105 protein-coding genes, 1 tRNA gene and 1 riboswitch are annotated in these 109,640 nt (G+C 35.2%); of the genes, 49 read left to right on the top strand and 57 right to left on the bottom strand.

Features of this window, described 5'->3' with window-relative positions; all coding sequences use genetic code 11:
* The 3 genes from G5B32_RS03535 to coaA form a co-directional block, all read left to right on the top strand.
* Window positions 1-1,244, top strand: a 1,244-nt coding sequence (locus G5B32_RS03535) for a nucleoside recognition domain-containing protein (RefSeq protein ID WP_317166077.1), incomplete at its 5' end; no start/stop codon positions are given.
* A gap of 17 nt (window positions 1,245-1,261) precedes the next feature.
* A complete protein-coding gene (locus G5B32_RS03530; RefSeq protein WP_165290179.1) occupies window positions 1,262-1,627 on the top strand; it encodes a methylglyoxal synthase in 366 nt (121 codons plus the stop codon).
* Between the two features lie 76 nt (window positions 1,628-1,703).
* Entirely contained in the window at window positions 1,704-2,660 is a 957-nt protein-coding gene (gene coaA, locus G5B32_RS03525) for a type I pantothenate kinase (RefSeq protein ID WP_165290178.1), read from the top strand.
* Here the strand turns inward: coaA and G5B32_RS03520 are convergent.
* The gene (locus G5B32_RS03520) at window positions 2,647-3,495 is read right to left on the bottom strand and encodes a mechanosensitive ion channel family protein (protein ID WP_240898983.1); all 849 of its coding nucleotides are present in this window, start codon (window positions 3,493-3,495) and stop codon (window positions 2,647-2,649) included. The two genes, coaA and G5B32_RS03520, sit on opposite strands and share 14 nt — an antisense overlap.
* Window positions 3,496-3,652: 157 nt before the next feature.
* On the opposite strand from G5B32_RS03520, the gene G5B32_RS03515 reads away from it, so the two are divergent.
* Window positions 3,653-4,606 carry an acetyl-CoA carboxylase carboxyltransferase subunit alpha gene (locus G5B32_RS03515; RefSeq protein ID WP_165290176.1) on the top strand — a complete coding sequence of 318 codons (954 nt, stop codon included), beginning with the start codon at window positions 3,653-3,655 and terminating at the stop codon, window positions 4,604-4,606.
* Window positions 4,607-4,738: 132 nt separating this feature from the next.
* Here the strand turns inward: G5B32_RS03515 and G5B32_RS03510 are convergent, their stop codons facing one another.
* Window positions 4,739-7,603 (bottom strand): M16 family metallopeptidase, encoded by a 2,865-nt coding sequence (locus tag G5B32_RS03510; RefSeq protein WP_165290175.1) that lies wholly within the window; start codon window positions 7,601-7,603, stop codon window positions 4,739-4,741.
* A gap of 95 nt (window positions 7,604-7,698) precedes the next feature.
* Between G5B32_RS03510 and xerD the strand changes: the two genes are divergently transcribed.
* A complete protein-coding gene (xerD, locus tag G5B32_RS03505; RefSeq protein WP_165290174.1) occupies window positions 7,699-8,592 on the top strand; it encodes a site-specific tyrosine recombinase XerD in 894 nt (297 codons plus the stop codon).
* A gap of 37 nt (window positions 8,593-8,629) precedes the next feature.
* Here xerD and G5B32_RS03500 read toward each other — a convergent pair.
* Window positions 8,630-8,703 (bottom strand) — tRNA-Arg (locus tag G5B32_RS03500).
* A 165-nt stretch (window positions 8,704-8,868) separates the two neighbouring features.
* Here G5B32_RS03500 and G5B32_RS03495 point away from each other — a divergent pair.
* From G5B32_RS03495 to G5B32_RS03485, 3 genes are all read left to right on the top strand, one after another.
* The gene (locus tag G5B32_RS03495) at window positions 8,869-9,732 is read left to right on the top strand and encodes an alpha/beta fold hydrolase (protein ID WP_165290173.1); all 864 of its coding nucleotides are present in this window, start codon (window positions 8,869-8,871) and stop codon (window positions 9,730-9,732) included.
* 588 nt (window positions 9,733-10,320) lie between these two features.
* Window positions 10,321-10,614: a type II toxin-antitoxin system HigB family toxin gene (locus G5B32_RS03490; RefSeq protein ID WP_165290172.1), complete on the top strand. Its 294-nt coding sequence runs from the start codon at window positions 10,321-10,323 to the stop codon at window positions 10,612-10,614.
* Window positions 10,615-10,619: 5 nt separating this feature from the next.
* Complete coding sequence (locus G5B32_RS03485) at window positions 10,620-10,976, top strand: type II toxin-antitoxin system HigA family antitoxin (protein ID WP_165290171.1); 357 nt, start codon at window positions 10,620-10,622, stop codon at window positions 10,974-10,976.
* A 59-nt stretch (window positions 10,977-11,035) separates the two neighbouring features.
* On the opposite strand, the gene G5B32_RS03480 is transcribed toward G5B32_RS03485, so the two are convergent.
* From G5B32_RS03480 to G5B32_RS03455, 6 genes are all read right to left on the bottom strand, one after another.
* The gene (locus G5B32_RS03480) at window positions 11,036-12,280 is read right to left on the bottom strand and encodes a sulfate adenylyltransferase subunit 1 (protein WP_165290170.1); all 1,245 of its coding nucleotides are present in this window, start codon (window positions 12,278-12,280) and stop codon (window positions 11,036-11,038) included.
* Window positions 12,281-12,392: 112 nt separating this feature from the next.
* Window positions 12,393-13,283 carry a sulfate adenylyltransferase subunit CysD gene (gene cysD / locus G5B32_RS03475; protein WP_165290169.1) on the bottom strand — a complete coding sequence of 297 codons (891 nt, stop codon included), beginning with the start codon at window positions 13,281-13,283 and terminating at the stop codon, window positions 12,393-12,395.
* A gap of 45 nt (window positions 13,284-13,328) precedes the next feature.
* On the bottom strand, window positions 13,329-14,027 hold the full coding sequence (locus G5B32_RS03470; RefSeq protein ID WP_165290168.1) for a phosphoadenylyl-sulfate reductase: 699 nt from the start codon (window positions 14,025-14,027) through the stop codon (window positions 13,329-13,331).
* Between the two features lie 3 nt (window positions 14,028-14,030).
* Window positions 14,031-14,606, bottom strand: a complete 576-nt coding sequence (locus tag G5B32_RS03465; protein ID WP_165290167.1) for a bifunctional precorrin-2 dehydrogenase/sirohydrochlorin ferrochelatase — start codon at window positions 14,604-14,606, stop codon at window positions 14,031-14,033.
* On the bottom strand, window positions 14,607-15,374 hold the full coding sequence (cobA, locus tag G5B32_RS03460) for a uroporphyrinogen-III C-methyltransferase (protein ID WP_165290166.1): 768 nt from the start codon (window positions 15,372-15,374) through the stop codon (window positions 14,607-14,609).
* A gap of 10 nt (window positions 15,375-15,384) precedes the next feature.
* Window positions 15,385-17,490, bottom strand: a complete 2,106-nt coding sequence (locus G5B32_RS03455) for a HEPN domain-containing protein (protein WP_165290165.1) — start codon at window positions 17,488-17,490, stop codon at window positions 15,385-15,387.
* 165 nt (window positions 17,491-17,655) lie between these two features.
* On the opposite strand from G5B32_RS03455, the gene G5B32_RS03450 reads away from it, so the two are divergent.
* Genes G5B32_RS03450 through G5B32_RS03435 form a run of 4 tightly spaced genes read left to right on the top strand, consistent with a single transcriptional unit; the run spans window position 17,656 to window position 21,132 of the window.
* On the top strand, window positions 17,656-18,627 hold the full coding sequence (locus G5B32_RS03450; RefSeq protein ID WP_165290164.1) for a PstS family phosphate ABC transporter substrate-binding protein: 972 nt from the start codon (window positions 17,656-17,658) through the stop codon (window positions 18,625-18,627).
* The gene (gene pstC / locus G5B32_RS03445) at window positions 18,627-19,514 is read left to right on the top strand and encodes a phosphate ABC transporter permease subunit PstC (protein WP_165290163.1); all 888 of its coding nucleotides are present in this window, start codon (window positions 18,627-18,629) and stop codon (window positions 19,512-19,514) included. The genes G5B32_RS03450 and pstC overlap by 1 nt, the downstream gene beginning before the upstream one ends.
* Entirely contained in the window at window positions 19,514-20,368 is an 855-nt protein-coding gene (locus G5B32_RS03440; protein ID WP_165290162.1) for a PstA family ABC transporter permease, read from the top strand. The genes pstC and G5B32_RS03440 overlap by 1 nt, the downstream gene beginning before the upstream one ends.
* Window positions 20,323-21,132, top strand: coding sequence for a phosphate ABC transporter ATP-binding protein (locus G5B32_RS03435; protein ID WP_165290161.1), 810 nt, complete (start codon window positions 20,323-20,325; stop codon window positions 21,130-21,132). The genes G5B32_RS03440 and G5B32_RS03435 overlap by 46 nt, the downstream gene beginning before the upstream one ends.
* Before the next feature lie 225 nt (window positions 21,133-21,357).
* Here G5B32_RS03435 and G5B32_RS03430 read toward each other — a convergent pair whose 3' ends face one another.
* From G5B32_RS03430 to G5B32_RS03415, 4 genes are all read right to left on the bottom strand, one after another.
* On the bottom strand, window positions 21,358-21,648 hold the full coding sequence (locus G5B32_RS03430; RefSeq protein ID WP_165290160.1) for a hypothetical protein: 291 nt from the start codon (window positions 21,646-21,648) through the stop codon (window positions 21,358-21,360).
* Window positions 21,649-22,071: 423 nt separating this feature from the next.
* Window positions 22,072-22,905 carry an orotidine-5'-phosphate decarboxylase gene (gene pyrF, locus G5B32_RS03425; RefSeq protein ID WP_165290159.1) on the bottom strand — a complete coding sequence of 278 codons (834 nt, stop codon included), beginning with the start codon at window positions 22,903-22,905 and terminating at the stop codon, window positions 22,072-22,074.
* A gap of 6 nt (window positions 22,906-22,911) precedes the next feature.
* Window positions 22,912-23,517 carry a TlpA family protein disulfide reductase gene (locus tag G5B32_RS03420; RefSeq protein ID WP_165290158.1) on the bottom strand — a complete coding sequence of 202 codons (606 nt, stop codon included), beginning with the start codon at window positions 23,515-23,517 and terminating at the stop codon, window positions 22,912-22,914.
* 11 nt (window positions 23,518-23,528) lie between these two features.
* A complete protein-coding gene (locus tag G5B32_RS03415) occupies window positions 23,529-24,272 on the bottom strand; it encodes an RluA family pseudouridine synthase (RefSeq protein ID WP_165290157.1) in 744 nt (247 codons plus the stop codon).
* A 111-nt stretch (window positions 24,273-24,383) separates the two neighbouring features.
* On the opposite strand from G5B32_RS03415, the gene panB reads away from it, so the two are divergent.
* The 6 genes from panB (at window position 24,384) to G5B32_RS03390 (ending at window position 30,254) form a co-directional block, all read left to right on the top strand.
* Window positions 24,384-25,199, top strand: coding sequence for a 3-methyl-2-oxobutanoate hydroxymethyltransferase (panB, locus tag G5B32_RS03410; protein ID WP_165290156.1), 816 nt, complete (start codon window positions 24,384-24,386; stop codon window positions 25,197-25,199).
* A 9-nt stretch (window positions 25,200-25,208) separates the two neighbouring features.
* Window positions 25,209-25,814, top strand: coding sequence for a hypothetical protein (locus G5B32_RS03405; RefSeq protein WP_165290155.1), 606 nt, complete (start codon window positions 25,209-25,211; stop codon window positions 25,812-25,814).
* A gap of 50 nt (window positions 25,815-25,864) precedes the next feature.
* Window positions 25,865-26,896 carry a L,D-transpeptidase gene (locus G5B32_RS03400; protein WP_165290154.1) on the top strand — a complete coding sequence of 344 codons (1,032 nt, stop codon included), beginning with the start codon at window positions 25,865-25,867 and terminating at the stop codon, window positions 26,894-26,896.
* A gap of 83 nt (window positions 26,897-26,979) precedes the next feature.
* A complete protein-coding gene (locus tag G5B32_RS03395; RefSeq protein WP_165290153.1) occupies window positions 26,980-27,780 on the top strand; it encodes a murein L,D-transpeptidase catalytic domain family protein in 801 nt (266 codons plus the stop codon).
* A 276-nt stretch (window positions 27,781-28,056) separates the two neighbouring features.
* Complete coding sequence (locus G5B32_RS17060) at window positions 28,057-28,386, top strand: hypothetical protein (protein WP_206366778.1); 330 nt, start codon at window positions 28,057-28,059, stop codon at window positions 28,384-28,386.
* On the top strand, window positions 28,311-30,254 hold the full coding sequence (locus G5B32_RS03390) for an alpha-galactosidase (protein ID WP_206366777.1): 1,944 nt from the start codon (window positions 28,311-28,313) through the stop codon (window positions 30,252-30,254). The genes G5B32_RS17060 and G5B32_RS03390 overlap by 76 nt, the downstream gene beginning before the upstream one ends.
* Before the next feature lie 45 nt (window positions 30,255-30,299).
* Here the strand turns inward: G5B32_RS03390 and G5B32_RS03385 are convergent, their stop codons facing one another.
* From G5B32_RS03385 to G5B32_RS03375, 3 genes are read right to left on the bottom strand one after another with little or no spacing between them, the layout of a single operon-like run.
* Window positions 30,300-31,193: an aldo/keto reductase gene (locus tag G5B32_RS03385; protein ID WP_165290152.1), complete on the bottom strand. Its 894-nt coding sequence runs from the start codon at window positions 31,191-31,193 to the stop codon at window positions 30,300-30,302.
* Between the two features lies 1 nt (window position 31,194).
* The gene (locus G5B32_RS03380; RefSeq protein ID WP_165290151.1) at window positions 31,195-31,923 is read right to left on the bottom strand and encodes an FKBP-type peptidyl-prolyl cis-trans isomerase; all 729 of its coding nucleotides are present in this window, start codon (window positions 31,921-31,923) and stop codon (window positions 31,195-31,197) included.
* Window positions 31,920-32,906, bottom strand: coding sequence for a glycosyltransferase family protein (locus G5B32_RS03375; protein WP_165290150.1), 987 nt, complete (start codon window positions 32,904-32,906; stop codon window positions 31,920-31,922). Before G5B32_RS03375 ends, G5B32_RS03380 begins: the two co-directional genes overlap by 4 nt.
* Before the next feature lie 118 nt (window positions 32,907-33,024).
* On the opposite strand from G5B32_RS03375, the gene G5B32_RS03370 reads away from it, so the two are divergent.
* On the top strand, window positions 33,025-33,957 hold the full coding sequence (locus tag G5B32_RS03370) for a zinc dependent phospholipase C family protein (protein WP_165290149.1): 933 nt from the start codon (window positions 33,025-33,027) through the stop codon (window positions 33,955-33,957).
* A gap of 2 nt (window positions 33,958-33,959) precedes the next feature.
* Here the strand turns inward: G5B32_RS03370 and G5B32_RS03365 are convergent, their stop codons facing one another.
* A complete protein-coding gene (locus tag G5B32_RS03365; protein WP_165290148.1) occupies window positions 33,960-37,571 on the bottom strand; it encodes a gliding motility-associated C-terminal domain-containing protein in 3,612 nt (1,203 codons plus the stop codon).
* 131 nt (window positions 37,572-37,702) lie between these two features.
* Here G5B32_RS03365 and G5B32_RS03360 point away from each other — a divergent pair, with 131 nt between their 5' ends.
* On the top strand, window positions 37,703-38,326 hold the full coding sequence (locus tag G5B32_RS03360) for a 7-carboxy-7-deazaguanine synthase QueE (RefSeq protein ID WP_165290147.1): 624 nt from the start codon (window positions 37,703-37,705) through the stop codon (window positions 38,324-38,326).
* A gap of 71 nt (window positions 38,327-38,397) precedes the next feature.
* On the opposite strand, the gene G5B32_RS03355 is transcribed toward G5B32_RS03360, so the two are convergent.
* The 4 genes from G5B32_RS03355 to G5B32_RS03340 form a co-directional block, all read right to left on the bottom strand.
* Window positions 38,398-39,204, bottom strand: a complete 807-nt coding sequence (locus G5B32_RS03355) for a M48 family metallopeptidase (RefSeq protein WP_165290146.1) — start codon at window positions 39,202-39,204, stop codon at window positions 38,398-38,400.
* 74 nt (window positions 39,205-39,278) lie between these two features.
* Window positions 39,279-39,926, bottom strand: a complete 648-nt coding sequence (gene plsY, locus G5B32_RS03350) for a glycerol-3-phosphate 1-O-acyltransferase PlsY (protein ID WP_165290145.1) — start codon at window positions 39,924-39,926, stop codon at window positions 39,279-39,281.
* Window positions 39,927-39,954: 28 nt separating this feature from the next.
* Window positions 39,955-40,812, bottom strand: coding sequence for a carboxylating nicotinate-nucleotide diphosphorylase (gene nadC, locus G5B32_RS03345; protein ID WP_165290144.1), 858 nt, complete (start codon window positions 40,810-40,812; stop codon window positions 39,955-39,957).
* Window positions 40,813-40,884: 72 nt separating this feature from the next.
* Window positions 40,885-41,262: a DUF4783 domain-containing protein gene (locus G5B32_RS03340; RefSeq protein ID WP_165290143.1), complete on the bottom strand. Its 378-nt coding sequence runs from the start codon at window positions 41,260-41,262 to the stop codon at window positions 40,885-40,887.
* A 138-nt stretch (window positions 41,263-41,400) separates the two neighbouring features.
* Between G5B32_RS03340 and gpmI the strand changes: the two genes are divergently transcribed.
* The 4 genes from gpmI (at window position 41,401) to G5B32_RS03320 (ending at window position 45,541) form a co-directional block, all read left to right on the top strand.
* Complete coding sequence (gene gpmI, locus G5B32_RS03335) at window positions 41,401-42,939, top strand: 2,3-bisphosphoglycerate-independent phosphoglycerate mutase (RefSeq protein ID WP_165290142.1); 1,539 nt, start codon at window positions 41,401-41,403, stop codon at window positions 42,937-42,939.
* A 10-nt stretch (window positions 42,940-42,949) separates the two neighbouring features.
* Window positions 42,950-43,477 (top strand): hypothetical protein, encoded by a 528-nt coding sequence (locus G5B32_RS03330; RefSeq protein WP_165290141.1) that lies wholly within the window; start codon window positions 42,950-42,952, stop codon window positions 43,475-43,477.
* Between the two features lie 289 nt (window positions 43,478-43,766).
* A complete protein-coding gene (locus tag G5B32_RS03325; RefSeq protein ID WP_165290140.1) occupies window positions 43,767-44,564 on the top strand; it encodes an esterase/lipase family protein in 798 nt (265 codons plus the stop codon).
* 2 nt (window positions 44,565-44,566) lie between these two features.
* Entirely contained in the window at window positions 44,567-45,541 is a 975-nt protein-coding gene (locus G5B32_RS03320; RefSeq protein ID WP_165290139.1) for a hypothetical protein, read from the top strand.
* A gap of 31 nt (window positions 45,542-45,572) precedes the next feature.
* On the opposite strand, the gene G5B32_RS03315 is transcribed toward G5B32_RS03320, so the two are convergent.
* Both G5B32_RS03315 and G5B32_RS03310 read right to left on the bottom strand, forming a co-directional pair.
* Window positions 45,573-46,346, bottom strand: a complete 774-nt coding sequence (locus G5B32_RS03315) for a TIGR03915 family putative DNA repair protein (RefSeq protein ID WP_165290138.1) — start codon at window positions 46,344-46,346, stop codon at window positions 45,573-45,575.
* Complete coding sequence (locus G5B32_RS03310; protein ID WP_165290184.1) at window positions 46,346-47,605, bottom strand: putative DNA modification/repair radical SAM protein; 1,260 nt, start codon at window positions 47,603-47,605, stop codon at window positions 46,346-46,348. Before G5B32_RS03310 ends, G5B32_RS03315 begins: the two co-directional genes overlap by 1 nt.
* Before the next feature lie 135 nt (window positions 47,606-47,740).
* Between G5B32_RS03310 and G5B32_RS03305 the strand changes: the two genes are divergently transcribed.
* The 3 genes from G5B32_RS03305 (at window position 47,741) to G5B32_RS03295 (ending at window position 49,760) form a co-directional block, all read left to right on the top strand.
* Window positions 47,741-48,244, top strand: a complete 504-nt coding sequence (locus tag G5B32_RS03305) for a YdeI/OmpD-associated family protein (protein ID WP_165290137.1) — start codon at window positions 47,741-47,743, stop codon at window positions 48,242-48,244.
* 124 nt (window positions 48,245-48,368) lie between these two features.
* Window positions 48,369-48,914, top strand: coding sequence for a GNAT family N-acetyltransferase (locus G5B32_RS03300; protein WP_165290136.1), 546 nt, complete (start codon window positions 48,369-48,371; stop codon window positions 48,912-48,914).
* Window positions 48,915-48,917: 3 nt separating this feature from the next.
* Complete coding sequence (locus G5B32_RS03295) at window positions 48,918-49,760, top strand: GNAT family N-acetyltransferase (protein ID WP_165290135.1); 843 nt, start codon at window positions 48,918-48,920, stop codon at window positions 49,758-49,760.
* Between the two features lie 136 nt (window positions 49,761-49,896).
* On the opposite strand, the gene pdeM is transcribed toward G5B32_RS03295, so the two are convergent.
* The 4 genes from pdeM to G5B32_RS03275 are packed head-to-tail and all read right to left on the bottom strand — an operon-like array spanning window position 49,897 to window position 55,624.
* A complete protein-coding gene (gene pdeM / locus G5B32_RS03290) occupies window positions 49,897-50,544 on the bottom strand; it encodes a ligase-associated DNA damage response endonuclease PdeM (protein WP_165290134.1) in 648 nt (215 codons plus the stop codon).
* Complete coding sequence (locus G5B32_RS03285) at window positions 50,541-53,000, bottom strand: ligase-associated DNA damage response DEXH box helicase (RefSeq protein WP_165290133.1); 2,460 nt, start codon at window positions 52,998-53,000, stop codon at window positions 50,541-50,543. Before G5B32_RS03285 ends, pdeM begins: the two co-directional genes overlap by 4 nt.
* Before the next feature lie 12 nt (window positions 53,001-53,012).
* A complete protein-coding gene (locus G5B32_RS03280) occupies window positions 53,013-54,593 on the bottom strand; it encodes an ATP-dependent DNA ligase (protein ID WP_165290132.1) in 1,581 nt (526 codons plus the stop codon).
* Window positions 54,590-55,624, bottom strand: coding sequence for a ligase-associated DNA damage response exonuclease (locus G5B32_RS03275; protein WP_165290131.1), 1,035 nt, complete (start codon window positions 55,622-55,624; stop codon window positions 54,590-54,592). Before G5B32_RS03275 ends, G5B32_RS03280 begins: the two co-directional genes overlap by 4 nt.
* A 113-nt stretch (window positions 55,625-55,737) precedes the next feature.
* Here G5B32_RS03275 and G5B32_RS03270 point away from each other — a divergent pair, with 113 nt between their 5' ends.
* Window positions 55,738-56,199 carry a hypothetical protein gene (locus G5B32_RS03270; protein ID WP_165290130.1) on the top strand — a complete coding sequence of 154 codons (462 nt, stop codon included), beginning with the start codon at window positions 55,738-55,740 and terminating at the stop codon, window positions 56,197-56,199.
* Window positions 56,200-56,219: 20 nt separating this feature from the next.
* Here G5B32_RS03270 and G5B32_RS03265 read toward each other — a convergent pair whose 3' ends face one another.
* Window positions 56,220-57,812, bottom strand: a complete 1,593-nt coding sequence (locus G5B32_RS03265; protein WP_165290129.1) for a M60 family metallopeptidase — start codon at window positions 57,810-57,812, stop codon at window positions 56,220-56,222.
* A 330-nt stretch (window positions 57,813-58,142) separates the two neighbouring features.
* Between G5B32_RS03265 and hisG the strand changes: the two genes are divergently transcribed.
* Window positions 58,143-58,994: an ATP phosphoribosyltransferase gene (hisG, locus tag G5B32_RS03260; protein ID WP_165290128.1), complete on the top strand. Its 852-nt coding sequence runs from the start codon at window positions 58,143-58,145 to the stop codon at window positions 58,992-58,994.
* On the top strand, window positions 58,994-60,280 hold the full coding sequence (hisD, locus tag G5B32_RS03255) for a histidinol dehydrogenase (RefSeq protein ID WP_165290127.1): 1,287 nt from the start codon (window positions 58,994-58,996) through the stop codon (window positions 60,278-60,280). Before hisG ends, hisD begins: the two co-directional genes overlap by 1 nt.
* 130 nt (window positions 60,281-60,410) lie before the next feature.
* Here the strand turns inward: hisD and G5B32_RS03250 are convergent, their stop codons facing one another.
* Window positions 60,411-61,196, bottom strand: a complete 786-nt coding sequence (locus tag G5B32_RS03250) for a patatin-like phospholipase family protein (protein WP_165290126.1) — start codon at window positions 61,194-61,196, stop codon at window positions 60,411-60,413.
* A gap of 180 nt (window positions 61,197-61,376) precedes the next feature.
* Here G5B32_RS03250 and G5B32_RS03245 point away from each other — a divergent pair, with 180 nt between their 5' ends.
* The gene (locus tag G5B32_RS03245; RefSeq protein WP_165290125.1) at window positions 61,377-61,967 is read left to right on the top strand and encodes a TetR/AcrR family transcriptional regulator; all 591 of its coding nucleotides are present in this window, start codon (window positions 61,377-61,379) and stop codon (window positions 61,965-61,967) included.
* 1 nt (window position 61,968) lies between these two features.
* Window positions 61,969-62,601 (top strand): nitroreductase family protein, encoded by a 633-nt coding sequence (locus G5B32_RS03240; protein WP_165290124.1) that lies wholly within the window; start codon window positions 61,969-61,971, stop codon window positions 62,599-62,601.
* A 53-nt stretch (window positions 62,602-62,654) separates the two neighbouring features.
* Here G5B32_RS03240 and G5B32_RS03235 read toward each other — a convergent pair whose 3' ends face one another.
* Window positions 62,655-63,875, bottom strand: coding sequence for a thioredoxin family protein (locus G5B32_RS03235; protein ID WP_240898984.1), 1,221 nt, complete (start codon window positions 63,873-63,875; stop codon window positions 62,655-62,657).
* Window positions 63,876-64,048: 173 nt separating this feature from the next.
* A complete protein-coding gene (locus G5B32_RS03230) occupies window positions 64,049-65,032 on the bottom strand; it encodes a lipoate--protein ligase (protein ID WP_165290122.1) in 984 nt (327 codons plus the stop codon).
* Window positions 65,033-65,196: 164 nt separating this feature from the next.
* Here G5B32_RS03230 and G5B32_RS03225 point away from each other — a divergent pair, with 164 nt between their 5' ends.
* Window positions 65,197-65,622 (top strand): cold-shock protein, encoded by a 426-nt coding sequence (locus G5B32_RS03225; protein ID WP_165290121.1) that lies wholly within the window; start codon window positions 65,197-65,199, stop codon window positions 65,620-65,622.
* A gap of 142 nt (window positions 65,623-65,764) precedes the next feature.
* On the opposite strand, the gene G5B32_RS03220 is transcribed toward G5B32_RS03225, so the two are convergent.
* The 3 genes from G5B32_RS03220 to G5B32_RS03210 all read right to left on the bottom strand — a co-directional run bounded on the left by G5B32_RS03220 (window position 65,765) and on the right by G5B32_RS03210 (window position 69,133).
* The gene (locus tag G5B32_RS03220) at window positions 65,765-65,956 is read right to left on the bottom strand and encodes a cold-shock protein (protein WP_159638923.1); all 192 of its coding nucleotides are present in this window, start codon (window positions 65,954-65,956) and stop codon (window positions 65,765-65,767) included.
* A gap of 260 nt (window positions 65,957-66,216) precedes the next feature.
* A complete protein-coding gene (locus G5B32_RS03215) occupies window positions 66,217-68,430 on the bottom strand; it encodes an NADP-dependent isocitrate dehydrogenase (protein WP_165290120.1) in 2,214 nt (737 codons plus the stop codon).
* A gap of 163 nt (window positions 68,431-68,593) precedes the next feature.
* Window positions 68,594-69,133, bottom strand: coding sequence for a hypothetical protein (locus G5B32_RS03210; RefSeq protein ID WP_165290119.1), 540 nt, complete (start codon window positions 69,131-69,133; stop codon window positions 68,594-68,596).
* A 196-nt stretch (window positions 69,134-69,329) separates the two neighbouring features.
* On the opposite strand from G5B32_RS03210, the gene G5B32_RS03205 reads away from it, so the two are divergent.
* The 3 genes from G5B32_RS03205 to G5B32_RS03195 all read left to right on the top strand — a co-directional run bounded on the left by G5B32_RS03205 (window position 69,330) and on the right by G5B32_RS03195 (window position 71,906).
* Window positions 69,330-70,205 (top strand): carbon-nitrogen hydrolase, encoded by an 876-nt coding sequence (locus tag G5B32_RS03205; RefSeq protein WP_165290118.1) that lies wholly within the window; start codon window positions 69,330-69,332, stop codon window positions 70,203-70,205.
* Between the two features lie 49 nt (window positions 70,206-70,254).
* A complete protein-coding gene (locus G5B32_RS03200) occupies window positions 70,255-71,307 on the top strand; it encodes an agmatine/peptidylarginine deiminase (RefSeq protein WP_165290117.1) in 1,053 nt (350 codons plus the stop codon).
* Between the two features lie 125 nt (window positions 71,308-71,432).
* Entirely contained in the window at window positions 71,433-71,906 is a 474-nt protein-coding gene (locus G5B32_RS03195; protein ID WP_165290116.1) for a DinB family protein, read from the top strand.
* 188 nt (window positions 71,907-72,094) lie between these two features.
* On the opposite strand, the gene G5B32_RS03190 is transcribed toward G5B32_RS03195, so the two are convergent.
* From G5B32_RS03190 to thiS, 14 genes are all read right to left on the bottom strand, one after another.
* A complete protein-coding gene (locus G5B32_RS03190) occupies window positions 72,095-73,045 on the bottom strand; it encodes a helix-turn-helix transcriptional regulator (RefSeq protein WP_165290115.1) in 951 nt (316 codons plus the stop codon).
* A gap of 75 nt (window positions 73,046-73,120) precedes the next feature.
* Window positions 73,121-74,680 (bottom strand): ribonuclease Y, encoded by a 1,560-nt coding sequence (gene rny / locus G5B32_RS03185; RefSeq protein WP_165290114.1) that lies wholly within the window; start codon window positions 74,678-74,680, stop codon window positions 73,121-73,123.
* Window positions 74,681-74,931: 251 nt separating this feature from the next.
* A complete protein-coding gene (locus G5B32_RS03180) occupies window positions 74,932-75,222 on the bottom strand; it encodes a cell division protein ZapA (protein WP_165290113.1) in 291 nt (96 codons plus the stop codon).
* Between the two features lie 50 nt (window positions 75,223-75,272).
* Window positions 75,273-75,581 carry a hypothetical protein gene (locus tag G5B32_RS03175; RefSeq protein WP_165290112.1) on the bottom strand — a complete coding sequence of 103 codons (309 nt, stop codon included), beginning with the start codon at window positions 75,579-75,581 and terminating at the stop codon, window positions 75,273-75,275.
* A 35-nt stretch (window positions 75,582-75,616) separates the two neighbouring features.
* Window positions 75,617-78,007 (bottom strand): phenylalanine--tRNA ligase subunit beta, encoded by a 2,391-nt coding sequence (gene pheT / locus G5B32_RS03170; RefSeq protein WP_165290111.1) that lies wholly within the window; start codon window positions 78,005-78,007, stop codon window positions 75,617-75,619.
* A gap of 165 nt (window positions 78,008-78,172) precedes the next feature.
* Window positions 78,173-79,672, bottom strand: a complete 1,500-nt coding sequence (locus G5B32_RS03165; RefSeq protein ID WP_165290110.1) for a sulfatase — start codon at window positions 79,670-79,672, stop codon at window positions 78,173-78,175.
* 73 nt (window positions 79,673-79,745) lie between these two features.
* Window positions 79,746-80,459 carry a HesA/MoeB/ThiF family protein gene (locus tag G5B32_RS03160; protein WP_206366774.1) on the bottom strand — a complete coding sequence of 238 codons (714 nt, stop codon included), beginning with the start codon at window positions 80,457-80,459 and terminating at the stop codon, window positions 79,746-79,748.
* On the bottom strand, window positions 80,456-81,565 hold the full coding sequence (gene thiH / locus G5B32_RS03155; RefSeq protein ID WP_165290109.1) for a 2-iminoacetate synthase ThiH: 1,110 nt from the start codon (window positions 81,563-81,565) through the stop codon (window positions 80,456-80,458). The genes G5B32_RS03160 and thiH overlap by 4 nt, the downstream gene beginning before the upstream one ends.
* Before the next feature lie 6 nt (window positions 81,566-81,571).
* The gene (locus tag G5B32_RS03150) at window positions 81,572-82,345 is read right to left on the bottom strand and encodes a thiazole synthase (RefSeq protein ID WP_165290108.1); all 774 of its coding nucleotides are present in this window, start codon (window positions 82,343-82,345) and stop codon (window positions 81,572-81,574) included.
* Complete coding sequence (thiE, locus tag G5B32_RS03145) at window positions 82,342-82,959, bottom strand: thiamine phosphate synthase (RefSeq protein WP_165290107.1); 618 nt, start codon at window positions 82,957-82,959, stop codon at window positions 82,342-82,344. The genes G5B32_RS03150 and thiE overlap by 4 nt, the downstream gene beginning before the upstream one ends.
* Complete coding sequence (locus G5B32_RS03140) at window positions 82,952-83,683, bottom strand: hydroxymethylpyrimidine/phosphomethylpyrimidine kinase (RefSeq protein ID WP_165290106.1); 732 nt, start codon at window positions 83,681-83,683, stop codon at window positions 82,952-82,954. Before G5B32_RS03140 ends, thiE begins: the two co-directional genes overlap by 8 nt.
* The gene (locus tag G5B32_RS03135) at window positions 83,671-84,243 is read right to left on the bottom strand and encodes a thiamine phosphate synthase (RefSeq protein ID WP_165290105.1); all 573 of its coding nucleotides are present in this window, start codon (window positions 84,241-84,243) and stop codon (window positions 83,671-83,673) included. The genes G5B32_RS03140 and G5B32_RS03135 overlap by 13 nt, the downstream gene beginning before the upstream one ends.
* Window positions 84,240-86,054 (bottom strand): phosphomethylpyrimidine synthase ThiC, encoded by a 1,815-nt coding sequence (thiC, locus tag G5B32_RS03130; protein WP_165290104.1) that lies wholly within the window; start codon window positions 86,052-86,054, stop codon window positions 84,240-84,242. Before thiC ends, G5B32_RS03135 begins: the two co-directional genes overlap by 4 nt.
* A 24-nt stretch (window positions 86,055-86,078) precedes the next feature.
* A complete protein-coding gene (thiS, locus tag G5B32_RS03125) occupies window positions 86,079-86,285 on the bottom strand; it encodes a sulfur carrier protein ThiS (protein WP_165290103.1) in 207 nt (68 codons plus the stop codon).
* A 61-nt stretch (window positions 86,286-86,346) separates the two neighbouring features.
* A riboswitch (TPP riboswitch) is annotated at window positions 86,347-86,444 on the bottom strand.
* 186 nt (window positions 86,445-86,630) lie between these two features.
* Here thiS and purL point away from each other — a divergent pair.
* From purL to G5B32_RS03100, 5 genes are all read left to right on the top strand, one after another.
* Window positions 86,631-90,299, top strand: coding sequence for a phosphoribosylformylglycinamidine synthase (gene purL, locus G5B32_RS03120; protein WP_165290102.1), 3,669 nt, complete (start codon window positions 86,631-86,633; stop codon window positions 90,297-90,299).
* Between the two features lie 147 nt (window positions 90,300-90,446).
* Window positions 90,447-90,746 carry an antibiotic biosynthesis monooxygenase family protein gene (locus G5B32_RS03115; RefSeq protein ID WP_165290101.1) on the top strand — a complete coding sequence of 100 codons (300 nt, stop codon included), beginning with the start codon at window positions 90,447-90,449 and terminating at the stop codon, window positions 90,744-90,746.
* Between the two features lie 153 nt (window positions 90,747-90,899).
* Entirely contained in the window at window positions 90,900-91,406 is a 507-nt protein-coding gene (locus tag G5B32_RS03110; protein ID WP_165290100.1) for an S-ribosylhomocysteine lyase, read from the top strand.
* Window positions 91,407-92,021, top strand: coding sequence for a 5'-methylthioadenosine/S-adenosylhomocysteine nucleosidase (locus G5B32_RS03105; RefSeq protein ID WP_165290099.1), 615 nt, complete (start codon window positions 91,407-91,409; stop codon window positions 92,019-92,021).
* Between the two features lie 135 nt (window positions 92,022-92,156).
* A complete protein-coding gene (locus G5B32_RS03100) occupies window positions 92,157-92,816 on the top strand; it encodes a murein L,D-transpeptidase catalytic domain-containing protein (protein WP_165290098.1) in 660 nt (219 codons plus the stop codon).
* Window positions 92,817-92,833: 17 nt separating this feature from the next.
* Here G5B32_RS03100 and G5B32_RS03095 read toward each other — a convergent pair whose 3' ends face one another.
* Window positions 92,834-93,178 carry a hypothetical protein gene (locus tag G5B32_RS03095; RefSeq protein ID WP_165290097.1) on the bottom strand — a complete coding sequence of 115 codons (345 nt, stop codon included), beginning with the start codon at window positions 93,176-93,178 and terminating at the stop codon, window positions 92,834-92,836.
* A 150-nt stretch (window positions 93,179-93,328) separates the two neighbouring features.
* On the opposite strand from G5B32_RS03095, the gene G5B32_RS03090 reads away from it, so the two are divergent.
* Together G5B32_RS03090 and G5B32_RS03085 are read left to right on the top strand one after the other, a co-directional pair.
* A complete protein-coding gene (locus G5B32_RS03090) occupies window positions 93,329-93,616 on the top strand; it encodes a hypothetical protein (protein WP_206366773.1) in 288 nt (95 codons plus the stop codon).
* A gap of 109 nt (window positions 93,617-93,725) precedes the next feature.
* Window positions 93,726-95,510, top strand: a complete 1,785-nt coding sequence (locus tag G5B32_RS03085) for a BACON domain-containing protein (protein ID WP_165290096.1) — start codon at window positions 93,726-93,728, stop codon at window positions 95,508-95,510.
* A 276-nt stretch (window positions 95,511-95,786) separates the two neighbouring features.
* On the opposite strand, the gene G5B32_RS03080 is transcribed toward G5B32_RS03085, so the two are convergent.
* On the bottom strand, window positions 95,787-97,694 hold the full coding sequence (locus tag G5B32_RS03080; RefSeq protein ID WP_165290095.1) for an AAA domain-containing protein: 1,908 nt from the start codon (window positions 97,692-97,694) through the stop codon (window positions 95,787-95,789).
* Window positions 97,695-97,829: 135 nt separating this feature from the next.
* On the opposite strand from G5B32_RS03080, the gene G5B32_RS03075 reads away from it, so the two are divergent.
* From G5B32_RS03075 to G5B32_RS03065, 3 genes are read left to right on the top strand one after another with little or no spacing between them, the layout of a single operon-like run.
* A complete protein-coding gene (locus G5B32_RS03075; RefSeq protein ID WP_165290094.1) occupies window positions 97,830-98,009 on the top strand; it encodes a hypothetical protein in 180 nt (59 codons plus the stop codon).
* A gap of 42 nt (window positions 98,010-98,051) precedes the next feature.
* Window positions 98,052-99,224, top strand: a complete 1,173-nt coding sequence (locus G5B32_RS03070; RefSeq protein WP_165290093.1) for an NAD(P)/FAD-dependent oxidoreductase — start codon at window positions 98,052-98,054, stop codon at window positions 99,222-99,224.
* 6 nt (window positions 99,225-99,230) lie between these two features.
* On the top strand, window positions 99,231-99,425 hold the full coding sequence (locus G5B32_RS03065; RefSeq protein WP_190302366.1) for a hypothetical protein: 195 nt from the start codon (window positions 99,231-99,233) through the stop codon (window positions 99,423-99,425).
* Here G5B32_RS03065 and G5B32_RS03060 read toward each other — a convergent pair.
* From G5B32_RS03060 to G5B32_RS03030, 7 genes are all read right to left on the bottom strand, one after another.
* The gene (locus tag G5B32_RS03060) at window positions 99,411-99,590 is read right to left on the bottom strand and encodes a hypothetical protein (protein ID WP_165290092.1); all 180 of its coding nucleotides are present in this window, start codon (window positions 99,588-99,590) and stop codon (window positions 99,411-99,413) included. The genes G5B32_RS03065 and G5B32_RS03060 overlap by 15 nt on opposite strands.
* A gap of 66 nt (window positions 99,591-99,656) precedes the next feature.
* Window positions 99,657-100,799 (bottom strand): glutathionylspermidine synthase family protein, encoded by a 1,143-nt coding sequence (locus G5B32_RS03055; protein ID WP_165290091.1) that lies wholly within the window; start codon window positions 100,797-100,799, stop codon window positions 99,657-99,659.
* The gene (locus tag G5B32_RS03050) at window positions 100,799-101,170 is read right to left on the bottom strand and encodes a hypothetical protein (protein ID WP_165290090.1); all 372 of its coding nucleotides are present in this window, start codon (window positions 101,168-101,170) and stop codon (window positions 100,799-100,801) included. Before G5B32_RS03050 ends, G5B32_RS03055 begins: the two co-directional genes overlap by 1 nt.
* Entirely contained in the window at window positions 101,170-101,460 is a 291-nt protein-coding gene (locus G5B32_RS03045; protein WP_165290089.1) for a hypothetical protein, read from the bottom strand. The genes G5B32_RS03050 and G5B32_RS03045 overlap by 1 nt, the downstream gene beginning before the upstream one ends.
* Before the next feature lie 51 nt (window positions 101,461-101,511).
* A complete protein-coding gene (locus G5B32_RS03040) occupies window positions 101,512-103,812 on the bottom strand; it encodes a mechanosensitive ion channel family protein (protein WP_165290088.1) in 2,301 nt (766 codons plus the stop codon).
* 349 nt (window positions 103,813-104,161) lie between these two features.
* The gene (locus G5B32_RS03035; protein WP_165290087.1) at window positions 104,162-104,785 is read right to left on the bottom strand and encodes a hypothetical protein; all 624 of its coding nucleotides are present in this window, start codon (window positions 104,783-104,785) and stop codon (window positions 104,162-104,164) included.
* A gap of 555 nt (window positions 104,786-105,340) precedes the next feature.
* Window positions 105,341-105,571, bottom strand: coding sequence for a hypothetical protein (locus tag G5B32_RS03030; protein WP_165290086.1), 231 nt, complete (start codon window positions 105,569-105,571; stop codon window positions 105,341-105,343).
* Window positions 105,572-105,952: 381 nt separating this feature from the next.
* On the opposite strand from G5B32_RS03030, the gene G5B32_RS03025 reads away from it, so the two are divergent.
* The 3 genes from G5B32_RS03025 to G5B32_RS03015 all read left to right on the top strand — a co-directional run bounded on the left by G5B32_RS03025 (window position 105,953) and on the right by G5B32_RS03015 (window position 109,549).
* Entirely contained in the window at window positions 105,953-106,891 is a 939-nt protein-coding gene (locus G5B32_RS03025) for a DUF1837 domain-containing protein (protein WP_165290085.1), read from the top strand.
* Window positions 106,888-109,068, top strand: a complete 2,181-nt coding sequence (locus G5B32_RS03020; RefSeq protein ID WP_165290084.1) for a DEAD/DEAH box helicase — start codon at window positions 106,888-106,890, stop codon at window positions 109,066-109,068. Before G5B32_RS03025 ends, G5B32_RS03020 begins: the two co-directional genes overlap by 4 nt.
* A gap of 64 nt (window positions 109,069-109,132) precedes the next feature.
* Window positions 109,133-109,549, top strand: a complete 417-nt coding sequence (locus G5B32_RS03015; RefSeq protein WP_165290083.1) for an NUDIX hydrolase — start codon at window positions 109,133-109,135, stop codon at window positions 109,547-109,549.
* The last annotated feature ends 91 nt before the right edge of the window (window positions 109,550-109,640 follow it).

The raw sequence follows: 109,640 nt of genomic DNA, 5'->3' as shown, positions 1-109,640 counted from the left end.
GAAATAAATTAAATATGGCTCTTAATTACGTTTGGGTATTTTTCTTCCTTATTACCTTTGTGGTAGCACTTGTAAAGTTAATCGGTGGCGATACCGAAGTTTTTCAAAATATCGTAAAATCCTTATTTGATAGTGCAGCAAACGGAGCTACAATTTCCCTGGGACTGATTGGTATGATGACCTTCGCTTTGGGTATTATGAAAATCGGTGAAAAAGGTGGAATGATCAATGTTTTTGCTAGATTAGTTGGCCCATTCTTTAATAAATTATTTCCTGAAATTCCAAAAAACCACCCCGCTTTGGGTTCTATTTTAATGAACTTCTCTGCAAATGCTTTGGGTTTGGACAATGCTGCTACTCCGCTTGGATTGAAAGCAATGAAAGAATTACAAGAACTTAATCCTAAAAAAGACACCGCAAGCAACGCGCAAATTATGTTTATTGTGCTGAATGCATCGAGTCTGACGTTGCTCCCAATATCTATTATGGCTTACCGTCAGGAAGCTGGAGCAGCACAGCCTTCAGATGTATTTTTGCCTATACTTATAGCTACATTTTTTTCCACTTTATCGGCATTAATTTTAGTATCTATTTACCAAAAGATCAACCTATTCAATAAAACCATCTTATTGTATTTAGGAACTTTATCTGCTGCAATTGGTGGATTATTATATTATTTCTCTACTTTACAACAGGCAGAAATCGAAGTAATTTCCAAAGTTGTAGGAAACGTAACTTTATTTTCCATTTTTATATCCTTTATAGCTTTAGCCTTTTATAAAAAGATTAATGTCTATGATGCTTTTATTGAAGGTGCAAAAGAAGGATTTTCAGTTGCCGTAAATATAATACCTTATTTAGTAGCCATTTTAGTCGCCATCGCTGTATTTAGAGCTTCAGGCACCATGGACTATTTAGTGCAAGGTATCTCATATTTAATAGCAAGTGTAGGCTTAGATACTTCATTCGTAGAAGCTTTGCCTGTTGCATTTATGAAGCCTTTGAGTGGCTCAGGGGCACGCGGATTAATGGTTGATTTGATGAATGCCAATGGTGCTGATGATTTTGCTTCGCGTGTAGCCTGTGTAATTCAAGGATCTACGGAAACTACATTCTATGTATTAGCTGTTTATTTTGGATCTGTAGCTATCAAAAACACGAGACATGCTTTGCCTTGCGCATTGATTTCTGAATTTGTTGGTGTAGTAGCAGCCATCATCGTGGCTTATGTATTTTTTGGATAACCTAGAACATTTATATTATGAAAACTATAGCATTAATTGCACATGACGGTAAAAAAGCTGAAATGGTCGCTTTTGTGAAAGATCATATTGAGTTTTTAAAAAAAGCACATATTGTAGCAACAGGAACTACTGGTGGCTTTGTACAACAAACAGGTTTGGATGTTGAACTAAAGCTTAGCGGTCCTAAAGGAGGTGATGCACAGATCGCTGCAATGGCTGCTGAAGGAAAAATTGCTGGTATTATTTTCTTCCGTGATCCTCTAGGCAAACATCCACATGAACCTGATATTCAAATGTTAATGCGTATTTCAGATTTATATAATGTACCTTTAGCAACAAATCCTGCTACTGGTTCATTAATTATCGCAGGGCTTCTAGATTAATTATATCGCAATTCTTGTACTATTATTTAGTACAAGAATGTATATTTGCCCGATTATTTATGAAAAGATAAGATAGATGTCGTCAATTCAAGAAGAAAAATTATTGAGTAGTCCTTATCAAGATTTTGATAGAGCGGAATGGAAAGGACTAAATGGACACTTCAATCACAGCTTGAATTCTGATGATATAGATCAGTTGCATGCCGTGAATGAACCGCTAAATACAGAAGAAATTGAAGAAATATACTTCCCTTTAGCGCATCTCATTGACATTCATATCCGAAATTATGAAGCTATCCGCAATAGCAGCAACAGTTTCTTTCAACGTAATCAAAAGAAATTACCTTTCATTATTGGTATAGCAGGTTCAGTCGCAGTAGGAAAAAGTACTACCGCTCGGGTATTACAGAAAGTACTTTCTTTTCTTCCAAACAAACCAAAAGTATCTTTAGTTACTACGGATGGTTTCTTATACCCTAATCGCATTCTATCCGAGCGTGGGATTTTAAATCGCAAAGGATTTCCAGAAAGTTATGATACTAAAAAATTGCTAAACTTTCTTACGGCAGTCAAAAGTGGAATTTCTACGCATATCGTACCTGTTTATTCGCATTTGGAATACGATATACTACCAGATGACACCTTATTGATTGAAAATCCCGATATTTTAATTGTAGAGGGCATAAATGTCTTGCAGGTCAATTCCCAAAAGGGACAAAGCAATAAAGTCTTTGTGTCTGATTTCTTCGATTTTTCTATTTATGTGGACGCCAAGGAAGATGATATAATAGAATGGTATATCAGCCGTTTCGAGTCACTTCGCGCAACTGCCTTCCAAGATCCAAATTCATACTTTCACAAATATGCCAACCTCACATTAGAAGAAAGTAAACAAATGGCATTTCAGATTTGGACAGAAATCAATAAACCCAACTTGCACAATAACATCTTACCTACTAAATATAGAGCAGATTTGATTTTACAAAAAGGATCTAATCACTTTGTAGAAAACGTAAAGGTTAGGAAGATTTAGTACGAGCATGCTCGAAAATTAAAATTTCCCGAAGTACTTCATTTTCTACTTCACGGTGCAGTTTATTACTGCTACTTATCGCATACAATTCTAATTTGTAACGTACAAAATCTTTTCCAATCTCTTGAACCTGAAGAGCTGGAGGCATATTGGCATCCAGATTTGGATGATTGATTAATACGCTTTGAATTTCCTTTTCCAATGTTGCGACATCCGTCGCTACATATAAAGGCAATTCGAATTTTACAGTGAATAAGTTTGAACGATGTGCGGAAAGATTAACCATCGAATTCGTAAATACGAGATTATTGGGCACCATTACAATATCGTCCTCTTCGTTTTGCAACAAGATATTTGCGAAAGTAATATCCACAATCCTACCCTTATGTTCGCCAACTTTGATGCGATCTCCTACCGATAATTGTTCAGAAAACATAATAAACAATCCGCTCAGCATATTAGTAATATAATCTCTAAACAATACCGCTATAGCCATGGCAACTATTGTTAAGCTTGTTACAAACTCCACCGGATTAATTCCGAATGCCACCATCACTGCGATGATAAATAATACGGTATTTAGCACTGCGGTCAATCTATTAATCCCAAGAACAAAGTTACCACGTACAGCGCGATTAGCATGACGTGCATTATACACCGAAATTACTATATAACGTAAAATTGATAATACAATACTGGGTACTAAAAAAGTGTTTATTCCTTTCAGAACCTGATGTAATAGTTGATTATCCTTAGTAGCAGGAAACATATTATAGACTGTAATCGAAATGATAACAGCAATGATTTTCAATATAAAAACAACAGGGAAATTCATTTTTTTAGTTTCGTCAGTGAACATAAATACCTTTATCTGCAAAACACTAAACTACTAATTTTTTGAATATCAACAGCATTAATCTATAGTCGAAAACAGTTTTAAATTAATTAAAAATACAGTAACTTAGCCAGAATAAACGACAGCGTTATTTTATATGAATACGACATTTGATTTTGAAAAGCCGATTGCAGATTTGCAAACACAAATAGAGAAAGTTAATCAAGTAGCGGAAAAAACTAAAGTAGACATGAGTGCTACCGTTCGCGAATTGGAAGAGAAGCTAGAACAAACCAAAATAGATATATACAAAAACATGACTGGATGGCAAAAAGTACAGATGTCTAGACATCCAGAAAGACCACAGACTTTTGACTATATCGAGATGATCTGTGATGAATTTGTAGAATTACATGGTGATCGTACCGTAAAAGATGACAAAGCTATCGTAGGTGGTTTTGCGTCAATCGGAGGCCAATCCGTAATGGTTATCGGACACCAAAAAGGTAAAAACACAAAAGAAAGACAATACCGTAACTTTGGTATGGCGAATCCTGAAGGCTATCGCAAAGCTTTACGTTTAATGAAAATGGCCGAAAAATTCAATAAACCTATCGTTACCTTAATCGATACAATGGGTGCTTACCCTGGATTAGAGGCTGAAGAAAGAGGTCAAGGTGAAGCGATTGCACGCAACTTATTGGAAATGTCTGTATTGAAAGTTCCAGTAATCTGTATTGTAATTGGTGAAGGTGCTTCGGGTGGAGCATTAGGTATAGGTATTGGAGATCGTGTATACATGATGGAAAACACATGGTATTCTGTAATATCTCCAGAATCTTGTTCTTCGATCTTATGGAGAAGCTGGGACCACAAAGAACGCGCTGCAGAAGCATTGAAACTAACGGGTGAAGATATGTTGTCAAATGGTTTGATCGATGGCATCATCCCAGAACCATTGGGCGGCGCACACCAAAATCCAGAAGAAGCAGCGGCGAATGTAAAAGCACAGATCTTAGCCGATTTAACTATCCTTGGTGTAAAAGATTCGGAAACCTTAGTGGCTGAAAGAATTGATAAATTCAGCAAAATGGGTGTAGTCAACGAATAACACAATTTGTTCTAATATACATAGCAACAAAAGCCTTCAAAAATTTTGAAGGCTTTTGTTTTGAATTAAGTTTAAGGTATAAAAAATGCGGAGCTTTTGAAACTCCGCATTTTTAGTAATTGCAAATTTAAATTATTTAGTTTCTTCAGGAAGAAGGATAAATTTAAATAACGTATCCTCTTTCAAGTATTTCTCTGCAACCGCTTTAACAGATGAGATATTTACTTTTTTCAATTTCTCTAAATATTTCAACATTGCAGTAGGATTTTCTTTCAAGCGGTAAGCTCCAGAAATTTCACCCAACCAGTAATTGTTTTCTTTCAAATCCAATTCGTATTGACGCGTTTTTTCAATGATGAATTTATCCAAATCTACTTGCGTAGGACCATTTTTCTTGATCTTGTCGATTTCATCCAAAGCAGAATTAATCAAAGATTGATATTTATCCAAACTTGTTCCGAAACCAATATTGAAAGAATATCTACCTGTTGGGAATTTAGAATATGATGCAGAAGCTCCTGTACCATATACACCACTTTCATCTTCACGCAAACGCTCTAACAATTTAATAGAAAGAACAGATTCCAAAGCATCCATATTGATGTTTTCATCATCATTATATGTGTAATCACCCAAGAAAGCAAGACTTACTTGTGCTTTTGCTTCTTTACCTTTGTTTACTACAACCTCAACACCTTTTGCCGGAGGTAAGATTTTTAAATCTCTAGCCTCTTCTGGTTTATTTGATGATGGCAGCGAAGCTAAATATTGTTCTAAATAAGGTTTTAAATCTTCCTCATTGAATGAACCTACAATAGTAAAGGTGAAACCTGAAGCATCCGCAAATCTTTCTTTAAAAATTTCTAATGTTCTTTCTTTAGAAATTGATTTTATTTGCTCTGGTGAAGCATTATTCTTACGAATGTTGTCACCATACAAGGCTTTGTTGATAGCTGTCTGGAATACAAAACGAGGTTCGCTTTCTCTGTTTTCCATTGAAGCGATAGTTTTCGCAATGATACCTTGGAAAATATCTTCATCCAAACGTGGTTCTGTGAAATAGGCATGAATTAATTCAAAAGCTGTTTTCAAACCTTCTTTGTCAGTACTACCCGACACACCTTCGAATCGTTCACTGATGTAAGGAGAAATCCCCACGTTTTTACCTGCTAAATATTTACGAATCTCAACAGCATTTAATTGACCAACACCAGAAGAATTAACAATACCAGCCGCGTTTGAAGCATTGAAATAATCTTTATCATCGTACAACGAATGACCACCTTCGCTGAAAGCAGAAATTAAAATCTGATCATTTTTGAATGTTGTAGGTTTTAAAATTACTTTCACTCCATTGCTCAATGTCAATTCTTTCGAACCAATTGCATCAATTGCTTTAACAGACTTAATAGTACCTTTAACTGGTTCTTTAGACAACAGTGGTAAATCAGAAACTTGATCCTCATAGGCTGTCAAAGTTTCTTTATTTACGCTTCCTAACCAATTATTAACGATTGCCTCATCTGGCATTTTATCTTTATCTTTTTCAGGACCCATGATGATAATATCACGGTTTGTTTCCGCATAGTATTTATTACCAATTGCTTCCACTTCTTTCAATGTAAGCGAAGGCAATAATTGTTTAGTCAATTGGTAATCCTGTTCAATACTCATTGCCGCCTCACCTCTCAAGAAATGACCTAGGTAATTGTTGACATAAGTGTCCGATTTTACTTTATCACGTTCCTGATAAGCCATTTCATTGCTTTTGCTATACATCGCAATAGCACGTTGGAATTCACTTTCGGTAATACCGAATTGCTCAAAACGCTTTAATTCTCTATAAACTGTTTGGATACTTGCTTCCAATTGATTTGGTTTAGGCACAGCCACCAAAGTCATCGCATCAAATACATCTAAAACTCCGTCCACACTTACAAATGCTTGCAAAAATGGCGCGTCTGGTTTTTGACTAATTTCTCTCAAACGAGCATTGATAACTTGGTTGAATACACCTTTAATTAATGAAGTGCGGTAATCGCCTACAGATTTAACCTCAGATTTTGGATGCTTGATTAAAACACGCGCTACTGTTTGCGGCATTTCTGGATCAGTAATCACTTTAAATTGATTTTTATTCAACAAATCAATTCCAAACTGCTTACGTTCTGCTGGTTTCTTAACCACTTTCATATCCGAGAACAAACGAACGACTTCTTTTTCCATTTGTTGTGGATCGATATCACCTACGATGATGATGGATTGTAAGTCTGGTCTATACCATCTTTGGTGAAAATCACGAATCAATTGGTGTTTGAAACCCATCACTACTTCTTCTGTACCAATTGGAAGACGGTTTGAATATAATGATCCATTCAATAGCACAGGTAACATTTGTTCTTGCATGCGTTGACTTGCCCCACGACCACCACGCATTTCTTCCATAATGATACCGCGTTCTTTATCAATTTCGTCCGAAGACAATAAAGCATCTTGTGCCCAATCACGCATTACTTGAAGACCATTTTTCAATAATTCAGGATCGTCCGAAGGAATTGGCAATTGGTATACCGTTTCATTGAAACCTGTATACGCATTTAAATCCGAACCAAAACGTACTCCTGCTTTTTGTAGATAATCCACTAATTCATTTTTTGGGAAGTGCTTCAATCCATTGAAGTTCATGTGCTCCAAAAAGTGAGCTAATCCTCTTTCTTCTTCCTTCTCAAGAATAGACCCTACTTTCACGCCCAAATACATTGTCACACGTTTCTCAGGCTCTGTATTTTTGCGGATATAATATGTAAATCCATTCTTTAATTTGCCAACCTTTACATCTTTGTCAAAAGGTAAAGGACTAGACCATGCTAGTGTATCTTGGCTTAAAATCGTTCTTACTTCTGAAGACAGCGTTGCATTAAAATTAGATTTAGCTTGCAACGAGCTAAATGTAGCTGGCAATAAAAATGCTACTGCTAGAGGTTTTAAAAATTTCATTAATTTAGAGCGTTAAATATTATACAAATTAAATATTAATAATCGATAAGCAAAACACTATCACTGTATTTTTTACATTATTTAAGAGTTGAAGGATGAATTGGGAGGCAATACTGAAAGATTTCAAGAAATTTTTATCGTTTGAACGGAATTTATCTAAAAATTCTATCCTTGCATATATAAATGATGTAGATAAAATCAGAGTGTATGCTGAGGATAATAATATCCCTTTAGAAAAACTATCAACTAAAGACTTTCAAAATTTCCTGGCGTGGATAAACGAATTTAATATTTCCCCTTATTCCCAAGCAAGAATTATATCAGGACTCAAATCATTTTTCAATTTTCTGCAGTTGGAATATAATTTTGAAAATAATCCTGCCTCTTTGATTGAAACGCCCAGATTAGAAAGAAAGATTCCGGATGTATTGGATGTAGCCGATATAGACAACCTCATCAATGCCATTGACCTTTCACAGCCTGAAGGGCCTCGCAATAAAGCCATGCTCGAGGTATTATATGGCTGTGGATTACGTGTAAGCGAATTGATTGGTTTAAAAATCTCCCACCTCCATCTGGAGGTGGAATTTATTAAGATCGAAGGAAAAGGCAATAAAGAGAGGTTAATCCCAATCGGTCATCAAGCTATCAAGTATTTAAAGATCTATTTGGAGGAATCGCGTCCCCACCTACCTATAAAAGCTGGAAATGAAGATTTCGTATTTTTAAATCGACGGGGTGCGGCCATGACACGTGTCATGGTCTTTATAATTATCAAAGATTTAGCGGCTAAAATAGGCTTACAGAAGAAGATTAGCCCACATACATTCCGTCATAGCTTTGCATCGCATTTGGTCGAAGGAGGTGCGGATTTGCGCGCTGTACAGGATATGCTCGGTCATGAGAGTATTACCACCACCGAAATCTATACACATATAGACAAAGATTATCTGCAATCTATTATCACGCAGTATCACCCAAGGTCATAAAACAGAAAAAGCATCTAGTAAACTAGATGCTTTCTTGTGCACTCCAAGGGAGTCGAACCCCTAACCTTCTGATCCGTAGTCAGACGCTCTATCCAATTGAGCTAGGAATGCTTTAATCTTCAACTTTCAGACTGTATGTCGTTCCGTTTCGATGATGCAAATATGAGGAGATTTTTAATTATTTCAAACTTTTTCTCACTTTTTTTCTACTTTAGAAGCACTTTTTTAGGTATATTACTGATACATAAAGAAATAATTTTTTCAATAAATTTTTATATGGCAGAGCGCATAATTCGATCTGGGAAAGCTCAGATCCACGACATAAACATTTCCTACTACATTAAGAAGGCAACTGAACCCGAAGAAAAGGTCATAATCTTTATCCACGGCTTCCCTTTCAACAAAAATTCATGGAAATATCAACTCGAATCGCTCGAGGACAATATCACCGGTATTGCTATCGATGTACGTGGACATGGATTGAGTACTTCGGGTCATGGATTTTTTAGCATTGATGTATTTGCGAAGGATTTGGAAGCTTTCATGGAGAAACTTGAATTACAGAACGTGGTGCTGTGTGGCGTCAGTATGGGTGGTTATATCGCTTTACGTGCTTACGAACTTTTCCCCGAGAAAATCGCGGGATTAATCCTTTCAGATACACACCACAGAGCTGACGACAATGCAGGCAAACAAAAGCGTTTTGATAGCATACAAGCGATTCTACGCTATGGCCGTAGACCTTTTGCCATTGCTTTTATTGATAACCTTTTTACGAAGAAAACTATTCAAGAAAACGAAGAAGTCATAGATTTAATAAAAAGTAGCATTCGTCGTAATTCAGTAAGGAATATCTGCGCAACACAACTGGCTTTAGCTTCCCGCACAGATTCAACAGAACTACTTTCCAAAATCACAGTTCCTACCCTAATTATCCGTGGTGAACAAGATAAAATTACGCCTAAAGCACTGATGGAAGAATTACATCAAGGAACTAAAAATTCTGTCTTTGTAGAAATACCAAATACAGGACATCTGCCAAATCTCGAAGACCCTTTAGCTTTTAATAGAGAGATAAATGGATTTTTGTTAGAGAGGTTAGGAACCGGCAACATGAAAAGGCACTATAATTTCATTTAACTTAATGGTCAAAATTTATCTCAAACCATTCATAAATAGTTTTAAAAGCTATTAAAACATTGGAATTTAAAAATCCTATGTCTTAGAGTCATTTATATGCAAAATTCGAATATACATAGATTACTTATATCTGCAGCAACCATCTTATGGATAATTACTTCTTTTACTTTATTAGTAGATAAAGAACCTTATTCTAGTCAATCATTATTTATTACCCTAATCCTTCTAATAACTGGGATACTTTATTGGTTAAGATATTATAGGTTAAAAAAAAGATATTATCCAAATATCAATAACATATTAAGCAATTTAAGCTTTAACGGAGGGCGAGTCCTAGTTAATAGTAGATATCTATTAAATCATATCTTAGAATTTTGGACAATATTGTTATTGATAGTAAATATAATCTCTTTGTTTTTTTATCTATTAAAAAAACTATAGAGTTTATTAACCCCAAATAGCTTTCACTATTGGAAATTATTAAATCAATAATGATCGCCTCAATTTTCTATACTCGCTCATTATAATCGCTACAATAAATTTCCCATTTTGGGAAATTACAACTATATTTGTTTAAAATAGAAATACTTGAGAGTTATAGCAAAGAAAATACTTCGAGAGTTTTGGGAAAAACATTCAGGTTGCGAACAGCAACTAAAATCGTGGTATGCTGAAGCTGAAAAAGGGACTTGGAAAAACTTGAATGAATTAAAGCTTGAATATCCAAGTTTAAGTGTTTTAGAAGATAATCGCGTTTGTTTTAATATAAAGGGTAATCATTATCGATTGATTGTTAAAATCAATTTCAGTTATCAAATGATGTGGATTCGCTTTATAGGCTCTCATGCCGAATATGATAAAATAGATGCCAACAAAATTTAAAAGATATGAATGTAAAACCTATCAAAACAGAACAAAATTATATGGAAGCATTAGAAAGATTAGAAGTAATTTTTGATGCTAAACCAGGAACGAAAGAAGGTGATGAATTAGAAATCTTAGGAATCTTGTTGGAAAAATATGAAAATGAAAACTTTCCAATTGAACTTCCTGACCCTATTGAAGCTATAAAATTCCGTATGGAGCAATTAAATTATTCGCAGAATGATTTAGCGGAAATTATCGGTTTAAAAAGTAGAGCTAGCGAAATCTTAAACAAGAAAAGAAAATTATCATTAGAAATGATTCGAAAATTAACAGATAAATTACATATTCCATCTGAAGTGCTAATCCAAGCATATTAACAACAACCCCCAAATAGCTTCCACTATTTGGGGGTTGACTTATAAAAATCTAAAGAATCTTACAATAACTCTTCTACAGTCAAGGCGCCTACCGTAAGATTATTGCGTGGATCGATAATAATACCACGTGCATTACCTGGAAAATCTCGGTTTAAATCAAAAACCACTTCTTCCGCAGCTTTAACGGATACGCGACCAATATCATTTAAACGGATATCTTCATCATAGATGCGTTCTTGTGTATTGACATCAAATTTGTATTGCACTTCAGGGATTTTGATTTTGGTTACTTTAGTCTGATTTTGCAATAAATACACTTGATTTGTATCCAAAGCTTTATTTTCAAACCAAGAGATATTTGCTTCAAAACCACGTTCTGCATACGCAGGTTTATTTGCCGACACGATAAAATCACCACGCGAAATATCTACATCATCCTTTAAATGCAAGACCACCGATTGACCATCATGTGCGGCTTCTAAAAGTTGTTGGTCTAATTCTATGTGTTCTATAGTCGTTTGTACTCCGCTAGGTAAAATGACCACTGACTCTCCTACTTTTAAACCTTCACCAATCACACGACCTGCATACCCTCTATAATCTGGATAATCTGCCGATTGCGGACGAATTACCCATTGCACTGGAAAACGCCATGTATCAAGATTGCTTTCCTCGAATTCCACCTGCTCTAAGTATTCCAATAATGTTGGGCCTTCATACCAAGCAATACGTAAAGATTTATCTACGATATTATCCCCTTTCAAAGCCGAAACGGGAATAAAATCTACATGCTCTAATTTTAAGTTTTTCGCTAGTTGCAAGTAGTCAGCCTTAATAGTTTTATATACATCCTCACTATAATCCACCATGTCCATTTTGTTGACACAAACCAGCACTTGTTTTAAGGATAACAATTTAGCAATAAAGGAGTGACGCTTTGTTTGTTCAATTACACCTTTACGTGCATCAATTAGTATAATAATTAAATCCGCATTCGATGCTCCTGTAATCATATTGCGCGTATATTGGATATGTCCTGGCGCATCCGCAATGATGAACTTACGATTTTCTGTTTGGAAATATTTGTAAGCCACATCAATGGTAATACCTTGTTCACGTTCAGCTTTTAGACCGTCGGTCAAAATAGCCAAATCAACAGTTCCATCATCGTTCTTGCGATTCGCTTTTTGAATAGCCTCCAATTGGTCATCCAGAATCGAGTTGGTATCATATAGCAAACGGCCAATTAAAGTACTTTTTCCATCGTCAACAGAACCAGCCGTTATAAATTTTAGAATATTCATTGTTTACTTAGAATTGAGTAGTGAGTATTGAGATGTGAGACGATTACAAAGTCTAATATCTTATATCTATTGTCTAAAATCTCATATCTCCAGTCTAACATCTATTATCTCCTTAAAAATAACCTTGTTTCTTACGTTCTTCCATCGCAGCTTCGGATACTTTATCATCCATACGTGCACCACGCTCACTTACAGTTGAAGCTTTGATTTCCGCGATAATATCGTCTAATTCTGTTGCCACCGAACCTACAGCAGCCGTACAAGTCATATCACCAACCGTTCTGAAACGCACAGATTTATGTTCGACCAAATCTTCCGAATCTATATTTAGACATTCTGCGGCAGCCATCCATTGACCATTACGCCATACGACATCACGTTCATGACTAAAGTAGATGGAAGGCAACGCAATATTTTCGCGTTTGATGTAACTCCAAACATCCAATTCGGTCCAGTTAGAAATTGGGAAAATACGAACATTCTCTCCTTTATGAATTTTACCATTAAAGATATTCCAAAGTTCTGGACGTTGACGCTTAGGATCCCATTGTCCAAATTCATCACGTACCGAGAAAATACGTTCTTTGGCTCTGGCTTTCTCTTCGTCACGACGTGCACCACCTATACAAGCATCAAAACCGTATTTTTCAATCGTATCCAACAAAGTTACCGTCTGCAATGCATTGCGGCTCGCATTCTTACCTTTCTGTTCGATAACCTTTCCTTGATCAATACTATCTTGCACCAAACCAACAATTAACTTTTCACCTAATTGCTCCACCAACCAATCTCTGTATTGAATAGTTTCTGGGAAATTGTGACCTGTATCAATATGCACTAGTGGAAAAGGAAATTTACCTGGTCTAAATGCTTTTTTAGCTAAATGAACTAATGTAATACTGTCTTTTCCTCCCGAAAATAGCAGTGCAGGATTTTCAAATTGCCCCGCCACCTCACGCAGTATGTAGATGGCTTCCGCCTCCAAATGATCTAAATAATCCATTCTTTACCCTTATTCGTATATATTTTCTTTCTTATGTATCTACTCTTATTTGCTGGTTACGTGCAAGCCGCATTCTTTCTTGCTCTTGTCTTCCCACCACCAGCGCCCAGCACGGAAGTCTTCTCCAGGTGCTACTGCACGGGTACAAGGTTGACAACCAATACTTGGAAAACCTTTATCATGTAAATGATTGTACGGCACATTAAACTGTTTTAAGTGAGATTCAACATCGTTTAATGTCCAATGGAATAAAGGATGTATCTTGATGATCTGATTACCTTCATCCCACTCTATGAAATCCATATCTTCACGATTAGCAGATTGTTCTGCACGAATACCCGTTACCCAGATTTCGTAACCTTGTATCGCACGTTTTAAAGGCTCAATTTTTCGAATAAAACAACATTCTTTTCTATTCTCTATACTTTCATAGAAACTCGATGGTCCTTTTTTAGTGACCATTTCCTCTACTAAAGCCGCTTGCGGATAATACGCCTTTATCGGTAATTTGTAACGTTCTAAAGTTCTGTTCCACACGTAGTAAGTTTCTGGAAATAAACGTCCAGTCTCCAAAGTGAAAACATCGATCTTCCCACCTGCATCAGCAATTAACTGCGTCAGCACCTGATCTTCTATACCGAAAGATGTCGAAAAAACCGCTCTATTACCATAATTATCCGTGATATATTGGATAATTTGTGCAGCATCCAAACCTTGTAAACTTGCTCTCAAATGATCAATCATACCCTATTTCTTACTTACTATATCTTGTGTATGTGCATTTAACTGCTTAATCTTATGTTCCAAATCACCACGCAATTGATTTCTATATTCTTGCAGAAGCTCCAATGTTTCGTCAATTTCTTCAGGCAATATTTCATTAAAAAATTCTTTTAATCGTTTTGCCATTGTCGGTGATTTACCATTTGTCGAAATACCAATTTTTAAGTTTCCTTTTTGGACGATAGACCCTAAATAAAAATCACACAATTCTGGTTTATCTGCTACATTCAATAGAATGTGGCGATTGATCGATAAAGCTCGAATATGTTTATTCAATTCAGGATTATTGCTCGCAACTACAACCAAATCTTTTCCCTCCAAATCCGATTCTTCAAAAAGACGTTGCTCCAATTGAATTGATTCTTTATCTGCGATAAATTCAAAAACTTCGGGAATAACTTCTTCAGCTACGATTTTCACATTCGCTAACGGAGAACTACGAAAAATAGCTTGTAACTTCTCCAAACCAACCGGTCCAGCCCCCACTAAAAGGGTTTGAATCTGGTTCATTTTAACGAAAATTGGAAACAGCGTATTCATTTAAGCTTCTAAATGTTGAATCTCTTGTTTTAACTTTTGGAAAGATTGGTGCTTTGCAACCACTTCACCCAAAACAATAATCGCAGGCACACCTAAAAGATTTTTATGAACTTGCTCCATAATGCTATCTATAGTACCAATTGCTAAACGCTCATTTTCTAACGAACCATTTTGTATCAAAGCAATAGGTAAGTTTCCTTTACCATTATTTTTATATAATTCAATGATCTGTTGTAATTTAGAATAACCCATCAAAACAACTACTGTAGCATTTGTTTTCACCGCATGGTGCAAATCTTCGGATAAACGCCCGTCTGAAGTGGATCCAGTAATTACCCAAAAACTTTCACTAATACCACGATAAGTTAATGGAATTTGTTGTAATCCTGTTAAACCTACAGATGATGAAATCCCAGGTACTACAGCCGTTGGAATATCAAATTGATGAACATAATCCAACTCTTCTCCTCCACGACCAAACACAAACGGATCACCACCTTTCAGTCTTACGACATGACCATGCGTCAACGCATAGTCCACTAATAATTTATTGATGTAGTCTTGTGAGGTAGATAAACGTTCCGCACGTTTACCCACATATATCTTCGTACAAGACTCCTTAGCATAAGTCAATAATTCTTCATTGACCAAAGCATCGTACAGAATCACATCAGCTTCTTTTATAGCTTTTATGCCTTTTAGTGTAATTAAATCGGGGTCACCCGGACCTGCACCAACTAATGTTACAAATGGTTTTACTTCACTCATTCTTCCCTCCTTAACTATTTACTACGCGTAATGATTCTCTACGTTCAGCAGATTCGTAATAAAAAGCTGTCGCCTGCTTGATATATACCTCAGCAAATTCACGCGATGGTTCATATTTATTTATTTGCAATACACGTTCTGAAAATGAAGTTGGGAATGTGAAAATTCCTTCGTTTACATAACGTGCATCGAATTCATTAATTACTGCAGATTGAGTGCTCGAATTAACTCCTTTATCCAATAATAACGCTTTCGCTGTCCACACAAATGCACTGTAGGCATGGTAAATTGCATCTACATACTGATTATTTTCAAAAGCTTTATTCGCCCATTCGATTTTCTCTTCTGACTCCAACAATAGTGTAGCTACTAAATCGATAACCACACCAGCACATTCTCCCACACCAATAGCTGTTTCGAAAGTACCTTCATGACCCCAATCCACAAACTCATCTGCCGTCAAAGTAGTTAAGTCAGAAAGTGGTTTTAATAAGCGGTAGAAATAATCTTTGGTTTGACGATCGTAATACGCATGGAAATTTTCTTCCGCTAATCTATTTTGTTTGTAATCAACCAAAACTAAATCTACTACTTGCAATACACGTTTAGTTGGAACTTTTATAACACGTTCTGCAACACGACCTTTACCATCACCAATTGTACCTCCACCTAACATCACCTGCGCCGCTGGAACTACTTTACCTTCAGCCTTTACCGAACTTCCGTGAAAACCAATATGTGCCAAACCATGTTGACCACAAGAGTTCATACAACCCGAAATTTTGATTTTCAAATCCTGTTCGAACACAAACTCTTCATGGAATTCATGAATATATTGCTCAATGACACGCGCCATTTCCGTAGAATTCGAAATACCCAAATTACAAGTATCCGTACCCGGACAGGTTGTCACATCGGCTGTACTATCAAAACCTGCATTAGCTATGCCTAATTGTGTAAACAAATTGAACAAATGCGGTAATGATTCTTCACGTACATATTTGAAAAGTAAATTTTGATTTTGTGTAATACGAATATCATCTGCGATATGATCACGAATTCCGGCTACCAATTCTCTCGCTTTTGAAGTCGAAATATCACCAGTCAAAATCTTCACATACACACCAAAAAAACCTTTTTGTTTTTGTTCAAAAACATTAGTGGCGCGCCATACTTGATATTTTGCGGCATCAATTGGTTCTACAGCTGTCACTACCGACGTTGGCGCTACAGGCTGCTGTATAGTTTCTCTGTTTACGACAACATATTTATTTTTAATAGCTACTTTTTCTTCTTCAATTAAACGCAATACTTCGTCCAAACCAAGTTTTTGCACTAAATATTTGAAACGCGCTTTATTACGGTTGTTTCGCTCGCCATAACGATCAAATACACGCAAAGTAGCTTCCATGTAAGGAATAATTTGATCTTCTTCCAAGAAATCAAAGATTTCGTGCGCCAATAAAGGCTGAGAACCTAAACCACCACCTAGCAAAACTTTGAAACCTCTTACCTCTTCGCCATTTATAATTTTCACTTTTGGAATAAAACCAAAGTCATGAATGTAAGAGAAAGCAGTATCGCGGTCAGAACTAGAAAAAGAAATTTTAATCTTACGTCCCATTTCTGCACAGATTGGGTTACGCAAGAAATACTCAAAAGTCTTTTGCGCATAAGGTGAAACATCAAATGGTTCCAAAGGATCAATTCCTGCGGTTGGAGACGCCGTAACATTACGTACGGTGTTACCACACGCTTCACGCAAAGTAATATCATCTTCCGCTAATTTAGCCCACAACTCTGGTGTTTTATCCAAACTAACATAGTGTATTTGTATATCTTGACGAGTAGTCAAGTGCAGATTTTTGGAAGCATATTCATCAGAAATATCTGCAATTTTCAATATTTGCTTAAATGTAACTTTCCCAAATGGTAATTTAATGCGTACCATTTGCACACCTGGCTGACGCTGTCCGTACACTCCTCTTGCCAATCGTAGTGACCTGAATTTCTCATCCGGAATTAATCCTTCTTGATACGCTCTAATCTTACGCTCAAGCTCTATAATCTCTTGCTCTACAACTGGGTTTTCTAATTCTGTTCTAAAACTTTGCATGGTTTAAAGTAAGTAGCATTCCTCGTTTAAATCTCTTCAAATGGTTACTTTTTCAAATAACGCGTGACAAAGGTAAAAAATAAAACCTATAAAAGCTATATATTCTACCAATTTAGTATATATTTGTAGAAATATTTTAATTTATAATATTGGTAAATATAATTAATGAAATTAACAAAATCATTAACTAAAGCCTTAATTCTTTCAATTATCTTCAGCGGTTGCGCACCGAAAGTCAAAGAGGGATACGACGAAAAGACCGGATATGTGGGTAATATTTCCATTTCTGGGGCATTCGCATTGTATCCAATCGTAGTATTATGGGGCGAGGATTTTAAAAAGTTGAATCCAAATGTACGCTTCAATATTTCAGCAGGTGGAGCTGGCAAAGGAATAGCCGATGTGCTTACTAATATGACAGACATAGGTTTGGTGTCGCGAGACTTACATCCTCAGGAATTGGAAAAAGGAGCTTATCCTATTTTTGTAGCTAAAGATGCTGTTTTGGGAACTTTTAATTCCAATCATCCGGATGCAAATTTGATAAAAGAACGAGGACTTACGCAAAATGAATTAGAAGATGTTTTTGTACATAGTAAATACAAATCTTGGAATCAAATTGATAGCAGATTTTCATCCGCAGCTATAGGTGTATATGTACGTTCGGATGCAGCTGGTGCGGCGGAAACTTGGGCTAAATATTTCAAAAAATCTCAAGAAGACTTGAAAGGTGTTGGAATATTTGGAGATCCAGGGTTGGCACAAGCTATTAAAGACAGTCCTACTGCAATTGGATTCAATAATATCAACTATGTTTACGATCTGAAGACCAAGAAAACCACACCCAATATCGAGGTTATTCCAATCGACATTAATAAGAATGGGAAAATAGATTCCGAAGAAAGCTTTTATGACAATATCGATGTGTTGACCGAAGCTGTAGCTTTAGGAAAATATCCTTCGCCTCCAAGTAGGGAACTACTTTTTGTCATTAAAAATGATAATAACAGCAAATTGATAAAAGAATTTATTCGCTTTGTTTTAGACAAAAATCAGCAAGGCTATCTTTTAGAAAATGGTTATGTACCACTTACTGTTGAGCAAAGAAATAAGGAATTAGAAAAACTTACCAACTAATGAAATTCAGATTAGTAAAAGATTTAATCGCTAAGTATTTATCGAAATCGCTTTTAATCCTATCATTATCAGTGGTAGTGCTTATTGTTATTGGTTTAGCAATGAAATCTTCACCACTATTGGATAATGTAAATTTATTCCATATTCTAACCGAAAAGAATTGGTCACCTCAAAAAGGAAATTTTGGTTTCCTACCTTTTATTATGGGAACGCTGTGGGTGACATTAATATCCTTAGTTATAGCTGTACCACTTTGTATTTTAGCATCCACCTATTTGGTAGAATATGCTTCTGACAGACTGCGCAATTCAGTATTGCCCTTAATGAATGTCTTGGCAGCCATTCCACCTGTACTATATGGTGTTTGGGGTGTTTTATTTGTTGTGCCACTCATTTCAGACTGGATAGCCCCCATATTCAATATCAATACTACAGGTTACTCCGTATTAGCAGGAGGAATTGTTTTGGCTGTAATGATCTTTCCAATCATGATTAGTATCATGGTCGAAGTGTTGCACACTATCCCAAAGGAACTAAAAGCAGCTTCACTGTCTTTAGGTGCAACAAAGTGGGAGACCATACAAAAAGTAATTTTACGTAAAGCCAGACCTGGAATAATTGCCGCAGTCGTATTAGCGGTTTCAAGAGCTTTTGGAGAAACGGTAGCCGTATTAATGGTTTGTGGAAATATCCCTAAAGTCCCACAATCTTTATTTGATGCGGGCTACCCTATCCCCGCTCTTATAGCCAATAATTTTGGAGAAATGATGTCTATTCCGCTGTACGATGCAGCGTTGATGTTCGCTGCTTTATTATTGTTTGTTATCATCTTTGGATTCAACCTTATCTCGAGAATAATCTTAAACAGATTGGAGGAACACGCCTAATGTCAAATATCAAAAGCAGATTACGAAAAGAAAAAATTGCTAAAATATTGATGCAGATTTCAGGCATTAGTATTACAGGTTCTCTTTTTTTAATAATTGGAATTATATTGTATAAAGGACTACCTTATATTAGCTGGGAGATGATTTCTCAATCTCCAAAAGGGGGCTTTTATATAGGTAAAGGCGGAGGAATCTTTAATGCGATACTAGGATCTTTATATTTAGCTGGCCTTTCTACAGTATTGGCGACACTTATTGGAATTCCAATTGCCTTGTACCTCAATATGTATATCAAGCAGGGTTCTTTTTTAGAAAAATCTTCCAAACTTTTGTTTGATGTATTGTTCGGTATCCCTTCCATTGTTTATGGAGCAATTGCTTTCAGCATAATGGTTTGGTTGGGAATTCGTGCTTCTCTATTGGGAGGTGTTATCACGATTACATTGCTCACCATTCCTATTGTGGTTCGTACCATCGATGAATTGTTATTGACTGTACCTGTTGATTTAAAAAATGTAACCAAATCCTTAGGTGCTACCACATGGGAAACAGCTAAAGTTTTAATAAAATACATCAAACCTGGAATTTTCACCGCCATATTATTGGCTTTCGGAAGAGCGATTGGTGATGTAGCAGGAGTATTATTAACAACAGGATTTTCGGATAATCTGCCCAAATATATTGATGAACCAGCAGCGACATTGCCATTAGCTATATTTTTTCAATTAAGTAGTCCTATACCCGAAGTACAAGGCAGAGCTTACGCTTCTGCATTAGTACTGACACTAATTATTTTAATTATCGTCATATGCACGCACATTCTAGCATCGAAACAAAAGAAACACAAAATATAATCCTTCCCAGCACCCCTCACATGCAAATCAAGGATTTGAATGTATATATAGAAGGAACTCATATACTTAAGAATATCAACTTGGATATTCCAAACAATTCGATTACCTCTATTATCGGTCCATCAGGATGTGGTAAAACCACTTTATTAAAAACCTTAAATCGACTGATGGACGACTCGAAAGAAGTAAAAGTAACGGGATCCGTTTTAGTAAATGGAGAAGATATTTACGCGAAAGACGCAGAAGTAACTCATATTCGCAAGAAAATGGGCTTACTTTCACAAAGACCTTTCCCTCTACCGATGTCAATTTTTGACAATATAGCTTACGGACCAAAGATACATGGCGAACGCAATAAAAAAGTATTGGAACAGATTGTAGAAACTCAACTGCGCAATGTAGGACTTTGGGAAGAAGTAAAAGACCGTTTGGACTCTTCGGCAACAGGATTATCGATAGGTCAGCAGCAAAGACTTTGTTTAGCGAGAGGTCTTGCAGTTCAGCCTGAAATCATTTTAGGTGATGAAAGTACATCTGCGTTGGATCCCATCTCAACACAAACTATTGAGAATCTGTTAATAGACCTTAAAAAAGACTATACTATTGTATTGGTAACACATATTTTAAGGCAAGCTCGTCGTGTGTCCGATTATATCTTATTTGTATATAATGGTAAAGCAGTAGAGTTTGGAAAAACCGAAGATGTATTAATCAATCCAAAAAATCCAATAACTCAACAATACGTAAAAGGATTTATAAGTTAAAATTAGAAAGCCAATCAAATACATGATTGGCTTTCTAATTTTTATGACCAGTATGAAATAATAAGTAAAAATCCTCCATAAGCAATTCCAAAACAATCCATGATGTACTTTATGCAAGCAAGTACAATCCGATTACCCTCGAAAGTAAAAATTGAATTAAATATATTTAAGTATAATCTCCCTTTTAAGGAATAATTGTTGGTTGGTATAATTATAAAATAAACATTAAGAAGCAGTCAAGAAGATCTCCTCATCTCCTACTGCATTTACATTTTGTATACTATCAAATGCGAGTTCTATGTCCTTGCATAGCTGCATTAACTTTACAATATTAATATCTTTAGAATTCTCAAATTGATCCATTTCAAATTCATAGCAATCGCCCTCTTCGAAAACATCCATAATTTCTTTCAACTCGCCATCAGAGGCAATATTTACAATTTGAGTAAACAATTGATTTCGAATGTCGCCTAATAGTTGTAAAGATTCAATAACTCTGTTTCTGTAAGCTTTCATAAGCGTAAAGTTTTAAGTTCAATAATTCAGAATTATTATCAAATAAGCTTAGAATCCCGCGGTTTAAATGGTAATAATTACAACACAAATAAACAATATAAAATAATTCCAAAAGCCTTTTTTTAAGAATGTGTAACAAATTGTAGTTATTGTTTTACAGCATTAAAAGTTTAATTATTTTCTTAAAAACCATTGTTTTAGATTAAAGAAAAGGATATTCTAATAGGTATATGTTAATTTTACCATTATTAGAATTTTCAGATTTTTGAACGTCGCAGAAATTAATCAAAAAGAAATAACTTTTTATAAAAAAAGTGCTTAAAATCACATTTTTCAAATGATTTGTAACAAAGAATATGGTAAAATTGGGTAATTAAAAAGGCCAATCACTAAACGATTGGCCTCTATATTGTCTTATAATCTTTAAATGATTCCAGCATGCAGAAGCTCAAGCTCCATTTCCTTTTGCAATTTTATAGCTTCCTCTCTTGCTCTCTCCGCAAAATCTTTACCTGTAGAGGCGTATATAATTCCTCTGGTACTATTGACCAAAAGACCACAATCTTTGTTCATACCGTATTTACATACTTCTTGCAAAGATCCTCCTTGCGCACCAACACCTGGCACCAACAAGAAATGATCTGGAGCGTGTTTACGGATTTCTACGAAAGCTTCTCCTCTGGTAGCTCCTACTACATACATCAGATTTTCTGTGCTGCCCCAAAAGTTTACTTTATCAATTACTTCTTGAAATAATTGTTTACCATCTGTATTTTTGAAATTTTGAAAATCTTTAGAACCTTCATTTGATGTCAGTGCCAATACAATAGCCCACTTGCCATCAAAATCCAAGAATGGAGTTACCGAATCTTTGCCCATATAAGGTGCTATCGTGATAGAATCAAAAGACATTCCTGATTGCGCTTGATCAAAGAAAGCTTGCGCATACATCTTTGATGTATTACCAATATCACCACGTTTTGCATCAGCTATACTGAAACAGTTTTTTGGAAGAATCTGCCATGTTTTTTGCAACGAATGCCAACCTTGCACACCATAGCTTTCGTAAAAAGCGATATTTGGTTTGTAAGCCACACACAAATCTTCCGTAGCCTCTATAATAGCTTTGTTAAAGGTAAAAATAGGATCTTCTTCACCTAATAAATGCTCGGGAATTTTTGTTATATCGGTATCAAGACCAACACAAAGGAATGAACGTTTTTCTTTGATTTGCTCGATAAGTTCTTGTCTTGTCATAAAATATTATTGATTTATTAGATTCTGGATAAAATCTTCAACGGACTTCGCGCTGTAATCACGCATCCCTTGCTCTCTACCTACCATTTCTCCATTTTTGTCTAAAATAACAGTGGTTGGAATAGCACCAGAAAGCCAAGTTTTTGGAATATTGCTATTTGGATATACAATAGGTAAATTTAATTTTTCTTGCTTTAGGAATTTATTTGCACCCGTAATGTCCTCTTCAATTTCAACTAAAAGAAATTTCACTTTATCATTTCCTTTAAACTTATCGTAAAGCTTTTGGATGGAAGGCATTTCTGCTTTACATGGAGGACACCAAGTTGCCCAAAAATTGATAAATAAGACTTTTCCCTTTAATTCATCTACATTATAGACCTGTCCAGATTCATCTTTGAATGAAACTGTTGCTTTATTAGGAGTTTCTGTAGTAATAGCGGTCTTTTCCGGTGAAGGTTGATCCACTTTTTCTAATTTAGGTTGGAAAAATCCTACCTTCATTAATTGTTTTTGGATGAACATTCTGCTTTGAGGCATTAAGACAACAACAATTAATATACCCCAAAGAACATAGTTCCATTTACGCTTCTTACTACTCTTATTTTCCATAGATCAACTATTTAGGAATCAAACTTCTCCAATTGTTTGAGTAAGGTAGCAAAATCTTTCGGATATTCAGCTTCGAATTCATAGTGCTTACCATCAATAGTGAAGTCTACTTTTTTGGAATGCAAAGCAAAACGTTTCATAATGGGAAGCTCTTCTTGCTCTTTACCCATCGTAAAACCTCTTTTCTTGATTTGGGATAAGTAAACTGGCTTTCCTCTATACATCACATCCCCTACAATCGCTGCATGCTGTGTGGCTAAGTGGATACGAATTTGGTGCATACGACCCGTGATAGGCTTACATTCTACCAACGTATAATGTTTGAAATATTTAATACTATTGAATATAGTTTCCGCTTGTTTACCATTTGCTCTATCAATAGTCACATTCTTATTTCCTTGATTCAAAATCGGTAAATCAACTTTCAAATCATTGAAAATATGCGTGCCTTGAATAATAGCATGGTAGATTTTATTAACACGACGTTTTTCAAACTCAATAGAAACCAAACGATAAGTTTCAGGATTTTTGGCAATTAACAATATGCCCGAAGTATCCTTATCCAAACGGTGGCAGATTTGCGCATCCGCATAATACTTTTTGGCTAGACGTAGGATATTCACTTCTCCCCCTTCACGCTCATCTAGTGAAGCTACGAAAGGTGGTTTGTTAATTACGATAAGATTGTCATCCTCATGAATAATTAGTTCGGAGAACTTTGGAAATTTAAATAAACGGTTTTCGTTTTGCGCCATGTTGCAAAAATAACAAAAGCAAGCGAGTATTTTTGATATTTGAGGTTATTTACAATAATATGAAGGGATAGCTATTTTTATTTATAATTTTGCAACAAAACAAAAGAGACCATGTCTGTACACAAACCCATAAAACGTGTCACTACCTCGGCATTGCGCGATATGAAGGCGAGAGGCGAAAAAATCAGTATGCTTACGAGTTATGATTTTTCAATGGCTAGAGCTGTAGATGAAGCTGGTATTGACGTTATTTTAGTAGGTGATTCGGCTGCAAATGTGTTTGCTGGTTATGAAACTACACTACCTATTACTTTAGACAACATGATTTATCATGCTGCGGCTGTAGCTCGTGGGGCAAAGAGAGCTATGGTATTAGCAGATCTTCCCTTTGGTGAGTATCAAGGTTCGACAGAGAAAGCTTATGAAGCTGCGGTACGTATGATGAAAGAATCTGGTGCACATGCCCTAAAACTTGAAGGTGGCGAAGAGATTATTGATAACATCAAAAAAATCGTTCAAGCGGGTATTCCCGTATGTGGCCACTTAGGCCTGACACCTCAATCCATCTACAAATTTGGTGATTTTGGTGTTCGTGCTAAAGAAGAAGCAGAAGCTGAAAAACTGAAATCCGACGCATTAGCTTTACAAGAAGCGGGATGTTTTGCGATAGTATTGGAAAAAATTCCTGCGAAATTAGCAGAAGAAGTTTCTAAATCATTGTATATTCCCACAGTAGGAATTGGTGCAGGAAATGGTTGCGATGGTCAAGTATTAGTAGTGAATGATATGTTGGGCATGACCAAAGATTTCAAGCCAAAATTCCTTCGTCAATATGCTAATCTTTATGATACTATAACAAACGCTGCGTCACAATATGTAGCGGACGTGAAATCACAAGATTATCCAAACGAAAACGAACAATATTAAAAACATTCGATGATAAAAATCATCATCATAGGTGCACTTATTGCTATGCTAATCTTCTCGATTGTGCGTAAGCTTAATATTTTTGGATCCTGGAGTACCACACAACGCTTGTCTACCCCATCTGAGATTATTGAAATCAGTGCACCTATATCTATTTATAAATCTGCTGTACAGAAGACCTTACTTACCGTAGGAATAGGGATAGTAATTCTACTGATCACCATTGTAATAGCTAGCAAATTTAAAATTGCATTAATCATGCTTCCTATAAGTCTATATTTGATAGGTCAATTTTTTATTCTCAACAATCACCTCAAAGCTGCCAGAAATCAGCAAATTATTTTTAACACCAGGACAAATCAAGTCCAGATTGAAGTAAACAAAGGTAAGATAGATACTTTCAATCTTTTATCGGATATTAAAAGTGTCACCGAAGTAAAATCCGTTCAAAAAAACAATGGTATTTTATTTGGATATTATAAATTACAAACTACCCACCGTAACGTATATTATATCCCTTATATAATTGCATTAAACCCAGAAACAAAACCCTTCTTCGACAAATTACAATTATTTGATCGCGAGATAGAAACTAAATTATTCCCAATAATTTAATTTTAATATATTTGAAATAAGTCAAATTTATTAAATCAACTATACGCTTTATGCGCAACATACTTCTATTTATTTTTATTATACAGTTTGTCATAGCTTGTAAACCTTCTAACAAAACAAAAACACCTGAAGAAATTCAAAAAGAAAAACAAGATAGCATTGAACAAGTACGCAAAGAACAAGAAGAAGCTGCGAAAAAGAGACCTATCACTGCGAAAGACATCAAGCTCGAAAAGGAATTAAAGTACGATAAATACACTTTAGATGATAAATACGAATATCAAGATACTTTTCGCGTGTTTCAATGGGAAAAAATAAAGGAAAAATTAGCGTATATCGAGAATTTTCAGCGGGAGCATAATGAATATGGTCTCGTATCAAATTATAAAAATAAACACGGAGAAGCTCCTACAGTTGCAAACTATAAGCGTAATGCATACAAACGCGTATCTGATACCCTTGGAACAGAACGTTACCAATCAGCACCTTTATACCGTGTTGGAGATAGTAAAAATCCCATTATTTATGGCCGTGATGGCTCGTTAGTAAAACTGCTTTCTAGCGATACGCTTGATATGGTAAAAGTGAAAGGCTTATCAAATTTTGAAGGTGAATGGGAAATTCCAAAGCGTTATGTGAAAGCACTGGGCGATTCGTTGGCATTTAAACATATTGTGGTAGTAGATGTTACAAACCAAAATATATGCGCATTAGACCATGTAAAAGATACATGGTATATACGCAGTATGAATAAAGCGACTACAGGTAAGCATAATCCTCCTTACGCTATGGAAACACCTGTCGGAATGTTTTTAGTACAGGAACAAAAAGCAAAAATGTTTTACACTAAAGATGGTAGTAGCGAGATTGAAGGTTTTGCTCCTTGGGCTTCCCGTTTTACAAATGGTGCTTATATACACGGAATCCCGGTTAACAATCCAAAAGGAAAGATTATCGAGACAAGCTGGAGCTTAGGAACTGTGCCTAGATCTCACATGTGCGTACGTAACGCTTCCTCACATTCTAAATTTGTTTACGACTGGATTAAGCCATATAGTTCCCTTGTAATTGTCATAGATTAACCATAAGTTAAGATTTAACATTTCTTAACAGTTTTATAAAATATTGATAACGAACTTTGTATAAGAAAAGAGGAAGTGTGCTTATGAAAAAAACGAAATTATTTGTAATAATTACAACAACCTGCGTGGGACTTGTTACTTTATTTAGTCAAACCGCAGCAACCTACCTAAATCCACTAAAAACCGACAGCATTCCATCTAATCATATCGCTTTAGAAACAGAATCGAAAGATGTTAAATCTGCGACTGAGCTTTTGTATGATGAAATTGGGCTGGAAGGTAAATTAAAATTTGAAGCTTTTGATAAAGCAATGATTGGTTACGAAAATCTTAATTTTAATAATAAGGATATCATTACCGTAATTGACTTTACATTACCTTCAACGGAAAAACGAATGTTTGTCATCGACATGAAAAACAAAAAAGTGTTATTTAATACAATTGTTTCTCATGGACGTAATAGTGGAGAGAAATATGCTAAAGCGTTTTCAAACAGACATGGTTCATACCAAAGTTCATTGGGCTTTTACACGACTGAAAATACATATCAAGGTGGTAATGGATATTCTTTAGTATTAAATGGTTTGGAAAAAGGCATCAACGATCAAGCTAAAGCTCGCGCCGTTGTAATCCACGGTGCAGATTATTGTAGTCAATCCGTGATTAATGCTACAGGAAGATTGGGAAGAAGTTACGGATGTCCTGCCCTTCCCCGAGAATTGAACAAACCTATTATCAATACCATCAAAAATGGTACTATGGTATTTATATATGCAGAAGATCCTGCTTATATGGCTAGTTCAAAGATTTTGAAAAAATCGCATATTACACTATTAGCTCAACATGATGTAACTGGCGGTGCTGATAGCATAGCTATGTACTAGAATTTAAGTTTAATACTAATCATAATTTGTTTTTGATAAAGGCAGCATTATAATAATGCTGCCTTTATTATTTATATTCTATTTCATTTTATTAATTGAAATTTTAATTCCTAACCCAGAATTATAAACACCCTAAATAAGTTAACTGTTAAGATAAAAAAATATTTTATTATATTGTAGATTAAACAACAATAGTATTAATAATTGTTTTAGTTAATTTTTCAAACAAATTATTCATATTTTAGCAAACCTTTTTTAATAAACAAAAACCACGTTATGAGTAAAAGTAAATTAATCAGCCTAAAAGGATTGAATTCAAAACCTCGTTTTATGATCATCCTCTTGCTAATTGCAATATCCTTCCAACTAAAAGCTCAGGATATTTTGATTGAAACCCAAAACACGGCTTTAGTTTTCCGAGTAGGTAAAAATAAAAGCCTGGAGCAAGTATATTTAGGAGAATCACTTTCCAACAAGAATGACTACGCCCAATTACCCAATAGTAAGGTTAATACCTGGATTACTGAGGATTGCATACCGTTCGTGAACCCGCTTTACAGCTTAGACAAGTTGACGGAAACCCTTCTACGCAACTGGAATATATAAAGCACCAACAAGCAAATGATGGCAATGTAATAACTACAACAATTGATTTAAAAGATCCAAAATATGCGATTGACGTTAAATTAACCTTCAAAGCTTATCAAAAAGAGAATGTCATTGAAACTTGGTCCACTCTAACAAATAAAGAGAAAAAAGCTATTACAATTGAAAATATTGCCTCAGCTGCACTACAGTTAAAATCTGATAAATACTACTTACAACATTTCTATGGAGATTGGATCAACGAAATGCGCAATGAAGAAGTTCAATTGCCTCAAGGTATTCACCGTATAGAATCAAAATTGGGCACAAGAGCGACCAATTTTGATTTACCATCCTTTTTATTATCCGTGGATAAACCGGCCTCAGAAAACGAAGGGACAGTCATTGCAGGTACATTAGCTTGGTCTGGAAATTTCAAACTTACATTCGAGAATGTGAAATACAGCGAAGATTTTGGTCATTTGTTGCAAATACTTCCAGGCATAAACAATTATTCTTCTGCCTACAACTTAGCCGCTGGTAAAGAGTTTAAAACCCCTACTTTCATCTATACTTTTACAACAAAAGGAAAAGGTCAAGCCAGTCGAAATTTACACAAATGGGCTTTAGATTACGGTATTTACAAAGGCCGTAAAAAAAGATCTACCCTACTTAATAACTGGGAAGCGACATATTTTGATTTTGATGAGCAGAAATTGGATCACATGTTTGGTGATGTTAAGAAATTGGGTGTTGACTTATTTTTATTGGACGACGGCTGGTTTGGAAATAAATATCCACGCAACAATGACCACACAAGCTTAGGTGATTGGGATCCAAATAAACAAAAATTACCAAATGGCATTGGTCATTTGGTGAAATTAGCGCATGAAAAAGGTGTAAAATTTGGTATCTGGGTAGAACCTGAGATGATCAGTCAAAAAAGTGAATTATATGAAAAACATCCTGATTGGGTACTAAAGCTGCCGAATCGCCACATTGACGAACGTAGACAACAATTAGTTCACGATCTAACCAATCCAAAAGTTCAGGATTACGTGTATAGTGTCATTGATAAAATCATGCAAGATGGAAAAGAGATCGCATACATCAAATGGGACTGTAATCGTTATATGACTAATCAATATTCTCCATACCTAAAAGACAATCAAAATAATCTTTTTGTAGATTATGTAAATGGCTTATATAGCGTATTAGAACGCTTCCGTAATAAATATCCTGATTTAGAAATGATGTGGTGTAGTGGTGGTGGCGGAAGAGCTGAATATGGAGGTTTGAAATATTTCCAAGAATTCTGGCCAAGCGATAACACCGATGGTTTGCGCCGTGTATATCTACAATATGCCTATTCGTACTTTTTCCCTTTTGCGGCACAATGTGCGCACGTCACATCTTGGGGTAAACAGCCTATCAAATTCCGTACAGATGTAGCCATGAGTGGGAAGCTAGGTTTTGATATTGAGCTTGAGAAAATGAGCGGTGATGAATTAAAATATTGCCAAGATGCTGTGAAGAATTTTAACAGATTGCAAACTGTTATCGCACAGGGAGAAATCTTCCGTCTCATATCTCCTTACCAAAATAATTATGCCGCTTGGATGACCGTTTCGGAAGACAAATCAAAAGCAGTGTTGTTTAATTATAATTTAAACACATTAACAGGCGATGTTTTCAATAAAATTATATTAAAAGGCTTAGATCCAAATAAAAGATATACGATTAAAGAAATCAACTTGATGCCTAATCAAAAACCTCAGTTCAAAAGAAATGAACAAGCTTTCAGTGGGGATTACCTCATGAAAGTCGGATTAGATTGGTACCTGAATGGAAGTATAAAAAGTTCTGTATTAGAAATTACAAGTAATTAATATTAATATAAAAAGCCGTAATATAAATTACGGCTTCTTATATTATTATACATGTGTTGTATAATTGATCTTAGGAATATTTAATTTACCGAAATCAATCTGCAAATTATCCAATTCATTGATGGCTGTAAATAATTTATCCAACTGCTCTTTGGTGCTCACCCCAACTACAGCAGAAGAGATTTTATGATATTTCAACAAAAATGCTAAAGCAATAGCTTCTTTTGAAACTGATAGTTCATTAGCCAAAAGATCAATTTGTTTGGTTATTATTTCGACTTGCTCGCTTGAATGATCTAAATAATCGTTAGCAGGCTTTCCTAATAACATTCCCTGAGCAAAACTTCCTCTAGCTAATATGGACACGTCTGCCGTTTGCAACGGAGGTAAGTAAGGTTCCGGACGTGTATCCAAAAGACTAAACTGCATCATATTGGAAACAATATTGGATTCATTCGCATAGCGTAAAAAGACATTAGGTCGAATAGATGATATACCATAAGTCCTTATTTTACCATGTTCTACTAATTTTTCCAAAGTATACACGACTTCCTCAAAATTATCTTCCTTCGTTCCGCCATGAATTTGGTATAAGTCTATATAATCCGTTTGCAAACGTTGCAATGATTCATCTATTGCTTCATTTATATAATCGCCAGAGACATCCCAAGTCCAACCCGATTTATCTTCTTTCCATCTATTGCCGACCTTGGATGCGATGACAAGCTTTTCACGATAACCTTTTATGGCTTGCCCCAGCAGTTTTTCATTTTCACCAAAATCATATAAGTCAGCCGTGTCAAAGTAGTTTATTCCTTCATCAATGGATTTCTGGATAATACATTCGCTTTCAGTACGCGTATGCGTACTGAATGACATACAGCCTATCCCCACTTCTGAAACTACTATATCTGACTTGCCTAACTTATTATATTTCATTTTATTCTGCTTTAATACCTAATAGCTCTACTTCAAAAATCAATGCACTAAACGCAGGAATTGAACCTGTAGCACGTTCACCATAAGCTAAATTATAAGGTATATAAAATTTATATTTTGAACCGACTTTCATCAATGGAATACCTATTTTCCAACCTTCAATCACGCGATTCAAATCTAATGTCAATGATTCATTACGATCGTACGAACTATCAAATTGAGTTCCATCCATTAATGTTCCTTTATAATGCACTTCTACTTCTGAATCAGCAGTAGCCTGTGGTCCATCACCTTCTTTCAATACTTCATATTGCACACCTTCAGGAGTAACCTTGACTTCGGGACGAGCCTTATTTTTTGCCAAAAAATCTTCACCAGGCTTTTTTAATTCCGCATTTTTCTTTTCATAAGCTTTAACAAGCTCACCTTGGATAATATCCATATTTTGCTCCTCAGTCAAGAGTAATTTTTCTTCTTTTAAGGCGGCAACCAGACCTTTATGAAAAACTTCCGTACTTACATCAAAACCTGCATTTTTCAAATTTTTAGCTACATCAATGCCTAATGCGTACGACAAGGAATCATTGGAAGTTTTCAAAGAAAACTCTTGAACAGAAGACTTAACAGCTGTTGCTTTATTTGTAGGTGTAGTTGTTTTCTTTGTTTGTGCTTGTAGGTAACTTGTACTAGCCCCTAAGATTAATAACGAGTAAATAAATTTTAACTTCATGTATTTTTATTTATAATGGTTTCTACGATTTGCATGGTATTGTTGCGATAATCAACCTTCACCGTATCGGTGCTGTTTAACCACAATTCAATATCATACTCGTATTTCTTTTTTAAACTTTTGATAACAGGTACGCCAATATCTTCTAAAGCAGCTGCATTCAAATGCTGCTCATATTGATTTTTCATTGGAATAGCCAATACTTTTTTGCCCAAATATAGTGCTTCTGCAGGTGTCTCAAATCCAGCTCCACACAATACACCTTCTGAAGAAGCCATACTTTTTACAAAAGCATCATTGTTAATAGGCTGAATTTTGACATTCTTCATATGCAATGGTTTCGTATTATGTTTTGAGAAAACCTCCCAATTCACGTCCGTAAATTTAGTCAGTTGCTTCAGCAGATGCGCATCATCATAAGATGGCAAATATACGGTATAATGACCTTCATTTGTCGGTTCTAAAGAACGAATAGGTTCTCGGATTACGGGAGTAAAAATCGAATGATGATATTGTTTAAAATGAAAGCCATAAGCTTGTGTTACCGGAGCATAATTTTTCATTATAAATTTCCCCATCATATCAGTCTCATCTGGCTTAGGACTGTCAGGATGCATAGCTCCTATTTGATGACTTAATCCAATACATGGTAGATCTTTTGTTTGACAAGCCCAAGCTGTGATCGGCTCAAAATCATTGATCACTAAATCATAATCCTGAACCGGCACTTCATTGATTTCCTGAAGCAATTTTCGCACAGTGGAGCTCATAAACGTTTTCCAAAGATCTACACCTCCCGATTTACCGAATATAAAACTTAATCCATGCAATCTATATTTGATATCGAAGGGAATACAAATATCAGCCTGAATACCGCTGATCAAAACATCCACTTCGCCGAAAGCCTGAAGGCATGGAATAACATCCATCGCTCGGCATAAATGTCCATTTCCTGTCCCCTGAATAGCATATAATATCTTCATGAATAGCAATAAAAAAGTAAATCGAAAATACATATTTTTATTAAATAAGGCTCATAATTTACATTAAACTACTTTTAATTAATTTAATTTCTTAAATTAATGGTATAACGCATTAATTATGAAACCTTCCCCAATCTTCTTGGTCCTTGGCCTGTTCTTTCTTAGTTCATGGGGATTCAATCCACATAAAAAAATAAATCAAACGGCGGTCTTTTTACTTCCCACTGAACTCGCTTCTTTTTACAAAACATGTATTAAACAAATAACGGACAAGGCCGTTGACGCGGACAAGAGATGTTATATTGATACGATCGAAGGTCCAAAACATTATATTGACCTAGACAAATATGAAAATATAGACAGCATTCCAATTCATTGGTCTAAAGCCAAAGAAAAACTAAACGAAAGAAAATTATTAGCTCAAGGTATTGTGCCTTGGCAAATCAACAGAACATACCAAAATCTAGTGGAAGCTTTTAAGTCCAAAGACAACAAAAGAATTATTCAATTGAGTGCAGATCTGGGTCATTATGTAGCTGATGCACATGTTCCTTTACATACTACTAGTAACTATAATGGTCAATACACTAACCAAATAGGAATTCATGCACTCTGGGAAACCCTTATTCCTGAGATGTATATGACAGATTATGATTTATTTATTGGCTCTGCCCAATATATTTCCGATCCAGTTAATTTTGCTTGGAAGATAGTGCGTGAAAGCAATGCTTTAGTTGATTCTGTATTGTTAATTGAAAAAGCTTTGAACAGATCTTTTAGGGATTCTGAGATTAAATCTTATATAGAAAGAAACAATCAACTCATACAAACCTATTCTGATCCTTATGTACAAGCTTATAATACCGAACTAAATGGTATGGTGGAAAGACGTTTCAAGGCATCTATATTTGCTGTCGCTTCTTTTTGGTACTCTGCATGGCTCGATGCGGGTCAGCCCAAATTGCTAACAATAACACAGTCAAATCTTACAGAAGATGAAAGTCTAAATTACGAGCAAAAGAAAATACTTGGACGCGAAGAATGGCATTAAAACTAATTAATTTTCTCGCGAGTAATTAATAAGGAACCTTTTCTAATAATTGCCTTTTCTCCTTTTTTATTAAACTTAAGAATATAAAAATATGTTCCATCTCGCACACTTGAACTCACTTGCCAATCATTCTTATAATTCGAATTTTCGTAAATAAGATTTTTAAAACGATCAAAGATTTGTATTTCTACGCGTTCAAATTGATAAACTCCAATTAATTCAACTGTATCATTTAGACCATCACCATTTGGAGTTATTACATTTGGAATCAGAATACCTGCTACTTCAATTTTAACTGTAGCAGGTTCAGACCAGTTACCATTTTTGTCCATGATGCGATAAGTAAATTGATCAATTCCTGAGAAAGTTTTCTCCGAGGTATAAGTAAATTTTCCTTTTCCCATATAAACTAACCTTCCATTCATTGGTTGATTAATTATCGTTATGCTTTCAAAATCCAGCTCTGAATTTTCTACATAATCATTATCTGCAGGTGATATTGTCACTCTAGTATTATAATATTGAACAAAATAATCGTCAACTGTAATAGGAACTGTTTTAATTATCGTTAAATCAACTCCAACGATTTCACTAGTTAATCTGCTATTATCATGGATCCTATAGGTGAAAAAATCTTCTCCACTTTCAAGATTATTATATTGCGTATATAATATATTAATACCATTAACCTCCAATCTACCCATAATTGGAGGATCAATAATCTCAACCCGTCCATTATTCCAATCACTACTACCTCTTTCATCATTAGCTAACACATTTAATTCCACATTTGCACCTTGATAAACATCAATCTTATCTGCTTTGGCAATAGGCGGTTTGGCGACTAAAGTTTTAGTAACATCATTATTTTCAAAAGTAGTACCTGACGTATCGCGTAATGCATTATTGTATTTAGTATCATACCCTTCTACAATGGCTGTATTTTCTACAAAACCTCGACGAATATCATCTACCGTTACTCGATAAGTATATTCGACAGTTGTTATCTGGTTGTCTATTTTATTTATACTAAGATCTTGAGGCGATTGGAATAGTAGTTCATCAATTAATTTGATATTATGAATAGAAATATTCCCCTCATGTTTAATCTCGAATTGATATATAATTTCATCACCGATCGTAAATTGTCCATTCTCACCAGAACCTTGTCCTGCATTTTTAACTGTTTTCTTCAATTGAAATAATGGCCTTTGGTCAATATCCAATCTGGTTTTTTGATTATTATTGAAATCAGTCCCGGATAAATCCTTTACATCAAAGTTTCTTGGATTCTTCCCCATAACCAAAGCTTGATTCATTACCTCGCCATTAATTACATCCTGTCTTGTAATTGTATAAGGCAGAATAAATTCATGCTGTTGATTTTTAGCCAACATAATACCATTGATGACAATAGTATCCATGCTAACTAACGTGTCAATGAGAATAAAATCCTTTACCACCACTTCCCCTGTATTTCTGATAGTAAATTTATATTCTATTATTTCTCCTTCTTCCTGGAAACCTGAATTATTTTGATCGATATGTCTTGCTTGTTTTAATAATGCAATCTGACCTCTTTCATTTAAAGGTTCCAACAAAAACACATCTGAATTAATTTTGATATTATTGCAGCCTTGTGGAGAACATTCCTCTCGTGCTGATCTGGGAGCAAGGGCAGCATTGTCGTCCAGAGTTGCATCAGGATCTGTATATCCTTTAGGACGAACTATACCAGCTTCCGCTGGAACAATGCCATATGTGGCATCAGGAACATTATTTGCAAAAGCTCGAATGATAAAAACCGCTTCACACCCATTTTTGATATCGATATGAATGTTAGCTATATTTTTAGTTATTGTTTGCAAACCAATGGAAGCACAATCACCTCCTATAAAATTAATATTTTCAATAGTAAAACCTTCAGGTAGACTAAACTCAAAGTTACTTCCGATTACATCTGATGGACCATTATTGCGTACACGCATGGTATAATTCACTCTATCATTAAGCTCAATTGTATCTTTGTCAGCATCTATCGAAATCACTTCTAGATCAGCGACCTCAACTACTATTTCTTTTTCAATAGATTCATCTACCTGAACAGCATATGACCAAGTATCCATAGCCATATTATTTCCAAAGCTATTATTTCCTGTAAACAAATTATTATTAAATGGAGCTCCAGAAAAGGCAGTATAGGTCCCCCATCGATGACCATTTTGACTGCTTAATATCCCAGCAAGATTGGTTATAGGATTGGAATGTTCTCCAAAATTATTACCGAGAGGAATATCACTATCATCCCAATAAAGAATTGCTGGCGAAAGGGTATTTGTTTCCCTATCAAAGCGCTCTAACTTGAGTCCATTGGGATTTATTTCCATATCAAAATACGGAAAATGAACTTCTCCTTCTACAGAAGCTACGCTTACTTGTATATTATACCCCCCATGAGGAACAAAATTATTTTCTCCATCTACACCTTTCCACTCATACTCGTTATTACCTACAGTAGCATTTACAATTGCTTCAAAAGGCTGAAAACTAATATTCTGATCGTTACTTTTAATTGTTATTTTATATCGTCCAGCATAATTAGTCTCAAAATTTATTTTTACTCCTTTAGTATTGACATTATTAGAAGTCTTTTCAGAACCCTCAAAATTGATATTCTTTACTTGTGGTATTTGAATTTCATTTAGTAACCAGGTTTCTCCAAAGTGACTTCTACTAATTTTAGGCAAATCCAGATTCGGTAAGGTATAAAATATCTTGTGCGTGATAAACTCATTACCTACATCATTACCGTTTGGATTGTGTATAGAGGCATTAAAACCTGCTGGCGAACTTTTGTAAATAGGAATATTGTTCTGATCTAGTACACCCGAATTATTGACAAAATAAGTAAATCTCAGACCTATACTCCCATTGCCATCTACACGATAATAGTATCCATCTTTGGTAAGGACATAATTCAATCCATAATAAGCATAATTGGGATCTGTCATCCCTCCACCATTTAAATGGAGATTAAGAACATTGGCAAAAACTCTACCCGTCAACCAATCGGTATCTGACTCATTTCTAACTGAAATATCCCATGCAGCAATAAAATTTTGATTAGCCTCTTGAGTCCAGTTTTCATTTGCTAAATTATTAGGAAGCGTACTTGAATTTCCTGGTGAAGTAAATTCAATAGTCCAAATCCCTTCTTCATCAACTGGAATTTCATACGCATCATAACCTAATCGAGGACCTGCTAATTCAGCTTCTCTATTATTCATTCCCGGCCGAGCGGTGATTCTACCTACTGTATTATTGGATGGTGAAGACAAATGTCCAGATGGACTATATACACGAATAGTTCCATTACCTATACCTTGAGCGCTGGAACTAACAGCTAATATTTCATTTTTTTTCACATATGCGAAATGTCTACCATTATTATAAAAATTATGATAAAGTATGTTACCATTATAAACTTCAGTTTCCATATATGCTCGTGCGCCCTTCACCCCAGTTGGATATAAGTCTTTAGATCCATCAGAAAAAGCTACATTAAATTGAAAAAAGAAAAATATAATTAATAATACCTTTAGGTTTTCCCTCATAATTTACATTGGAAGTCGTGTTGTAAATATAACATTTTGACACTTAAATAACCAATAGGTAAATAGTTTACTTATTCCATAATACTACATAACATGAATAAATCGTACCTTTGCATCTTAAAATTTAGATAATGTCACATCAAGTACCAGAAGACGGCTCATTACTACCTCTTATGGAGGAATTTTACACAATTCAAGGAGAAGGATATCATACCGGAAAAGCGGCTTATTTTATTCGTCTTGGAGGATGTGATGTTGGTTGTCATTGGTGTGATGTCAAAGAAAGTTGGGACGCAACTTTACATCCACTTACTAGCGCTGAAACAATTGTTGAAAATGCCCAATCACAACCAGCGAAGACAGTGGTCATTACAGGAGGAGAACCTTTGATCTATAATTTGGACTTATTGACGTCTCGTCTTAAAGAAGAAGGAATACAGACTTTTATTGAAACTTCAGGAGCTTATCCTTTAAGCGGGTATTGGGATTGGATATGTCTTTCACCGAAGAAATTTAAAGCTCCGAGACCAGAAGTGCTTGCTGTTGCGGGTGAACTAAAAGTTATCGTATTTAATAAATCTGACTTCTTATGGGCTGAGGAACACGCAAAAATGGTAGGTCCTAATTGCAAACTTTATTTGCAACCCGAGTGGTCCAAAGCTGCAGAAGTAACTCCCCTAATCATTGATTATGTAAAGGATAATCCAAAATGGAATATTTCTTTACAAACACATAAGTATTTGAACATTCCATAATCAATAGATAGTAAAAAGAAAAACGCCAAATGATTCCTCATTTGGCGTTTTCAATATATTAATGCCTTTAATTACTTTTTATAGTATTGCATTGCTTCTGGTACTAAAGATTGAATCTGTGCAATACGTCTAGCATCACTAGGGTGTGTACTTAACCATTCAGGCACAGAATTAGCACCAGACTTGGCTGCAGCCATTCTTTCCCAGAATTTTACAGCTTCATTTGGATCATAACCAGCCATCGCCATAATAATTAAACCAGCTTTATCAGCCGCTAACTCATCATTTCTAGAGAACTTCAACATACCGATTGGTGCACCAATACCGTATACTTGATTTAATACAGCTACACCCTTATTATTTGACATCTGAGATGCAGCACCCAATACCTGAGCTCCTAACTGCAAAGCCATTTGATTAGAAACCTGCGCTACAGAATGTTCTTCTAAAGCATGCGCAATCTCATGTCCCATAATTGTTGCTAAACCACCATCAGTTCCCGAAAGAGGCAAAATACCAGTGAATACAGCTACTTTACCACCTGGCATACACCAAGCATTGACATCATCATTCTGAATAAGGTTAAATTCCCAATTAAAATTAAATTGATCAGCAATCCCTTTTTGTTGCAAATATCTTTGAGTCGCAGCTGCTATATTATTACCTACTCTTTTTACAGCTGTAGCCTGTGCAGTTCCCGTAACTACTTTTGTGCTTTTATCACTTAAAAACTCTTTATAGGCTAAGCTTGCTTGCTGATTTATAGTTTCGCTATCCACCAGTTTCAAGTATTTTCTACCTGTAACTGCTGAAGTAGCACAGCCCATCAATGTTGCTCCCAACAACACATAAGATGCATAAGTAAATATCTTTTTCATGATAATTTTTGTTTTATAATTTCTTTATACCTATTAAAGACAATAATAATTCCTAAAAGTTCAATTCTTCGAAATTATTTTGAAGATTTTTTGAATAAGTAAATTTTAGATTCTTTTCCTTTGAGTAAGCGTTCAATATTTTTTTGATGTGTAATAAGTATCAAAACACAGATTGCTATAGCATACAACATCAAAGAAGGCACAGTTGTTTTTATAATTAAAGCCAAGCTAATAGGGAATGTAAAACCCGCACTAATTGAACTTAAAGAAACGTAATGACTAATAAGAAGACATAAAAGAAAAATAGTCACACAACATAATGCCGCTAACGGTTGTATAGCAATCACCATCCCAAACAAGGTAGCAACGCCCTTTCCGCCTCTAAATCCTGCAAAAATTGGGAATAAGTGACCTAAAACAGCAATGACTCCTAGTGCCAACTGAAAATTCACAAAATGTATAGAATCGGATGTTCCAACAATTCCCGAATCTAACAAATAAGGTAAATTGGTTGCTGTCCAACCTTTAAAAATATCTACAAGCATCACAATAATTCCAGCTTTCTTTCCCAAAACCCGAAATGTATTAGTCGCACCTGCATTACCACTACCATACTCCCGCACATCTACCCCGTAAAATGCTTGACCAAACCATACCGCTGTAGGAATGGAACCAAACAAATAGGCTAGTACAACTACACCAAATAGATATAATGAAATCATTAATTTTTTTAAATCCTTAACAAAAATACTAAATAAGCTTAGCTTTTAAACTCAAATCTAAACTTTTCACCGAGTGTGTCAATGCACCAACAGAGATATAATCAACCCCTGATAATGCATATGAACGAATAGTTGTTAAATCAATACCTCCTGATGCTTCAGTAATCAACCTACTACCAACCAATTCAACAGCCTTTTTCACGTTTTCTGGGGTAAAATTATCGAACATCACTCTATCAACACCTTGACAGGACAAAAGTTCATTCAATTCATCAAAACTTCGAACTTCTACTTCTATAGGGATATTTATATTATTCTTTTGCTTGTAAGCAATAGCATTATTTACGGCGTTAGAGATTGAGCCTGCATAATCCACATGATTATCTTTTATTAAGATCATATCATATAAACCAAATCTATGGTTCACGCCTCCCCCCAATACAACAGCACGTTTTTCTAAAAATCGTAATAGCGGCGTAGTCTTTCTAGTATCCAACACCTTAGTATTCGTACCCGCTAACTCTTTTACATATTCAGCGGTGCGTGTAGAAATACCAGACATGCGCTGCATCACATTTAATACTAAACGCTCTGCTTTCAAAATAGAATGGATCCTTCCACGAACAAGCAATGCAATATCTCCGAATTTTACTTCTGCACCATCTTCGATGAGCACCTGTACTTGTAAATCTTCATCGATTTGTTTAAAAATCTCTACTCCTACTTCTACTCCAGATAAAATTCCATTGTCTTTAACCAACAACTTTGCTTCACCCAACTTATCTTCTGGTAATGAGGCTAAAGTTGTGTGATCGCCATCTTGTACATCTTCCTGAATGGCTTGATCCACAAAAGCTTTCAAGAGATTTTTATATGCTAAATCCATTATATTTGTTCAATAATCTATAAAAATATTAAGCTAAGATGAGCAAAATATATGTTACGTGAAAATAAATTTCTATTCAACTCGGAATTCCGAAATAAATTCGCTTTCCTTTAATTTTACTGTTTTAATTAATATTCGGATTGGTTTATTGTGAGTTTTAGCATTATAGACAACCAAATGGTTGGGCTGACTTTCATTCAAGCGAGAAATTTTTATCTCACTTAATTTATTCTCACTCAAGTATTCCGATACAATCAATTCAGCCTGATATTTTGATGCAATCTGTACATTTCTATGTATAGAAATCTTTACAGAAGAAGTAAAAAATTTACTTAATTCTTTAGCATCACCATTCCTCAGCGCATTTCCAATCATTTTATCAATCTCTCGAAAATTTGAAGGATCAAATACAGACAAAATAAAAATTAAAACGTATAAAATTTTACCCATCAACTAGAAAATATGTGCGAATATATCAATACAACCCCTTTCATACAATATTATTCCAACAAAATAGCAAATTATCAGAATCGAATAATTTCATTTCAGAATTTAATAACTTAAGCTTAGGATTTTTTATATTTGTGTGTGGACAACTTAAATCAAAAGAAAGTAGCCTTAATCATCCTGGATGGATTGGGTTATGGCAAAAATGATAATTCAAATGCTGTATTAGCAGCAAAGATTCCTTATTTAAATTCTCTATTAGAAAAATACCCTAATTCAAAACTTGAAGCCTCAGGCGAAGCTGTAGGTCTTCCAGAAGGTCAAATGGGTAACTCCGAAGTAGGTCACATGAATTTAGGTGCTGGAAGAGTAGTATATCAAGAACTTGGACGTATTAATAAGGCGGCAAAAGATGGTATATTCGAAAGTCATCAGGTAATTCAAGATGCTTTTGACTATGCAAAACAAAACAATAAGAATGTACATTTCATTGGATTGTTGTCTGATGGTGGTGTACACTCGCACATTTCGCATCTTAAATCATTATGTGATGCGGCCAAAGTAGCAGGATTTAATAACGACCAAGTTTTTATTCACGCTTTTCTAGATGGTCGTGATACAGATCCTAATGGTGGTTTGGAATATGTTAAAGATCTAGAAAGTCACTTAGCAACTTCAGTTGGAACGATTGCCTCTGCTATCGGTCGTTACTATGCTATGGATAGAGATAATCGTTGGGAACGCGTAAAAGAAGCATATGATTTATTGACTAAAGGAATAGGTCAACACTCTTCTAACTTACAAGAATCTATCAAACAATCCTACAAAGCTGGAGTAACTGATGAATTTATTAAGCCAATTTTTATTGCTAACCATGACGGCTCACCAAAAGCAGTGATTAAAGAAGGCGATGTAGTATTCTGTTTTAATTTCCGAACTGACCGTGGCCGCGAAATTACAATTGCATTAACGCAACAAGAGTTTCCTGAATATAACATGAAGCCTTTGAATTTGTATTATGTAACCATGACATCATACGATGATACATTCAAAGGGGTAAAAGTAATCTTCCAAAAAGATAATCTAACCAATACGTTAGGTGAGGCTTTAGAAGCACAAGGTAAAACTCAAGTCCGTATTGCAGAAACAGAAAAATATCCACACGTGACATTTTTCTTCTCTGGAGGTCGCGAGGACGAGTTCAAAGGTGAACATCGACTGTTGATTCCTTCTCCGAAAGTAGCGACTTACGATCTTCAACCTGAAATGAGCGCTTATGGTATTGCGGATGCAATTTGTAATGATATCGTAAGCAATCGTCCAGATTTTATATGTCTGAATTTTGCTAATCCTGATATGGTCGGACATACAGGTGTATTTGAGGCTGTAGTAAAAGCTGTCGAGACGGTGGATGTATGTCTAAAGAAAGTTGTAGAAACCGGATTAGAATTTGGATATTCCTTCATCATCTTAGCGGATCATGGTAATTCTGAATTCATGCTAAATGAAGATGGCTCTCCAAATACAGCACACACGACAAATCTTGTTCCTTGTATTCTAATTGATAAAGATTATTCTTCTATCGCAGATGGTAAATTAGGAGATGTCGCTCCTACTGTATTACGATTGATGAATCTGGACATTCCATTGGAAATGACAGGCAATGTATTAGTAAATTAATAATGATTCATTGAAGACATTTAAATTTATACCTTTCTTAAGTATTGCAGCTGTATTATTATACAGTTGCAATACTTCTTTGTCTTCACAATCAACTACAACAGAATTTGATATCCCTCAATTCTTTAAGGAAGAAGTACAAAAACTTCAAACATTGAATCCAACTGTCACCAAAACAGTTTCAAACGATAAATCATCGGAAAGCAAGGAAATTAAAATTTCCAATTGGGAAAAAGAGCTTGCACAATTTTCTACTATTGACATCAATAAATCTGGAACTGAATTTCTTAAAGAATCAAATAGAGATACTTTAATTTATTCTACGCCTTCCGACTCTAAAACCAAAATAACAGTAAAAGTTATTTTCAACCAAAACTTACCTGCTGAAATAAGCATTTATAAGAAAACGCAAAATTTACTTTTTGTAAATGAAGAAACAATGAATTATAACGTAGGCAATTCTTATATCCTTGATAAAAAACAATACGTAAAAGGAATGGGAAATAATAGATACCTTATTAAAGGTATAATTCATTAATACTACAACCAACCTACAGCCAAAGATCTCCTCTCCATTCATTTAATCTTTCGTATCGTTAATCTATTATTATCAGTGATTATCAATCACCTTCCTCAAAAAAATATCTGTTATAACTGTATTATATTATCCTCAAAAAGCAATATTCTCATTAAAACATGATAAAATCAATGGAAACCACAATTAAACAAAACAAACTTTAATATTTTATTAAGAAAATATTTTAATTATTAATTTAAATTTCATAATTTAATATTAACAATTCTAACACACTTTAAACTACAATAAAATGAATCATACACCTCCTATTTTTATTGATGAAGGAAGCCATACCACTGCTTTTTTCGCACTTGATAATCCCCAGACATTGGTGATTTTTATACATGGTTTTAATGGTAGATCAATTAATACTTGGGGAGAATTTCCAGATTTTATACGCTTAAATAATGATTTCAAAAATGCTGATATACTATTTTATGGATATGATAGCCTAAAAAATCCTGCTGCTCAAAGTTCTCAAAATTTATATAATACCCTGAGCAATTTGACAGAAAATTCACCTAATGCATGGGGTATTGAAAGAACATTTATCACGCAATCGTTTAAATACGGACAAATTGTACTCGTCGCTCACTCTTTAGGTGCATTAGTTCTGCGCAAAGCGCTATTATTAGCCAAACGGGACCATAAAGAATGGTTAGATTCCTGCAAAATGATTCTTTTCGCTCCTGCCCATCATGGCTTTAAAATGAGAAATCTTATTTTTGAAAGTTTGTCGTCAATTGAAACGATATTGTCGGGATTAGGACTTATATCCTTTCCAGTTTTAGAGGATTTAAAACCCAATTCATTTATTATTCAAAACCTGCTACATGATTCAATGCAGCTACTGGATAAAAAACAAGGAAACTTTACGATAGCTGACCAAATCATTTGGTCCAAGGAGGAAGAAATCGTTAGAAACGAACACTTTGGACAAGATCCTATTCCATTATTAGTGGAAAACAAAGCTCATCATGCCATATGCAAACCTGATAGCCAATATTTAATACCTTATCATTTAGTTGTCAAATCATTATATGCATAGTTATGAAAGCACAATCCCTAAACTTAGATATTTTATTAAAACAATATCGTAATCAATCAAAAGCAGAGAAAGGATTTGAAATAATAGCTGAATTATTGGAAGACAATGATTTAAGCAAGTTAGATAAATTACTACGAAACCATCACGTAGAATCTGTTTCTGATTCGAATGAAATAGAAGCTCGAGAAAATATTAATGAATTATTAGACTTTTATAGTTTATTACAGGTTGCACTCTTTTCAGATTATATAAGCGCACCGCTGTCTCCTAAAATTACAGACGAAATTGATTTCATCTTAAATTCAAAACCTCTGCAAAAATATTATACAGAAAACTATCCATCTGTATTACCGCAATTGATCCTTAAGCAGATAAAAGTGGATGAATATTTCAAAAATAACATCAATATCCAAGGTAAAGTAATTTTTGATAGATTCTTAATTCTAAATCAATTCTCAAAACGGGATGATGACATACAATTATTGCTTTGGATGTACAATAGTGGCTCTATAGGAAGATATACTGTGGAAGATTTCCATCAATTGCTAGAATCAAAACACAATTTTAAAGTGGATAATAATCAAAATTCAATTACCTTAAATAAAATTTTATGGGGATTAACAAAATTCACGCATTTTATAAATGATTATGCGCAATTATTACGTGATTGCCAATTCAATCCAATTTTGCAGTCTGCGATCTGGCATTATCACAGTAATTGGTTTAACTCACAGAAAAGCAAAATAGGTTATAATCTGAACATTACTTTACAGATAATAAAAAAATCTTTTTCACAATTTAATTCTAAGGACTTAATCTACACCCCCCGATCATATTTATCAACTATTGAAGAAATAAAAGATTGGAAAACCAATGCAAATCATTTGGAATCGATAGAAACAGATATCGAATATTTGTTCAATAGTGATCTCGCACAACCTCTACATAATTTAAACAATAGTTTAAATTACAATTGAGAAACAGGTAAGCAAGGATTGATTTCCTTGCTTATTTTTTTCCAAAATCCTTTTCAGGTAAATACTTCCAATAACGTCGAGGCACATGACGCAAATGCAATTTCATATTTTTCCGCGCCACGATATTGGTACTTTTAAAATATTGTTGCCATAAATTCTTATAATATTCCTCCTGTGCATCCAGAGAAACTACTGTAGAAGAATGTACCATATCTTTGACATCTGCCGTATTTAATACGACTTCTGTGACACTAACTTTATCCCAATAAATACCATAATTACGTTTTAAATCATAAATAATCCAGGGCTGATCTGTATATCTATTTTTGAAAAAAGTAGTAATTAATGGAAGCACATTAAAGTCCGGTTCCACCACGGCGAAAAAAAGTCCATCAGAAGACTGCTGAAAACGTACAAAAGCTTTCATACGATGTCGTTCTCTACTCACCTTTCGCAAAGCATCCGAAAATTTCATGACAGCATCATCGCCATAATTATTCAAAATTTCTTTATTTCCTTTAAAAATCTGAATACATAAATAAAAAGCAGCCTGCCAAACTTCTGGACTTTCGAAAAGAAATGATCTAAAAAAATCGAGAGCAGTATTCTTACCTACACGTTCTTGTAATCCTTTCAAAACACGAACGGCTTTTTCTGAATCAGTATGTATATAGATGTCTTCCGCAAAAATATCAGGGAGATACAATTCTTTAGTAATTGGCTTCACCGAAAAATCCTTTCGTTCGAAAGCTTCGAAAACGCAACAAAGCCAACCATAATATGTACCATCAAAAATGTAATACATTACGCAAACAGATTCAATTGATTAGAAAGGACAGTTTTAGCTTTAGACACACTGTTATTCAAAATTTGAGCGCGAACATTTTCCATTGTTGCAAATCCCAACTGAAAAGGGCTATCCGCACATACCATAAAATGCCTTGCCCGATTAAAAGCAATCCCCATTTTCTTCACTTGATATTCGTGCAAGCGACCAAATTTTCGCGCTTGAATAATTTTAAGCGCAGACTGCCTCCCCACCCCTGGGATGCGAATAATCATTTTATAATCTGCTGTGTTAATATCTACTGGAAATAGCTGAGGATTTCGTAATGCCCAACTTAATTTTGGATCGATTTCAAGATCTAGTTCTTGGAAAGTAGGGTTTAATATCTCATTCAATTGAAAGCCATAAAACCGCAACAACCAATCTGTTTGATACAATCTATTTTCACGAATCAAAGGAGGTTTTGTGCCAATTTGCGGCAGCAAAGAATTATCATTTTGAATAGGAATATATCCACTATAATAAACTCTTTTTAGGTTATAATCTTTATAAAATTTGTCTGCAACAGACATGATTTCAAAATCATTTTCAGGCGTAGCTCCAATGACCATTTGCGTGCTTTGACCTGCCGGAACAAAAGTAGGTTTATGTTTTATCAATTTAGATTCCTGTTTCAATGACTGAATTTCCTGATTGATAAAATTTAAAGGTTTCTTCACCGATTCATGATCTTTTTCAGGAGCCATCAATTTCAAACCTTTCTCTGTAGGCATTTCTAAGTTAATGCTCATACGATCAACATAGAGCCCAGCTTCACGAATCATCTCATCACTAGCCCCTGGAATAGTTTTAAGGTGTATATAACCATTATACCGCTCTTCCAACCTTAATTTTTTTACGATTTTGAGCAAACGTTCCATCGTATAATCGGCACTTTTGAAAATACCAGAACTCAAGAATAATCCTTCAATGTAATTTCTTCGATAAAAGTTCATGGTCAATTTTACCACTTCATCAACGGTAAATGCTGCGCGCTGTACATCGTTACTTTTACGACTCACACAAAATGCACAGTCATAAATGCAGTGATTTGTCAACAATATTTTCAATAAAGATACACATCGACCATCTTCTGTGTACGTATGACAAATCCCAGAATACGACGCATCTCCTATCCCACCCGAATTTTTACGTTTACTACCGCTCGAACTACAGCTTACATCATACTTGGCGGCATCTGCTAAAATTTTAAGTTTTTCCTCTAGACGATCCATTATCATAGTGTGATTTGAAATCAAAAATACTAATTTTTTTAGTAAAATAAAAAATGATTTTTCTTCTGAAGATCAAATAATCCTTTGATACACAACTATAATAATCAGAAGTCCGTAAATTAGATAAATCAAAGAGTTATGACTGATTATTCTGCATATACATTTACTGCCGAGCTACAGATTATTGGAATAAACCCATTTGTAGCTGTTCCGCCTGATATTTTAGAACGAATTTTTCAGGATTCGGGAAAAAGATTAGGACCAATTTCTATTTGTGGGGAAGTGAATGTAAAACCATATAATCAGACATTGATCAAATATAAAGGAGAATGGAGATTATACATAAACACTGTAATGTTGCCCAATTCGCCAAAAAGAATCTTTGAAAATTTGGAAATAAGCGTTGCTTTTGATCCTACGGACCGCACTGTGCAAATGCCCATTTTATTTCAAGAAGCATTAGAAAATGATAAAATCGCAAGAAAAGTGTTCGATAGTTTACCTCCTTCTCTTCAAAAAGAAATTAATCGTTACCTGAACTCGGCAAAGAAAGAGGAAACATTATTGAAAAACATCCACCTTGCCATCGGATTTCTAAAAGGAGAAAACAGATTTATTGGTCGCAATCCAATAAAGAAATAATTATTCTAAATACGATTCATTTTCTATGATGAAATTGAAAGTAAACAATTTTGATATTAAAACATAATAAAAATTGCAGCTTAAAAGTAGCTTATTATTGTTATTTACGTTATAACTAAAGCCTATGAAAATCGAAATCACAGAAAATATACAGTTAAAACAGATTCAATCCGAAGATGCTAGTGCACTTTTTGAGATCATCGACAGCGAACGTGAATTTTTAGGACAATGGCTTCCCTTTGTTCCGTTGACCAAAGTAGTGAGTGACACCGAAGCCTATGTATTATCCCTTGTCAATGCGCCATTAACAAATTTTGAATATGTGTTCACCATTTGGGAATCCGAGAAAATCATTGGATTGATAGGTTTTATTCGCTCGGATACACACAACAAAAAAACAGAAATTGGATATTGGATGTCGCAATACGCACTAGGCAAAGGAATTATGACTAAATGTGTAAAAGCATTGTGCCATTTTGCTTTTGAAGAATTGGACATGAATCGCATTCAAATTAAATGTGCAATAGGAAATACTCCAAGCAGTAACATTCCCAAAAGATTAGGCTTTTATTTCGAAGGAATCGAACGCGATGGAGAGATCTATGCCCAAAATACCTTTAGGGATTTAGAGGTTTATAGTTTATTAAAAAATGATTTTTATACCATTTAGAATATGCTTCACTTTTCTACACTTGAAAACATTGATATTAGTGAAATAACTGACACTTTTAACGAAGCTTTTTCGGATTATTCAATTCCCCTACAACTAAATTATGAGCAGATGCAGACTAAACTGCGGGCAGAAGATTATGCTCCCGAATATTCTGTAGGTTCTTTTTACCAAAACAAATTGGTTGGTTTCATTTTACATTGCTATAGAGAAGAAAAGGGGATTAAAAGAGTGTACAATGGTGGAACTGGAGTAATTCCTTCACAACGAGGTCAACATATCACGCTCGGTATGTACGATTATATATTACCACAACTTAAAGAAGCGAGCATAAACCAAGTGATTTTAGAAGTTTTAGAAAACAATGTGCCAGCGAAAAAATCCTACGAGAAAGTTGGCTTTAAGACAACTAGACGTTTAAGGAGCTATTTCGGTCAAATCCAAGAGCATTCAACGACAAATGACATTCAAGTTGAAAGCTTAAATAACATAGATTGGGATTTACTTGAATCTTTTTGGAGCATTCAACCAAATTGGCAAAATGCCAGTCAATCTATTCGAAATATATTAGATAAACTTTTGGTTTATGCCGTATACAGGAAAAAAGAACTTGTAGGTTATACGATATATAATTCTGCTTCAAAACGCATTCATCAAATCGCAGTGTCGACTAAAAGCCGCCACCAAGGCATTGCAAAAGCATTAATAAATCACATTCGCCAACACAATAATCATGATGTGAACATTATTAATGTGGATGAGCAAGATACTTCCACTCTTAACTTTTTCGAGCAGCAAGGATGGGAAAACAAGATTAATTTGTTAGAAATGAAATTAGATTTGTAATGCGAATTGGTCTCCTTAGGCATTTTAAAGTAAATAAGTCTGTGCCATCTCAACTCCTTTCAGATTATAAGATCATTCCGCAATACATTTTTATAACCCTAAGGCCTATGGTGCTTTTTTGTGTTTGAGAAATAGCTTATTTAATGGCCATTATTCCTGTATCCAAAATCGCATAATTCACGGATTTTTCAAAGGATTGTTTTGTGTCTAGACCTGTAAACTGACTAAAAGCTGGAAGAATAATCATATTTTCAGAAACCACATAAGACGGTAGTCGGAAATGCTTATTTGTAGGCAATCTCACCGTCACACCTGGATGTATATGTCCAGAAATTTGATAATCTGCACATTTCTCAGGTTCGTGAACAAATTCAATTCCATCGAGATGGAATGTATTACAAACAGCTTTCACACCCAAATCCAAAATTTTCCTGTCAGCGATTCGGTCGTGATTGCCTTTTATTAGAATAAATTCTATTTCCGAAAATTGCTGCAAAAAATTCTTAAAATCCAACACTTCTCCATTCTGGTGTGCATGAATCAAGTCTCCTACAACAATTACTTTATCCACAGTGTAATGCAACAGCAACTTTTCCAACACATCCAAATCACGTTGGTGGATTTGAGAAGGAATTGGAATACCATTTCTTCGAAAGTGTGCTGCTTTGCCCAAATGTAAATCCGACAAGATCAATGTTTTCTGTGCCGGCCAATAGATTGCTTTTTTGTTGGTAAGAATTAATGTATGTTGTGCCCAGGTAATTTCCTGTTCGTGTATGATCATCTACGCTTCCTATTTAATCGTTTACTCTGTTCCTGCATGCGTTGAATTCTTGAAGCCATATCTTCACTGGATAGCGACTGACGTAGACTATCCACCTTGATCGGAAAACTCAACGGCGTAAAACTTTCTGCAAATTTATAAATGATTGTTGAAGAATTAATACGTTCAAAAGCTCGAACTAAACGAGGCTCTTCCAACTGTTGATTAAAAACCTCCGTGTAAGCCTGTTTAAGCAATAAATTATGGGGTTCGTGCTCTTCCAAAACTTGAAAAATAATTCCTGAGGAAGCTTGTAAAGACTTATTATTTTGTTGTTTCCCGTATTGATTTTGAATCACATAGCCACTTACTACCGCAATATCTCGGAATTTGCGCTTAGCCATTTCCGTAGCATTAATACTCGCTGTTACATCTTTCATCAAATCCTCTTTACGAAGAATATGCTTTAGTTGCTCCTCGGAAAGCACAATTTCCGTATCCGAAAACAATTCAAAACCATAATCATTCATGGCCATCGAAAAACTGATCGGGTAAAGCTGACTGATGCGATAAGCCATCAAACTAGACATTACTTCATGCACAAGACGTCCCTCAAAAGGATACATAAAAAGATGATACCCTTCTTTGGTTTTAATCTTTTCTACCAAGAATTCATCTTCTGTAGGAATATGGGATTTGTCAACCTGACTTGCTACTAATGGATATAAAAACTTGAGTTCCTCTTCACGGGATTTGGGATTTTTGGAGTCTGCCAATTTCTTACGCAACAATCCCCCCAAATTAGAACTCAAAGGTAATCTTCCACCGAGCCAGCTTGGTGTTATAGCTTTCCCTTGTGAAGCACGCACATAAGCCGTCATTTCCTTCATTCGAATCAGTTCGAGAACACGACCAGCCAAAATAAACTTATCACCTTGCTTTAATTTCGTGATAAAATATTCTTCCACCATGCCAATGTATCCGCCGCCTAAGAATTTGACTTTTACCATGGCATCCGATACTATCACACCAATATTCATACGGTGAAGCATAGCAATACGTCTTTTTTCGACCACATAAAGACCTTCTTCATTCTTCACAACCTTATGAAATTCTTCATAATTCTTTCCAATCTTTCCTCCGACAGTTATAAAAGAAATACACCAATCCCAATCTTCTGCTGTCATCCATTGGAATGAAAAGGTCTTTTTCAAAGCTTCATACAGTTCTTCCTTTGTAAAACCACCGCCCAGCGCTATGGAAACGAGAAATTGAACTAATACATCATAACAAAGTACCAAAGGTTCGCGATCTTCTATTAGATTAATTTTAACCGCTTCTTTAAGTGCGGCTACTTCGATAAGTTCAAGCGAATGGGTTGGGACAAAATATATCTTTGACACCTCAAATGGCGAGTGCCCACTTCGTCCGGCACGTTGCATAAAACGAGCCACACCTTTACTCGAACCAACTTGAATCACAGTATCCACGGGTTTAAAATCCACGCCAAGATCCAACGAGGAAGTGGACACCACCGCTTTCAATTTTCCTTCACTCAAAGCTTCTTCTATCCAAGTTCGAATATGTATATCTATCGATCCATGATGCAAAGCCAATTGTCCTGCAAAGTCTGGATAAGCGCCCAACAGCAGCTGATACCAGTATTCACTTTGACTTCGTGTATTGGTAAAAACAATGGTGGATTTACTTTCTAAAATAATCGGCACTACCTGTTCTACAAGCTTACCACCTAGATGTCCTGCCCAAGGTAATATTTCGACCTCGGGCGGAAATACTGAAACAATATCAATGAGCTTTTTTTCCTTGGCAATAATCTTGATTTTCTTAACAGCGTAAGGAATGAGCACATGCATCGCTTCATCCAAATTTCCAATAGTAGCCGTAATCCCCCAAATTAATAGGTTTGGTAATTTAAATTTTAAATAAGCGGTAGCCAATTCGACCATTACCCCTCGCTTACTGCTTAATAATTCATGCCATTCATCAATTACAACAGCTTTAAGGTGTGCAAAGAACTTGTCTCTCCCCTTTTGAGCCAAAAGCAAATGCCAGCTTTCGGGAGTGAGCAACAATACATCAGGCATTTGTTTACTCTGTCGTTGCTTTATTTTGACATCCGTATCTCCATTACGTACTTCCACTACCCAATCCAACCCAATCTGATCAATTGCCTCCTGCATAGCGCGAGCTAAATCTTTTGCCAAAGAACGCAAAGGCGTAATCCAAATTAGCTTCAAACCCTTTTTATAAGAATTTGGATGATTCATATAATCAATCAAAACTCCGAGAAAAACAGAATAGGTTTTCCCAAATCCCGTAGGTGCCACCACCATTCCGCAGTATCCATTATTGATTTTTTCCCAAGTTTTGCGTTGAAAGGTAAAAGGAGTTCGACCGTGATCTTTTAACCACGATGACACAATTTCATAACCAGATGTTTGTTCAAAATTGCTCAAGATAGAATGAAGTTAGTGAATTAATTTTTTTACCGATTCCAAATCATCTATTTCTGCTACAGTTTTATCTTTGCGCCAACGCAATATACGTGGAAACCGTAATGCTACACCAGCCTTATGCCTCGAACTCCAACCTATTCCTTCAAAGGCTATTTCGAATACCAATTCAGGCTTAACTGTACGAACAGGTCCAAATTTCTCCAGCGCATTTTTGTTTACAAATCGACTTACTTCCTGAATCTCTTTATCGGTCAACCCAGAATAAGCTTTAGCAATAGTTACCAAATGTTCACCATCACGTACCGCAAATGTATAATCCGTATACTGCGAGCTACGACGTCCGCTTCCCTTTTGGGCATATATCAAAACGGCATCTATAGTCAGAGGATCTATTTTCCATTTCCACCAATCGCCTTTTTTACGCCCCACGTGATAAACTGAATCTTTATGCTTCAACATTAGACCTTCACTGTTAATATCCCGAGCCTGTTCTCTAATGTGACGCAAATCTTCTAAGTTATCTGTCTGTATAGTTGGCGAGATTTTGATGTGCTCTAACGGATTTTCTTTCACTAAATTTTCTAAGATAATTCGTCGTTCTTTTATGGGGTAGTTCCGCAAATCTTGATGATTAAATTCCAAAATATCATATAAATACAAACCAACGGGAACTTCCTCTAAAATTTTCTTAGACAAGACTTTTCGATTTAACCTTTTTTGTAGAGCCGTAAAATTCAATATTTCTCCTTCCGAAATGGCTAATATTTCGCCATCCAACACGAAATTACCTTCCCAATCTTTTATTTCTTCAACAATTTCTGGAAATTGGTCGGTAACCAATTCCTCTCCACGGGACCAAATAAAAATTTCATTATTTCTTTTGATTACCTGGCCCCTTATACCATCCCATTTATATTCTATTTGCCAATCTTCAAGATTTTCTAATGTCACTTCCACATCTTCAATCGGATAAGCCAAGCAAAATGGGTAAGGTTTGGAAAGATTACTATCGATATATTCGCCATGAATTAAAGGTTCGAATTTGGAATTTTCTACTGTCCATTCGCCCATGATACTATGCGACACTGCACTTGCTTCCAAATTATAATACGATGAAATCGCGTTAATCAAAACTTTGGTAGAAATCCCTAATCGAAAACTTCCACCCAATAATTTATTAAAAATAAAGCGCTCTTGGTGAGGTAGATTATCCCACACGTCAAGAATAAACTTCTTTTTTTCTTCCTCCGAATAAGTTGAAATTGCATTTATTTTATCCATCCATTCCGCTAAAGAATAATCCAAATACCCTGTTGGTGGGGGTAATAACAAGGAAATAGTTTCTCCCAGATCACCTACGGAAGCATAAGCTTCTTGAAATAACCAATCCGGAATATTCGTTATATCTTTAACCCATTCCCGAAGTAATGTTGTGGAAACCGCTCGCTTGGGTCTTCTTCCGCTGAATAATGCCAAAAACCATAATTTATCCTTATCTTCTGCCTGTTCAAAGAAACGATGGATAGCCTCCATCTTTTGCGTGGTTTTATTGGTACTGTCTAAAGCATGCACCAGTGTTGCGAAAGCTCTCATACAGCTCCTCCTACTTCCTTCGCTACTTCCTTCGCTACTTCCACCTCTTCTTCTTCATCACCAAATTCAGTCTTCACTTCTTCGGATTCAATACCAATTTCATTTAAATATTTTGAAAAGACCGCCGTTTGTCCATGCGTCACATATACTTTTTCTGCTTCTGTCATTTTTATGGCTTTAAGTAAATCATTCCAATCCGCATGATCACTAATCGCAAAACCCGCATCGGCACTTCTCCATCTTCGCGCTCCACGAACGGTCATCCACCCCGAACAAATAGCATAAGCCATATTTGGAATTTTACGTATTACATTAGAATCCACTAAAGCAGGTGGAACGATAACTATACCTTGATTGACATGTTTTACATCTTCTCTAAAGTCCAAGACTTCGTATTTTGGGAGTTCAATTCCTACACTTTCGTAAGCTTGATTCAATTTATGAATGGAATAATGTACATATATCGGAGCTATACCTTCCACCGCTTTCATAATACGTTGTGCTTTGCCTAGAGAATAGCCTACAAAGACTGATGTTTTTTGGTAAGCTTGATTTTGTATTACCCAATTGGCTAATTCCACATTCTGCTTTTTTACGGGATTCCATTGGTAAATAGGTAATCCAAAGGTACTTTCGCTAACGAATTCATGGCATTTAATTGGTTCAAAAGGTGTAGATAAGCCATCATCTTGCAACTTATAGTCGCCAGATATAACAGCAACTTTTCCCTTATATTCCAATCTTATTTGCGCTGAACCTATAATATGACCAGCTGGATGAAAGGAAACTTTCACTCCATTAATAGCTATTGGTTCATTATAACCAATTCCTTGAACTTGTATATCTTCGCCTATGCGACTGCGAAGAATAGGAAGTGTGAAATGATGACACAAATACCTTTTCATCCCCCAACGTGCATGATCAGCATGACCATGGGTAATCAACGCCATATCTACTGGTCGCCAAGGATCAATAAAAAATTTACCCGGTACACAGTAAATGCCCTCCGGTCGAAATTGAAGTAAACGCATATCAATGAAAACCGCTAAAGTCTAACAATTGTTTTCAATTAAAATGGTTTATAATAGCAATAAAAATAAATATTTTATTATTTTAAACAATATAATTATACACCACACTTAATATGAAAATCACATTGAACAACTTAAACCAACTTAAATATATCCCGAAAATTTGGAGTACAATCCTTTATTTTATTTTTGTAGCAGTAGTTTTGTTATTATTTGCAGGACGAAAAATAGAAGAACTTAGGTTCGAATCTTTGTATTATTTATTCCCCGATTATTATCAGCATATCTCAAACTTTTCTATATCAGCAATGCTCGTTTTAGTAGCAGGCTATACCAATGTACTTGAAAATAGAACACTTACACGTACATATGTCTCTGCTGCCTTGCTTATAGCAGCAAACCTTATATATGAGCTCTTTTTGCCTTTTATAAATACGATGGATGTTATGGACGCATACTATGGGATAGCTGGATCTATAGTACCTTTCATCTATTTGATTCCTTATAAATTATATGGCATACAAGAAAATCCTAATTATATAGAGAAAAATAAAAGTGAAAACCCAGTCCTTTAGAACTGGGTTTGTATTAATATTTAATCTCTCAAGGTAGTAATATCCAATTTTGGTTTTGGCAGATTTAATGCCTTTATCTCTGATAGACACTTATCAACCATTTCTTGTGTCATGGTGTAGGTGTATTTCCCATAATCATCATACTCTAATTTTCCCACAAAGAAAAATCCATATTTCGCAAAAAAATCAGATAAATCTACTTGAGCAACTTCACAGGCTGTTTTTACAAAATTTAATTGATGTACCGCAGGATTTCTTTCACCTCTACGTCTATCTGTCGCCCAATCTCCAGTTCTTGCGGTAGAATTTGCTGCTTCTTGTTTCCTAAATGCTTCAAATAAATCAGGATAAAAATCTGGGTTGCTACCTACGCCTTCAAAATACAACTGCAACTGCCAAAAGGGAACCAATCGATTGAAAACATCAGGATCGGCTAGATATGAGATTCCTTTCTCAATAATATCTTTACGTGCTTTATCATAGTTATTTTGTTCGGAAATACGCGTCTTATTTCCGAATGAACGTGTTACATACAAGGAAAAAAGGTTATTGCTCACCTCGCCTAAACCACCCCAATTAAACATGGGTCTTGTTTGATGCACGTGTCCTACCTCATGACTGAATCCCCAGCATGGATCGCCTTTAATGACCACGTCTGGATTCACAACCATGCCCATTGCGTACCCAACTTTATCTCCCATGTAAGCCACGCCATCTCCATCTCTAAACATATAGTAATTATAATTTACACGAGATAAGATTTTATTTTGTGGAACTTTATTGTATTTGACCAGCCCCATCAATCTGTGTTGTCTATACACCAAAGAATCATAATTAGAAATCAACTCTACACCTCTTCCATACGCATATTTTTTTAACGCTTCTATTGGATATGCAGTCTGAATATGTTTTCCCTTAGCATCCAATATCGGATAAACTGCTTTATCAATTAACTTATTCCAGTCGGAATCTGTATGCTTGCTGATATCAAAATATCCATTTTCTTTACCCGTCAAGAAATGGACAGAAATGGGCTTTTCTTCCTCTGGAGCATTTGAAAAGTAAGAAATATAAGCAAGGCTTCCGTATTTATCCAAATTAATGATGTTGACACCATTCTTTAATGTAAATTCCTGTTTATGCAATCCCCAACCATTTGGATCTTCTGTGGGGTTTTCAGGATTGGGCGCTTTGCGTAACCAATTTGGAACATATAATTTAACCTCTTTACCTTCAGCAATTCCATCTACCAAAAGAATATGTTCACCTTTGTCTAAATAAACTCCCGTTACATTTTCATATTTACTGTAACCATCACCTATACTCAAATCCCGTCCCAAAGTCCTAGGATTTAAAATGGCTTTATACGTAGCATACTTATAAGTTGGCTGGTATTTTTTATCCAATATGGCAGTTGCAACTTCTTTGATTGCAGACGTACTAATGGCATTTAAAGCCTTTTTGTTGACTTCCTTTTTTAATTTCAATCCTACGGCATCATCGAATACAACCAGATCTTTATTCACTCGAGCATAATCTTCAGCAGTCTGCGCAAAAGTATTTGTTTGAAATAAAAAAGTAATTAGAAAGGGTACAATAAAGCTTTTTTTCATCTTATTAGTGTTATAATTCACTTCTAAAATATGCTTATTAGAGGCAACTAAAAAGTAACGAATTTGGCACAATTCCAATTTCTCTCATTCCAATAGCAATCAATCGGTTGATTAATTTTTAATAAAAATCAAAAAGGTTTGCAAAAACTATATTAATGGGTTAAATTTGTCGCCATATTATTTGATAAATGACAAAATTCTTCACATACCATATTCATTCGCATCATCGCCATTGTGGCGATATGTAATGTTATATGTTTCTACGTGAAGCATCTTTTTTCCCAATAGTCAGTTTTATTAATAATATTTAAGCACCAAAAACAATTAGTTTTGAAAAATCTAAAAATAGCTATCCAAAAATCGGGTAGATTAAATGAAAAATCAGTACAGTTACTTAAAAACTGTGGTCTTGACTTCGAAAATTACAAAAGCTCTCTTATAACATCTGCTTCAAACTTCAATCTTGAAATTCTTTTCTTACGTGATGACGATATCCCAGGATATGTTGAGCAAGGTATAGCGGATTTGGGTATAGTCGGTGAAAATGTCATTGATGAAACACAAGCTAAAGTAAATTATTTGCAACGCTTAGGTTTTGGTAAATGTACTTTGAAATTAGCTATCGCTAAGGATTCTACTATACAAGACTTACAAGATTTAAATGGTAAATCAATTGCAACTTCTTACCCTGTGATTTTAAAATCATTCTTGGATGAATATAAAATCAATGCGGATATCCAAACAATTTCGGGATCGGTAGAAATAGCTCCAGGATTAGGTTTGAGTGATGCAATTTGTGATATTGTTTCTACAGGCGGAACATTAAAAAGCAATGGTTTAAAACCTTTTGCAGATGTGCGTAAATCAGAAGCTATTCTTATTGGACGTGAAGGATTAGAAGAAAACGAAATTTTAGCTGAACTTTTGCAACGTATTCAATCCGTATTGCGTGCAAAGGAAACAAAATACGTCGTATTGAACGTAGAAAAAGCAAATTTGCCTATTATCACTGAAATTTTGCACGGTGTAAAAAGCCCTACAGTAGTGCCGTTAGCTGAAGAAGGCTGGGTTGCAGTACACACTGTCATTTCTGAAGATGATTTTTGGGGTAAAATAAACGTATTGAAATCTGCAGGCGCGCAAGGTATTGTCGTAATGCCTATCGAAAAGATTATTTTATAATGCTAAAAACATATACATACGCCGATCTTTCTATAGCAGATATTGATAAATTGGTATTGCGAAACTCCGATCCTAATCAATCTATTCAATCTACTGTTAACGATATTATCGAAGATGTTCGTCAGAATGGCGACGCAGCTTTAATAAATTATGCGGCTAAATTTGATCAGGTACAATTGGAAAAATTGTATTTGGAGAAAGAAGAAATTGAAGAATTAGCAGCGACTATTAGCCGTGATCAACAACGTGCTTTGGAGATTGCTTTCCAAAATATTCATAAATTTCACAGCACACAATTGAAACGCGAACGCGTAGTAGAAACTATGCCTGGCGTAAAATGTTGGCGTGAGGTACGTCCTATCGAAAAAGTCGGATTATACATTCCGGGAGGTTCTGCTGTATTACCTTCTACCCTTCTGATGTTGGGAGTTCCTGCTCGAATTGCAGGATGTAAAGAAATTGTAGTCTGTTCACCTCCACAAAAAAATGGCAAAATCAATGGCTTTGTTGCTTATTGTTTATTGTTATTAAAAATTGAACGTATCTACTTAGTTGGTGGAGCACAAGCTGTAGCTGCGATGGCTTTTGGTACATCAAGTATTCCAAAGGTTGATAAAATTTTTGGACCAGGAAATCAATTCGTTACCAAAGCAAAAAGCACGGTTCAAAGTTTGACCAACGTAAGTATTGATATGCCTGCAGGTCCATCTGAAGTATTAGTTATAGCAGATCATACCGCAAATCCTGCTTATGTGGCTGCAGACTTATTAGCGCAAGCTGAACACGGCGCAGATAGTCAAGCTGTATTAGTTGCGACCACAGCGGAAATTGTTACGCAAGTAGACGCGGAATTAGAATCGCAACTTGCTGTATTACCACGCAAAGAAATTGCTGCTAAAGCCATTGAAAATTCCTACGCAGTTGTTACTACAGACTTGAGAGAAGCTATGCTATTCTCCAACATTTATGCTCCTGAACATTTGATTATTGAAACGGATTATTGGCAAACTGTAACTTCGTTGATTCTAAATGCAGGTTCTGTCTTCTTAGGTCATCTTACACCTGAAAGTGCAGGAGATTATGCTTCTGGAACAAACCACACATTACCTACTTCAGGTTATGCTCGTTCGTATTCTGGCGTTTCGGTCGATTCTTTTGTCAAAAAGATTACTTTCCAATCAATTAATGAAGAAGGTATTCAACAAATTGGTTCTACGGTAGAAATATTAGCCGAATTAGAAGGCCTTCAAGCGCATAAAAACGCAGTTTTGATTAGAAAAAAATAATTTTTATTTTTTGCACAATATTCGGAATATACCCTGCGTTATTATAATAGAAACTTAAAGATACATCTCTAATAGTTAGAGGTTATCACCTAAAAAGAATAAAGGGATTAAGACAAAATGTTTTAATCCCTTACTTTTTTACCAAATGCCCAAGCGTAGCTTCAGCATATTCGTATCCCTTTCCTATTAAAAATTTCGAACGGTCAAAATCCCATATTCCAGAAATATTATGCGGTACATTGATGACATAATTTGGTTTATACAATTCAATACTCAATTGAGTTAATTTTCTTCGCATCGCTAAATAAGATTCTTGCAATAAGCTAATGGAATTCAATTTGTCGTAAGCAATTGGTGCTAACAAATCTCTATTTCCATCTAAGTTAACTGCTATAATGATATTCTCACGGTATTGTACATAATTAATTGGCAAAGGATTTAGTACGCCACCATCGACCAAAAATCTTCCATCCGTAGTAATTACAGACTTAAAAACACCAGGTATAGCTATCGAAGCACGAATTGCATTATATACACTTCCCGTTCTAAACACGACATCTTCTTCATTCGTCAAATCTGTGGCCACTGCTGCATAACGCATTTGCATATTTTCTATGGGCAAATCTTGAAACACTTCTTGCATGGTCGAAAGTACACGTTGGCCTTTCAAAAATCCATATCTGGGATCAGAAAAATCCATTAATCTAAAAACTTCCCTTTTGGTAAGTCGTGACATCCAATCGCCCAATTCCACATGACGACCTTCTGCAAATGCAGCTCCAACCAAAGAACCTATCGAACAGCCCACAACTTCATTTACTTCAAATCCATGTTCGGTAAGCCATTTAATAACACCTAATTGAGTAATTCCTCTTGCTCCCCCACTACCTAGAACTAACGAAACCTTTTTCTGCATATAATTTACAATTCAGTCAAAGACCTAAAATAAATTTTATTTCTCGTAATTACGATAAACAGAGATATAATTTCCGTTTGTCAGCCAAAAGTCGCTTTTTCTATAATCATTTTGTTAAATAAAATAACAGTGTTACTTTTGTTAACACTGTTAACAAGTTGCTTATTAAACAATAATAGCATGCTTACAAGAAGAGAAAAAGAAATACAGGAATTGAGGCAAATGATCATCGATCAATCTTGGAAAATCATCCAAGAGGAAGGTTGGCAATCGCTATCTATTCGCAAAATAGCAGATGCGATCAGTTATAGTGTTCCTGTAATTTACAAACATTTCGAAAACAAGGAAGCCATTGTAGAATACTTTTCGAAAGAAGGTTTTAGCAAATTGGCTGAAGAATTAAAGGTAGAAGAATTCGATACCATCGAAAAACTTCGAAAAATTGCTTTGGCTTATTGGAAATTCGCTTCTCAAAATACGCAATACTACCGTATCATGTTCGGATTGGGAATACCAGCCTGCGAAACTATCAATAGTTCGGAGGAGATGAAGACCAGTTCTTCTTTAATGTTGCAAGCTATAGATGATGTATTGACACAATACAGTAACCAACACGTTGATAGACACCTTAAACTAAAGACATTTTGGTCCATGCTTCACGGTTTTGTTGCCATAGATTTATTATCAAACAAAGAAATAGCAGAATTGCCTCCTCCAACAGTACTCGATGCTGTCGAAGGATTTATATACACATTACAAAAACAAAATTAAAATGAGCTTATTACAAGATTTACAATGGAGATACGCAACTAAGAAAATGACAGGTGAAAAAGTTGCGCAAGAGAAAGTGGATTATATTATCGAAGCAACTCGTCTTGCTCCTACTTCATCAGGTTTACAACCTTTTAAAGTAATTCAAATTACAGACGAGGACTTGAAAGCTAAAATTCAACCTATAGCTTTCGGTCAATCTCAAATTGTGGACGCGTCACACTTATTAGTTTTCGCAGCACATGAAAGTTATACAGAAGAATATTTAAATGAAGTTTTCTCATTTAGCGAACGCGAAAGAAATCTGCCAGAAGGATATTCAAACGATTATAAAAATATGTTGTGGAGCAAATTCGCACAACAAACGAAAGAAGAACACTTCAACCATACTGCAAGACAAGCTTACATCGGGTTCGGTTTAGCTATCGCTGCTGCTGCTGAATTAAAAGTAGATGCAACACCAATGGAAGGATTTATCAATGAGCAATTGGACGAATTGTTGGGTCTGGAAAAATTAGGGTTAAAATCCGTAACTATTTTGGCTTTAGGTTACCGTGATGAAGCTAACGACTGGAACTTGAACATGAAAAAAGTTCGTTTCAGCAAAGAAGATTTTGTAATTAATTACAACTAATTATAATTTTCTATTTATAGCTCCAGTGATATTCACTGGAGCTTTTTATTTTATTACCAAGTTTTTTCGCCTTTTTTCATTTTGTCCAGATTAGTTTGAAGCTCTTCTCTTCTATCTTCAGACGTTATTGAAACTGCTTTTTCTTGCCAGAGTATTGCATTTTTAGCATCTCCTAATTTATATAGCAAATTAGCATAAGTGTCAATAATATATTCTACTTCATTACGCTCTACAGCTATTTTACTCCAGGTCAAGGCTACTTTCAAAGCATCTTTATCGTCACATTCTTCAAACATTTTCCAAGCATATTCATTAAGCTCTTCTGCAGTAATATTTGGATCGCTTTTTACTTTTTTATCATATTCAGTTACGAAAGTTTTCCAATCCTTTTTTTTCAAGTAACTAGAAAATTTCATCGAAGCAAAAGATTTTGAAAAATTTACTTTATCATATTTTGTGCTTAATTGTTTTTCAATTTCATCATAATCGATAGATTCGCCGCTCGATATTTTTGGATGTAGTACCTTTTGAGAAATCATATGAGCCAAAAAATCATTTACATCAGCGCCAAATTGATTTTTAAAAAAATCCTTAAAGGAATCTTGATTATTATAGATTAAATCAAAAGCTTTCCCATCTATGTCCTCCTGTGCTAGTACAACAATTCCTCCAAGATTTTCCTTTTTTAGAAATTCTTCTTTAGATGATTTATCTAAAATTGTATTGAATGCCTTAGTTGCCAATGGGATATCATATATATCTGATGCTTTGGTAAAAATTTGCTGTGCTAATTCTAAATTTTGTGGATCTGCCTCGTATTTCTTTTTAGCAGTTATAAATTGCTTTTCGGGAATCAAAGCATCTTTAAAACGAGCGATAAATTTATCCGCTTGGCTACCTCCCACCACTTTATCGACCAATTCACCATTAGGATCGAATACTAAAAAAGTCGGATAAGCTCTTACTTCATAATCTTTGGCAAATCGTTTAGCCTCATCATACCAAGATTTTACATCTTCAGAATCCTCTTTAGTTTCATCAAATTGCAACTTGAGATTCACAAAGTTATCATTGAAAAATTCTCCTACCTCTTCTTGGACAAATACATTATCTGCCATCCATTTGCAGGGACCACACCACGTCGTGAAACAGTCGACAAATATGTGTTTATTTTCTGCTTTAGCCTTTTCTTTAAGTTTTTCCCAATTTGTATTGTGTTCAAACTGAATTCCTTTTTCCTGCGCCGTTGTCAATAGGGGTATTAAAAACAGCATGATGAATAGCTTTCTCATGATCAATGATTTATAAGTTAATTAGTAATTCTAAAATAACTTTTATTTTCGATTAAGTAAAGAAATTAAACTTATTTAACTTAAATCACGATTTGACTTTAAATATAAAGTTCGAATATAATTATACCAATAACTCCTAGTTTTATAAAAGAAACTTATTTAAATATATCCAAAACCTCCTCAAGGGTAACTTTCCCAAAATAAGCTTTAATATCAATAGAATTAAATAATTCCTTTAGACTGTCTTGTTCATGCTTTATGCCTATTAATTTACTTTCCAATTCTTCAATTGGATTTGAGGCAAAAAAATCGCCAAATATTTTAGCTTGTTCTATATGTCCTTTATGCACATCCAAATGCACCTCGATAAATCCTGCAGGAATTTTGTTAGCCTTTTTGAAATTGTAATCTGGTGAAAACCCAAAGTTCCACTCCCAAGTACTATATTTCTCCATTGCTAATTTTTCTATCGCAGCTATATCTTGTTCATCAAAAGAATATTCACTCACATCCGCGTTTGAAGCTTTGATTTCCTCAATAAAAAGTTGTTTAAAGGATTCGGTAGTGGTTCCTTTAGGAAGATAATCTATTAAATTTGTGACACGTGCACGATTTGATTTTACGGCTTTATCCACAAACTTTAATGGATTCACTTTTAACGCATCAGCCAAAACTGACATTTCTGAATTAATCAAAATCGTACCATTTTGGATCATCTTTTTAGATTTAATGGTCTTAGCATTGCCACTGAACTTTTTGCCATCGACCAATAAATCATTTCTGCCTTCCAACTTAGCAGGGACACCTAATTTATTGAGCAATTGAACTACAGGTTTGGTGAATGTTTCGAAATCACTGAAATCCTTATCACTGGCTTTGGTATGAAACGAAAAATTCAAATTTCCTAAATCATGATATACAGCTCCTCCTCCTGACAAACGACGAACAACTTTGATGTTATTATCATTAACATAATCCAAATTAATTTCTGCTAAAGTATTTTGAAATTTACCTATTATAATAGATGGGGCATTAATGTAGAAAAGTAATATATCTTCCTCTGGAAAACGGTTCAATAGATATTCTTCCGAAGCAATATTGAAAAAAGCATTATGCGAAGGTGAGTCAATGATAATCATAAGTGTCTTTTGTACAAAGGTAACAATAAGATTTAAGTTCGCTTCTTTCAATTATATTTAGTATCTTTGTAAAAAGCCGCACAACTCGCCTCCATTCTCACTTCAGAATTTCTTGACGACACGTTTGACTTTTCTCAACATCAATAATCATTAAATAATAATACATGGGTCAAAGCCAACAAACATTTAGAAAAAAAGAAATCGCCAAGAAAAAACTGCAAAAACGTAAAGAAAAAGAAGAAAAAAAAGCGCAACGTGAAGATTCTAACGATAAAGGTAAATCATTAGAGGAAATGTTCGCATATGTAGACGAGAACGGAAATATCTCCGACAAACCTCCTGTAAAAAAATACGAATTCAAAGAAGAGGATTTAATCCGTCCAGAAGTTGAAGATGTTTACTCATTCGGTAAAGTTTCTTTTTACAACGAAGCTGGTCAATACGGTTTTATCCGTGACAACGAAACGAGAGAAAACGTTTATTTTAACTTCAAAATCTTAGGTTTTGTCTTACACCAAGACCAAAAAGTAAAATTCAAGTCGCAATCAAGCAAACAAGGACTTCAAGTAACAGAAGTAATTGTATTATAAAATATAATTTTCTTAATGTACACATCCCTTATCAATAAAATGATAAGGGATGTTTTTATTTAAGTAGATTATGCAAAACATATAAAACAATAAAGGCGAATCTTAGAAAGATTCGCCTTTTGCAAGATAAGTATAATTAAAATTAGTTTACTCTTACATTAGTGGCATTGATACCTTTACGACCTTTTTCTAAGTCATAAGTAACTTGATCGCCTTGTTGAACTTGGTCAACTAATCCTGATACGTGTACAAAAACATCTTCGCCACCACCATCAGGTGTAATAAAACCAAATCCTTTAGTTTCATTAAAAAACTTTACAGTTCCGTTATTCATATTGTATTTATTTATTATGTCCACAAGGTAGGTATAATAAATGGATAATCAACTATTTATTTTTTTTATCTTACAAATAGTGTATTTAATCGGGCTACTATGAATTTTTAATTAAGCCATTGTAATAACTACCAAGAAATTTGTCAGAAACATATTTCACTCCCTTTCGATATTAGTTTATTATAACATACTACTAATATAAACAAAAAAAGCCTTCTTCAGAATCGAAGAAGGCTTTAGTATTTCTAAAAATGAACTACTTACAAAGCAGCAATAGCATTATTTAATGTTGCTGAAGGACGTAAAGCTTGAGTAGCTAACTCATCATTCGGGAAGTAGTAACCACCGATATTTTGAGCTGTACCTTGCGCAGCGATTAATTCTTCATTGATTTTAGCTTCGTTAGCTGATAATGTCTCAGCTAATGTAGCAAATTGAGCTGCTAATTCAGCATCTTTCGTTTGTTTAGCCAATTCTTGAGCCCAGTATAAAGTCAAGTAGAAGTGAGAACCACGGTTGTCAATTTGACCTACTTTACGTGCTGGAGATTTGTCATTAGCTAAGAATAAAGCATTTGCTTCATCCAAAGCATCAGCCAAAACTTGCGCTTTTGCGTTGTTTTGCGTTTGTGCTAAGTGTTCGAAAGAAGCTTGTAATGCTAAGAACTCACCTAATGAATCCCACCGTAAGTAACCTTCTTCTAAGAATTGTTCTACGTGTTTAGGAGCAGAACCACCAGCACCTGTCTCAAATAAACCACCACCGTTCATTAAAGGAACAATAGATAACATTTTCGCTGAAGTACCTACTTCCAAGATTGGGAATAAGTCAGTTAAGTAGTCACGCAATACGTTACCTGTTACAGAAATCGTATCTAAACCTTCACGGATACGATCTAAAGAGAATTTAGTAGCTTCGATTGGAGACATTACGAAAATATCTAAACCATTTGTATCGAAGTCACCTAAGTATTTCTCTACTTTTTTGATGATCTCTCTATCATGAGCACGGTTTTCGTCTAACCAGAATACCGCTGGTGTAGCTGATAAACGAGCACGATTTACAGCTAATTTAACCCAGTCTTGGATAGGCGCATCTTTAGTTTGACACATACGGAAGATGTCACCAGCTTCCACAGCTTGCTCCATCAACACATTTCCGTTAGCATCCACTACACGGATAGTTCCTTGAGCAGATGCTTGGAAAGTTTTGTCATGTGAACCGTATTCTTCTGCTTTTTGAGCCATCAAACCTACGTTTGGAACTGAACCCATAGTTGTAGGATCTAAAGCACCATTTTCTTTACAGTCTTCGATTACAGCTTCATATACACCTGCGTAAGAACGGTCAGGAATGATAGCAATTGTATCGCGCTCTGCTCCTGCTTTATCCCACATTTTACCGCCGATACGAATCATAGCTGGCATAGAAGCATCTACGATTACATCCGAAGGAACGTGTAAGTTTGTAATACCTTTGTCCGAATTAACCATCGCTAAATCAGGACCATTAGCAATAGCAGCATCGATAGCAGCTTTCACTTCAGCCTCTTGTGGAGTACCCGCAATTTTAGCGTAAACTTCACCTAAACCATTGTTTTTGTTGATACCTAATGAAGCGAACAATTCACCATATTTAGCGAATACATCTTTGAAGTACACTTCTACGATAGCTCCGAAAATAATAGGGTCAGAAACCTTCATCATCGTTGCTTTCAAGTGCGCTGATAATAATACACCAGCTTCTTTGGCTTCAACGATTGTAGCAGCAACAAACTCTTTCAATTTAGCTACATTCAATACCGATGAATCAATTACTTCGCCAGCTTTCAAAGGAGAAAGACTTTTTAATTCTTTTACAGAACCGTCAGCAGCTACGAATTCAATTTTGAATTGACCAGCTTCTTCGACTGTTACTGATTTTTCAGTAGCGTAAAAATCACAGTCAGTCATTGACGCTACTTTAGTTTTGCTGTCTGCAGCCCAAGCACCCATACGGTGAGGATTAGCTTTTGCATAATTTTTAACCGCTTTAGGGGCACGACGATCCGAATTACCTTCACGTAATACTGGGTTTACAGCAGAACCTAAAACTTTAGCATATGTAGCTTTGATTTTTTCTTCTTCTGGAGTAGCAGGTGCATCAGGGTAGTTAGGCACATTGTAACCTGCTTTTTGCAATTCAGCGATTGCTCCTTTTAATTGAGGAATAGAAGCTGAAATGTTTGGTAATTTGATGATGTTAGCATCAGGAGTAGTAGCCAATTGCCCTAACTCTGCCAATGCATCAGCAGTTTGTTGTTCTGCTGTTAAATATTCGTTGAAATTAGCCAGGATACGACCAGCCAATGAAATGTCTCTTAATTCTACATCGATATCCGCAGTTTTTGCGAACGCTTGTACAATAGGTAAAAAAGAGTAAGTTGCCAATAATGGCGCTTCATCTGTTTTAGTGTAAATGATTTTAGATGACATAGTTTTCTATTGAAAATATATTAATGTTTCTATTGTTTTATTAAAAAATCAACAACGGCTTCTTTCCGTTATCAAAATCCGCCTAAAGATAAGAAAATCAAAATTAAATATTGGCAATAGGTTTAATTATGACGGAATTGAGAAAAAGCTTGGCAAGGTTGGATTATAAATCTAAATACACTTTCTTTTCAAACTTAAATGGTTGGCCATCCTCTAGTTCTCCCGCGATGATAAAAGTCGTCCAGCCTTTGTTAAATTTGGCATAGTATAGGAATTTTTCGTCAAAACGAACTCCTTGTCCCCCATTATAGAAAAGGTACTTATATGACGATGAATCTAGGTTCATTATATTTGAATTTGCTAGAATTGTATCGTCTTTATATACAAAATCATTATCTATACTAACTGCTAATTTTTCTCTATTCATAGTATTGGTATAGAAAGGACTATGCATAGTACACGCCATTGCCATAGGAATAATTGAAAAATTAAAAGTGTACACTTGTTTAGTGTCAAATTCAAAGTAAACATCAAAAGGTCCTTTTAGGGTATCTTTAACTATACTGTACTTATCTATTTGATTTATAAATGATATCTTTCCTGTGGGTAAATATTCAAAAGTCATAGCATTTAGATGGCTTCCACAACACATAATATTTAATAGTGAGATACCTAAGGCAAAAGCAAGTATTTTACATTTCATATAGTATTGGTTAATTTAAAAATAAAACGAAAGTAAATTTTATTTCGCTACAATATAATTTTAAAAACTTTATTATTTTTTTAATTCATGTAAATATTCTGTCATCAATTCAGAATACTTCTTTATACAGCGATAGATGTTATAGGTTGTTTTAAATAATCTTATCTTTGTCTTTGAAATAACACTATTTAATAAGATGAGCAAAGTAAAAGTTGGATTAGTTCAGATGTCTTGTACCAAAGACAAACAAGAAAACCTTAATAAAGCTATTGAAAAAGTGAGAGAAGCTGCTGCTGGCGGCGCTCAGATTGTATGTTTACAAGAACTTTTCACTTCATTATATTTTTGTGATGTCGAAGATTATGACAACTTTGACCTTGCAGAGTCTATCCCAGGACCATCAACGGATGCATTATCCGCTGTGGCTAAAGAATTAGGCGTTGTCATTATCGCTTCTTTATTCGAAAAACGCACGGAAGGTCTTTACCACAATACAACAGCAGTTTTAGATGCTGACGGTGCTTACTTAGGTAAATACCGCAAAATGCACATCCCTGATGATCCTGCATTTTACGAAAAATTCTATTTCACGCCTGGTGATTTAGGTTACAAAGTATTCAAAACAAAATTCGGTAAAATCGGTGTATTGATTTGTTGGGATCAATGGTATCCAGAAGCATCTCGTATCACGGCGTTGATGGGTGCGGAAATCATGTTCTACCCTACTGCGATTGGTTGGGCGACAGACCAAGATGAAGAAACAAACCAAGATCAATACAATGCTTGGCAGACGATCCAACGCTCACACGCTGTTGCAAATGGTGTTCCTGTAGTATCCGTTAACCGTGTTGGTTTCGAACAAGATGGCGCCATGAAATTTTGGGGTGGTAGCTTTGTCGCAAATGCACAAGGTAAATTGTTGTATTTAGCATCTCACGACCAAGAAGAAGTTAAAGTAGTGGAATTAGATTTGAAACAATCAGATTATTTTCGCAAACACTGGCCTTTCTTGCGTGACCGTCGTATAGAGACTTACGCGCCTATTACTAAAAGATTTATTGACGAAGACTAATATTACTTCTTTAATATACTAGATTTTAAGAAGTAAAGCGATATTTTACATGAGTTTGAATTTAGAAAATACACCTAAACAATTAGGCTATTCTTTCCCAGCTGAATGGGCAGAGCAAGAAGCAATGTGGTTAAGTTGGCCGCACAAAGAAGCTTCTTGGCCAGGAAAGATTGAAACAATATATAAGCCATATTCTGAATTTATTAAAGCCGTAGCAGCTGACCAAAAAGTACGCATAAATGTGGCAGATGAGGCTATGAAGGATTTTGCTTTAGGTTATTTACAAGCTGTTGAAGCAAATCTAGAGAACGTAGAATTCTATTTCCACGAAACAAACGACGCTTGGTGTAGAGACCATGGTCCTGCTTTCGTCGTAAATAAAACGGAAAACAAAAAAGGTATCGTAGACTGGGGTTACAATGCATGGGGTGATAAATATCCTCCATACGATTTGGATGATGTAGTTCCCACTAAGATTGCTAAACACTTTGATTTACCTTTGTTCACTCCTCCTATTGTAATGGAAGGTGGTTCGGTAGAATTCAATGGTGCTGGTACAATCTTGACTACAACCGCTTGTTTGTTGAATGAAAACCGTAACCCTCACTTGACGAAAGAAGAAATCGAACAATATTTGAAAGAATATTACGGTCAAGAGCAAGTTTTATGGTTGGGTGATGGAATCGTTGGAGATGATACAGATGGTCACATCGATGATATTACACGTTTCGTAAATGAAGATACAGTCATTACAGTAGTAGAAGAAAATCCTGAAGACGAAAATTATCATTTGTTGCAAGAGAATTTAGAAGCCTTGAAACAAATGACTTTATTAGATGGACGTAAGTTGAATATTGTAGAATTACCAATGCCTGGTGCAGTAATTTATGATGACACACGCTTACCCGCTTCTTATGCTAACTTTTACATTGCAAACAAAGTAGTCGTTGTTCCAATCTTTAATGATAAGAATGATGAAAAAGCTTTAGAAATTATCCAATCTTGTTTCCCAGACCGCAAGGTTATCGGAATCAATTCTGTAGATATAATATGGGGATTGGGAAGTTTCCACTGTTTAAGTCAGCAAGAGCCTAAAATTTAATCGGCAATCTCAAAATATTGGAAAGGAGCAAATTGATTTGCTCCTTTTTTATTTTCATTCATACTACTGACAAACTGTTGTCACAAGCCATACCTACTTTTGATGTATCATTAAAACCTTAAAAAATGGAAAAGACAGTAATTATTTCAAAAGCAGATTTATTAGAACATTGGTTAGGACATCGTAATTTAACTCGGAAAACTATCGAAAAGTTTCCTGAAGAAGAATTATTCAAATTTTCGATTGGAGGCATGCGTACCTTCGCTGATTTGATTAAAGAAATGCTTTCACTAGCCGTACCTGGCTTAGATGGCATTGTCCACGACAAAATAGAGAAGTACAATCATGATTTACCTCTTCATACTAAAGCAGAACTACTTGCACAATGGGATAAAGATACGCCAGTTCTGATTGATTTATACAACCAAATTCCAGAAGAAAGATTCCATGATGATTTCAATTTATTTGGAGAATATAAATTTCCGATCGTACACAATCTCATGTATTTCATTGACAATGAAATTCATCATAGGGCTCAAGGTTTTGTGTATTTAAGAGCTTTAGGGATTGAGCCACCTTTCTTTTGGGATAGGTATTAGTTCTGTAGAAATTACGTTAAGACAATAGATTGCTTCGACAAAGTGTGTCGAAGCAATCTGACTTTTTATTATACCCAAAGACTTTTCTTAATTTATAGATTCCTCCTTCCGTCGGAATGACGATAATTTAATAACGTCATATCGACCGAAAAGAGATATCTAATTCAATTCTCAGTTTCTATTATCAATTATTTAAGGTTTTTCAAAGCACCTTCTAACACGCTTTTTACTTTTAGTTTCAGCTCTTCGGGTTCAAGAATTATGGATTCATCCGAAAACATCAGAAACCAACGCGCAAAGTGTTCTAGATTACTTGTCTGAAAATGCATTTCTACACTATCCCCTTTTTCTACTTCTCTTACAAATCCATAATACTGCCTTTCCCAATGTAGATATCTCGCCATTGACTTTTTAACTAATATTCTGACAGAAATTATAACTTCAGCCTTTTTCTGTTCTTCTAAATATTCATGTAATGGCTTCAACGACTGTGTATACCGTAAATCCGTAAGTCGAATATGTTCGATACGGTCAAGTCTAAACTGACGAACTTCTTTCCGCAAATGGCAATAAGCCAAAAAATACCAAAATTGTCCTTCTTGATAAACACCTACCACTTCAATGTTCCTCTCTTGCAAATTGCTCTCCACAGATTTATAGGTAAGATGAATCTGTTTTTTCTTTACCATACTTTCAAACAGCATAGCCAAAGCTGCAGGCACATTTTCATTCAGAAAATTCTTTTGCTTGTTGATAAGGACTTTTGATTCTAGGTCCGCAACATTTTCTTTATCACTAAAACGCAAAACACTTTTCATCTTCACTAGTGCATTCGAAAAATGCGTTCCCATCTCTTTATCCAGATAATGCTGCATGAGTTTCTCTGCTACTCCAAAACTCAGTGCTTCTTGTTCGGTAAAATTCATCGGCTGAATTTTGTACGTATTCATCAAAGAATAACCATAACCTGCCTCTCCACTTATCGGAATACCAGCCTGCTCCAGGGATTTGATATCACGGTAAATCGTACGTAAACTCACTTCATATTTATCCGCTAAATCCTGTGCTTTGACCAATGGTTTAGATTGCAAATAAAAATAAATACCGAGAAGCCTATCGAATCTTTTGGTAATGTCCATCTTGGTTAAGTCTATAAAAAGTAAAAGCCCCAACTATAAAGTTAGGGCTTTGCTTATATAAATTTCAATAAAAATCTATTTTGCGTAAGACACCGAACGCGTCTCGCGAATCACGGTAACTTTAATTTGACCAGGATAAGTCATCTCTGTTTGGATACGGTTAGAAATGTCAGCAGCCAAAATTTCAGCTTGTGCATCTGTTACTTTCTCAGATTCGACCACGACACGTAATTCACGTCCAGCTTGGATAGCGAAAGTTTTTTCAACACCAGGGTAAGATAATGCTAATTCTTCTAATTCTTTCAGACGTTTAATGTAGCTTTCTACCACCTCACGACGTGCACCAGGTCGAGCTCCTGAAATCGCATCACATGCTTGTACCACTGGAGAAATCATAGAAGTCATTTCAATCTCGTCGTGGTGAGCACCGATAGCATTACATACATCTGGGTGTTCTTTATATTTTTCTGCTAACTGCATACCTAAAATTGCGTGTGGCAATTCTGGGTTGTCATCTGGTACTTTACCTATATCGTGCAAAAGACCCGCGCGTTTAGCGTGTTTTACATTTAAGCCTAATTCCGCTGCCATCGTAGCTGCAAAGTTAGCTACCTCACGTGAGTGCTGTAATAAGTTTTGACCGTATGAAGAACGGTAACGCATACGGCCTACCATACGAATCAATTCAGGGTGTAATCCGTGAATACCTAAGTCGATAGCTGTACGTTCACCGATTTCGACGATTTCGTCTTCTATCTGTGTTCTAGTTTTCGCAACTACTTCTTCGATACGTGCGGGGTGAATACGACCATCCGTCACCAAACGGTGTAATGACAAGCGTGCAATCTCACGACGTACTGGATCGAAACCAGATAAGATAATAGCTTCTGGTGTATCGTCTACGATAATCTCAATCCCTGTGGCAGCCTCCAAAGCACGAATATTACGCCCCTCACGACCGATAATACGACCTTTGATTTCATCATTTTCAATATTGAAAATAGACACTGTATTTTCAATAGCTGACTCAGTAGCTGTACGTTGGATAGTTTGGATGACTACTTTTTTAGCCTCTTTAGAAGCCGTTAATTTAGCTTCATCGACAATATCTTTGATTTGAATCATGGCTTGCGAACGAGCTTCTTCACGTAGAGAAGTAACTAATTGCTCTTTCGCTTCTTCAGCAGTAAGACCAGCGATAGTCTCTAATTGACTAATATGTTGATTTTTTAGTTGTTCAACTTCTTCGCTTTTCTTCTCATTAACCTCGATTAATTGATCAAGTTTCGTACTTTTCTTATCTAATTCTTGTTTTTCGCGATTTAGATTTTCTAATTTTTGATTTAAAGATTGCTCTTTTTGTCTTATAGAATTTTCTTTTTGGCTGATCGTATTGTTACGTTGACTTACTTCTTTTTCGTGTTCAGCCTTTAATTGTAAAAATTTCTCTTTAGCTTCTAATTGTCTTTGTTTTTTTACGTGTTCAGCTTGCTTTTCAGCCTCTTTTATGATATTCTCAGCTTTTTCCTTGGCTTCTTGTTCTTGCTTCTTGAACAACATCTGCAACAGATATCGGCCAATAACAATACCAATTAAAAGTGATATTATAATTGAAATTGTGGTAATTAACTCCATATTATTAATTTATATATTATTAGTTTTAATGTTTTTCGGCAAAAAAAAACCGCAATTAAATTAACAGGTCCCAAGTATTATTAAACTTCGATTACACATGATTTGAGCGTTTGATTATGACCTAGATGGCGTAAAGCAAAATGGCCTATATCTTAATATTGCTCGTGATATTGAAGCGTTAAGTTTAAAATAGTGACAACCCGAATTTAATTGCGGCAAATTCGTCGTTATATAGCTCTAAAAGAACGATATTATTTAGTAAAGAAATCCGTCAATAAATTATCTAATTCGTGAATAGACTGTTCCAATCCCACATCCTGTTGCTGCACCTGTCTTTCAGCCTTTATCATCCCTGTTGCGTACTGTAATACACACATAGATAATAAATCTTGTTTATCACGAACTGCATAATTTTCTTGCAATTCCTTTATTTTTTCATTTATCAATTTCGCAGCATGTCTAATCACTTCTTCCTCTTCTGCTGTAACCCTTAGTGGATACACGCGATCTGCGATATTTATTTTTATGGAAATCTCTCCCATGGTTATCGAGCTTAATAACGTAATAAACTTATTTTCCTACTATCACTTATCTACTTCAATAAGTTTATACATCTGTCTATTTCCCGCACAAAATCGTTAATTTTTTGTTTTGTGTCAAGTATTTTTTCATTTATTGCCTCTTTATCGATATCCGCTTCATCAAGAGCACGGGCTACTGCCATCGCTTTTGTCTGTTCTTCAAGTTGTTTTACTTTTTCTGTACTGGTTTCAAATGCTACCTGAACAGATTGTAATTCTAACTTTAGCAGATCATTCTCCTCTTGTAAAGCTTCACACAATTGAATTAAATTTTTCGTTTTCTCAACGATAATATTCATTTGTGACGATAATGATGCCATACTTTTTACGCAATTAAAATTATTGTAACGAGCAACTAGCGCACTACTGCGTTAGTCTCTTTCTCAAAGTTAATAATTAATTTTTGAATAATGCTATCAATTTGTTTATCATTTAGCGTTTTTTCTTCGTCCTGAATCGTAAAACTCAGAGCATAAGACTTTTTGCCTGCTGGCAATTTATCACCTTTATAAACATCAAAAATATTTACATCCTTCAATAATTTTCTATCTGTTTTTAATGCCACAGTTTTTAACTTTTCGAATGTAATTGCTTCATCAACTAACAAGGCTAAATCTCTACGAACAGCAGGGAATTTAGACACCTCCTTGTATTTGATTGAATTTTTACGAATTGCTTTCAACACCAAATCCCAATCAAAATCCGCAAAATAAACTTGTCCATCCACATCCGCATTTTTCAAAGCATCTGCATGCACAGCACCTAAAGAAACTAATACTTTTTGGCCTTTCATATAATCCAAGCCATAAGCTAAGTTTGCATTAGTGGTTTCTACAATTTGCAAACTGTCAATTTTAAGACGCTTCACAATCGTATCCACCGCTGATTTCAAATTATAGAAATTTACATTTTTGGAAGCGGTATTCCATTGTTCTGCTTCTTTTTTTCCAGCTATAGCCAACGCAAAACGTTGTTTCTCTTCGTATCCTTCTTCTTTCAAATGGTAAGTTTTACCATATTCGAAGATTTTAAGATCGGATTGTTTACGCTTTTGGTTGTATTCTATTGCAGTCAAAGCAGAATACACCATATTTTGACGCATAGTATCCAAATCCGAACTCAAAGGATTGAATAACTTAACTGCCGTTGCCTCGTCATCCGCATAAATTCCTTTTGTCAATGAATTCGATAAAATCTCTCTAAATCCATTCGCAATCAACAAATCAGCTACTTGATTTAATACAGCTTCTTTGTCTGGTTTTTCTTGTGTATTTAAAGAAGCTAAAATTTGAGACTTCAACTCAATATTGTTGTAACCATAAATACGCAATACCTCTTCGATCACATCCACCTCACGTGTTACATCAACTTTGTACGCAGGAACTTCTACCGAAAGAACGCCATCATTTTCAGCCGTTACCGCAATACCTAAAGCCAAAATAATTTCTTTGATCTGTTCTGCAGGAATATCTTTACCAATCAAACGTTGTACATTGCGGTAGCTAACTTCAAATTTGAATGGCTCAACTGGATTTGGATAAATATCAGTAACCGTAGATGATATTTCACCTCCAGCGATTTCTTGTATCAATAAAGCTGCACGCTTAAGCGCAAACACAGTAATATTAGGATCAGTACCTCTTTCGAAACGGAAAGAAGAATCTGTTTTCAACGCATGACGTTTTGATGTCTTACGAACTGAAACAGGATTGAAATATGCTGATTCTAAGAAAATATCCGTAGTTGATTCTGTCACACCTGAATACTCTCCTCCGAAAACACCAGCAATACACATTGGTTTTTCAGAGTCAGCAATAACTAAATCTTCAGCAGACAACTTGCGCTCTACACCATCCAACGTTTTGAATGCTTCACCTTCGGTCGCCTTACGCACAACAATTTTGTTTCCAGCTATCTTAGCTGCATCAAATGCATGCAAAGGTTGACCTAAATCGTGTAAGATATAGTTGGTAATATCGACAATGTTATTAATTGAACGAATACCAATAGCACTTAATTTTTCTTTTAACCATTCTGGAGATTCCGCAACTTTCACACCTGAAATATTCACACCAGAATATCTTGGAGCATCTTCACTTTCAACCACCACAGTTGTATCCTGAGCAGTACCTTCTGCGAAAGCCTCCACATTTGGCAAAGTATAGTTTGTACGGAAATATGCTGCCAAATCGCGAGCTACACCTAAATGTGAAGCCGCATCCGCACGGTTTGGTGTCAAACCGATTTCGAAACGATAATCGTCTTTAATTTCGTAGAAATCTTTCACTAAAGTACCTACTTGCGCATCTGCAGGCAATTCCACGATTCCTGCATGAGAAGTTCCCAAGCCAATTTCGTCTTCGCCACACAGCATACCTTCAGATACTTCACCACGGATTTTAGATTTTGTGATTTTAAAAGGTTCACCAGCAGTTGGATGACATACAGTTCCTACAGTTGCTACAATTACTTTCAATCCAGCTCGGCAATTAGGTGCACCACATACAATATCCAAAGGTGTATCTGTTCCGACATTAACCTTAGTCACACGTAGTTTATCTGCATTTGGATGTTGCTCTGCACTCAACACTTCCCCTACCACCAAGCCTTCAAGACCGCCTGGTATAGATTCTACTTTTTCAACAGCTTCCACCTCTAAACCGATATCGGTCAATATCAACGAAAGCTCATCTGGAGTTTTATCTATATTTAAGTAATTCTTAAGCCAATTGTAAGAAATATTCATCTTTTAAAATTTTTGAGTTACAAAGATAGGCTTTTGAATAGCAGAATACAACAAAATATGTTAGCGTTAACTGCATTAAAATGAAAAATATTCAGCATTATCTTATTAAAAATAAAAAAGACAAATCCAGGCGAATTTGTCTTTACTAACATTTATACAATTTAACTAATTTGTGAGCTCAGTTTTTCCTTTTACATGGTCACGGGCTAACTTTGAAAGTTGGTCAACAACCTCTTTATATTGCGGATTTTCAACTAGATTGATTAATTCATGTGGGTCGTTCACCGCGTCAGTTAAAAATGCGCCTGCACCATTCCCAAAAAATTCCGCATAACGCCAACGCTCTGTACGTACTACTACCCCTGTCACTCCCTTATTGTGTTCATTCCAAACCGTGTAAGCAGGTCTATCCCAAGGTGCCTTAGGGTTTTGGAGTAAAGGAATTAGACTTACACCATCTAAACCAGTTGGCATTGGAAGTCCACAAGCCTCGACCAAAGTTGGATATATATCTATTAATTCAACCGTACGGGAAGATGAAGTACCATTTCCTTGTGCTCTCGGATCGAGAATAATAAAAGGAACTCTTGTGCCTTGCTCCCACAATGAACCCGCTTTAGACCATTTACCTCTTTCCCCTAATTGATAGCCGTGATCACTCCAAAAAACAATAATGGTATTCTCTCTTAATCCCTGTTTATCTAATTCATCCAAAACACGTCCTACATTCCAATCCACATAACTTATACAAGCTAAATACGCTTTTATATAATCCTTTGCTTCATCTGCTGACGCTGTTCTGTTGACAAAGAAATCAGCATTACGCAAACGCGTCGCCCCTTGTGGGAAACCAATTGGAACAACAGGAAGTGATGAAAAATTTACCGGTAATTTAATATCTTCTTTGTTATATAAATCAAAAAACTCTTTTGGTGCGACAAATGGCGTATGCGGTTTTGAAAAGCCTACAGCTAAGAAAAATGGTTTCTTCTCTGTTTTACTACGGCGTATGTACTCTATTGCTTTATCACCTACTTTGGTATCACCCAAATTATAAGCAACTTCACCTTCTACTGCTTCCCATCGATCAGATCTGACTTCTGGATCAGCTCCTTCTGTAATTTTAGGTGCAGATTTCCAAATATTAGCATAATATTGTGTTACCGGAACAGCCGAAGGCGCATCCGTATTAATGGGTGCATTATGATCTCTTTTTTCACCTCCTTCCATCCACGCATCCGTATCGTCAATTCCACCATGAAATATTTTACCAGTACGCCAAGTGATATAACCTTGTTCTTTAAAATACATAGGAATACTTTTCCATTCTGGAAAAGATGCGCCGTACCACTCTCTATTTCCATACAATCCAGAAGTCGTAGGTCTACGTCCCGTTAGCAAAGATGCTCGCGATGGGCCACACAAAGGATATTGACAATAAGCACGTTCGAACATTACGCCCTCTTTTGCAAACTTATCCAGATTCGGAGTTTTCGCTAATTCATGCCCATACACCTGCAAATCCGCACGCATATCATCAGTTGCAATAAACAGCACATTCATAGGTTTACTTTGACTCTTGCTGGCCTTTTTCTGTTGACCAAAAACAGGAGGTATTTGCAAGAATATAAATATAAAGAAGCTAATAAAGGCTATAGGTCTCATAATTAAACTTTTAATAACCAATATTAAAATCTTTTTTAAACAAAAGTATCCTGTTGCATCCTGTGACAGATAATCAAAATAAAAGTTTGGTATAATTCCATTTTCGCAAATCAAACAACATTAATTCATTGACAGGAATATTCATCCCTACTATAATTTGCAAGGTTAACATAGCCATCATACTCCCAATTACACCCGGCAAGGGACCCAAAACACCATTTTTATCGCAATTGGGAACCATATCTGGTTCGGGTGGTTCAGGAAAAATATCTCGTAGATGCTTGCTGCCTTGATAATTAAAAACTGCGACTTGACCTTCGAAAGCAAAAATACTTCCATAGACTAAAGTTTTACCTAAAGCTACACATGTATCATTAACAAGATAGCGTGTTTCAAAATTGTCCGAACAGTCCACAATAATATCATAGGACTGGATGATTTTTTCTACATTTAATATATCCAGTCGCCCTTCTATAGTTTCAATCTTAATAAAAGAATTCAACTGTTGAAGAAAATACGAAGCACTATCTACTTTCGGTTTCCCTACGGATAATTCTTGATGAATAATTTGGCGGTTTAGGTTATGCCATTCAACTTTATCAAAATCAACAACTGTTATATTTCCCACTCCGGCAGCCGCTAAATAGGGTAAAACGACACTCCCTAAACCTCCTGCTCCTATTACCAAAACTTTAGCATTCATAATCGCACGTTGCCCTTCGATTCCTACTTCTTCAATAAAAACCTGACGACTATATCGTGCAAATTGGTCAGTGGAATTTATCATAATATACTTTCCCAATCTTTTAATACAGCTTCATAACCTGCATTTTGAATTACTGTAATAATATCAGGCACAGAGCGTTCATCCGAAATCTCAAATTGCTCCAATGATTGCGGATCAACTACATAACCTCCGGGATTAGTTTTGGAAGCTGCACTCATACTGGTTATCCCCATACGAATGATATTGTCACGAAAATACTCGCTTTCACGGGTGGAAATTGACAATTCCAAATCTGGATTCCAAATTCGATAAGCACAAATCAATTGCAACAATTCCTGATCCGAAATCTCGTAATTGGGTTTAATCACACCTTCGGCAGGACGTAAACGTGGAAAAGAAACGGTATAACGGGTTTGCCAATATTTCTTTTGCAGATAATCCAAATGCAAAGCATTGAAGAAGCTGTCTACGCGCCAATCTTCCAAACCCAACAGCACACCTAAGCCTATTTTATGCATCTTGCTTCGACCAATCCGATCAGGTGTTTCTAGGCGATATTCAAAATTAGATTTTTTACCTTTGGGATGATATTTTTTATAAACTTCCTGATGATAGGTTTCTTGATAAACCAAAATCGAATGTACCCCAGCTTCATTCAATAACCGATATTCATCTTCTTCCAAGGGTTGCACTTCCAACGAAATATTCGAAAATAAGGGCTTTAGCAAACGAACAGCATTGAGGAAATAATCAATTCCGACAGTATGGTTAGCTTCGCCACTCACTAACAACACATGATCTATTCCTCGACTTTTGAGTTCTGAAGCTTCCAGCAGCAATTCCATATTAGACAAAGTCTTGCGCTTAATTTTATTATCCAAACTAAAACCGCAATAGGTACAAATATTTTGACATTCATTACTCAAGTACAAAGGCGCAAATAATTGTATAGTTTTTCCAAAACGTTGCCGTGCTAATAACTGCGACTGATTTGCCATTTCAGGTAGAAAATCTGCCGCTTCAGGCGAAAGCAAAATCAAAAAATCCTCCAATGATCTTTTGCGTTTATCTAACGCTCTTTTCACTTCATCTGGGCTGATATTATTAATCTTAAACTTTATTTCATCCCATTTATACTTATGAAAATAAGACAGAAATGTTTCCATAATATTTTAAAATAAGAATGTATTTAAAGGACTGGATGGCTCTGCATAATGACGAATCTGCGGAACACCACTTTCAAAAGCTCTTCTCCCCGCAATCACAGCCTCTTTGAATGCTAATGCCATTTCAATAGGATTATTTGCTACTGCAATAGCGGTATTCACAAGAACCGCATCAGCTCCTAATTCCATAGCCTTAGCCGCATCGGATGGTGCGCCAAGACCTGCGTCCACAATTACAGGAACATGACATTGCTCGATGATAATTTCCAAAAAATCTATAGTACGCAAACCTTTATTACTTCCAATAGGCGCAGCTAAAGGCATCACTGCTGCAGTCCCAACTTCTTCAAGCCGTTTGCACAACACAGGATCAGCATGAATATAGGGCAATACAACAAAACCACTTTTAACTAGCTTTTTTGCAGCTAATAAAGTTTCTATTGGATCAGGCATCAAATAACGTGGATCGGGATGAATTTCGAGTTTCACCCAGTTTGTTTCCATTGCCTCACGTCCCATTTCGGCTAACATCACAGCCTCTTCCGCGGTACGTGCTCCCGAAGTATTCGGCAACAAGTTCACCTTTATTTCTTGCAAATAATGAATAATATTTTGCTGTTTTGATTGCTTAACATCTACCCTTCGCAAAGCAACAGTAACTAATTCTGAACCAGAAACCGTTATAGCTTGTTGCATTTGTGTTAAGTCTCCGAATTTCCCCGTTCCGAGAAAAAGTCGGGAATCAAATATTTTATCTGCTATTTTAAGTTTGTTGTTCATAATAATTCTTGAATTTTAATTACTTCCTGCGGTGTTTCCGTGATATATTTTGACAAAGCCACACCATATACTCCTGCATCTTGTAAGGATTTAATATCTTCCAATTGAATACCTCCAATAGCTATTATTGGCGGAAATGAATTCAAAGTTTTGAGATGAGCTATAATATTTTTATAACCTTCCAATCCTAAAATTGGACTCAAGTTTAACTTAGTAGCTGTAAACCTAAAAGGCCCTAAACCAATATAATCACAACCTTCCTGTATTCTTAGATAAATATCTTCTAAGGAATTAGCTGTCCCCCCATAAATTTTTCCTTCACCTAATAACCTCTTCGCATCCGATATATTCATATCCGCTAAACCCAAATGTACCCCATCCGCATTTACAGATTTCGCAATATCCACGTGATCGTTGATAATCAATTTGGCTTGATTGGACATACACCAAACTTTTACTAAACGCGCTAAATCAAAAACTTGTTCTTTTGGAGATTCTTTCCAACGCAATTGAACCCACTTCACGCCGTGATTCAATGCCGTTGTAATATTATTTACCTGCTCTTCCCAAGTGTTCCCCTGAGAGATATATTGCAATTTGCTAATCTTATTCATTGTGATAACCTAATAATGTTTCATTACTTTTCAACAACTTCAATATGTAATCCTTTCCTAGATTACAGGCCGTTTCCAAATCATTTCCCAATGCTAAATATGCTGTTATAGCGGTCGCCAGCACACAACCAGAGCCATGTTTGGGTGGAAGTTTTACTTGTTCATTATGTACTTCTATTTCTTCTCCAGCAGTGAACAGTACATCAGCTCCGATTTCTTCGGGATTATGGCCCGCTTTTTTTAACACATAAAGCCTATCATGCAACAGATTATATTGCCTCAATAGATTGTACTCCATACTATTGGGTGTAATAAGAAACAATTTGGGAAATACATTTTGTAGCAATTCCATATTTTTAAACTCAAAAAAGTCAAAGCCAGAAGAACTACCAAACACCGTATCCCAAATAATTTTGCAACTTGAACGAATAGAAAGTACCTCTTTCACAATTTGACCAAGCATTGCTGGATTTCGAACTACTCCAATTTTTACATAGTCTACCGGATATGTTTTCATTAGCTTACGAATAGCCCGCACTATATCATCAGTTTGAAACCAATCTAAGGTCACAAATTCCTTGTCGGTCTGTAGGGTATTGCACGTCAACACCGAAAGCCCCATGACTTTGACTTGCTCTAAAGTCTTGATATCCGCCAAAACACCTGCTCCGCCTGAAGGATCAAAACCTCCAATACATAGTACATAAGGCCTTAACTTTTGCATAATATAAAGGAATTTAAAGGATTATATGACTGCCATATATATCCTAACAAAGCCACCCCATCTACGCCTGCTTCGTATACATTCGATATATTTTCGGGAGCAACTCCTCCCAAACCAATCAATTTTGTATGAAAGTTTTTTCTAGATTTTAATTGATGGAATACAGCAGTATTTTGACCATAACCGACCTTAGATAAACTTGGAAAAATTGGACTCACAAAAGCATAATCCCAAATCATTTCTAATTCATTAAAATCAGCCATATTATGAACCGAAGTCGAATAAGTCATTCCCTCTTTTATTTCCATCACCTTATTTTTTCTGTTCTTTTCACTGATATGTAAGCGCTTTATACCATATGTCTGGGAAACTTCTAATCGATCGTGCAGCACTATTTTAGCATGATAACTTGGGTCAATTTCCCCTACATATTTGCATACTGCCCCATCATCCCAATGAGGCTTTCGGATATGAAAACACTCTAACCCAACTTCCAGCAATCTATTTGCCCACAATGTTTCTTTTGGATAATTTTGTTCTGGACTTATGACTACTATCATAAATATATTTCCTTGCCGTTTGCTATAAATTCTTCTGATTTTTCGAGCATCCCATCTTCCACAGAATCACGAATTTCTTGTGTGATCTTCATCGAACAGAATTTGGGACCACACATCGAACAGAAATGTGCAACCTTGGCAGCATCAGCTGGTAATGTTTCATCATGAAATTCACGTGCTGTATCTGGATCTAACGAAAGATTGAATTGATCTTCCCAACGGAATTCAAAACGCGCTTTGCTCAATGCATTGTCACGATACTGCGCTCCAGGATGGCCTTTTGCTAAATCTGCAGCATGTGCAGCCAATTTGTAGGTAATCACACCGTCTTTTACATCTTTTTTATTTGGTAGCCCCAAGTGCTCTTTTGGTGTCACATAACATAACATCGCACACCCGTACCAACCAATCATTGCCGCGCCAATTGCTGAAGTGATATGATCATACCCCGGCGCAATATCCGTTGTCAATGGCCCCAAAGTATAGAAAGGAGCTTCGTCGCATTCTTGCAATTGTTTTTCCATATTTTCTTCGATCAAATGCATCGGCACATGCCCCGGTCCTTCTATCATCACCTGTACATCGTGCTTCCATGAGATTTTTGTCAATTCACCCAAAGTCTCTAATTCTGCAAATTGTGCTGCATCATTCGCATCCGCAATAGCTCCAGGACGAAGACCATCTCCCAATGAAAAAGCAACATCGTATTGCTTCATAATTTCACAGATTTCTTCGAAATGTGTATATAGAAAATTTTCCTTATGATGAAACAAACACCATTTAGCCATAATTGAACCTCCACGTGATACAATACCCGTTACACGATTAGCGGTCAAATGAATATATCTCAAAAGCACGCCCGCATGAATCGTAAAATAAGAAACACCTTGCTCGGCCTGTTCTATCAATGTATCACGGAATATTTCCCAAGTTAAATCTTCAGCAATGCCATTCACTTTTTCTAAAGCTTGATAAATCGGTACTGTTCCGATAGGTACCGGAGAGTTACGAATAATCCATTCACGTGTCTCGTGGATATTCTTACCCGTAGACAAATCCATTATGGTATCCGCCCCCCAACGGCATGCCCAGACCGCCTTTTCTACTTCCTCTTCGATACTGGAAGTTACTGCGCTATTACCAATGTTGGCATTTATTTTCACCAAAAAATTACGACCTATAATCATGGGCTCGCTTTCGGGATGATTTATATTATTCGGAATAATGGCTCTGCCTGCTGCAATTTCAGCACGAACAAATTCAGGAGTTATTTTTCCTTTTGGCGTGTTAGCTCCAAAACTTTCACCTTCATGCTGATGAGCAATCCCTTTGGTAGCATTCTCGAGTTGCTCTATGCGTTGATTTTCACGAATTGCCACATATTCCATTTCAGGAGTGATAATTCCCTGTTTGGCATAATATAACTGAGTTACATTTTTTCCTATTTTGGCTCTTTTAGGATTTGCTAAATATTGAAATCGCAAATGATCTAATTTTTTATCTGCTAGGCGTTCCTTACCATATTCAGAACTGAAATCTGGAAGAATATCCACATCCCCTCTATCCAAAATCCACTGTTCGCGAATTCGCGGTAAACCACTTCGTACATCTATATCCGCATGGACATCGGTATAAGGTCCAGAGGTATCATAAACGGTCACTGGAGGATTCATTTCTACTACACCATTGCGCATTTTTGTGGGGCTTAATTGAATCTCACGCATGGCGACTTTAATGGGATGAATGTTCCCAGAAATGAACACTTTCCTTGAATTCGGAAAGGGGGCTGTTGTAATTTGGTCTTGTCTCATAATTTTGTGTATTTATAAAGTGAATTAACCGCCCTGCGTAGCAGTCAGCAAAAGAATATTATCCTGATTTTGAATTTTGGTTTCTGACCATTGTGATTTGGGAATCACACGCTGATTTAAGGCCACAGCGACACCTTTGGTTTGCCCTTTGGTCTTGAACAACACCAATTCTTCTAAAGAGCTAAGCCCTTGGTCGAAATAATAAATTTGATGATTGATTGTAAGTTCCATTCCTAAATTTTGTTTAAGTAAAACTTTAGGAATGGCTACGAAATTGCGAAATGCAAATACACGAAGACATCTTACTTTTCCCTACGCTAGTATGATCTAGATCAGGTTATGAGGGTAAAATCTCAGCCTACAAAAATGTAGACACCCCTAAAGTTGACACTAACTTAGGGATTTTAATTAACTTTTCAATAATATTTTTAATTTTTAACTTTTTATTTTCATTAAGAAGTATGAAATGTGAATAAATACCTATTTACCAACAAATCTACTTTCATGCAAATGATTCTAAAATAATGCGTATTTTTGTATTTTAATTTGAAGAACGTTCAAAACTAACATACAATAATGATCCATTTCTTTGAGAACCCATCGAACATCGTTTATGCTGTTCAAAGTGTTAACTCTTTATCACAAGAAGACATTACAAAACTCAACTGGCTATTCGGCAACGCCAAAAAACTTGACGATCAAACCCTTAACCGTTACTATGTAGGTCCTCGTGCAGCGATGATTACGCCTTGGAGTACAAATGCTGTAGAAATCACACAGAATATGGGTATTGAAGGTTTGATTCGTATTGAAGAATTTCAACCTGTTCCAGCAGATTTCAATGATTTCGATCCTATGATTTCGCAGAAATATGCTGCCTTGACACAAGAAATGTACACCATCAATATTCAGCCAGAACCTATTTTGGAAATCGACGATATTGATGCCTATAATAAATCTGAAGGTTTAGCTTTAAACCCTGAAGAGGTAGAATACTTAAATAATTTAGCGACTAAATTAGGTCGTAAATTAACGGATTCAGAAGTATTTGCTTTCTCACAAGCAAACTCGGAACACTGTCGTCACAAAATCTTCAATGGTACTTTTATCATTGATGGTGAAGAACAACCGACTTCTTTATTCAAATTAATCAAGAAAACATCTGAAACAAATCCTAACGAGATTATTTCTGCATATAAAGATAACGTAGCCTTTATCAAAGGGCCTAAAGTAACGCAATTTGCACCTAAATCAGCTGATAAACCAGATTTCTACGAAGAGAAAGAATTTGAATCGGTATTATCCGTAAAAGCGGAAACACACAACTTCCCTACTACGGTTGAGCCATTCTCTGGAGCAGCTACAGGTTCTGGCGGTGAGATTCGTGACCGTCTGGCTGGTGGTCAAGGAGCTTTGCCTTTGGCTGGTACAGCGATTTATATGACAGCTTACTCGCGTTTGTTGCAAGACAGACCTTGGGAAAAAGCGGTACAAGAGCGTGAATGGTTATACCAGACGCCAATGGATATCTTAATCAAAGCGTCAAACGGTGCTTCTGATTTCGGTAATAAATTCGGTCAGCCTTTAATCACTGGTTCTGTATTGACTTTCGAACACGAAGAAGAAGGTCGCAAATTAGGTTACGATAAAGTAATCATGCAAGCAGGCGGTGTGGGTTATGGTAAATTAGAGCAAGCTAAAAAACACACGCCTCAAACAGGCGATAAAATCGTTATCTTAGGTGGTGAAAACTACCGTATCGGTATGGGTGGTGCTGCAGTATCATCAGCGGATACAGGTGCTTTCGGTTCGGGAATTGAGTTGAATGCGATTCAACGTTCTAACCCTGAGATGCAAAAACGTGCGGCGAATGCCATTCGAGGTTTAGTCGAATCGGATAATAACCCTATTGTTTCCATCCACGACCACGGTGCAGGTGGACACTTAAACTGTTTGTCTGAATTGGTAGAAGAAACAGGTGGTTTAATTGATTTGGATAAATTGCCAGTAGGCGACCCTACCCTTTCTGCAAAAGAAATTATCGGTAACGAATCCCAAGAACGTATGGGCTTGGTGATTGCTGAGAAAGATATCGAAACATTACAACGTGTGGCGGAACGTGAACGTGCGCCAATGTACACGGTTGGTGATGTAACGGGAGACCATAGATTTACTTTCCAATCGCAAACTACGGGTGCAAAACCAATGGATTATGATTTGGCTGATTTCTTCGGTTCTTCTCCAAAAACATACATGAAAGACAACACTGTCGTGAGAAATTACGCAGATGTGGAATATAATGTTGCTGACGTTCCTACTTACTTAAACAACATATTACAATTAGAAGCAGTAGCTTGTAAAGATTGGTTAACAAACAAAGTTGACCGTTGTGTAGGTGGTCGTGTAGCGAAACAACAATGTGCTGGTCCTTTACAGTTACCATTGAATAATGTAGGTGTAATGGCATTAGACTTCAAAGGTAAAGAAGGTATTGCAACGACTGTTGGTCACTCGCCAGTAGCGGCTATCGTTGACCCTGCGGCTGCTTCAAGAACAGCAATTGCAGAATCTTTATCTAACTTGGTATTTGCTCCTATCAAAAATGGTTTAGCTGGAGTTTCTTTATCGGCTAACTGGATGTGGGCTTGTAACAATGAAGGCGAAGATGCTCGCTTGTACCAAGCAGTAAAAGCTTGTTCGGATTTTGCAATCGAATTAGGTATCAACATTCCGACAGGTAAAGACTCTTTATCAATGAAACAAAAGTATCCAAATGGTGAAAATGTAATCGCTCCAGGAACTTTGATTATTTCAGCAGCAGGTAACTGTACAGATATTAATAAAGTAGTAGAGCCGGTTTTATCTAAAAATGCAGGTTCTATCTATTACATCAATTTATCAAAAGATAGCTTTAAGCTAGGTGGTTCTTCATTCGCTCAAATCTTGAATAAGATTGGTAAAGAAGTGCCAACTATCACGGATGCTGCTTACTTCAAAAAAGCATTCAACGCTATCCAAGATTTAATCCAAGCAGGTCAAGTTGCAGCTGGTCACGACGTAGGTTCTGGTGGTTTAATCACAACCCTATTGGAGATGACTTTTGCAGATGTCAACTTAGCGGCTAACTACGATTTATCTGACTTAGGCGAAGCGGATACAGTAAAAGCTTTATTCAATGAGAATATTGCAGTCGTATTACAAGCGAAAAACGATGCAGCTTTCGAAGCAGCATTAACGCAAGCAAGTATAGAAGCGGTGAAAATTGGTCAAGCGATTGAAGGTACTGAAGTAACTTTCAATAACAACGAAGACACCTTCGCATTCAATGTAACAGAGACTCGCGATACTTGGTTCAGAACTTCGTATTTGTTAGACCAAAAACAATCGAAAAACGGTACGGCTGATGCACGTTACAATAACTATAAAAATCAACCATTAGCATTCAATTTCCCTACACAATTTGATGGTAAGAAACCTGCTTACAATGGTGCTCGCCCTAAAGCGGCTATCATCCGAGAGAAAGGTTCGAACTCAGAGCGTGAAATGGCAAATGCCATGTATTTAGCTGGATTTGATGTGAAAGATGTGCACATGACGGATTTAATTTCTGGTCGTGAGACATTGGAAGACATCCAATTCGTAGGTGCTGTCGGTGGTTTCTCTAACTCAGACGTCTTAGGTTCGGCTAAAGGTTGGGCTGGTGCTTTCAAATACAATGAGAAAGCAAAAATCGCTTTAGAAAAATTCTTCGCTCGTCCGGATACGCTATCTGTAGGTATCTGTAACGGATGTCAATTGTGGATGGAGTTGGATTTAATTAATCCGGACCATGAAGTTCACGGTAAAATGCACCACAATACTTCCGGCAAACACGAATCTAACTTCGTATCGGTAAAAGTACAAGACAACAAGTCTATAATGTTGAGTACTTTAGCAGGTTCTACTTTAGGCGTTTGGATTTCACATGGTGAAGGTAAATTCAAATTACCTTACAGCGAAGACCGTTACAACATTGTAGCGAAATACGCTTACGAGCAATATCCGCACAATCCAAACGGTTCGGACTTCAATACAGCGATGATGTGTGACGCAACAGGTCGCCACTTGGTAACAATGCCACACATCGAGCGTTCTATCTTCCAATGGAACTGGGCGAACTACCCAGCAGGACGTCAAGACGAAGTATCACCTTGGTTAGAAGCATTTGTCAATGCCCGTAACTGGTGTTTAGAAAACAAGAAATAAGTTGGACAAATCGTAATATTTGGAATCCTCCTGCGCTAAGAAGTGTAGGAGGATTTTTTTGTTTTCTCTCCACAAGCAACATGAATAATTTGTAGTATTTTCAATTATAACTATCTTTAAAATTCAACTTATAAATCAATAAAAATTATGGTATTAGAAGTAGTAAAACTAACAGTTAAAGAAGGACAACAAGAGAACTTTGAACGTGATTACAAAATCGCGGCGCAATATATCTCTGCGAGCAAAGGCTATATCAGACATTCCATACACAAAAGTCTAGAAAAAAGTAATGAATACATTCAATTCGTAGAGTGGGAAAATTTAGAAGACCATACGGTAACTTTTTTCGAGTCTGAATTGTTCCAAGAGTGGGCAAAATTATTGCACCATTACTACGACCCAATGCCTACAGTAGAGCATTACGATACAGCAAATATTCTGGGTTAAGAAACAATACCACAGATAAATCACCGTTATTCTGTAAAAAATTAATTTGTTATCTTTGTACAGGTCTTCCTATTGTGCGAGACAAATAAAATTTTAATGTAAAATACGTTATAAATCAACCTACTCATTGATTATAACATTATCCAAAAGAAGATGTATACAAAAGAAAAAGCTGTAGTAAATAGTTTTATTGTAGATCACACTATACTAAAACAAGGTATATATGCCAAAGCTTCAAAAACAAATGAATCAGCGGTAAACGCTTATACAACATACGATATTCGTATGATTCGTCCGAATTCTCCAGAAAGAATGCTTTCTCCTGAAGTAATGCACACATTGGAGCACTGTTTTGCGACAGAAATTCGTACGATTTTAGGTGACGAAGTTATTTATGTAGGTCCTATGGGATGTTGCACAGGCTTTTATGTGGTATTAGCAGGAACAAGCAGAACTCCTCAAGACATTCAAGCATTGATGAAACAAGTATTAGAAATTATTTTGGAAGAAGGTTATGTAGTTCCATTCCAAAATCCAATCAGCTGCGGAAACTATACTTTTATGGACTTCGAAAACACATTGAAAGCTTGTCAAAACTATTTAGATTTAATTAATGCGGGCAAATTAGAATTCGAATACCCTTACATCCAAGAAGCGTAAATGACACTTAATAAGAATATTAAAACTGTCATTTTAGTTGCGAATAAAAATGAACTTGCTTTTGACACAGCAGATGATTCGATTGCGGTTTATGAAATTGGTGTAGGAAAGGTTAATGCCGCCATTGCTTTATCCAAATTGTATCAGCAAATCCAAGCATTGGAGATTAAGCCAATCTTGCTCAATGTCGGTACAGTTGGTTCTATCAAATATCCAATTGAGCACGTGTTGTATCCAACATATTTTGCCCAAGGAGATGCTTATACGGAAGGATTTTTCCTAGAAAACACGAAGTTCTTGGTGGGGAATGGAAAAATTGAATCGGTAGAATTAGAAGATTTTGACTATAACAAAGCCTTACTAACGTCCGACCGCTTTATTAATACAACCACAGCGTTTTACCAAGATATAAAAGATTTAAATGCAGAAGCTTTCGATATGGAAGCTTATGCTTTGGCAGATTTTTGTTACCAACATCAGTTGCCATTGTATATGATTAAGATTGTATCTGACAATTGTGATGGTACAGTCAAAGATTGGGAAAATATTTTGAATCGGATTTCTGGAAAATTAGGCAATATCGTCTCCAACTATCTAAAAGAATTACAAGCATAAACAAAAGGACAATCTTATACTTAGAATCCTCCTGCACTAAGAAGTGTAGGAGGATTTTTTTCACCCACCATATTTAATTAAATAAATTACCTAAATTTATTTAACATAAAATTTCATTTCAAGAAACATAAGACAATGACACAAACCTTATTCTGCGTGATTATATTTTTAACGTCGCTATTTAGTTGTGTTTCTTCTACTGAAAACAAGCTTGCCAGAAATCAAACAAATGAAGATGATTTTAATACCAAAAATTACACGCTAGATATTACATCCATTAAGTCAAAAGCTGATGAGACATTACAATACATCAAGTCAAAATCGATGAGCGAAGAATTCTGCATTTTGATAGATATGAAAATTCATTCCGGTCGGAACCGATTTTTTGTTTGGGATTTTAAAAAGGATACGATAACGCATAGCTATTTAGTAGGTCACGGTTGTTGTGATAGGCCGTGGGGTAAAGATTATACTAAAGACAATCCTTCTTTTAGCAATGTAGAAAATAGCCATTGCTCTTCATTGGGGAAGTATAAAATTGGTGAAAGAGGCTATAGTTCCTGGGGAGTAAAAACTAAGTATCTAATGCACGGTTTAGAAAAAAGCAACAATAATGCACTGAAAAGAACTATCGTTTTTCATTCTTGGGAAGCTGTGGCGGATGAAGAAATATACCCAAGAGGCACACCAGAAGGCTGGGGATGTCCTACTCTTTCCAATGACAATTTTAGAATAGTTGATAATAAATTAAAAAATACAAAACGACCTGTTTTGATGTGGATTTATAATGATTAACAACTTGAAAAATTAACTTATACCTTTTCAGTTCTCCAGAGCAATACATAACAAAGGACCCAAGTTACAACAAAAGATAAAATCAAAACTATACCTCTATCGGTTAAATTTTTAATTAGGTTCACACTCATATAAAAAAAAGGAATCAGACTAGCGATAGGTGCATAAAATGATGCACGTAGGTGCCAAAAACGAAATAAAGCATAAGAGATTAAAAAGATTAAAAATCCAATTAGAGTGAATATTAATAGATTTAAGAATATTAGAATTTTTACTTTTTGGATAAAGAGCCACCAAGAAATCACCGTAAAGCCCCAAAATATTAAATATTGTTTACCGAATAATTTTAATCCTTCTAGCATAATTGTGTTTTAAGTTAATTTTCATCCGTTCAATAAGTAACCCTGTTTCAATTGTTAAAATTTTCATAAAATTCTTTGAATTAAGATTTTATTATTTACTTTGTATTTCAAAGTACTTTTATTTAACTATAAACAACAAATATTATGACTATGATTTTAAACAAAAGACGAGCTATTATCCTTTCGGTGATTGGATTTATATTATTACTACCTGTTATAGGCATGCAATTTTCTACTGGAGTAGATTGGAATGCTTTAGACTTTATTATTGCAACATTTCTTTTATTACTAATTGGTTTTGGAGTTGACTTCGCTATCAGCAAGTCAAAAACTACCTTTCAAAAAATTATATTCGTAGCAATAGTATTAGGTATAGGATTTCTGATATGGGCAGAATTAGCGGTAGGAATATTCGGAAGTCCTTTTGCCGGGAGTTAAATATTTTAACTCGTCGATTTTCTTTTAACAGTTGAAGAGTGTGAAAAGAAAATAAAGGAACAATTTTTATTAGCCAAACATTGATTATATTTAAAAAATATAACCCAAGATGAAATATAGTTTCTTTATTTTTTTATTGTTCCTAACACTGATTTCGTGTAAAAAGGAAACTAACACCGATATTACCTTAGACATTGATAATGCAAGTATTGGTTTTAATTTTTTCGATGAGTTTAGACAGAATCAAATTGATTCTGTGGAGATCTTTTTTCCTGAGATAAATAAAAAACATGTTTTATCGCCTGGAAAAACAATTACCAATCTTCCTGCAAAAGATATTAAAGCAATTATTTCAAAGAAAGGATTTGTGACACAAGAAATTATATATGAGCTAAGCAAAAGCAAAACAATTAATGATAATATAATTCTTGTTTATGATTCTTTTATACTCGAGATGCCTACAGATACTTTATATGCAGGACATAGAGGTAAGCAATTTTCATTTTCAGTGCGTAGAAATAATGTTTTTGAAATTGAAAAACCAAATTGGGTAAAAATAGACACTTTATTTACAGGATCTCATAGTATTAAAATTAATATAGAAGTTGAAGAAAACGCTGAGAATAACCATAGATTTGGCTTCATTACGTTTAAAAACAAAGACTCTAAAATAAAAACTCCAGTCTACCAGCTCAGAAAGAATAGAATTGAAAGTGTATTTATAGAATGGCATGATCAAAGTTCATTTGAGGTAAATCTAATTGATTCCATAGATAAAATTCGTTCTATCACTACATCTAATAGTTATTGTTATCCAAACATCGAGAACACAACCTTACAATCGAACAAATCAATAACCTTTAAGAGTGGTTGTAATTTCATTACCCAAGGCATTACTTATAATCTAACGGTACAAAACCTAGGAGGTCTAGATACATTGAGTTTTAGATTCCAAGGGTATGATGAAAAGTTAGACATGAATCAATACAATGAAAATGGATTTTGGAATTGGAAGATTTTGGGATCTAACAGTACGAATAATCTATATTACACCAATGATGCGGGCAGAGAAATTGGCTGTATAGATCTAAATACCTTTAAAGTCACTTCACGATCGAAATTCAATTTTCCGACGAGGCATATTGCTTACAATTCGTTTAACAAACAATATTATGTCACCTCGACGAATAATATTTTAAGAAAAGTGAACCCAACATCAGGTCAAATATTGGAAGAAATTTTCTTAAGCCCTAATCCAGACGACCATCCGGAAAGTCCAAAGGTTATTCCAGAAGAAGTACAATTTAATAAAAATGGCTTAGGCTTAATGGTGAATATTGGAAATAATATAAGTGGAAGTAATGTTTTTAGTATAAATACTGCTGATAAAAATAAGATTACACGATTAAACTATTTTGGTTCGGAAAACTATTATTCCAGTGTGGCACTACTATACAACGAATTAGATTTTAGCATTCGGCAATATAGCAGGCTATTTTTGTGGAAGACAAGTAACAACACCTTCGAAAGTTATTATGATACATATGTATTTACGCCGTTTAATAATTTAGCAATCTATGAAAATAGATTTTTGAATACCGTAACTCATCAGATTTATGGTGATCCTATATATGGGCATATTTATGCTTTTGACAAAGTGAACAATTTGATATACAGCCATACTCAGGACCAACAACGTTCACAATGGATTACTTATTATGATTTATATGGTAAACTGCTAAATAAAATTCCGACTACCAGCATCGATATGAAAATAGATAATACTGGAAAATACTTAATTTTCTGGGTCAGCTCAAAGAATAGTATCTATAGAATACGAACAGATTATTTCAAAAAGAAGATGGAGTTAAAAAACTGGTCTGAAAATTTATAAATAACTCTAATAACTTATTTTTAAATAAACTTAAGTACAAAGGAATTGTTCAAAACCATACAATTTCTTTGTACTATGAAAACTAAAAAAATTAAAAAGGAGGATCCTTATAAAGAAGATAACTTCAAAAAGAACACGAAATAAAACACAAAGATGGAAATTAATACAGCAAAACGTCCAGAAAATGATAAGAGCCCCTTACCTCATAACCCCAATAGAGCAGATAATAAGTGATTAAAATCAATAATTATCTTACTCTAGTTATAGTATTTTATACTATTCCATCCATTCCCATACACTATGGTAATTATTCAATTCCGTGACATAATCCAACATACCTTTATAAAATGAATGTTGACCTACTGTCCCACTATCCCCTATGACTATTAGTTTTTTCTTCGCACGTGTCATAGCCACATTCATACGACGAATATCCGATAAGAATCCAATTTGTTGAAGAGAATTACTACGAGTTAAACTGATGTAAATAACATCTTTCTCCTGTCCTTGGAAACTGTCAATAGTATGAATTTGTAAAAACGGAAGAAAGGGATTAAAAAATTCATCAGCGTAAATCATCTCCTTCAAAATATGGGATTGTAGGCGATACGGAGCTATAATTCCAATTCTAGGAAAATTATCCTCTGCATATTCTTTAGAAAGATTTGTAAGATTTTCTTTTAAATGTTTTATTAAAAATAAGGCTTCTTCTTTATTTGAAATAGCATTTTCTTCAACAAGCTCTTCAAATCCAGCACCAGCAGTATCTATAAATACAAAAGGCTTACTATCATTAACCAACGCCCAATGAGCTACTTTGGAATCCGCTATTAATTTCCCTTCATATAAAACCTGTGAAGGATAAAGCATAATTTGACTGTTCATTCTGTACTGCACATCCAATAAAGAGACCGCAACAGGAAAACGTTTGACCAATTTTTCGAATAAAGTAAGATAGAGGCCTTCATTTGGCTTTATTGAAGATTTTACTGTTGGAGGAAGTTGACAATGATCACCTGCCATAATAAGCCTATCCGCTTTCAAAATAGGAATCCAACACGCGGCTTCCAAGGATTGTCCTGCTTCATCTATGATTACTGTTTCGTAATCTCTTTGTTTAATATTTGTATGATTCGATCCTACTAATGTAGCGGTAATTACTTCTACATTGTTCAATACATCCTCTACTATATAATCCTGAATCTTATCTATCTCTCTACGAATCTTACGTGCCTCATCAAAAAGCGCTTTTCGTTGATCACGCTCCGCTTTACCAAAGTTACGCTTGTATTTGTGTGCCATGTCGAGATAAGCACTGACTTGCTTTTCTAAATTCTTACGTTCCTTGTTGGCGTTGTGACTATCTATTTTAGCATCTAAAGTAAGTTTTTGTAAATGATCTGAAACACGTACAGGATTTCCCATACGAATTACGTTAATTCCTTTTTCATGCAGTCTTTCCGTCAACAAATCCACAGCAGTATTACTGGGTGCTATCACTAGAATTTGTTTTTTTCGGGCTTTTAATAATGCTTGAATACCAGCTATCAATGTGGTAGTTTTCCCTGTTCCCGGCGGACCATGCATGAGCACTAAAGGTTTGTTACTCAACATTTCACCCACTGCATCATTCTGACTTTTATTCAAAAGTTCATTGTGATATATATTTTCTTCAGTTGAATCGTAAGGGTAATCTTTCTCTCCTAATAATTGCTGAACAAGATTAACTTCCTTAGGATCTGCAAGTCTTTGTTTTGCTTCTTTTAAAGCATCAAACATTTCTTTATAGGAATGTTCATCAAACAGTAAATCTACGCCCAATTTACCTCGTCGGGTCCAATCAGGTAATTCGTCCACACGCACAGAAATACGCATCGTATCTCTACTTACAAAAGCAATTATACCTTCGAGACGATCGGTTTCAGGATCATGATTAGAAAATAGAGCAACGGGCATTCCAAAACGAAATCTATGTCCCTCCTCCAAAAAGTTAGTTTTTTGTATAGTAATAGTTAGGTAATCCCCTCGTCCTATTTCGCTTCCTGAGATGGATATTGGAAACCAACTTACTCCTTGAGTTCTGCGTTCTTGCAAAGAGCTACGCAACAGTAAATTTTCATGTTGAATAAAATCTATTTGCTTTTCAGCTTCCAACAAGGCTATCTGCTCATCAAAGTAATTCATAGCACAAAGAAAAGGAGTTTTTTAGCAATAAAAGATTTTACTTGCATTTATCAAAAGATCCATTCCCTAAGCAGTGGACAATAGTGAACTAAGTCAATCTTAGATTGTTCTTCGATAACACTAAAACTTATAACCATGAAAAAGAATAATTCTGTTATCAGCAAAAACAATCCGAAGAAAGACCCATATAAAAATGAGGACTTCAAAAAGAATATAGAGGAAAATACTAAAGTAGAGAGCAACACGGCAAAACGTCCTGAAAACGATCAAAGTACTTTGCCTCCTAACCCAAATAAAGTAGATAATCACGAGTAAGATATTAGTTAGAATAAGCTATTTCCCTATCTTTGCATCTACATGCAAACACCTCCTATTGTGATTATCGGCGCTGGTCCAGCGGGATTGATGGCTGCACAGCGATTGGCTGAAGGCGGAAAAACCGTACATATCTATGAACAGAATAAAGCCGCGGCACGAAAGTTCTTAGTAGCGGGCCATGGAGGTTTTAATCTTACACACAGTGAAACTATTTCGGAGTTTATCTTAAAATACGATAAAAAGGAAATTCAGAATATAGTTGAATCATTTGATAACCAAAAAACTATAGATTGCTTAAAAAGTATAGGCATAGAAACCTATGTAGGAAGTTCAGGAAAAATATTTCCCATAAAATCTATCAAGCCAATCCAAGTATTACAAGCTTGGTTGGATAAGTTGAAAAGCTTAGGTGTTCAAATTCATTATGACCATAAATTTGTAGACTTCTCTGATAATAAAGCGATTATACAGCATGGTAATGAAATTGTAGAGATAGAGTTTTCACGACTTATCCTTGCTTTAGGTGGAGGCTCCTGGCAAAAAACAGGTTCTGATGCCAAATGGGTATCGCTTCTAACAGCAAAAGGAATTAAAATAAATCCAATGGCTCCTGCTAATTCTGGATTTAATACGACAGAAGATTTCAAGGACTTGGAAGGACAGGTTTTAAAAAATATCGAAGTCAAATTTGGTAATATTCGTAAAAAAGGAGAAGTCGTATTTACACAATACGGTATAGAAGGCAGTCCCATTTATTATTTGAATAGATTTACACGTCCTCACTCCTTTCCCCTAACCATTTACATCGATCTAAAGCCTCATTTTTCGGAAGAAGATATTTTGGCATTTTTAAAATCTTCCAATAAAACATCAGAAATTCTTAAGCAGAAGCTAAAACTCAACAAAACAGCATTAGCCTTACTCAAAAATTTGGATAAAGTGACTTATACGAATCCTAGTTTATTAGCACATGCTATTAAATCTTTTCCTATACAAGTAGAAAGTTTTAGACCTATTGATGAAGTGATCTCTACTGCTGGTGGAATTTGTTTTGAGGAAATCAAACAAACATTGGCTCTTAAAAAAGCGCCTAATATATACTGTATTGGAGAAATGCTAGATTGGGAAGCACCTACTGGAGGTTATCTATTACAAGCTTGCTTTAGCATGGGACATTATTGTGCAGCGCAAATTCTTAATTCAAAGTCTTAAATCCCTATGTATCCTTATCACAATAAAATAAAACAGCGTATTTCCAACGGAGAATTGGTTAAATATGAATACGTAGACAAGTATAAACAAATCCAACCCGCATTGCTCTTGTATTTTCGAACTGAACCTTTCGTTCGCCCTATTCGCGAACATCGATTCGAAGAATACGAAAAACTATTTCAAGAATTAGGCTTGAAGTAATAAAAAGTTTTCTTGCACAAAATCTGTTGTAATTAGCTCAGCAAATAAACAGTCGAATTGATCTTCAAAAAGAAGAACTAACTCCTCTTGCATTTCTTGACGTATTGGGAAGCAAGCTTCTAATGACAATATAAATCCCAAAAAATATAATCTTAGCAATTTCATAATTGATGTTTTTCATCTATAAGACGAGAAAACATCAATTATGGTTGCATGTATATCAAAAAAAATTTAATGTCTAATAATATGTGGGATAAAGCGACTTTTGTCCGTCGTAATAGGCATATCGGATTCGCGGAAAGAAATACCACAAGATTCTTGTCCAATAACCCAGCTTCCTATTATAGAAAACCCGGTTTCTTCACGATGTAGCGTCGCTAATTCTTGATAGATAAAACCTTCTTCGCCATACTCTCCTGCTGTATCGTAAATCATTTCATTCTCGTAATACATTTCTACATTTGCGCCTTCACGCGAAAGAATGGGCTTACGTACATAATGCTTCAAATGAGCTGGTTTTTCAAAATAGGAAGAAAGCAAGTATGGATGATTAGGAAATAGTTCCCACAATATCAGTAGAATAGCCTTATTAGACAAAAGCATTTTCCAGGAAGGTTCTATCCACTGCGCTTCATTGATGTCGTTGGTAATATGAACACCAAACTCTTCATTTACCATCCATTCCCAGGGATATAATTTGAATATGGACTTAATCTCCTCACCTTCCAAATCCACAAAAGCGCGTCCATCCCAACCAATATCATCAATATAAATTAATTTCGTCTCGATACCAGCTTGAATAGCCGTATCACGCAAATATTCCACATTAGTCAAATCTTCCAATGTTTCCTTTGCGCAAGAAAAATGCAAGATTTCACCTTTCAGATAGGGCTTTAGATTCTTCCAGCTATCGATTAGCTGTTCATGTACACTATTAAATTGATCGGTTAATTCCGGGAAATAATGATTCTTCCAATACCATTGCACAATACCTGTTTCGAACAAAGAAGTCGGAGTATCCGCATTGAATTCCAACATTTTGAGTTCATTATTATTTGCATCGAAAGCAAAATCAAACCTTCCATAAATAGAAGGCTCATCATTCTCCCAACTGCGCTCAATATGATGAATCATATAAGCAGGAATATGAAATTTACTGTACAGCTTATTTTGAATAACATATTCCACCGCCTGCAAACACATATCCCACAGTTCTGTTGTCGCTTTATAGATTAAGTCTGCATCTTTTGCACGGATCTCGTAATAATAATCATCTACCCAATACCGCTCACCTTCAAAAGTATGATAACCATACCCAATAGATTCTAAACGAGATTGCCAATTTGGGTCAATACGTAGTTTTTTTATCTGCATTATGAACCAAAAGAAGATCTAGGCGATGAAACTGAACTCTTCCCAAATCCACCACGCTGAGCTTTAAAGGCCGAAGCTTTTGCTGCATTAGTACCTGCTACAGACTGCGGGTGTAAGCTATTGTTGGCATAGCCCATCATTCCGCCCATATGTCGAAACGCCATAAACCACAATAACGATGAACCCATGTTACTACCGTGTCCACCTTGATGGTAATTGTTTGTTACTTCAGTATAGGGTGCAGTAGAATCCGCACGCATAAATACACGTTGCTTCCCTTCTACAGATTGATTAGCATCAGGTTGAGCACATGAAGCCAATACCGACGTAATCAATACCAATTGTATATTTCTTGTAGTTGTCTTTCTCATTATTGTACAGTTACATAAATTGGAACTTTGCTCAATGTTGAAGCGGTATCTACCGTACCCCAAGTTTGCGGTGCAATACCTGTTTTTATGGTATCGGATTTTGAAGCAATCTCTTCACCATTATACCATATATGCTGTGTCGTGATATGCAAAACTGTATCGCCTTGTGTTACTGTTTTCAGAGTCACCTCACGAGCAGATTTTTTGTCAAGCTGTTCCAATGCTTGTTCAGGCTCATTAGCGCATGAAGCTAAGCCCAAAACAGATATAATTAAAAAAGTATATTTCATATAAAATTTAGTCAATCACAAATATAACATCTTAAACAATTCCTTGTTCGATTATTGAATAATCTTAGTTGGTGCTACGCTATAAAATTTCAAATTTTCGGCTTCAAATTTTTTGTAAAGATGCAAGAACACATCACTTTTAAAACCTCCAGTATTCGAAGCAGAATTTACCCAGCCAACCACACTAAGGTACACCATATCATCACTCACATCCTGTACACTAATAGAAACGCCCAAATTATCTAAATAATTAGGATTAGTCTCAGCGGCTTCTTTAACCCATTTATACACTTCATCCAAATTTGCTTGTCTATCAACCATAATGGTAAAACTCGTCTTACTGTATTCGTGAGAAAGTGTCCAATTGACTACTCTACCTGACAGCAAATCACCATTTGGAATGATCACGTCTGCTCCATCACCTGTTTGCAACACACTAGCACGAATGCCTATTTCCTTCACACGACCTTTCTTATCGGCTAATTCAATCTGGTCTCCGACGCGGAAAGGCTTATCAAATACCAAAATAATTCCGGACACAAAATTGTTGATGATATTCTGCATACCTAGACCTATACCCACACTCAGTGCACCAATTACAACGGTCAACTTATCCAAACTCATACCCAAGGCAGACACCGCAAAGAAGAATCCGACTAGAATAATCGCTAAGCGCACCAATGGGAATAAGGTCATCTTTTGGTTGTAAACTTGGCTTAGTTGTCCATTTTCACCACCTAAAACAATCAAACTAATATTCTTTTGAAGCCAATTCGTAACCAGTAGCAAGATCACCGCAACGATAAGGTGATTAAATGTAAAAGATATATCCCCGATGTGACGTTTTTTCTCCAATACACTTTCACTGAAACGTACTAATTCATCTATAAACTGAAGATTGTTTGCCAGTACCAACACAGCAAGAATCACACAAATAAAACGCACCACCTCGATAATAATCTTCATCGTACGAGCTTGATTAAAACGTAACCAAAATCCTCTATACAGATTATCACGGTCGAATTGTCTTTGTAAATCTTCGCGAATCATTTCAATGAAAAACTGCAAAGTAAAAGATTGAACTAAACCTACAGCACAAGCTATACTAAAGCTTCGGAAAGCATCTACTTTACCAATGATATTCAATATGATAGCGGTAACATTCAATATCGCGAAGATCACATAAATAAAATTGTTGATATAACCCGCGGAGTCTTTATCACGAATACGTTTTTTGCTGTAACTAACCATCCCCAATGCCAGAAGATTGAACACGATACAGATAATACGCAAAAACATATCATCACTTACGATCATATTTACAAATACATCGAGAATGTAAAACAAGATGATCACACCCAACACTTTTCTTTGCGTAAGGCTGAGCTTGTTAAACGATAATGCGGTGTAGAAAATAATGATAACAATCTGTGCGGCTTGTATAACAAATGTTGGAGTGAACAAACTCACTAAAGGTAATAGCGTAAAGTAGAAAATAATAGCCTTACATACTACCTTCGCAATCCAGATTTTAGAAAGTGTCTTTCCTGATTTACGATCTATATCAAATCGTGTACGGAAGCACCAATACGCGTATGCAATAGTCAACAGCAATAACAGAATACGTGAACTCCATGGAATATCTTTAAAATATCTTCCAAAAGCATTGGTATTCTGATAATTGTTCTTAATGTTATTTATAATCGTCTCACGCGATATATTTTGAGAAGTGGATTTCCAAATCGAATTTGATGATTTAACAGAATCCGTTGCTACAATTTCTTGCGCTGTGGATGCTACATCTTTCAGTTGGCTTTCATTTCTAGCAATCAGTGCATTTACTTTCGCGGATGCCGCTTGTATAGAATCCAATTTAGTGGTTAACTGATTCAAAGAAGTATTCAACCTTGTCGATAATCGAGGAAACTTCTGCTCGTTAATCTGATATTTTTGAATAAGACTTTGCACAGAAGATCTGGATCCCAATATACTCCCTCTGTAGTTGTTGAGAGAATTCAATATAGAGTTGAGCTGTACATTGTCGTCGTGTATTAAGCGGTTGATGTGAAGGACAGAATCTTTCGAAGCATTCTTCTTTCTCTTAATCTGTGCATCACTTTTTACAGCCAATTCATTGACAACAGTATTTATTTCCCGAATATGCAAATTATCCAAATACCCTAACTCCAGAGCCCGCAAATCTCTTCGCAAGGAATCCGAAACCACATGATGTGTAGAATCTGGATGTACACGATCCACTAATCGTCCCGTACTGTCTTGTCCCCATACGCCTGTAAAAGAACCACAAAAAAGAACCACGAAAATAATCCAACGATAAAAAATATCTTTCATGAAGTAAAATGCTTTAACTCTATTTTAGATACCAAATTTCGATATAAATCTGCATTAATTCATGTATTTGTTGAAATCCTTACATGATGTTTAAAATATTATAATATGTTTAATATTTTTCTATTTCACAAAAAGTGATTCACAGCAATAAATAGATTAAGCATTGATTTCAAAATGAACATATTAGCTCCATAATCTAGTTATTTTAAAATTTATGAACGACAAATCCGTACAATCCAACCCTATTGTTATTAATAGTATATTACCTCAATGATTGCTTCCTCTTCTATTATGACACAAAAAAATACTTTCTATCCAAAAAGTAATGAAGCAATCGGATACCACTTCATCAACTGACAAACAAATTCACTGTATTGGTCGAAACCACCTGGCTCCTACGCCCTATCAGCTGGGCACGACAACCAATCTGTGCCCCTTGTCGGATATTGCTAATTAAAAAGCGTCCCTTTACGTCGATATGTGAAATCCATGACGGCTCCGCTTGATCCAAATAACAATACTCAAACAGTATGCTATTCACGGCTCTATTTTTCTTGATGACCACCTTTATTTCTCCAGGATTCTTGGTATTGTTCACCATAAATTCTGTATAGTTTGGCGGTAAGTATTCGCCCGAACCCGAGTAAGAACTCACCACATTAAAGCCTGAACTGAGCATCATAGCTCTGTTAAAAATAAATTTGGATTGTACCGCTGCTGCCAATACCTCTAGCGCTTCCAACAATAGTTGCTTTGCCGTACTTTTTTGCGCGGTATAGTAGCGATCATAGGTTTTAGCCTTTTCGATAGCCTCTAAATAAGCTACATGCCTCGTTGCTACCACGTTGACTTGCTCTTCCAATTCCGCAAAGGCAGGGTTATCTTTAATCTTCACGATTACAGTATTGGTAAATGTCGCTAACGCAGACTCATTCATACGTTTGAAGTCTTTTTTGATTCTTGGATTCTCCATATTAATCTAATTTTTAAGCGTTTATATCTGGTTAATTACTTACTACAAAGTAATCTCTACACGGATATATCTGCAAATTGCCCTGTGTGACTTTGGCAGGATATGGCAAGCCATGGCATAAAGCGTATATAATTTTCTCAACTTGTCGCATCGTTTTACAATGCCATCAGGATAGTACATAGGATTTAGAACGAAAATTTAGAGGATTTTTAAAAAGGTTTATAACAAAAACAATAGCACAATTAGTAAAAATAAATTGATTATCGCCTTATGCATCATTGCATTAAATCAAAAACTCATGAATAGGAATGAAAAACATGGAGGTAAGTAGGCTAAACAAATATGATCTAATGTAAAGCAATGTGCCTATGCTATAAAAGCAATTGTACTAGAGAAGGATACACCCATACTTTAGCTAAAAACAAAACTACTGTATCCCAAAAATCAGTAAGAGTTACTAAAGAAGCTTAAATATTAAGTAGGAGAAATTCAAACTGAAGGAGTGAGTATGGAAAGCATGGAAAAGTGCACTAATTTGAAAATCACAAGAGTGGACTAACGGTATTTTTTTCGCTTAGCATTGAATTGCATACTTTTGACGTACATCTTATCGAATTTGGTAAGTGACAAATTCATATAGGCTGCCACATGCGCACGTGTCAATATATCTGAACTCTTCAATCCAAACTTCTCTAATATAGCAGTCCGTATTCTATAGGCTGACCGCTGCGAACAGGCAAAGATTTGTTGTAAATCTACTACAGTAAAGATGAGTTTGAGTTCCATGCTGCTAAAGTTTAGTGTGCTAAACCAATATGCGGGTTATCGGGAAGGTATTTGGTTCGGAAAATAAGGCTACTCGTGTGATAAAAATACCCCTACTCAATTGGTTATAATATTAAATATAAAGAAATTATTTTTCCTTACAAAATGCTTTGAGAAAAAATAATATTATTTGAATAATTAGGACTATAAGGCTTTATTGGTTAGGTGATAGAGTTTAACATTACATTTTGAGTATTTCAAGAAATTATATATATTGTTATACAAAAAATAATTATAAACACTTTTATAAAACAATTTATTGGCCCCTTATAGAAAGTCAGCTATCAAATAAATTAAGATTAGTTGTTTTAATTAAATTTAAGACGTTGTCTAAAGTATATTATGAAAACACCTTTCAACTCAGAAAATATTATTACACATAAAATTAGTGAAAAGGGATTCAGCACATTTCTTGTAGGATACGACATAAATGATCATGGAAAGTCAGAATATAGATTAAAACCATTAATTCAAAAGTTATGTGAAGTACTACAAGAGTTTGCTTTTGGTTTTCATGAAGGTGATTCAACTGATAATACAAAAACATATTCTAAGCTTGTTGAAGCAGCTCAATCAATATATAAAATTGAAGCGTTCCAAAAAGTAAAAGATTTATATGCTAATAATGGTTCTATTAATGATGATGTAGATGATAAACTTTTAAGACGAGGAGAATTCGGAGAGCTAATACTTCACTTATTGTTGAGAGATTTTCATAATACTATTCCATTATTATCAAAAGTATATTTTAAAGATTCTCTTGGGCATGCAGTGCATGGTTTTGATGCTGTGCATATTGAACCTAACACAAAAACTCTTTGGTTAGGTGAATCAAAATTATATACCAATGGTAAAGCTGGCTTAAAAGCATTAATCAATGATATTCATGAGCATTTTAAGAGTGATTACTTAAATTCTGAATTCATGCTTATCTCAAAAAAACTAACCCAAATTGATAATATTCCTGATAAAGATTACTGGCTAGATTTAATAGGTAAATCAAAGAAGCTTATTGATCAATTAAATGCTATCAACATTCCATTATTATGTACTTATCATTGCGATTTATTTTCTTCATATGACAATGAAAATAACCAATTATTTATAAACGAATACATTAAAGAGATGCGTTTACTTAAACAATATTTTGATGATAATAATCAACATCCTTTAAAAACTAAATTGAATATAATACTTATTTTATTTCCAATTAAAAATAAAACAGAGCTTGTTAAAGGTTTGCATAATAAACTTTCATTACTACAACAATTAGGAATATGATAGAAAATTTACTCTCAGAAATTAATTCTAAAGACTATTTCAATTATGATGAAACCTTCAGTCTTTATAAAAAGTGTAGTGAATTAATAATTGAGAATGAAAATGATGCACAAAAACTTATTGTTAATATTCTAGATGAAAAAAATAAATTCGATACTAGATTAAATCCAATATTAACAGATTTAATTGAATCAGTTGGTTTCTATCCATATCTTGAAAAAGAACATCTTACCTTAGATTCAACTGATGCCTTAATCAGGCATATGTATCACTATTCAAACAATTTAAATAAATATTTACACGAAGACCAAAAGCATTTATTATCGCTTTTAAATTCTGAAAAAAATGTCATTGTAAGTGCTCCTACCAGTTTTGGAAAAAGTTTATTAATTGAGGAAATAGTAGCATCAAAAAAATTTAAAAATATAGTAATAATACAGCCTACACTTGCTTTACTCGATGAAACGAGAAGAAAATTGAAAAAATACGATGAGAATTATAAACTAATCGTTAGAACTTCTCAAGATAGTTCAATTGATAAAGGTAATATTTATCTTTTCACAGCAGAAAGAGTTAATGAGTATAAAAAATTTCTGGATATTGATTTTATCATCTTAGATGAGTTTTACAAGTTAAGTTCTAAAAGAGACGATGAAAGAGCTGATTCACTCAATAATGCTTTATACTATATTTTAAAAACTTTTAATTGCAAATTTTATTTATTGGGACCAAACATAGATGGAATTTCTAAGGGATTTGCGGAAAAATACAATGCTATATTTTATAAAACACAATCTTCTTTAGTTGATGTTAAAAGTGTTGATATTTATTCACAACATAAAGAAAAATTTGACCAACCAAAAAAGTACAAAGAATATAAGGAAAAAGTATTATTTGACTTGTTATTAAAAAATAAAGATCATCAATCAATAATTTATTGTTCCTCTCCTTCTAGAGTTCGGTATCTTTCAAAAAGATTTTACGAATATTTGAGAGAAAAATATGTAATAGAACACACGGAAAAATTAGATATAATAGAATGGATACAAGAAAATATATCCTCAGAATGGAGCTTAATAAATTTATTAAAATCTAAAATTGGGATTCATGATGGTGCATTACAAAAGCATATCACAACTACAATAATTGATTATTTTAACAAAGGTTATATCAATTATCTTTTTTGCACTACTACAATTATTGAGGGAGTTAATACTAGTGCAAAAAATATTATATACTTTGACAGTACAAAAGGAACCCAAGCAAAAATTGATTATTTTGACTATTCCAACATAAAAGGAAGAGCTGGTCGATTAATGGTACATTATACTGGTATAATTTTTAATTTTAAACCAATTCCACCTAATGAACAGATTGTAATTGATATACCATTCTATGAGCAAAATCCAATTTCGGACGAAATTCTAATCAATTTAGAGGAGCATGAAATAATTGATAAAACATCAGATCAATATAAATCTATAAAACAATTACCTAAATATGAAAAAGATGTCATTCGTAATAATGGTGTTCAAGTATTTGGGCAAAAAAGTATTATTGAGCAATTAAGAACCGATATACATACAAAATATAATCTTATTGCATGGAGTAAATATCCCACAAAGGAGCAATTGACATATGTCATATCATTAGCTTGGAATAATTTATTAAAGCCGACCGAAACTGTTAGACCAATGACACTAAAAGGATTAGTAACTGTAACCCAAATTTATGGTTATAATCAAAATATTTGGAATTTAGTTAATAACACTTTTACTTACTTAAAATCTTTAAAAAACTATAAGGAATTGCCAGATAACGAAATTATGGATGACGCCATAAGACAGAGCTTTCAAACTCTAAAACACTGGTTTGAATACAAGGTTCCAAAGTGGCTATCAGTAATAGATTCCCTACAGAATTTTGTGTGTGTAGAAAAAGGTTTGAGACCTGGAAGCTATAGTTATTTTTCAAATTTGATAGAAAATGATTTTTTAAGGGAGAACTTAACCATTTTAGCAGAATACGGGATTCCTAGCTCTGCAATTCGAAAACTTGAAAAACTAATTCCAGCGGGAGTTCCACAGGATGATGTTATAAATATAATAAGAAAAGAGAAATTATTTGATCATTCTATTTTTATAGATTACGAAAAGAATAAGCTTAAAGATACATAAGTAGGGTAAATATGTAGCACAGCTTCCCTACTAATCGTTATGCGCTATAATGAATAATCTAACTATGGAAAAAAGAACCTTGGCAACTGCAGGATTGCTAGTTATCAAAGACAACAAACTTCTATTGGCATATAGTAGTAAAAACAAACAAGCTTGGTATCTTCCTGGAGGGAAAGTAGATGCGGGAGAAGATACATTGACTGCATTGCAAAGGGAAATACAAGAAGAGTTAAATGTAGTATTGGATCCAGATAAGTTAACCTATTATTGTCATGTTACAGCCCCTGCGTTTGGTGAAAATGCTAACATCATAATGGAGCAAGACTGTTTTTTGTACGAATTAAATGAAGACATACGCCCGAGCAACGAAATAGAAGAAATAAAATATTTTGATTACAGCATGTACACTGCCGAAGAAAAACAAGTTATCGGGGTAATACAAGTAATGGAAAAATTAGCTGAAGATCGTATTTTGGTGTAAGGAATAGAAGTTACTCCTTTCATTATGGGGTAGATATAATAATTTAGAAACAGAAGATTTTATACGCCATAAAAAAGGACAACTAGTTAAG

The sequence above is a fragment of the Sphingobacterium sp. SGL-16 genome (assembly GCF_011043515.1).
GTDB lineage: Bacteria > Bacteroidota > Bacteroidia > Sphingobacteriales > Sphingobacteriaceae > Sphingobacterium > Sphingobacterium litopenaei.
Note: the sequence above shows the minus strand (reverse complement) of the source record. Positions and strands in the feature narration are given on the sequence as shown.

Bases quoted from the DNA above. Each gene is read 5' to 3' on its own strand.
- G5B32_RS03265 (WP_165290129.1), bottom strand. From the start codon at position 57,812: ATGAAAAAAAGCTTTATTGTACCCTTTCTAATTACTTTTTTATTTCAA.
- G5B32_RS03115 (WP_165290101.1), top strand. From the start codon at position 90,447: ATGGTATTAGAAGTAGTAAAACTAACAGTTAAAGAAGGACAACAAGAG.
- pheT (WP_165290111.1), bottom strand. From the start codon at position 78,007: ATGAATATTTCTTACAATTGGCTTAAGAATTACTTAAATATAGATAAA.
- G5B32_RS03040 (WP_165290088.1), bottom strand. From the start codon at position 103,812: ATGAAAGATATTTTTTATCGTTGGATTATTTTCGTGGTTCTTTTTTGT.
- cysD (WP_165290169.1), bottom strand. From the start codon at position 13,283: ATGGATTATTTAGATCATTTGGAGGCGGAAGCCATCTACATACTGCGT.
- G5B32_RS03370 (WP_165290149.1), top strand. From the start codon at position 33,025: ATGAAACCTTCCCCAATCTTCTTGGTCCTTGGCCTGTTCTTTCTTAGT.
- G5B32_RS03250 (WP_165290126.1), bottom strand. From the start codon at position 61,196: ATGCAGAAAAAGGTTTCGTTAGTTCTAGGTAGTGGGGGAGCAAGAGGA.
- G5B32_RS03175 (WP_165290112.1), bottom strand. From the start codon at position 75,581: ATGGCATCATTATCGTCACAAATGAATATTATCGTTGAGAAAACGAAA.
- G5B32_RS03065 (WP_190302366.1), top strand. From the start codon at position 99,231: ATGTATCCTTATCACAATAAAATAAAACAGCGTATTTCCAACGGAGAA.
- G5B32_RS03495 (WP_165290173.1), top strand. From the start codon at position 8,869: ATGGCAGAGCGCATAATTCGATCTGGGAAAGCTCAGATCCACGACATA.
- G5B32_RS03045 (WP_165290089.1), bottom strand. From the start codon at position 101,460: ATGAAATATACTTTTTTAATTATATCTGTTTTGGGCTTAGCTTCATGC.
- pdeM (WP_165290134.1), bottom strand. From the start codon at position 50,544: ATGATCATACACGAACAGGAAATTACCTGGGCACAACATACATTAATT.
- G5B32_RS03100 (WP_165290098.1), top strand. From the start codon at position 92,157: ATGACACAAACCTTATTCTGCGTGATTATATTTTTAACGTCGCTATTT.
- G5B32_RS03510 (WP_165290175.1), bottom strand. From the start codon at position 7,603: ATGAAATTTTTAAAACCTCTAGCAGTAGCATTTTTATTGCCAGCTACA.
- plsY (WP_165290145.1), bottom strand. From the start codon at position 39,926: ATGATTTCATTATATCTATTTGGTGTAGTTGTACTAGCCTATTTGTTT.
- G5B32_RS03340 (WP_165290143.1), bottom strand. From the start codon at position 41,262: ATGGGTAAAATTTTATACGTTTTAATTTTTATTTTGTCTGTATTTGAT.
- G5B32_RS03135 (WP_165290105.1), bottom strand. From the start codon at position 84,243: ATGATAGTAGTCATAAGTCCAGAACAAAATTATCCAAAAGAAACATTG.
- G5B32_RS03375 (WP_165290150.1), bottom strand. From the start codon at position 32,906: ATGAAGATATTATATGCTATTCAGGGGACAGGAAATGGACATTTATGC.
- G5B32_RS03060 (WP_165290092.1), bottom strand. From the start codon at position 99,590: ATGAAATTGCTAAGATTATATTTTTTGGGATTTATATTGTCATTAGAA.
- G5B32_RS03165 (WP_165290110.1), bottom strand. From the start codon at position 79,672: ATGAGACCTATAGCCTTTATTAGCTTCTTTATATTTATATTCTTGCAA.
- G5B32_RS17060 (WP_206366778.1), top strand. From the start codon at position 28,057: ATGAGTAAAAGTAAATTAATCAGCCTAAAAGGATTGAATTCAAAACCT.
- G5B32_RS03230 (WP_165290122.1), bottom strand. From the start codon at position 65,032: ATGATTATCATTGACTCACCTTCGCATAATGCTTTTTTCAATATTGCT.
- G5B32_RS03085 (WP_165290096.1), top strand. From the start codon at position 93,726: ATGAAATATAGTTTCTTTATTTTTTTATTGTTCCTAACACTGATTTCG.
- G5B32_RS03320 (WP_165290139.1), top strand. From the start codon at position 44,567: ATGAAAGCACAATCCCTAAACTTAGATATTTTATTAAAACAATATCGT.
- G5B32_RS03180 (WP_165290113.1), bottom strand. From the start codon at position 75,222: ATGGGAGAGATTTCCATAAAAATAAATATCGCAGATCGCGTGTATCCA.
- nadC (WP_165290144.1), bottom strand. From the start codon at position 40,812: ATGGATTTAGCATATAAAAATCTCTTGAAAGCTTTTGTGGATCAAGCC.
- G5B32_RS03450 (WP_165290164.1), top strand. From the start codon at position 17,656: ATGAAATTAACAAAATCATTAACTAAAGCCTTAATTCTTTCAATTATC.
- G5B32_RS03055 (WP_165290091.1), bottom strand. From the start codon at position 100,799: ATGCAGATAAAAAAACTACGTATTGACCCAAATTGGCAATCTCGTTTA.
- G5B32_RS03275 (WP_165290131.1), bottom strand. From the start codon at position 55,624: ATGCGTTTACTTCAATTTCGACCGGAGGGCATTTACTGTGTACCGGGT.
- G5B32_RS03215 (WP_165290120.1), bottom strand. From the start codon at position 68,430: ATGTCATCTAAAATCATTTACACTAAAACAGATGAAGCGCCATTATTG.
- thiS (WP_165290103.1), bottom strand. From the start codon at position 86,285: ATGGAACTTACAATCAATCATCAAATTTATTATTTCGACCAAGGGCTT.
- rny (WP_165290114.1), bottom strand. From the start codon at position 74,680: ATGGAGTTAATTACCACAATTTCAATTATAATATCACTTTTAATTGGT.
- G5B32_RS03160 (WP_206366774.1), bottom strand. From the start codon at position 80,459: ATGATAAATTCCACTGACCAATTTGCACGATATAGTCGTCAGGTTTTT.
- G5B32_RS03195 (WP_165290116.1), top strand. From the start codon at position 71,433: ATGGAAAAGACAGTAATTATTTCAAAAGCAGATTTATTAGAACATTGG.
- G5B32_RS03295 (WP_165290135.1), top strand. From the start codon at position 48,918: ATGCTTCACTTTTCTACACTTGAAAACATTGATATTAGTGAAATAACT.
- pstC (WP_165290163.1), top strand. From the start codon at position 18,627: ATGAAATTCAGATTAGTAAAAGATTTAATCGCTAAGTATTTATCGAAA.
- pyrF (WP_165290159.1), bottom strand. From the start codon at position 22,905: ATGACAAGACAAGAACTTATCGAGCAAATCAAAGAAAAACGTTCATTC.
- G5B32_RS03110 (WP_165290100.1), top strand. From the start codon at position 90,900: ATGTATACAAAAGAAAAAGCTGTAGTAAATAGTTTTATTGTAGATCAC.
- coaA (WP_165290178.1), top strand. From the start codon at position 1,704: ATGTCGTCAATTCAAGAAGAAAAATTATTGAGTAGTCCTTATCAAGAT.
- G5B32_RS03360 (WP_165290147.1), top strand. From the start codon at position 37,703: ATGTCACATCAAGTACCAGAAGACGGCTCATTACTACCTCTTATGGAG.
- G5B32_RS03205 (WP_165290118.1), top strand. From the start codon at position 69,330: ATGAGCAAAGTAAAAGTTGGATTAGTTCAGATGTCTTGTACCAAAGAC.
- G5B32_RS03070 (WP_165290093.1), top strand. From the start codon at position 98,052: ATGCAAACACCTCCTATTGTGATTATCGGCGCTGGTCCAGCGGGATTG.
- G5B32_RS03280 (WP_165290132.1), bottom strand. From the start codon at position 54,593: ATGAGAGCTTTCGCAACACTGGTGCATGCTTTAGACAGTACCAATAAA.
- G5B32_RS03385 (WP_165290152.1), bottom strand. From the start codon at position 31,193: ATGAAATATAATAAGTTAGGCAAGTCAGATATAGTAGTTTCAGAAGTG.
- thiH (WP_165290109.1), bottom strand. From the start codon at position 81,565: ATGGAAACATTTCTGTCTTATTTTCATAAGTATAAATGGGATGAAATA.
- G5B32_RS03355 (WP_165290146.1), bottom strand. From the start codon at position 39,204: ATGAAAAAGATATTTACTTATGCATCTTATGTGTTGTTGGGAGCAACA.
- G5B32_RS03300 (WP_165290136.1), top strand. From the start codon at position 48,369: ATGAAAATCGAAATCACAGAAAATATACAGTTAAAACAGATTCAATCC.
- cobA (WP_165290166.1), bottom strand. From the start codon at position 15,374: ATGAGTGAAGTAAAACCATTTGTAACATTAGTTGGTGCAGGTCCGGGT.
- G5B32_RS03430 (WP_165290160.1), bottom strand. From the start codon at position 21,648: ATGAAAGCTTACAGAAACAGAGTTATTGAATCTTTACAACTATTAGGC.
- G5B32_RS03095 (WP_165290097.1), bottom strand. From the start codon at position 93,178: ATGCTAGAAGGATTAAAATTATTCGGTAAACAATATTTAATATTTTGG.
- G5B32_RS03415 (WP_165290157.1), bottom strand. From the start codon at position 24,272: ATGGCGCAAAACGAAAACCGTTTATTTAAATTTCCAAAGTTCTCCGAA.
- G5B32_RS03080 (WP_165290095.1), bottom strand. From the start codon at position 97,694: ATGAATTACTTTGATGAGCAGATAGCCTTGTTGGAAGCTGAAAAGCAA.
- G5B32_RS03395 (WP_165290153.1), top strand. From the start codon at position 26,980: ATGAAAAAAACGAAATTATTTGTAATAATTACAACAACCTGCGTGGGA.
- G5B32_RS03090 (WP_206366773.1), top strand. From the start codon at position 93,329: ATGATTTTAAACAAAAGACGAGCTATTATCCTTTCGGTGATTGGATTT.
- G5B32_RS03420 (WP_165290158.1), bottom strand. From the start codon at position 23,517: ATGGAAAATAAGAGTAGTAAGAAGCGTAAATGGAACTATGTTCTTTGG.
- G5B32_RS03030 (WP_165290086.1), bottom strand. From the start codon at position 105,571: ATGGAACTCAAACTCATCTTTACTGTAGTAGATTTACAACAAATCTTT.
- G5B32_RS03235 (WP_240898984.1), bottom strand. From the start codon at position 63,875: ATGCTGTTTTTAATACCCCTATTGACAACGGCGCAGGAAAAAGGAATT.
- G5B32_RS03455 (WP_165290165.1), bottom strand. From the start codon at position 17,490: ATGCAAAGTTTTAGAACAGAATTAGAAAACCCAGTTGTAGAGCAAGAG.
- thiE (WP_165290107.1), bottom strand. From the start codon at position 82,959: ATGAATAAGATTAGCAAATTGCAATATATCTCTCAGGGGAACACTTGG.
- G5B32_RS03315 (WP_165290138.1), bottom strand. From the start codon at position 46,346: ATGTATTACATTTTTGATGGTACATATTATGGTTGGCTTTGTTGCGTT.
- G5B32_RS03470 (WP_165290168.1), bottom strand. From the start codon at position 14,027: ATGATTGATCATTTGAGAGCAAGTTTACAAGGTTTGGATGCTGCACAA.
- G5B32_RS03015 (WP_165290083.1), top strand. From the start codon at position 109,133: ATGGAAAAAAGAACCTTGGCAACTGCAGGATTGCTAGTTATCAAAGAC.
- G5B32_RS03075 (WP_165290094.1), top strand. From the start codon at position 97,830: ATGAAAAAGAATAATTCTGTTATCAGCAAAAACAATCCGAAGAAAGAC.
- G5B32_RS03440 (WP_165290162.1), top strand. From the start codon at position 19,514: ATGTCAAATATCAAAAGCAGATTACGAAAAGAAAAAATTGCTAAAATA.
- G5B32_RS03485 (WP_165290171.1), top strand. From the start codon at position 10,620: ATGAATGTAAAACCTATCAAAACAGAACAAAATTATATGGAAGCATTA.
- G5B32_RS03140 (WP_165290106.1), bottom strand. From the start codon at position 83,683: ATGCAAAAGTTAAGGCCTTATGTACTATGTATTGGAGGTTTTGATCCT.
- G5B32_RS03025 (WP_165290085.1), top strand. From the start codon at position 105,953: ATGAAAACACCTTTCAACTCAGAAAATATTATTACACATAAAATTAGT.
- G5B32_RS03515 (WP_165290176.1), top strand. From the start codon at position 3,653: ATGAATACGACATTTGATTTTGAAAAGCCGATTGCAGATTTGCAAACA.
- G5B32_RS03210 (WP_165290119.1), bottom strand. From the start codon at position 69,133: ATGAAATGTAAAATACTTGCTTTTGCCTTAGGTATCTCACTATTAAAT.
- hisD (WP_165290127.1), top strand. From the start codon at position 58,994: ATGCTAAAAACATATACATACGCCGATCTTTCTATAGCAGATATTGAT.
- G5B32_RS03245 (WP_165290125.1), top strand. From the start codon at position 61,377: ATGCTTACAAGAAGAGAAAAAGAAATACAGGAATTGAGGCAAATGATC.
- G5B32_RS03365 (WP_165290148.1), bottom strand. From the start codon at position 37,571: ATGAGGGAAAACCTAAAGGTATTATTAATTATATTTTTCTTTTTTCAA.
- G5B32_RS03530 (WP_165290179.1), top strand. From the start codon at position 1,262: ATGAAAACTATAGCATTAATTGCACATGACGGTAAAAAAGCTGAAATG.
- xerD (WP_165290174.1), top strand. From the start codon at position 7,699: ATGAATTGGGAGGCAATACTGAAAGATTTCAAGAAATTTTTATCGTTT.
- G5B32_RS03050 (WP_165290090.1), bottom strand. From the start codon at position 101,170: ATGAGAAAGACAACTACAAGAAATATACAATTGGTATTGATTACGTCG.
- G5B32_RS03105 (WP_165290099.1), top strand. From the start codon at position 91,407: ATGACACTTAATAAGAATATTAAAACTGTCATTTTAGTTGCGAATAAA.
- panB (WP_165290156.1), top strand. From the start codon at position 24,384: ATGTCTGTACACAAACCCATAAAACGTGTCACTACCTCGGCATTGCGC.
- G5B32_RS03435 (WP_165290161.1), top strand. From the start codon at position 20,323: ATGCACGCACATTCTAGCATCGAAACAAAAGAAACACAAAATATAATC.
- G5B32_RS03325 (WP_165290140.1), top strand. From the start codon at position 43,767: ATGAATCATACACCTCCTATTTTTATTGATGAAGGAAGCCATACCACT.
- G5B32_RS03150 (WP_165290108.1), bottom strand. From the start codon at position 82,345: ATGAACAACAAACTTAAAATAGCAGATAAAATATTTGATTCCCGACTT.
- G5B32_RS03225 (WP_165290121.1), top strand. From the start codon at position 65,197: ATGGGTCAAAGCCAACAAACATTTAGAAAAAAAGAAATCGCCAAGAAA.
- G5B32_RS03035 (WP_165290087.1), bottom strand. From the start codon at position 104,785: ATGGAGAATCCAAGAATCAAAAAAGACTTCAAACGTATGAATGAGTCT.
- G5B32_RS03520 (WP_240898983.1), bottom strand. From the start codon at position 3,495: ATGAATTTCCCTGTTGTTTTTATATTGAAAATCATTGCTGTTATCATT.
- G5B32_RS03405 (WP_165290155.1), top strand. From the start codon at position 25,209: ATGATAAAAATCATCATCATAGGTGCACTTATTGCTATGCTAATCTTC.
- G5B32_RS03305 (WP_165290137.1), top strand. From the start codon at position 47,741: ATGACTGATTATTCTGCATATACATTTACTGCCGAGCTACAGATTATT.
- G5B32_RS03020 (WP_165290084.1), top strand. From the start codon at position 106,888: ATGATAGAAAATTTACTCTCAGAAATTAATTCTAAAGACTATTTCAAT.
- purL (WP_165290102.1), top strand. From the start codon at position 86,631: ATGATCCATTTCTTTGAGAACCCATCGAACATCGTTTATGCTGTTCAA.
- G5B32_RS03465 (WP_165290167.1), bottom strand. From the start codon at position 14,606: ATGAATACGCTGTTTCCAATTTTCGTTAAAATGAACCAGATTCAAACC.
- G5B32_RS03270 (WP_165290130.1), top strand. From the start codon at position 55,738: ATGAAAATCACATTGAACAACTTAAACCAACTTAAATATATCCCGAAA.
- G5B32_RS03400 (WP_165290154.1), top strand. From the start codon at position 25,865: ATGCGCAACATACTTCTATTTATTTTTATTATACAGTTTGTCATAGCT.
- G5B32_RS03220 (WP_159638923.1), bottom strand. From the start codon at position 65,956: ATGAATAACGGAACTGTAAAGTTTTTTAATGAAACTAAAGGATTTGGT.
- G5B32_RS03240 (WP_165290124.1), top strand. From the start codon at position 61,969: ATGAGCTTATTACAAGATTTACAATGGAGATACGCAACTAAGAAAATG.
- G5B32_RS03190 (WP_165290115.1), bottom strand. From the start codon at position 73,045: ATGGACATTACCAAAAGATTCGATAGGCTTCTCGGTATTTATTTTTAT.
- G5B32_RS03480 (WP_165290170.1), bottom strand. From the start codon at position 12,280: ATGAATATTCTAAAATTTATAACGGCTGGTTCTGTTGACGATGGAAAA.
- thiC (WP_165290104.1), bottom strand. From the start codon at position 86,054: ATGAGACAAGACCAAATTACAACAGCCCCCTTTCCGAATTCAAGGAAA.
- G5B32_RS03380 (WP_165290151.1), bottom strand. From the start codon at position 31,923: ATGAAGTTAAAATTTATTTACTCGTTATTAATCTTAGGGGCTAGTACA.
- G5B32_RS03200 (WP_165290117.1), top strand. From the start codon at position 70,255: ATGAGTTTGAATTTAGAAAATACACCTAAACAATTAGGCTATTCTTTC.